General features: G+C 40.7%; 96 protein-coding genes and 1 pseudogene (2 of these 97 only partly in view). 49 read left to right on the forward strand and 48 right to left on the reverse strand.

Annotation, left to right across the window (positions count from 1 at the left end):
* From H6G79_RS08415 to H6G79_RS08425, 3 genes are all read left to right on the forward strand, one after another.
* Positions 1-392, forward strand: the final stretch of a protein-coding gene (locus H6G79_RS08415; protein WP_190588484.1) for an SDR family oxidoreductase. The gene continues 460 nt to the left of window position 1, outside the view; only the last 392 of its 852 coding nucleotides appear in the window; its start codon lies beyond the left edge, outside the window; the stop codon is at positions 390-392.
* Positions 393-785: 393 nt separating this feature from the next.
* Positions 786-3,311, forward strand: a complete 2,526-nt coding sequence (locus H6G79_RS08420; protein WP_190588483.1) for a sigma 54-interacting transcriptional regulator — start codon at positions 786-788, stop codon at positions 3,309-3,311.
* Between the two features lie 170 nt (positions 3,312-3,481).
* Complete coding sequence (locus H6G79_RS08425; RefSeq protein WP_190588482.1) at positions 3,482-4,192, forward strand: sugar transferase; 711 nt, start codon at positions 3,482-3,484, stop codon at positions 4,190-4,192.
* Positions 4,193-4,197: 5 nt separating this feature from the next.
* Here H6G79_RS08425 and H6G79_RS08430 read toward each other — a convergent pair whose 3' ends face one another.
* From H6G79_RS08430 to H6G79_RS08460, 7 genes are all read right to left on the reverse strand, one after another.
* Entirely contained in the window at positions 4,198-5,037 is an 840-nt protein-coding gene (locus tag H6G79_RS08430; RefSeq protein ID WP_190588481.1) for a carbohydrate ABC transporter permease, read from the reverse strand.
* An 81-nt stretch (positions 5,038-5,118) separates the two neighbouring features.
* Positions 5,119-5,694 (reverse strand): 5-formyltetrahydrofolate cyclo-ligase, encoded by a 576-nt coding sequence (locus tag H6G79_RS08435; RefSeq protein WP_190588480.1) that lies wholly within the window; start codon positions 5,692-5,694, stop codon positions 5,119-5,121.
* 213 nt (positions 5,695-5,907) lie between these two features.
* A complete protein-coding gene (locus H6G79_RS08440; RefSeq protein WP_190588479.1) occupies positions 5,908-6,486 on the reverse strand; it encodes an ankyrin repeat domain-containing protein in 579 nt (192 codons plus the stop codon).
* Positions 6,487-6,582: 96 nt separating this feature from the next.
* Positions 6,583-7,527: a GDP-L-fucose synthase gene (locus H6G79_RS08445; RefSeq protein ID WP_190588478.1), complete on the reverse strand. Its 945-nt coding sequence runs from the start codon at positions 7,525-7,527 to the stop codon at positions 6,583-6,585.
* A 26-nt stretch (positions 7,528-7,553) separates the two neighbouring features.
* Entirely contained in the window at positions 7,554-8,633 is a 1,080-nt protein-coding gene (gene gmd / locus H6G79_RS08450; RefSeq protein WP_190588477.1) for a GDP-mannose 4,6-dehydratase, read from the reverse strand.
* 430 nt (positions 8,634-9,063) lie between these two features.
* Positions 9,064-9,822, reverse strand: a complete 759-nt coding sequence (locus tag H6G79_RS08455) for a sugar transferase (RefSeq protein WP_190588597.1) — start codon at positions 9,820-9,822, stop codon at positions 9,064-9,066.
* A gap of 113 nt (positions 9,823-9,935) precedes the next feature.
* A complete protein-coding gene (locus tag H6G79_RS08460; RefSeq protein ID WP_190588476.1) occupies positions 9,936-11,078 on the reverse strand; it encodes a glycosyltransferase in 1,143 nt (380 codons plus the stop codon).
* Between the two features lie 315 nt (positions 11,079-11,393).
* On the opposite strand from H6G79_RS08460, the gene H6G79_RS08465 reads away from it, so the two are divergent.
* Positions 11,394-12,326, forward strand: coding sequence for an NAD-dependent epimerase/dehydratase family protein (locus H6G79_RS08465; protein ID WP_190588475.1), 933 nt, complete (start codon positions 11,394-11,396; stop codon positions 12,324-12,326).
* 4 nt (positions 12,327-12,330) lie between these two features.
* Here H6G79_RS08465 and H6G79_RS08470 read toward each other — a convergent pair whose 3' ends face one another.
* Positions 12,331-13,056 (reverse strand): Uma2 family endonuclease, encoded by a 726-nt coding sequence (locus H6G79_RS08470; RefSeq protein ID WP_190588474.1) that lies wholly within the window; start codon positions 13,054-13,056, stop codon positions 12,331-12,333.
* Positions 13,057-13,151: 95 nt separating this feature from the next.
* Here H6G79_RS08470 and rfbB point away from each other — a divergent pair, with 95 nt between their 5' ends.
* Complete coding sequence (gene rfbB, locus H6G79_RS08475) at positions 13,152-14,225, forward strand: dTDP-glucose 4,6-dehydratase (RefSeq protein ID WP_190588473.1); 1,074 nt, start codon at positions 13,152-13,154, stop codon at positions 14,223-14,225.
* Between the two features lie 135 nt (positions 14,226-14,360).
* Here rfbB and pgsA read toward each other — a convergent pair whose 3' ends face one another.
* Together pgsA and H6G79_RS08485 are read right to left on the reverse strand one after the other, a co-directional pair.
* Complete coding sequence (gene pgsA / locus H6G79_RS08480; RefSeq protein ID WP_190588472.1) at positions 14,361-14,873, reverse strand: CDP-diacylglycerol--glycerol-3-phosphate 3-phosphatidyltransferase; 513 nt, start codon at positions 14,871-14,873, stop codon at positions 14,361-14,363.
* A gap of 20 nt (positions 14,874-14,893) precedes the next feature.
* Positions 14,894-15,460: a Uma2 family endonuclease gene (locus H6G79_RS08485; protein ID WP_190588471.1), complete on the reverse strand. Its 567-nt coding sequence runs from the start codon at positions 15,458-15,460 to the stop codon at positions 14,894-14,896.
* Positions 15,461-15,597: 137 nt separating this feature from the next.
* Between H6G79_RS08485 and H6G79_RS08490 the strand changes: the two genes are divergently transcribed.
* From H6G79_RS08490 to H6G79_RS08515, 6 genes are all read left to right on the forward strand, one after another.
* Positions 15,598-17,016 carry an aspartate ammonia-lyase gene (locus H6G79_RS08490; protein WP_190588470.1) on the forward strand — a complete coding sequence of 473 codons (1,419 nt, stop codon included), beginning with the start codon at positions 15,598-15,600 and terminating at the stop codon, positions 17,014-17,016.
* Positions 17,017-17,160: 144 nt separating this feature from the next.
* A complete protein-coding gene (locus tag H6G79_RS08495) occupies positions 17,161-17,442 on the forward strand; it encodes a prevent-host-death protein (protein WP_190588469.1) in 282 nt (93 codons plus the stop codon).
* Positions 17,435-17,830 (forward strand): type II toxin-antitoxin system VapC family toxin, encoded by a 396-nt coding sequence (locus H6G79_RS08500; RefSeq protein WP_190588468.1) that lies wholly within the window; start codon positions 17,435-17,437, stop codon positions 17,828-17,830. Before H6G79_RS08495 ends, H6G79_RS08500 begins: the two co-directional genes overlap by 8 nt.
* A 204-nt stretch (positions 17,831-18,034) precedes the next feature.
* Positions 18,035-19,006, forward strand: coding sequence for a DUF362 domain-containing protein (locus H6G79_RS08505; RefSeq protein ID WP_190588467.1), 972 nt, complete (start codon positions 18,035-18,037; stop codon positions 19,004-19,006).
* 847 nt (positions 19,007-19,853) lie between these two features.
* Positions 19,854-20,045, forward strand: coding sequence for a hypothetical protein (locus H6G79_RS08510; RefSeq protein WP_190588466.1), 192 nt, complete (start codon positions 19,854-19,856; stop codon positions 20,043-20,045).
* 473 nt (positions 20,046-20,518) lie between these two features.
* Complete coding sequence (locus H6G79_RS08515) at positions 20,519-20,887, forward strand: KGG domain-containing protein (protein WP_190588465.1); 369 nt, start codon at positions 20,519-20,521, stop codon at positions 20,885-20,887.
* A 302-nt stretch (positions 20,888-21,189) separates the two neighbouring features.
* On the opposite strand, the gene H6G79_RS08520 is transcribed toward H6G79_RS08515, so the two are convergent.
* From H6G79_RS08520 to H6G79_RS08535, 4 genes are all read right to left on the reverse strand, one after another.
* Positions 21,190-21,441 carry a hypothetical protein gene (locus H6G79_RS08520; RefSeq protein WP_190588602.1) on the reverse strand — a complete coding sequence of 84 codons (252 nt, stop codon included), beginning with the start codon at positions 21,439-21,441 and terminating at the stop codon, positions 21,190-21,192.
* A 392-nt stretch (positions 21,442-21,833) separates the two neighbouring features.
* Entirely contained in the window at positions 21,834-22,517 is a 684-nt protein-coding gene (locus H6G79_RS08525) for a hypothetical protein (protein WP_190588464.1), read from the reverse strand.
* 117 nt (positions 22,518-22,634) lie between these two features.
* Positions 22,635-23,390, reverse strand: a complete 756-nt coding sequence (locus tag H6G79_RS08530) for an intradiol ring-cleavage dioxygenase (protein ID WP_190588463.1) — start codon at positions 23,388-23,390, stop codon at positions 22,635-22,637.
* Between the two features lie 141 nt (positions 23,391-23,531).
* A complete protein-coding gene (locus H6G79_RS08535) occupies positions 23,532-23,807 on the reverse strand; it encodes a hypothetical protein (RefSeq protein WP_190588462.1) in 276 nt (91 codons plus the stop codon).
* Positions 23,808-24,140: 333 nt separating this feature from the next.
* Here H6G79_RS08535 and H6G79_RS08540 point away from each other — a divergent pair, with 333 nt between their 5' ends.
* Together H6G79_RS08540 and H6G79_RS08545 are read left to right on the forward strand one after the other, a co-directional pair.
* On the forward strand, positions 24,141-24,824 hold the full coding sequence (locus H6G79_RS08540; protein WP_190588461.1) for a winged helix-turn-helix domain-containing protein: 684 nt from the start codon (positions 24,141-24,143) through the stop codon (positions 24,822-24,824).
* Positions 24,821-26,275 carry an ATP-binding protein gene (locus H6G79_RS08545; RefSeq protein WP_190588460.1) on the forward strand — a complete coding sequence of 485 codons (1,455 nt, stop codon included), beginning with the start codon at positions 24,821-24,823 and terminating at the stop codon, positions 26,273-26,275. Before H6G79_RS08540 ends, H6G79_RS08545 begins: the two co-directional genes overlap by 4 nt.
* A 74-nt stretch (positions 26,276-26,349) precedes the next feature.
* On the opposite strand, the gene glcD is transcribed toward H6G79_RS08545, so the two are convergent.
* Together glcD and H6G79_RS08555 are read right to left on the reverse strand one after the other, a co-directional pair.
* Positions 26,350-27,822 carry a glycolate oxidase subunit GlcD gene (gene glcD / locus H6G79_RS08550; protein ID WP_190588596.1) on the reverse strand — a complete coding sequence of 491 codons (1,473 nt, stop codon included), beginning with the start codon at positions 27,820-27,822 and terminating at the stop codon, positions 26,350-26,352.
* A gap of 430 nt (positions 27,823-28,252) precedes the next feature.
* The gene (locus H6G79_RS08555) at positions 28,253-29,317 is read right to left on the reverse strand and encodes a TrkA family potassium uptake protein (RefSeq protein WP_277877227.1); all 1,065 of its coding nucleotides are present in this window, start codon (positions 29,315-29,317) and stop codon (positions 28,253-28,255) included.
* A 151-nt stretch (positions 29,318-29,468) separates the two neighbouring features.
* On the opposite strand from H6G79_RS08555, the gene H6G79_RS08560 reads away from it, so the two are divergent.
* Positions 29,469-30,746, forward strand: coding sequence for an aspartate aminotransferase family protein (locus H6G79_RS08560; protein ID WP_190588459.1), 1,278 nt, complete (start codon positions 29,469-29,471; stop codon positions 30,744-30,746).
* A 141-nt stretch (positions 30,747-30,887) separates the two neighbouring features.
* On the opposite strand, the gene H6G79_RS08565 is transcribed toward H6G79_RS08560, so the two are convergent.
* Both H6G79_RS08565 and H6G79_RS08570 read right to left on the reverse strand, forming a co-directional pair.
* A complete protein-coding gene (locus H6G79_RS08565) occupies positions 30,888-31,445 on the reverse strand; it encodes a glutathione S-transferase family protein (RefSeq protein WP_190588458.1) in 558 nt (185 codons plus the stop codon).
* Positions 31,446-31,458: 13 nt separating this feature from the next.
* On the reverse strand, positions 31,459-31,923 hold the full coding sequence (locus H6G79_RS08570; RefSeq protein ID WP_190588457.1) for a hypothetical protein: 465 nt from the start codon (positions 31,921-31,923) through the stop codon (positions 31,459-31,461).
* Between the two features lie 1,005 nt (positions 31,924-32,928).
* Here H6G79_RS08570 and H6G79_RS08575 point away from each other — a divergent pair.
* The 3 genes from H6G79_RS08575 (at position 32,929) to H6G79_RS08585 (ending at position 43,568) form a co-directional block, all read left to right on the forward strand.
* Positions 32,929-40,011: a phytase gene (locus H6G79_RS08575; protein ID WP_313933900.1), complete on the forward strand. Its 7,083-nt coding sequence runs from the start codon at positions 32,929-32,931 to the stop codon at positions 40,009-40,011.
* A 312-nt stretch (positions 40,012-40,323) separates the two neighbouring features.
* Positions 40,324-42,783 carry a hypothetical protein gene (locus H6G79_RS08580; RefSeq protein ID WP_199333917.1) on the forward strand — a complete coding sequence of 820 codons (2,460 nt, stop codon included), beginning with the start codon at positions 40,324-40,326 and terminating at the stop codon, positions 42,781-42,783.
* Positions 42,783-43,568 (forward strand): hypothetical protein, encoded by a 786-nt coding sequence (locus H6G79_RS08585; protein ID WP_190588456.1) that lies wholly within the window; start codon positions 42,783-42,785, stop codon positions 43,566-43,568. Before H6G79_RS08580 ends, H6G79_RS08585 begins: the two co-directional genes overlap by 1 nt.
* Positions 43,569-43,578: 10 nt before the next feature.
* Here the strand turns inward: H6G79_RS08585 and H6G79_RS08590 are convergent, their stop codons facing one another.
* The 4 genes and pseudogenes from H6G79_RS08590 to H6G79_RS08605 form a co-directional block, all read right to left on the reverse strand.
* A complete protein-coding gene (locus H6G79_RS08590; protein WP_190588455.1) occupies positions 43,579-43,929 on the reverse strand; it encodes an STAS domain-containing protein in 351 nt (116 codons plus the stop codon).
* An 846-nt stretch (positions 43,930-44,775) separates the two neighbouring features.
* Complete coding sequence (locus H6G79_RS08595; RefSeq protein ID WP_190588454.1) at positions 44,776-50,298, reverse strand: ATP-binding sensor histidine kinase; 5,523 nt, start codon at positions 50,296-50,298, stop codon at positions 44,776-44,778.
* 463 nt (positions 50,299-50,761) lie between these two features.
* Positions 50,762-52,042, reverse strand: a pseudogene (locus tag H6G79_RS37720) (MFS transporter).
* 199 nt (positions 52,043-52,241) lie between these two features.
* A complete protein-coding gene (locus H6G79_RS08605; RefSeq protein WP_190588453.1) occupies positions 52,242-53,834 on the reverse strand; it encodes an FAD-dependent oxidoreductase in 1,593 nt (530 codons plus the stop codon).
* Positions 53,835-54,524: 690 nt separating this feature from the next.
* On the opposite strand from H6G79_RS08605, the gene groES reads away from it, so the two are divergent.
* Positions 54,525-54,836, forward strand: coding sequence for a co-chaperone GroES (gene groES, locus H6G79_RS08610; RefSeq protein ID WP_190588452.1), 312 nt, complete (start codon positions 54,525-54,527; stop codon positions 54,834-54,836).
* Positions 54,837-54,913: 77 nt separating this feature from the next.
* Complete coding sequence (groL, locus tag H6G79_RS08615) at positions 54,914-56,554, forward strand: chaperonin GroEL (RefSeq protein WP_190588451.1); 1,641 nt, start codon at positions 54,914-54,916, stop codon at positions 56,552-56,554.
* A gap of 112 nt (positions 56,555-56,666) precedes the next feature.
* On the opposite strand, the gene nifE is transcribed toward groL, so the two are convergent.
* Positions 56,667-58,058, reverse strand: coding sequence for a nitrogenase iron-molybdenum cofactor biosynthesis protein NifE (gene nifE / locus H6G79_RS08620; protein WP_190588450.1), 1,392 nt, complete (start codon positions 58,056-58,058; stop codon positions 56,667-56,669).
* Between the two features lie 843 nt (positions 58,059-58,901).
* Here nifE and H6G79_RS08625 point away from each other — a divergent pair.
* From H6G79_RS08625 to H6G79_RS08635, 3 genes are all read left to right on the forward strand, one after another.
* Positions 58,902-60,098 carry an LLM class flavin-dependent oxidoreductase gene (locus H6G79_RS08625; RefSeq protein WP_190588449.1) on the forward strand — a complete coding sequence of 399 codons (1,197 nt, stop codon included), beginning with the start codon at positions 58,902-58,904 and terminating at the stop codon, positions 60,096-60,098.
* A gap of 357 nt (positions 60,099-60,455) precedes the next feature.
* Complete coding sequence (locus H6G79_RS08630; protein WP_190588448.1) at positions 60,456-61,418, forward strand: TauD/TfdA family dioxygenase; 963 nt, start codon at positions 60,456-60,458, stop codon at positions 61,416-61,418.
* A 164-nt stretch (positions 61,419-61,582) separates the two neighbouring features.
* Entirely contained in the window at positions 61,583-62,644 is a 1,062-nt protein-coding gene (locus tag H6G79_RS08635; protein ID WP_190588447.1) for an aliphatic sulfonate ABC transporter substrate-binding protein, read from the forward strand.
* Between the two features lie 178 nt (positions 62,645-62,822).
* Here the strand turns inward: H6G79_RS08635 and H6G79_RS08640 are convergent, their stop codons facing one another.
* On the reverse strand, positions 62,823-64,127 hold the full coding sequence (locus tag H6G79_RS08640; RefSeq protein ID WP_190588446.1) for an MFS transporter: 1,305 nt from the start codon (positions 64,125-64,127) through the stop codon (positions 62,823-62,825).
* A gap of 120 nt (positions 64,128-64,247) precedes the next feature.
* Entirely contained in the window at positions 64,248-64,550 is a 303-nt protein-coding gene (locus H6G79_RS08645; RefSeq protein ID WP_190588445.1) for an ATP-binding cassette domain-containing protein, read from the reverse strand.
* A gap of 423 nt (positions 64,551-64,973) precedes the next feature.
* Here H6G79_RS08645 and H6G79_RS08650 point away from each other — a divergent pair, with 423 nt between their 5' ends.
* From H6G79_RS08650 to H6G79_RS08660, 3 genes are all read left to right on the forward strand, one after another.
* Entirely contained in the window at positions 64,974-65,495 is a 522-nt protein-coding gene (locus H6G79_RS08650; protein ID WP_190588444.1) for a pentapeptide repeat-containing protein, read from the forward strand.
* 364 nt (positions 65,496-65,859) lie between these two features.
* Positions 65,860-66,876, forward strand: a complete 1,017-nt coding sequence (locus H6G79_RS08655) for a TOBE-like domain-containing protein (protein WP_190588443.1) — start codon at positions 65,860-65,862, stop codon at positions 66,874-66,876.
* A gap of 322 nt (positions 66,877-67,198) precedes the next feature.
* Positions 67,199-67,564 (forward strand): hypothetical protein, encoded by a 366-nt coding sequence (locus H6G79_RS08660; RefSeq protein WP_190588442.1) that lies wholly within the window; start codon positions 67,199-67,201, stop codon positions 67,562-67,564.
* Positions 67,565-67,672: 108 nt separating this feature from the next.
* On the opposite strand, the gene H6G79_RS08665 is transcribed toward H6G79_RS08660, so the two are convergent.
* From H6G79_RS08665 to H6G79_RS08675, 3 genes are all read right to left on the reverse strand, one after another.
* A complete protein-coding gene (locus tag H6G79_RS08665; protein WP_396019789.1) occupies positions 67,673-67,948 on the reverse strand; it encodes a hypothetical protein in 276 nt (91 codons plus the stop codon).
* Positions 67,949-68,173: 225 nt separating this feature from the next.
* Positions 68,174-69,289, reverse strand: a complete 1,116-nt coding sequence (locus H6G79_RS08670; RefSeq protein ID WP_242048250.1) for a sulfate ABC transporter substrate-binding protein — start codon at positions 69,287-69,289, stop codon at positions 68,174-68,176.
* A gap of 662 nt (positions 69,290-69,951) precedes the next feature.
* Complete coding sequence (locus H6G79_RS08675; RefSeq protein WP_190588441.1) at positions 69,952-70,767, reverse strand: class I SAM-dependent methyltransferase; 816 nt, start codon at positions 70,765-70,767, stop codon at positions 69,952-69,954.
* Positions 70,768-70,875: 108 nt separating this feature from the next.
* Here H6G79_RS08675 and H6G79_RS08680 point away from each other — a divergent pair, with 108 nt between their 5' ends.
* Entirely contained in the window at positions 70,876-71,742 is an 867-nt protein-coding gene (locus tag H6G79_RS08680) for a Cof-type HAD-IIB family hydrolase (protein ID WP_190588440.1), read from the forward strand.
* Between the two features lie 12 nt (positions 71,743-71,754).
* Here the strand turns inward: H6G79_RS08680 and pyrE are convergent, their stop codons facing one another.
* Entirely contained in the window at positions 71,755-72,276 is a 522-nt protein-coding gene (gene pyrE / locus H6G79_RS08685; RefSeq protein ID WP_190588439.1) for an orotate phosphoribosyltransferase, read from the reverse strand.
* Between the two features lie 243 nt (positions 72,277-72,519).
* Here pyrE and H6G79_RS08690 point away from each other — a divergent pair, with 243 nt between their 5' ends.
* From H6G79_RS08690 to H6G79_RS08700, 3 genes are all read left to right on the forward strand, one after another.
* Positions 72,520-73,404, forward strand: coding sequence for an NAD(P)-dependent oxidoreductase (locus H6G79_RS08690; RefSeq protein WP_190588438.1), 885 nt, complete (start codon positions 72,520-72,522; stop codon positions 73,402-73,404).
* Positions 73,405-73,748: 344 nt separating this feature from the next.
* The gene (locus tag H6G79_RS08695; protein ID WP_190588437.1) at positions 73,749-73,889 is read left to right on the forward strand and encodes a hypothetical protein; all 141 of its coding nucleotides are present in this window, start codon (positions 73,749-73,751) and stop codon (positions 73,887-73,889) included.
* A gap of 532 nt (positions 73,890-74,421) precedes the next feature.
* Positions 74,422-76,767 carry a PhoX family phosphatase gene (locus H6G79_RS08700; protein WP_190588436.1) on the forward strand — a complete coding sequence of 782 codons (2,346 nt, stop codon included), beginning with the start codon at positions 74,422-74,424 and terminating at the stop codon, positions 76,765-76,767.
* A gap of 63 nt (positions 76,768-76,830) precedes the next feature.
* On the opposite strand, the gene H6G79_RS08705 is transcribed toward H6G79_RS08700, so the two are convergent.
* Entirely contained in the window at positions 76,831-77,388 is a 558-nt protein-coding gene (locus tag H6G79_RS08705; RefSeq protein ID WP_190588435.1) for a PEP-CTERM sorting domain-containing protein, read from the reverse strand.
* A gap of 336 nt (positions 77,389-77,724) precedes the next feature.
* On the opposite strand from H6G79_RS08705, the gene H6G79_RS08710 reads away from it, so the two are divergent.
* Positions 77,725-78,018: a hypothetical protein gene (locus H6G79_RS08710; RefSeq protein ID WP_190588434.1), complete on the forward strand. Its 294-nt coding sequence runs from the start codon at positions 77,725-77,727 to the stop codon at positions 78,016-78,018.
* Positions 78,019-78,140: 122 nt separating this feature from the next.
* Here the strand turns inward: H6G79_RS08710 and H6G79_RS08715 are convergent, their stop codons facing one another.
* Positions 78,141-80,120: a hybrid sensor histidine kinase/response regulator gene (locus H6G79_RS08715; protein WP_190588433.1), complete on the reverse strand. Its 1,980-nt coding sequence runs from the start codon at positions 80,118-80,120 to the stop codon at positions 78,141-78,143.
* 301 nt (positions 80,121-80,421) lie between these two features.
* Between H6G79_RS08715 and H6G79_RS08720 the strand changes: the two genes are divergently transcribed.
* The 5 genes from H6G79_RS08720 (at position 80,422) to H6G79_RS08740 (ending at position 84,058) form a co-directional block, all read left to right on the forward strand.
* Positions 80,422-81,117 (forward strand): RibD family protein, encoded by a 696-nt coding sequence (locus tag H6G79_RS08720; protein ID WP_190588432.1) that lies wholly within the window; start codon positions 80,422-80,424, stop codon positions 81,115-81,117.
* 64 nt (positions 81,118-81,181) lie between these two features.
* Complete coding sequence (locus H6G79_RS08725; RefSeq protein ID WP_190588431.1) at positions 81,182-82,369, forward strand: GNAT family N-acetyltransferase; 1,188 nt, start codon at positions 81,182-81,184, stop codon at positions 82,367-82,369.
* 119 nt (positions 82,370-82,488) lie between these two features.
* On the forward strand, positions 82,489-83,226 hold the full coding sequence (locus H6G79_RS08730) for a TIGR04255 family protein (protein ID WP_190588430.1): 738 nt from the start codon (positions 82,489-82,491) through the stop codon (positions 83,224-83,226).
* Positions 83,226-83,519 (forward strand): hypothetical protein, encoded by a 294-nt coding sequence (locus H6G79_RS08735; RefSeq protein ID WP_190588429.1) that lies wholly within the window; start codon positions 83,226-83,228, stop codon positions 83,517-83,519. Before H6G79_RS08730 ends, H6G79_RS08735 begins: the two co-directional genes overlap by 1 nt.
* Positions 83,516-84,058 (forward strand): hypothetical protein, encoded by a 543-nt coding sequence (locus H6G79_RS08740; RefSeq protein WP_190588428.1) that lies wholly within the window; start codon positions 83,516-83,518, stop codon positions 84,056-84,058. Before H6G79_RS08735 ends, H6G79_RS08740 begins: the two co-directional genes overlap by 4 nt.
* Before the next feature lie 8 nt (positions 84,059-84,066).
* On the opposite strand, the gene H6G79_RS08745 is transcribed toward H6G79_RS08740, so the two are convergent.
* From H6G79_RS08745 to queA, 4 genes are all read right to left on the reverse strand, one after another.
* Positions 84,067-85,200, reverse strand: a complete 1,134-nt coding sequence (locus H6G79_RS08745; protein ID WP_190588427.1) for a tetratricopeptide repeat protein — start codon at positions 85,198-85,200, stop codon at positions 84,067-84,069.
* A gap of 534 nt (positions 85,201-85,734) precedes the next feature.
* Complete coding sequence (locus H6G79_RS08750) at positions 85,735-86,727, reverse strand: haloacid dehalogenase type II (protein WP_190588426.1); 993 nt, start codon at positions 86,725-86,727, stop codon at positions 85,735-85,737.
* Between the two features lie 132 nt (positions 86,728-86,859).
* On the reverse strand, positions 86,860-87,039 hold the full coding sequence (locus H6G79_RS08755) for a hypothetical protein (protein ID WP_190588425.1): 180 nt from the start codon (positions 87,037-87,039) through the stop codon (positions 86,860-86,862).
* A 173-nt stretch (positions 87,040-87,212) separates the two neighbouring features.
* Complete coding sequence (queA, locus tag H6G79_RS08760; RefSeq protein WP_190588424.1) at positions 87,213-88,367, reverse strand: tRNA preQ1(34) S-adenosylmethionine ribosyltransferase-isomerase QueA; 1,155 nt, start codon at positions 88,365-88,367, stop codon at positions 87,213-87,215.
* A gap of 220 nt (positions 88,368-88,587) precedes the next feature.
* Between queA and H6G79_RS08765 the strand changes: the two genes are divergently transcribed.
* Positions 88,588-88,977: a hypothetical protein gene (locus H6G79_RS08765; protein ID WP_190588590.1), complete on the forward strand. Its 390-nt coding sequence runs from the start codon at positions 88,588-88,590 to the stop codon at positions 88,975-88,977.
* Positions 88,978-89,077: 100 nt separating this feature from the next.
* Here the strand turns inward: H6G79_RS08765 and H6G79_RS08770 are convergent, their stop codons facing one another.
* Complete coding sequence (locus tag H6G79_RS08770; RefSeq protein WP_190588423.1) at positions 89,078-89,557, reverse strand: YraN family protein; 480 nt, start codon at positions 89,555-89,557, stop codon at positions 89,078-89,080.
* A 182-nt stretch (positions 89,558-89,739) separates the two neighbouring features.
* Between H6G79_RS08770 and H6G79_RS08775 the strand changes: the two genes are divergently transcribed.
* From H6G79_RS08775 to H6G79_RS08795, 5 genes are all read left to right on the forward strand, one after another.
* Positions 89,740-90,834, forward strand: a complete 1,095-nt coding sequence (locus H6G79_RS08775) for a DpnII family type II restriction endonuclease (protein ID WP_190588422.1) — start codon at positions 89,740-89,742, stop codon at positions 90,832-90,834.
* Between the two features lie 45 nt (positions 90,835-90,879).
* On the forward strand, positions 90,880-92,187 hold the full coding sequence (gene dcm / locus H6G79_RS08780; protein ID WP_190588421.1) for a DNA (cytosine-5-)-methyltransferase: 1,308 nt from the start codon (positions 90,880-90,882) through the stop codon (positions 92,185-92,187).
* An 84-nt stretch (positions 92,188-92,271) separates the two neighbouring features.
* Positions 92,272-92,781: a pentapeptide repeat-containing protein gene (locus H6G79_RS08785; RefSeq protein WP_190588420.1), complete on the forward strand. Its 510-nt coding sequence runs from the start codon at positions 92,272-92,274 to the stop codon at positions 92,779-92,781.
* A gap of 153 nt (positions 92,782-92,934) precedes the next feature.
* The gene (locus tag H6G79_RS08790; protein WP_190588419.1) at positions 92,935-93,801 is read left to right on the forward strand and encodes a DUF2207 domain-containing protein; all 867 of its coding nucleotides are present in this window, start codon (positions 92,935-92,937) and stop codon (positions 93,799-93,801) included.
* Between the two features lie 75 nt (positions 93,802-93,876).
* On the forward strand, positions 93,877-94,242 hold the full coding sequence (locus H6G79_RS08795) for a Lin0512 family protein (protein ID WP_062296530.1): 366 nt from the start codon (positions 93,877-93,879) through the stop codon (positions 94,240-94,242).
* Here the strand turns inward: H6G79_RS08795 and H6G79_RS08800 are convergent.
* Positions 94,239-94,517 (reverse strand): hypothetical protein, encoded by a 279-nt coding sequence (locus H6G79_RS08800; protein ID WP_190588418.1) that lies wholly within the window; start codon positions 94,515-94,517, stop codon positions 94,239-94,241. The genes H6G79_RS08795 and H6G79_RS08800 overlap by 4 nt on opposite strands.
* A 568-nt stretch (positions 94,518-95,085) precedes the next feature.
* Here H6G79_RS08800 and H6G79_RS08805 point away from each other — a divergent pair.
* Positions 95,086-95,892, forward strand: coding sequence for a prohibitin family protein (locus tag H6G79_RS08805; RefSeq protein ID WP_190588417.1), 807 nt, complete (start codon positions 95,086-95,088; stop codon positions 95,890-95,892).
* A gap of 88 nt (positions 95,893-95,980) precedes the next feature.
* On the opposite strand, the gene H6G79_RS08810 is transcribed toward H6G79_RS08805, so the two are convergent.
* The 3 genes from H6G79_RS08810 to H6G79_RS08820 all read right to left on the reverse strand — a co-directional run bounded on the left by H6G79_RS08810 (position 95,981) and on the right by H6G79_RS08820 (position 99,357).
* Positions 95,981-96,442 (reverse strand): hypothetical protein, encoded by a 462-nt coding sequence (locus tag H6G79_RS08810; RefSeq protein ID WP_190588416.1) that lies wholly within the window; start codon positions 96,440-96,442, stop codon positions 95,981-95,983.
* Between the two features lie 208 nt (positions 96,443-96,650).
* The gene (locus tag H6G79_RS08815) at positions 96,651-98,402 is read right to left on the reverse strand and encodes an ABC transporter ATP-binding protein (protein WP_190588415.1); all 1,752 of its coding nucleotides are present in this window, start codon (positions 98,400-98,402) and stop codon (positions 96,651-96,653) included.
* A gap of 277 nt (positions 98,403-98,679) precedes the next feature.
* Positions 98,680-99,357, reverse strand: coding sequence for a hypothetical protein (locus H6G79_RS08820; protein WP_190588414.1), 678 nt, complete (start codon positions 99,355-99,357; stop codon positions 98,680-98,682).
* A gap of 276 nt (positions 99,358-99,633) precedes the next feature.
* Between H6G79_RS08820 and galE the strand changes: the two genes are divergently transcribed.
* Entirely contained in the window at positions 99,634-100,632 is a 999-nt protein-coding gene (gene galE / locus H6G79_RS08825; RefSeq protein ID WP_190588413.1) for a UDP-glucose 4-epimerase GalE, read from the forward strand.
* Between the two features lie 97 nt (positions 100,633-100,729).
* On the opposite strand, the gene H6G79_RS08830 is transcribed toward galE, so the two are convergent.
* From H6G79_RS08830 to H6G79_RS08840, 4 genes are all read right to left on the reverse strand, one after another.
* Entirely contained in the window at positions 100,730-100,942 is a 213-nt protein-coding gene (locus H6G79_RS08830; protein WP_190588412.1) for a DUF6887 family protein, read from the reverse strand.
* Positions 100,939-101,112 (reverse strand): DUF6888 family protein, encoded by a 174-nt coding sequence (locus H6G79_RS37725; protein ID WP_396019790.1) that lies wholly within the window; start codon positions 101,110-101,112, stop codon positions 100,939-100,941. Before H6G79_RS37725 ends, H6G79_RS08830 begins: the two co-directional genes overlap by 4 nt.
* Positions 101,113-101,131: 19 nt before the next feature.
* Positions 101,132-101,737, reverse strand: a complete 606-nt coding sequence (locus H6G79_RS08835; protein WP_190588411.1) for a hypothetical protein — start codon at positions 101,735-101,737, stop codon at positions 101,132-101,134.
* 211 nt (positions 101,738-101,948) lie between these two features.
* Positions 101,949-103,166 carry a sulfite exporter TauE/SafE family protein gene (locus H6G79_RS08840; RefSeq protein ID WP_190588410.1) on the reverse strand — a complete coding sequence of 406 codons (1,218 nt, stop codon included), beginning with the start codon at positions 103,164-103,166 and terminating at the stop codon, positions 101,949-101,951.
* A 119-nt stretch (positions 103,167-103,285) separates the two neighbouring features.
* Here H6G79_RS08840 and H6G79_RS08845 point away from each other — a divergent pair, with 119 nt between their 5' ends.
* Complete coding sequence (locus H6G79_RS08845; protein WP_190588409.1) at positions 103,286-104,314, forward strand: M20/M25/M40 family metallo-hydrolase; 1,029 nt, start codon at positions 103,286-103,288, stop codon at positions 104,312-104,314.
* A 164-nt stretch (positions 104,315-104,478) separates the two neighbouring features.
* Here H6G79_RS08845 and H6G79_RS08850 read toward each other — a convergent pair whose 3' ends face one another.
* Positions 104,479-104,913 (reverse strand): hypothetical protein, encoded by a 435-nt coding sequence (locus H6G79_RS08850; protein WP_190588408.1) that lies wholly within the window; start codon positions 104,911-104,913, stop codon positions 104,479-104,481.
* Between the two features lie 742 nt (positions 104,914-105,655).
* Between H6G79_RS08850 and H6G79_RS08855 the strand changes: the two genes are divergently transcribed.
* Complete coding sequence (locus H6G79_RS08855; RefSeq protein ID WP_190588407.1) at positions 105,656-107,305, forward strand: alpha/beta hydrolase; 1,650 nt, start codon at positions 105,656-105,658, stop codon at positions 107,303-107,305.
* Positions 107,306-107,733: 428 nt separating this feature from the next.
* On the opposite strand, the gene H6G79_RS08860 is transcribed toward H6G79_RS08855, so the two are convergent.
* Positions 107,734-108,921 (reverse strand): AbrB family transcriptional regulator, encoded by a 1,188-nt coding sequence (locus H6G79_RS08860; RefSeq protein ID WP_190588406.1) that lies wholly within the window; start codon positions 108,919-108,921, stop codon positions 107,734-107,736.
* Between the two features lie 714 nt (positions 108,922-109,635).
* Here H6G79_RS08860 and H6G79_RS08865 point away from each other — a divergent pair.
* From H6G79_RS08865 to H6G79_RS08875, 3 genes are all read left to right on the forward strand, one after another.
* Positions 109,636-111,354 carry an ankyrin repeat domain-containing protein gene (locus H6G79_RS08865; RefSeq protein WP_190588405.1) on the forward strand — a complete coding sequence of 573 codons (1,719 nt, stop codon included), beginning with the start codon at positions 109,636-109,638 and terminating at the stop codon, positions 111,352-111,354.
* 363 nt (positions 111,355-111,717) lie between these two features.
* Complete coding sequence (gene hisD / locus H6G79_RS08870; protein ID WP_190588404.1) at positions 111,718-113,007, forward strand: histidinol dehydrogenase; 1,290 nt, start codon at positions 111,718-111,720, stop codon at positions 113,005-113,007.
* A gap of 101 nt (positions 113,008-113,108) precedes the next feature.
* On the forward strand, positions 113,109-113,861 hold the full coding sequence (locus H6G79_RS08875) for a phosphatase PAP2 family protein (RefSeq protein ID WP_190588403.1): 753 nt from the start codon (positions 113,109-113,111) through the stop codon (positions 113,859-113,861).
* A 195-nt stretch (positions 113,862-114,056) separates the two neighbouring features.
* On the opposite strand, the gene H6G79_RS08880 is transcribed toward H6G79_RS08875, so the two are convergent.
* Entirely contained in the window at positions 114,057-114,710 is a 654-nt protein-coding gene (locus tag H6G79_RS08880; protein ID WP_190588402.1) for a hypothetical protein, read from the reverse strand.
* A 252-nt stretch (positions 114,711-114,962) separates the two neighbouring features.
* Positions 114,963-115,166: a hypothetical protein gene (locus H6G79_RS08885; RefSeq protein ID WP_190588401.1), complete on the reverse strand. Its 204-nt coding sequence runs from the start codon at positions 115,164-115,166 to the stop codon at positions 114,963-114,965.
* 131 nt (positions 115,167-115,297) lie between these two features.
* On the opposite strand from H6G79_RS08885, the gene H6G79_RS08890 reads away from it, so the two are divergent.
* Positions 115,298-115,343, forward strand: the start of a protein-coding gene (locus tag H6G79_RS08890) for an APC family permease (RefSeq protein WP_190588400.1). 1,412 nt of this gene lie beyond the right edge of the window; only the first 46 of its 1,458 coding nucleotides appear in the window; it begins with the start codon at positions 115,298-115,300; the stop codon falls past the right edge of the window.

Here is a 115,343-nt window from a genome sequence, read left to right on the forward strand (position 1 = left end):
ATGGTGCAGTTATGGGCTGTGCTGGAGAAGCTAAAATAGCCTCCGCAGCCCGCGTCGATTATGCCGCAGCCGCAGCCACCGTTTTATTAGCCAATGACCAAGCAGGTAAAGTCTATGAATTGGCTGGTGATGTAGCTTATACATTGAGCGAACTTGCCACAGAAATTAGTAAGCTTTTTGGTAAGCAAGTTAGATATCAGAATTTGTCTGAAGATGAGTATATTAATGTATTAAAAAATGCTGGCTTACCTGAGCCTCTGGCTGTGATGTTAGCAGAATCTGAGACAGGAGCAGCAAAAGGAGGATTGTTTGATGCCAGCCAAACCCTAAGCCAACTGATAGGCCGCCCTACCACACCTCTGAGTGAGTCGATTAAAGCAGCCTTGGGCTAAAAACTGTCTGAACCAAGATTGGGTGTCAGGGTGTGTGGCGGAAGGATTTTAGATACATACCCCGCATTTCTCACAAGCTTCAGGCGTTTGATGGGGCAGAGGGGCAGAGGGGCAGAGGTACGGAGGGGCAGGGGAGAGAGTACCTTCATTCTCCCCTGCTCCCCTGCTCCCCTGCACAGGCTTTGAAAGGTGTGGTGAGAAATCCGGGATACACCCCTATCCTGAGTCAACCCGCACCTACCCACATCCAGCCTGCCTTTACAGATAATTTCAACAATCAAACCAGATTCCCATCAATTTCATACTTCAGACTTCAAACTTCATACCTCAATTAACCTTGCAATCAGGGATAATTCCATTTATACAGCCAGCAGCTTGCATGGAAAACCCACAATGACATTACAAGAAACAGTCATTTGGCTACAAGAACGTACAACTTTAGGAATTCTCTCATCGGCGGCGTTGAATGCGATCGCCCAAGTTTTAGAATTGCAAACGATACCTCAAGGCAGTTCCTTAGTCAACGCAGGTACTCCGCCAGCCGCACTATACATCCTCAAAGATGGGCAAATTGAAAGCGATACCAGCAATAAAAGTAACTTTGCCTTTGCTTGTGGCTTTCTACCAGGGGCAGTCATTAACCTGCGACAACTACTATTAGATGAATTAACACCATCTAAAATTATTGCCCTCACAGAATGCCATGTCTGGGTAATTCCTGCGGCTGAGTTTCGTGCTTTAGCCAGCCAATATCCCGAAATTACCCAAGCATTATCTCGCTTTTTAGCCCAAGAATTAGCCCAAGTTACATCAGCCTTAACTTACGCACAAGAACGTTCTGTGGCTTTACGTCCTTATTTGGTCACGAAAGCCCAACGGGGTATTGTGGGGACGAGTCGCTATGCAGTCCGGTTGCGGGAACAAATACGAGAAGCCGCAGCCGACCGGAAATCAACAGAAATCTTCGGCGAACCAGGGTTAGAAAAAGATAATATTGCTGCTTTGATTCACTACGGTTCACCTCAACGCCGTGAACCCATGATTAAAATTAATTGTGGTATTCTCCAAACAAGCGGTGTCGATTTATTTGGTCGGGCTGGCGGTAGACCAGGGCTTTTAGAATGGCTGGGGGAAGGCACTTTAGTACTGAATAATATTCAAGAACTGCCCCCAGAATTATTACCAGCAATGGTGCAGTTCATCAAAACAGGTACTTACACCCCAGTCAGTCGTGATGGGGAATTATTAGCTGAACCACGCACTAGTCAAGCGCGAATTTTGATTGTTTCGGAAAAAACGGAATCTAAAATTGAACGTTGTGTAGGTCGTGTCATTAAAGTCCCGCCAGTACGGGTGCGAAAAGCTGATATTAAAGCCCAGGTAGAATACTACACTAGTTTATATGTGCGATCGCGCGGACTGGCGAAACCTCGCATTACCCCAGAAGCTTTACGCCGCTTGCAGTCTTATGATTTTCCTGGCAACCTGAAAGAGTTAAAAAATTTAGTCGAACGGGCAATTGTTCAAGCCGGAGAAAGACAGGAATTAACCGAAGAAATCTTTTGGTCAGCCCAAACCAAGAAAAAAGAATTTCGCGTCAACTTATTAAATACTTATTCTGGGTTGCGAAGATTTCTCCGCAGTGACTGGTGGCCTGACAAAATCAACTATGGCTTTACGGTGATTGCGTTTCCGATCATTATTATGATCTTATTTTTGGGGCCGCAAACCCGCGATCGCAATTTTGCTTTAAATTTATTTTGGGCTTGGTGGTGGCCTTTCTTTTTACTAATTTTTCCCTTTCTCGGTCGCGTCTGGTGCGCTGTTTGCCCCTTCATGATTTACGGTGAAATTACCCAAAAATTATCTCTGTGGTTATTTCCCCGCCAACTTAAACGCTGGCCGCGAGAAACAGCCGAAAAATGGGGCGGATGGTTTTTATTTGGCTTATTTACCTTAATTTTCCTGTGGGAAGAACTCTGGCATTTAGAAAATACAGCTTACCTATCTGCCTGTTTACTGTTATTAATTACAGCCGGGGCAATGATTTTCTCTGCCATATTTGAACGACGGTTTTGGTGTCGTTATCTTTGTCCTATTGGCGGAATGAATGGTTTATTCGCCAAACTTTCCATGACAGAACTACGCGCACAACAAGGCATTTGTTCAGCAACCTGTACTACTTATCAATGTTACAAAGGCGGGCCGCAAAAAGGCGAAGGTATGGAAACTAATGGCTGTCCTTTATATTCCCATCCCGCCCAGCTAGAAGATAACCGAGATTGTGTCTTGTGCATGACTTGTTTAAAAGCCTGTCCCCATCGTTCCGTTGAGTTTAACTTGCGTCCCCCTGGAATTGAATTGTGGACGACTCATACACCACGCAAGTATGAAGTGGCATTATTGTTTTTACTTTTGGGTGGTGTATATCTGCATCATTTACCCGAATTGCAATCATGGTTAGGACTGCATCTAGATTTAACGCAATTTTGGCAGCATTTAGGTTTATCGTTATTTGCCTTAATTTTCCCTGTGGCTGTGGCTGGGGCTGCTTATTTTTTCATACAACTATTCAATTTTCAACGCAAGCCGAAATCATTCAAGGAACTTGCATACAGCTACTTACCTTTGGTGTTGGGAGGCAACTTAGCCCACTACCTGCACTTAGGCTTGGCAGAAGGTGGGAAAATTTTACCTGTAACTTTAGCCACTTTTGGGTTAAATAGCGGAAATTTGCCTGTACTGATAGCACATCCAGCAGTTATCAGCTTTTTGCAAGGTTTTACTTTAATTATTTCTGCCTTGTTAACCATAGTCCTCACCCAAAAAATAGCACGACAATCACTGCGATCGCTCTTATGGCAACATCTCGCAACTATTGGATTTGCAGCTAGTATGTGGGTGTTAATTGTCTTGTAGCTAGATTTACTTTATACATTCAACACGTAAATTTTACAATCCTCTGGTGAATTCAAAGATTGGGTAAATTTTGTAAGGGAAGTTCATTACTAGTGCAATTTTTGTTTATATTATCACTCAGTATGAATGTAGCCAAATTTTTCAGATACCCTGATTAACTTCAACTTTTTATGGTGTCACTACCAACTTTTCCTTCTCACACAGGCGGTTACACTGTGGACGCTTTAGCATTTGCTGATGAATATTCAGCAACTAATGTTGTCTCACAACCTTTACACAGATCAACCTCTAGCATCACAAAAAGATTAATTGACATCTTAGGGGCTATTGTGGGACTCATCATTACAGTGATGTTGGCAATTCCCATAGCGATTATTACTAAAATTACTAATCCCGGCCCCATATTTTATTCGCAAATTCGCTGTGGAATTAACGGTAAACCCTTCCGTATCTGGAAGTTCCGGTCGATGGTAGTCAATGCTGACCAAATCAAGCATCTGGTCAAAAATCAAGCCCAAGGCCATATTTTTAAATCAGTTGACGACCCTCGTATTACTCCCGTTGGTAAATTCCTGCGTCGCACCAGCTTAGATGAATTTCCCCAGTTTTGGAATGTGCTGAAGGGCGAAATGAGTTTAGTTGGCACACGTCCCCCTACACCCGATGAAGTCATCCACTATGCACCCCACCACTGGGAAAGGTTACGAGTCAAGCCAGGAATGACAGGAGAATGGCAAGTTAATGGTCGTTCTACTATTAAAGATTTTGAAACTATCGTCAAAATGGATGTTGATTATCAACGCAAGTGGTCGATAGTTTATGACATGATGCTAATATTTAAAACCATCTGGGTGGTATTGAGTAAAAGTGGTGCTTGTTAGGCAAATTAACCTTTCACACCACTACCAGTTTCAGTTGGGACAATGTAGCGTTGTAAAAATATAAATAATATTAGTACTGGGGCGATGGAAATGATCGAACCAGCAGCGACTAAGCGCCAGTCTAAAGAAAAAGTACCGGCTAATTTTGCTACGCCCAAAGGTAGGGTGTAGAGTTTTTCGTCTTGAATGACAATTAACGGCCAAAGAAAATCACTCCAAGACCCAATAAAGACGAAAATTGCCAGTGTAACTAACGCTGGACTAACTGCTGGCAACATAATATGCCACCACAAACCTAACTCAGAACTACCATCCATCCGCGCCGCTTCTTCAATTTCTTTCGGCACACCCATAAAAGCTTGTCGCAGTAAAAAAATGCCAAAAGCCGAAGCCAAACTCGGAAAAATCATCCCCCAATAAGTATTTACTAAGCCTAATTGGACTGTCAAAATATACAGGGGAATCATCACAATCTGAAAGGGAATCATGATTGTCGAGACGATCGCAATAAATATCCAGTCTCGCCCCGGAAATGATAATCTGGCTAAAGGGTAAGCCGCTAAAGAACAAAATAGTAAATTCAACCCAACAGTCAGTAGAGAAACCAAAGTACTATTATATAAATATTGGGCAAATGGTAAAGATTGCCACACCTTAGCAAAGTTACCCAATGTCGGTTGGCTAGGAAGTAACTGTGGTGGAGACTGTAAAATATTTTCCGTTGGTGATTTTAAAGCAGTACTGATTAACCACAGTAAGGGAAATAGAGTAATAAGTGCGATCGCTCCTAATAAACTATAGGTAATCAACATTTGCCAGCGTGAGTTTTTTAGTTGTAGCTTCATAAAATTTTCCTTACCTCTTGATAATTTAGGCTATTTAAGCCCCTTTCTGCGTCGGAGAGGGGTTGGGGAGAGAAGTGTATTTTAAGGATAAATAAGGAATTTAGTTTCTGTTGCAATCGCTTGTAACGGTTTATCCCAAGTTTCTACAGGTAGTTGCGGCAAGTAAGCAAAATCAAATACTATACCTACAGTTGGTTTATTTGACCATTCAGGAGAACTAAGTAAGCGGTCATAATATCCGCCGCCATAGCCCAAGCGATATCCGCGAGAATCGCAAGCTACACTAGGCACAAGAATTAAATCGACTTCACCAGGGTTTATAGTTGGTGCATCGGGATGAGGTTCACTGATACCATAGTTGTTTATGTGCAGCGAGTCTCCAGGTTGCCAAATATGCCAAGATAGGGAATTACCAACGCAGCGCGGAAATCCCCATTGATATTGAGTATTTGCAAATAAGGGACTTAAATCAGGTTCTTGACGAAAGTTAAAATAAGCTAGTATGGTTTTTGCTTCATCATAGTGAATCAAGGTTTGTAGTGTTGTACAAATGCGATCGCTTTTTTCTCTCCATTCTGCAACAGACATCAATTGCCGTTTTTTCAACAGTGTACGACGTAACTTAACTTTATCTAATTGAATATCAACTTCATACATATAGCAATCCTATCTGAGTGGTGAAAAAGTATTCTTTTTAACGAACCGCAAAGGACGCAAAGGACACAAAGAAGGAGAGGAAGGGAAAGAAAGAGAATTTCACAAATGGTTTAGGACTGCTATAGAAAGTTATTTTAATAAATCAACATTGTTGCCAAATTGCGAAATTTAAATACCTCTAGGAACAGGATGAAACGTTATAAAACAAATTTATCAATGTGCTTGTTGGCGTTCACGCTTTTTCCTAGCTTTAGCCCCTGCGCCCTCAATAGCTTCTTTAAGAGCAGCTTCTTTTTCATTAACTGAGGTATATGTAGCAAGGTATTCAACAACTTCTATGTAACCATTTCGTGCAGCATAGGAAATGGGTTTATTTTCATAGGAATCGATAACATTTGGGTTAGCTCCAGCTTTGATTAGTAACTCTACCGCTTTCAAATGACCACGACTTGCAGCTTCAAATAAAGGAGTCCAACCATCTTCATGAACGAAATTAACATTAGCTCCTGCATTAATCAAAATAGATATGATCTCAGGATTTCCATTAGCGGCTGCTAAATGTAAAGGGGAAGAGACACTAATAGAGTTAGCACTTACTCCACTACTCACTAGAAGAGAAACAACAGTTATCTTATTCAGGTGAGCCGCTAATTCTAATGGAGTCATACCCCACTTGTCATCAGTCGATTCGAGATCCATACCTGATTTTACGATTAGTTCAATCTGTTGAGTATCATCGGACTCTATCAATTGATGCAGCGTAAGATACTTTCGTTCTGAAAATTTGGACAACTGGGATTTCCTCTCACATAAATTATGAAATAAAATACCCGACTTTTCAAAAAAGCCGGGTATATGAACTTCTGCATTACAACGTCTATAAATATCCTATGCAGCGTTTTGACGATACCAATCAATGGTATTTTTCAGCCCTTCCCTAAAGCCTACTTGTGCAGTAAAGCCAAAGGCTTGCTTGGCGCGTTCTGTATCTAAACATCTGCGGGGTTGACCATTGGGTTTGTCGGTTTCCCAAACAATTTCGCCGTCAAACTCCATCAATTCGCAAATCAGGGTAATCAAATCACGAATGGAAATCTCATAACCAGTACCTAAGTTAACTGGTTCCGATTCATGGTAGTGCTGAGTTCCCATAACAATTCCCCGTGCTGCATCTTCAGAATACAGAAACTCGCGGGTAGGACTACCATCACCCCAAACAGGGAGTTGTTTGTCTCCGTTAACTTGGGCTTCGTGGACTTTGCGAATTAAAGCGGGAATTACGTGAGAACTTCTGGGGTCAAAGTTATCTTCTGGCCCGTATAAGTTTACAGGTAAAAGATAAATCCCATTGAAACCGTATTGTTGGCGGTAAGATTGCAACTGAACCAATAACGCCTTCTTCGCCACACCGTAGGGTGCGTTAGTTTCTTCGGGGTAGCCATTCCAAATGTCATCTTCTTTAAATGGCACTGGTGTAAATTTAGGGTAGGCACAAATTGTACCTACACAAACGAATTTTTCTACGCCAGCTTGGTAGGCAGCATGAATTAGCTGGGTTCCCATAATTAAGTTGTCGTAGAATAATTCTGCGGGCTTTTCGCGGTTGAGACCAATCCCACCAACGTGAGCCGCTAGGTGGATAATGATATCTTGTTGGTCAACTGCACGTTGACAGTTTTCCCAAACACGGATGTCACATTCACGCGATCGCGGTATTGTTATTTTTGCCTCATCAGCCCCAGCCTTACACAGCTGATCTATTACCTGACGACCGAGGAATCCCGCCCCACCTGTGACGAGAATCCTTTTGTTTTTCAGTTCTAAGGCGGTCATATTTTTCTTATCCTCTGCGGTGTAAATCAGAAGTGGAGAGCGCCCAATTCTTGCCGAATAGTAGCAATATCTACAGGTACTTTTGAACCATTACCATTAGGTGAAGTCTGACCCAAGGCTTGTAAATCTGCTTCCACCATAAGAGCGACTAATCCTTCAAAGGTAACAGAAGGTTCCCAACCTAACTTTTGTTTTGCCTTTGTAGGATCACCAATTAATAAGTCTACTTCTGCGGGGCGTAGGTAGCGATCGTCAAACTCTACGTAATCTTGCCAATTCAAATTGACATAACCAAAAGCTAACTCTAAAAATTCTCGGACTGAGTGGGTTTCCCCAGTCGCAATTACATAATCATCTGGTTGGTCTTTCTGTAACATCAACCACATAGCGCGTACATAATCTTTCGCGTAACCCCAATCTCGTTTCGCATCAAGATTACCCATATAAAGATTTTTCTGCTTACCAGCTACAATTCTCGCTACTGCTCTGGTAATTTTCCGGGTAACAAATGTTTCACCACGTCGGGGTGATTCATGGTTAAACAAAATCCCGTTACAAGCAAACAAATTGTAAGATTCGCGGTAGTTTACTGTTTGCCAGTGTGCGTAAACCTTTGCACAAGCATAAGGACTCCGGGGATAAAATGGTGTGGTTTCGCTTTGTGGTACTGCTTGGACTAAACCATACATTTCCGAAGAACCAGCTTGATAGAAACGGACTTCTGTACCAGTGCGTCGTTGATAATCTCGAATTGCTTCCAATAGACGCAGAGTACCCATACCCACGGCATCAACGGTATACTCTGGTGAATCAAAGCTCACCCGAACATGAGATTGTGCGCCTAGATTATATATTTCGGTTGGCTGAACTTCTTCTAAAATTCGCCGCAGCGTTGTACCATCTGTCAAGTCACCGTAGTGAAGAAACAACCGCACACCCTCTTTGTGGGGATCTTCGTAAATATGATCAATGCGGTCTGTGTTGAAGGTAGAAGTCCGACGAATAATTCCATGAACTTCATAACCTTGCTCTAACAAAAATTCACTCAGATATGAACCATCTTGACCGGTAATACCAGTAATCAACGCTCGCTTAGTTTGCACCATGCTCAATTATCCCTTGTTATTTTTGATCTGTAGAGTTTCAGTCCAACTGATACAACCTAGCAGCAAATGGCTAAATTGCCTAATGGGAAACTTACGGGTCTTAATTGATAGCAGAATTTTGCCGTAAACAAATATACTTAATTAAGAATTACTTAACAAGCTGAACTTGAGTAGGTTAACTCAATGAATAGATAGAATTTCGGTGATGTTGCGGAATTTTTACAAAAACTTTATATAATCTTGGCTTTTGTTAAGTGGAAATTAATTAAAAATTTAGAGAGATTGATCAAACAGAATTCCATATTCAGGATTCAGAAGTCAGAATTTTAAAGCAATTTATAATGCTTGATGGCGAATAATTTGGATGAATTTTGCCATATTCTGACCCCTGAACTCTGATAATGTCGCTACGAGCAATGTTGATTTTGACTTAATAAGCGCCGTTATTTTTAGGCATAATCACCACATTAATCGTTTTCAGAATTATCCACAAGTCAAGCCAGAAATTTCTAAATTTGACATAGTGTAGGTCTATTTGCACTCGTCTGGGGTAAGGAATATCATTACGCCCAGAAACTTGCCATAATCCAGTAATTCCTGGTCGGATTGTTAATACTTGCCCTATGTGATGACCATATTTTGGTAATTCTTCGGCTACCAGGGGGCGCGGCCCGACGACGCTCATATCTCCTTTTAAAACATTCCAAAACTGAGGAAATTCGTCCAAGCTGGTAATGCGAAGAAATTTACCGATTGTGGTAATTCTTGGGTCATGTTTCAGCTTAAAACTACTTTCAAATTCCTGTCGCAATTGGGGCGATGTTTCCATCATCTGCACAAGCATTTCGTCGGCATTGCTCACCATTGTGCGGAATTTAATACAATTGAAGCGCCTATAGTTTTTACCTACCCGTTCTTGGACGTAAAAAATGGGGCCTTCTGAGCTGAAAGCAATCAGCAAGGCCAAAATCAAGTAAAGGGGAAAAAACAAAATCAGTACTGACAGCGAAAACCCGATGTCGAATAGTCGCTTAACGAACTCTCCGTTTAAAGCCTGAGCAGACGACACTTTGGGTTTTACCCTGGGTGTCTTGGTTTTTTTGCTACGTTTTAAGAAAGTACGCCTAGACGAGCTAGCGTCTTGCCGTAGGCTTCGCTTGCCGGAGAGGAGTGAGCTCTGGGCAGTCATCATACTCCTTAATAATCCACACCACACATAGTCCCAATCTTAAAGCCAAAATGAGGTGCTTCTGGAGGGAAGTTCCAAAAGCATACACAATTTCCGTACACAAATTTCAACCATTACGCTAAGTATGGTCTGGTTTTGTGGCACTGGTTGATGAAATCTAGATAACGCTGTGCAAAAATTTGCGGTGAAAACTGATCAGCGTGCGATCGCAAATACTCAGGATTGATGACATTGCGATACACTTCAAATTGTTCTACTGCTGCTGTTAATGCCGCTACTGTTTGCTCTGGAAAAAAGATCCCAGTTCCTTGCTCCTTGTGCGATCGCACATCCCGGACTGTTTCTAATGCACCCCCAGCCCCATAAGCAATTACTGGTGTACCGCAAGCTTGTGCTTCTACTAAGGCAATGCCAAAATCTTCACAAGCAGCATAGACAAATGCCCTGGCTTGAGCCATATATTTTTTGACTACATCATCAGGCTGCCACCCCAGTATTTTGATGTTAGGTTTGGCTATTTGGCGAATTTTTTCCATTTCTGAACCTGTACCAATTATGACCAATGGTAACTGCAATTTATTGAAAGCTTGGACAATTAAAGATACTTGCTTATAGCTAACTAAACGGGAAACAGTCAAGTAAAAATTTTCTTTCTGGAGAAAAAGCGGAAATGCTTCCACATTTACAGGTGGATAAATCACTGCGGCTTCTCGTCGATAACAACGCCAAATTCGTCTAGCTGTATGCTGGGAATTGGCAATAAAGTAATCAACACGATTGGCACTTAAGACATCCCAATGGCGTAGCTGATGCAGTAGATACTTGGTTAGCCACCCTGGTAAACCACTGCCAAGCTTACTTTGACGCAGATAGTCAAAAGTCAAATCCCAGGCATAACGCATAGGGCTGTGACAGTAGCAGATATGCAACTGATCAGGTGTAGTTAAAACTCCTTTTGCTACAGCATGAGAAGAAGACAAAATCACGTCATATTGCCGCAAATCCAGTTGTTCAATTGCTAAGGGTAACAAAGGCAAATATTTCTGCACTCCGTTACGCGCTAAGGGAAAATGCTGAAGAAACGTTGTACCAATTTGGCGTTTGTACAAGTAACTTTCAGGATTGCTGGATTCAAAGTCAATCAACGCATATAAATCGGCATTAACATGGTTCAGAATTTCTTGTACGACTAATTCTGAACCACCGGTGGCTTTGGGTGTTAACCACTCATGAACCAGAGCATATTTCAAGGGCACAGTAACTTGAGTAGATGGAAAATACAGTCAGACAAATTGTGAGGAAGCGCCCCAGATTTAACCCCAGACGGAATTCTGCCGCAAGTGGTTCCAGAGGGATACAGCAACCTGATAACCTCTAAGGGGGAGTAGGGAGTAGGGAGTGGGGAGTAGGGGCTAGGGACTAGGGGCTAGGGACTAGGGGCTAGGGATTTGTATCAAAGATATTTAAGTAATCTTATGTATCTAACCCTCTAGCCTCTAGCCCCTAACCTCTAGCCTCTCACCTCTAACCCCTAGCCCCTAGCCCCTCCATTAGACATAAAAGGGGAATTTATGCGAATTTTAATTATGGGTGGCACTAGGTTCATTGGTGTTTACCTAACTGAAATACTTTTAAAGCAAGGGCATGAGGTGGTACTGTTCAATCGTGGCAATCGTCCGGTACCATCCAAGGTAGGACAGATTATAGGCGATCGCACGGATGCAGCCCAACTGAAAGAAAAGCTGTCACAAGAGAATTTTGACATCATTTTCGACAATAATGGTCGAGAATTAAGTGATACTCAGCCATTGGCAGAAATTTTCCAAGGTAGAGTGCAGCAGTTTGTTTATATGAGTTCGGCAGGGGTTTATCTTAAATCTGACCAATTACCCCATGTTGAAGGCGATGCTATTGACCCCAAGAGTCGCCATAAGGGTAAACACGAAACGGAAGCTTACTTGGCTCAAAAAGGCTTACCGTTTACTTCGATTCGCCCAACGTATATTTACGGGCCGAGTAATTACAACGATTTAGAAAGCTGGTTTTTTGATAGAATTGTGCGCGATCGCCCAATACCAATTCCGGGTAATGGTCTACATATTACCCAGTTTGGTCACGTAAAAGATTTGGCAACGGCAATGTCTTTGGTGATTGGCAATCAAAAAGCGATTGGGCAGATTTATAATATTTCAGGCGATCGCTTTGTGACTTTTAATGGTTTAGCCCGTGCTTGTGCTGTAGCTGCTGGTAAATCACCTGATGAAGTCAAAATAGTTCACTACGACCCGAAAAAGTTTGATTTTGGCAAGCGTAAAGCTTTCCCGATGCGCCTTCAACATTTCTTCGCATCAGTACAAAAAGCCCAAACAGAATTAAATTGGCAGCCCGAATATGATTTAATTTCTGGGTTAACAGATTCTTTAAAAAATGATTATCTAGCCAATGGACGGGATCAGAAGGAAGTAGATTTCTCTGTAGACGAAGAAATTTTACAAGCCGTGTAGCGATTTATATTTGGTTGGGGTCAATTCCCAACTCTCGTAACTTTGCGGCTAATCGTTCAGCCCTCTGGCTTTCCTGCTCCACGGGAGTAGGAATCCAATTTCCATCTGCATCATACCAACGTAACCATAATCGCTCAATTCCTTGATAAGAGCCTTGCCAAAGTCCTAAACCCAACTGTAAACTCGGCATCCAAATTCTTGGCGTAGTTAAATTCATTTCGCTGTAGCGCCCTGCAATTATTTGGAAAGCTTGTAATTTATCAGTGTAGCGGTCAAAGACAATGTAATAAGGAACTCGCAAAATTCGTTCGTAAACTTCCCATTTTGTTGGCGGTTGGTTTACTTCTCGCAGAGTTTGTCCCAAATCTTCTTTTTCTGTTCCTGGAGATAGTAATTCAACTACTACAAAAGGTGCAATACCTTCTTGCCAAATCACATAACTTAAACGTAAATCTTTTTGTTCGTAGAGACGAGAACCACCTACAACCGCAAACCAATCTGGGAGCTTGTACCATAGTGGATGCTGAGTATCATAGTAGAGGTTTAAGTCACTAGCAGTAAATATTTCGTCTGTTCGATAGTTTGGTGGAGAAAATGTCTCGCGTAGCAGTTGGGGTTGGAAAATATGAAATTCTTCAGGCAAGCCAGGTTCCTTGGGATCTTCACTCTTGAGATCATACATCGTAGGTAGAGATTCTTTCGCAGGTCGAGGCGGGTCTGTTTGATACATAAGGAACATCCAGATGATAAGCTAATTATTGGTTTTTGCTCGTGTTAGCTTAAATTATTCGATTATTTTTTGAATTTTATTATAGATTAAATTGTATGCAGACAGTATTAGTAACAGGTGGAGCCGGATTTATTGGGGCTAACTTTATTCTTTTAGCTCGGCAGAATCATTGGTTTAATATAATTAATTTAGATAAATTAACTTACGCTAGTAATTTAGAAAATTTAGCCCTACTCCAAGATGACCCAAATTACCATTTTGTACAAGGAGATATTGCTAACGTTGAATTAGTGAGTTATTTACTAGATAAATATCAACCAAATGCAATTATTAACTTTGCTGCCGAAACTCATGTTGACCGTTCTATATTCAGCCCCCAAACTTTTATTCAAACAAATGTAGTCGGTACATTTAATTTATTGGAAACAACTCGGTTTTATTGGCAGAAACTATCACCGCAAAATCAGCAGCAATTTCGTTTCTTACACGTATCTACAGATGAAGTATACGGCTCATTAAGCACACAAGAACCAGCCTTTAGAGAAGATACACCTTATGCGCCAAATAGTCCTTATGCAGCATCTAAAGCTGCATCTGATCATTTTGTCCGAGCTTACTATCATACCTACGGTTTGCCTAATTTAACTACAAATTGTTCTAATAACTATGGGCCAAGCCAATTTCCCGAAAAGTTAATTCCTTTGACTATTCTAAATGCTTTAGATGGTAAGCCTTTACCTATATATGGTGATGGACAGAACATTCGAGATTGGCTTTATGTCATCGACCATTGTGAAGCTATCTATCTGGTTTTGCAAAAGGGGACAATTGGTGAAACTTATAATATTGGAGGACTAAATGAACAAACAAATTTAACAGTAGTAGAAAAAATTTGTACCATTCTTGATGAATTAGCACCAAAATCTGGTTTGAGACATTCATCTTTGATGACTTTTGTTCCAGACCGACCTGGACATGATAGAAGATATGCAATTGATTGCAATAAAATCATTAGTGAATTAGGTTGGAAACCAAAAGAAAACTTTGATAGTGGATTACTAAAAACAGTGCAATGGTATTTAGATAATTCCAATTGGGTCAATCAAGTACGTTCAGGTGCTTACCAAAACTGGTTAAAACAAAACTACGAAAATCGCCAAGCCAAATGAAAGGTTTAATTGTAGCTGGTGGCTAAGGAAATAAATGGCAAAGTAAGTAAATTTGCTAAAAGATTTACGGGGTTAAGTTATCTGAATATGAATTGAGATTGAAAGATACTTCACCTCTCCTTGCGTTAACTTTGCTTATGCCTCAGCTTTTGTTGGTAAAAGATAAATTAACCCTGATATTAAAGTTAAAGTCACAGAAATCCAAAAGGCGATTAATGCAGGAGTTTGCCATGCTGATGGTAACGGTGCAATCAAAAATGCGATCGCTACTATTTGACTCACAGTCTTCAGCTTACCCCAAATATTTGCCCCCGAAATTTTTGTTTGGTTAACTCGCCAACCTGCGATCGCTAATTCTCGCGCTAAAATCAAAAACACTCCCCACGCTGGAACTTTCCCCAACTCAATTAACACCATCAACGGCGCAAGTACCAAAAATTTATCTACCAAAGGATCTAAAAACTTACCCAAATCACTAATTTGGTTGAGTTTCCGCGCTAAATAGCCATCTAACCAGTCTGTTAGCGCCGCCACAAGAAAAATCGCCAAACATATCCATCTAGCTTGTGCTGTCTGGTTGTACAAACCGTAAAGTAAAAATGGAACACCGAGAAGGCGAGAAAAAGTAATCCAATTAGGTAAAGTCATGATTTAGGTTGAGAAATTATTTATAATTTTAACCAACCAAATAATTGCCCCAATGTCAAATTTAAATCACTGACTAAATCAGGAACTGGCAATATATCTTCTTCATTATCTAAATATATGATTTGCTGGTGAGGCGGATAAACTAAAACACAATATTCCTCTGGGTCAATTAACCAACCTAAGCTCGTACCATGCTTTAAACAATGTAAAATGTTTTTGGTAACTTTGGTGCTACTTTTTTGTTCAGGAGAGAGAATTTCAATTGTCCAATCTGGGTATGTATTAAAAACATTGGCGATATTGCCTTTTTCATCTACAGGAATCCGATTCCAAGCAAATACCGCGACATCTGGAACTGTGGAACGTCCACCAAAAGTACAGCGTAATTCTGGAAAAGCTAGGGCAGTTTTTTTGGGTTCTGTTACATGATTAATCGCATTAGGTAATTGCAACTGAAGTCTACTATGTTTACCTTGAGGCATAGGTTTTTGAATTATTTCACCATCGATATATTCACTTGCTGGTTTAGTTTCTGGTAATTGTAAAAATTCCTCTAAAGATATCCGGCGAGTTGGTGTTTTAATCATAATATTTACCTGCGCGTGTTTAAACTTAGGTTAACTTAAATAAATTGATTTGAGTTTGGAAGATTGTACATAGTAAAAAGGGCGTGAGTGCCATTTACGTGGCATGATCTGTATTTCGAGATCATCCAGACAATACTATGACTGACAATATAAATTTTCGCATTGAGCGCGACTCAATGGGCGCTCGCCAAATTCCTAGTAATGTTTATTACGGCATTCAAACTCTACGGGCTACAGAAAATTTCCCAATCAGTGGTTTAAAGCCTTTACATACTTACGTAGATGCTTGCTTACTCATTAAAAAAGCTACTGCAATTGTTAACGGTGAATTAGACTGCATTTCCCCAGAGATTAGTCAAGCCATTGTTAAAGCCACCGATGAAATCTTGGCGGGACAGTTACGCGACCAATTTGTGGTAGATGTTTATCAAGCTGGTGCGGGAACTTCCCACCACATGAATGTTAACGAAGTCTTAGCAAATCGGGCGTTAGAAATTCTCGGTGACGAAAAAGGTAATTACAAAAAAGTTAATCCTAACGACCATGTGAACTACGGACAGTCTACCAATGATGTCATCCCAACAGCGATTCGCATTGGTGGTTTATTAGCACTGACTCATACATTACACCCAGCCTTAGAAAAAGCGATCGCCGCCTTAGAAAGCAAAGCGGTAGAATTTCAAGATATCGTCAAATCTGGCAGAACCCACATGCAAGACGCTGTACCTGTGCGTTTGGGTGATACTTTTGCAGCTTGGGCGCAAATCCTCACAGACCATCAAAACCGCATCTATACTGCATCTGGAGATTTGATGGTGCTGGGTTTGGGTGGTAGTGCGTCGGGTACGGGGATGAATACCCATCCTTTGTATCGCGCCCGTGTGGTGGAAATTCTCTCAGAATTGCTGAATATGCCTTTAGAACCTGCGCCGCAGTTAATGGCAGCTATGCAGAGTATGGCACCATTTGTCAATGTTTCTGGGGCTTTACGCAACTTAGCCCAGGATTTAGTTAAAATATCCCACGATTTGCGGTTGATGGACTCCGGGCCGAAAACTGGCTTGAAGGAAATTCAACTTCCTCCAGTCCAACCAGGTTCCTCAATTATGCCAGGGAAATACAACCCAGTCATGGCAGAGATGACATCAATGGTGTGTTTCCAGGTGATGGGATACGATAGTGCGATCGCTCTTGCCGCCCAAGCCGGACAATTAGAATTGAATGTGATGATGCCGTTAATTGCCTATAACCTGATTCACAGTATCGAAATTCTCGGTAATACCATCGCGGTGCTGACAGAACGCTGCATTCAAAATATTACCGCTAACAGGGAACGCTGTTTAGCCTACGCCGAAGGTAGTTTAGCTTTAGTCACCGCACTCAACACTCACATTGGCTATCTCAATGCTGCGGAAGTCGCCAAAGAATCATTAGCAACTGGGAAATCCTTGCGACAGATTGTTTTAGAAAAAGGACTAATGACAGAAGCGGAATTAGCTGAAGTGTTAAATCTAGAACAGATGAGTAGCATTGTACCCTTGAGGAAAGAATCTTAAAGTCATAAGAAGCGATCGCTTTTGCGTTTTTCACTATTAAAGCGATCGCCTTGATGAGAGCATAGTTATTTGGAAAGTGTAGATGCTTCTTCAGCTTGTCGCTAAACATCGTGTATCGTTACAGTATCAACGGAGATTTTTAGAATGAAATGGACACTTGAAGAAGCCCAAACACAGCTATCTTTAGTAATTAATGCCACTACTCAAGAACCTCAGTTAATCTATACTCAAGAAGAATTAGTGGCTGCTGTTGTAGACCCTGAACTTTTTCAAGAATTTTTAAACTGGCGACGACAAACGGCTAAAAAGTCTCTATCTCAAGTCTTTCAAGAACTTCAACAGTTATGTGTCGAAGAAAATTATAGCCTAGAGATTCCAGCACGAAGCGATCGCTACAATCCTTTTATTGGCGATGAAAATGAGTAGTCTTTGCGACACTAATATCATTAGTGAATTAACTCGCCCAAAGCCAAACCCAGGTGTAATATCATGGATAGGTACAGTAACATCAATTAACTTAAGCGTTATTACAGTTGAGGAAATTTATTATGGTTTAACAGCCAAGCCTAATGTTAGAATCCAAGCTTGGTTTGAAAATTTTCTGACAACTCACTGTGAAATTTTACCTATTACCTCGGAAATTGCCCAGTGTTCAGGCGAATTGAGAGGCTTTTTGAGAACTCAAGGTCAGCCGCGAGCGCAAGCTGATATGCTTATTGCTGCAACAGCTAAGATACATTCCATAACCCTTGTTACTAGAAATATTAAGGATTTTGAGGGTTGTGGTATATCTACATTGAATCCATTTATTTAAAGATTACTTCTCACTTAAGAGTGCGATCTCTTGATCTAAATTTAGGTTTATCAGTGGTGAATTATTTATAAACCTCATTTCCTCATTGTCAGGTGATAGGAGTGATAAATGCTGATTTTAAGCTCCCTGTGGAGAAAATTTAATATCATGTAATGTGTTATTCAATATTCATAGCTATTCCATCCTTCACGCAATTATTTACCTATGCAGACATACAAATCATCAGTTGGCTTAATCAGGGCTACATCTTACGAAAGCGACGCTTTACGGGAATCCTTAACCACTGTGCTAGAACCCCTGGGAGGAATCGCAGCTTTTGTCAAACCAGGACAAAAAGTATTACTCAAGCCAAATCTCCTCACAGGCGCACGTCCGACGAAAGAATGTACTACTCGCCCGGAACTGGTTTATGAAGTTGCCAAAATGGTTATCGAAGCTGGTGGTAAACCATTTTTAGGCGACAGTCCGGCTTTTGGGAGTGCGAAGGGAGTCGCCATTGCTAATGGTTATCAATCTTTTATCCAAGAACTCAATCTTCCCATCGTCGAATTTCATGGACAGCGTTACCACACAGTCAGCGAGAATTTCAACCACTTGCTACTGTGTAAAGAGGCGATGGAAGCGGATGTAGTTATTAATTTGCCCAAAGTTAAATCACACATGCAATTAACTGTAACCTTGGGTGTGAAAAATTTATTTGGTTGCGTTCCCGGTAAAATGAAAGCTTGGTGGCACATGGAAGCCGGGAAAGATGCTAACCGATTTGGGGAAATGTTAGTAGAAACAGCGAAAGCAATCAACCCAGATTTAACTATTTTAGATGGCATTATTGGTCATGAAGGTAATGGCCCTAGTGGTGGAGAACCTCGGAATTTAGGAATTTTAGCCGCCGCATCAGATGTATTTGCTTTAGATAGGGCGATGTTAGAAATTCTCAATGTTTCACCCCAGCAAGTTCCGACTGTTGCTGCTTCCCAAAGGTTGGGGGTTTGTCCCGAACTAGATGAAATTGAATTTCCTCTGTTACATCCTGATTTATTACAAATCTCAGATTGGCGCTTACCTGATAAGTTAATGCCAATAGATTTTGCTATGCCCCGTGTGATCAAATCTACGTTTAAACATCTTTACATTCGATTTATCAAAGAACCGATGAATACATATAGCAGAGGATAGTTTAAATGGGCAATTTTAGAAAATAAGTAACTGCAAAGTCAGCTACAGCAACCACTAACTTCAGAGATTAAGCTTTAATTACCCTCCGATTGCTTAACCAGACAACCGCCACTATCATTTATTGGCGGTTTTTTATTTGTCATCAAAATTTAATTATTTGTTAACAAAGATATATCCAACTTCTTGAAGAAGTCGGGTATCTGAAAACTTTATTCTCAAAGTATTTGTACTCTACCTATGTATAGATTGACAAACCAAAATTAATGTTACATAACACTAATATAGTTAATTAACAAGTTATTTTTTCATGCGATCGCTGAATTTACTCTTGCTCACTATGCTGATTTAGAGCGTATTTTTATCCAATCATTTACTAATGATAGGGTTGCGTGTGAGGCTGAGTTTGATAATCAAAAGTATCAAAGTCTTCAGTAAGATTTCGGTAGACATTGCTTATGAGTAAAATCATCTAAATCTGTGAAACCAACCTATCTAGAGTATTTTCAGATGTTATAATTCCAACAATTGCTTTAAGATAAGTTATCAATTTATATCAACACAACAGAAAAAATGTAGTCTTTGATGCAATTTATTAACCTATGCTTAACCAAAAGTTGGCAAATCTTTGCAAGGAATCGTAACATATTATTCACTTAGATAATTCCGAAATGTTTTTCTGTAACTTTGTATCAATCTTGTCGGAGATAAAATTATTGTTATGACACCTGCCAAACTGGTTCAATTTTGTGACTGCTACACAGTAGTCAGTAAAAAATCGTTAAAATGGCATCAAGACTCTCTCCGAGAGATAAAACTTATCAAGTGAGTTGAAAAATTTCAAATTTGTATGAATTCAAATAGTCAGTCTGCAAACACTACCGATACATATTCCCATCGTTTGGCAGACTTTGTGGGAACTGCGATCGCACTGTTAACCTTAACCCTACCTTTATTTGTCATCGCCCATTATTCCTCTAATGATGTAGCCCCAAATAATCAACAATCCCTGACATATCAACTGCAAAAACACTCAGAATAATTCCCAGCCCACATTAGTTAATTACATTTATGGCATTCAGAAAAAGCGTCACTAATTTTTCTAGTGGCGCTTTTTCTACTCGAAACTGACGATAAACACACAAAATCAAGAGTTTGGGAAAATGTTCAATATCATATCCCGCAAATCAGTTATGATTCAATACATCTGTGTAGAAAGACAAAACTCTTTCTCCCCCTGCTCCCTGCGGTTTTTCTGATAAGTCTTTTACCGGACATGAACTGTTCACAACCTCTACCCCAGTCTTAATACTGTGTATGAATCCTGAGTTACACAAAAAGATATAAAGCCGCGTTGAGGTTATATATCTGAAGTTGGGGTTTAGTCTGGCATGATTCTCTCCTACGGCCAATGAAAGCTGCTTTTTATATAGCTAAATTGAGAACGTGAATCAGCTAAAAGTTTTTACTGACTATAAAAGTCAAAAACTATAGTTCATGACCAGGAGCAATATTATGTCAGATACAAGTAAACGTGGCTTTGCTTCGATGGATGAAGATAAGCAACGAGAAATCGCCAGCAAGGGTGGACACGCTGCTCATGAAAAAGGTACAGCTCACGAATTTACCCCTGAAGAAGCGCGTGAAGCTGGACGTAAAGGAGGCGAAACCGTCAGTAAAGATAGAGAACACATGGCTGAAATTGGTCGTGAAGGTGGAAAACAATCTCACGGTGGCGGTCGCAAAAAACAAAAAGAGGACGCTGACGATATTGAAGATTCCGACGATACGGAATCAAAAGGTACTCCAGGCGGGAGTAAAGAGCAACACGCTGAAGCTGGCCGCCAAAGTCACAAGAACACCAATCAGGAGAAGGATAAATAGTCGGAATTTACGTCTGTTGACACGGGTGTAGGGGCTTCGCCGTGAGCCTCAGCCGAACGGTGTAAAGGTTTTTAGGACTTACGCATAAAAACGAAAAATTAAGGGTTTTGGCGAGGGTGTACTTATTCAAAATCCTTACACCCCAAACCCTTTCACCCTTACACCCAATCTCCACAGATAATCTTTGTGCGTAAGTCCTGATTTGGCTAAAAGCCTAGCTATATAAGCAGCATCAGATGTGTTAGTGAGCAGATAAAAGATGTAGCTGAATTATAGGGTGTAGTAAAAAGCCAAATATTGCGTTAACTGAGTGCATCTTTAACGCCTATCCAACCAGTAATTTTTTTGTATGTGCTGACATAACTTGTAACAGGAAGATTTTCTCGCAATTCAGGTTTAGTAAGTATTTTTTCTCTGATAACTTCTGCTAATAAACTAGGACGCTGACAACTTAAGACAGGCATATCTTGCCAACAGTGGCGGCAAAACCAATTGATTTCCGAACCACGTACATGTTGTAAAAGTACTTCCGAACAGCAAGGACAGTAATTCATATTTTTCTACAAGTAATTGATATAAAGGGGTTTTAAAATGAAGGCAGTCACTTGCTTGAAATTTTGTCATTCAAATAACTGTCTATATCTACGAGGATAGTTATGAAATATAAGAAAGTTGTGGAGAAAATAATATTAATCAATTATTCGTAATATTTATACAATCTAGCTTAAGTAATAACCTCAGATTTTTATGAATAAAGATTACAATTCTCAGATATAGTGATCTGCTTTGATTGTTGAAATTATCTGTAAAGGTTGGGAATAGGGAGTAAGGAGTAGGAAAGAGTTTTTTAACTACGTCCTATTTTTCTGAAAAAACGGCGATAGAGTCTGTTCTATTTTTGAAGAACAAACTCTATCGCCGTATGGTGGCAATTAATTTTCTTGCCCTATCTTCTTGTCTCAGAACGATTTTCTTCAGGAGGATTAGCAGGAACGCCCAAAGCCTCTTTTAACTTTTGTTCACTGACACCTAATTTCTGGGCGGCGGCGGCAAAGTCGGGGCGGGGTGGGCGTTGTCCTTGACCTTGACCTTCGCTGGGAGGATTAGCAGGAACACCCAAAGCTTCCTTTAATTTTTGTTCACTGACACCTAACTTCTGGGCGGCGGCGGCAAAGTCGGGGCGGGGTGGGCGCTGATTGAAATCACCTTGACCTTGACCTTGCCCTTGTCCTTTACCTTGACGTTGGCCTTGACCTTGACCGGGAGGATTAGCAGGAACGCCCAAAGCCTCTTTTAATTTTTGTTCGCTAACACCTAACTTCTGGGCGGCGGCGGCAAAATCGGGACGGGGTGGGCGTTGCCCTTGCCCTTGACCTTGACTAGGAGGATTAGCAGGAACACCCAAAGCTTCTTTTAATTTTTGTTCACTGACACCTAACTTCTGGGCGGCGGCGGCAAAGTCGGGGCGGGGTGGGCGTTGTCCTTCTGGTGGTTGGTCGGAAGGTTGTGAGGAAGCTTGAGCAATTTTAGACGCTGGATTAGCGGCATTGACTTGATTTAAGGAAATGACACCGAATGTACTAGCGAGAATGGAAATTGTAGCTACGACTGCGGCTGTGTTGAGTTTCATAATTATCCTCTAGAAAGTTCAGTTGTTGATGTTTTTTATTTAACAGAGTAAAAATTACAGTTCGCTCTGGTTGTGGATTACATTTTTGTAATTTTTGTGCATAGTATTTTGCAGAAATTACGTCATTTGCAGTCCAACATCAAAGGAGGCAGTGTAACCTTTTCCATTGGTGTTCAGCTTGAGTAACATTTGTTCGCCACCATATTGGAAAATTCCGTCATCAGCGTTCTTGATGATGCGCTGTCCTTTGCTGGCGTATGGTGCTTGGGTGTAAATGCGATCGCTCATCACATCGTCAAAATATAATTGCGATGTAAACTCATATTTCTCTTGTGTACGCACCTTCAAGTGGATATGTACAGTTCTGCCTTCGTACCAACCAGGGTAAATGGTTGTGAACTGGACATTTCCCTGCGCGTCGGTGACTTGATAACCACGCAAGAACTTTTTACCCACAGTATTAAAACTTTGGTCTGCCACGTCAGAATAAACACCCAACGCATCACAGTGCCAAATATCGACAATGGCACCTGCAACGGGTGTACAGCCAGTACTGCCAACCTGAGAAATGTGCAGTGTTAATTGCAGAGGTACACCTGCTTTGATTGCACCATCAGCAGGATCAATGCGAATATCAGAACGATTGAGTTTCTCATCCACAAAATACGGCCCTTCGGTTTGCTGTGGACTAAGAACACAACCCGGTGATGTTGCAGTCTTGACTGTAGATGATACTGGAACAACAGCACTGATTTGTTCTTGTGTAGAAGCAGATTTTCTTGGTAGACAACCGACGACAAATATTGCAGTTCCGGCTGCTCTAAATAAACCCAGTGCCTCTCTGCGATTTAATAGACGATTTTTGGTATTCATAAACTTTAATAGGACTTACACACAAAGATTGTCTGTGGAAACTGGGTGAAGGGGTGTAAGGGTTTGAGATACATACACCCCTACAGGAAAGTCAAAAGTTATCTTTCTTTTGACTTTTGACTTTTAACTTTTGACTTGATTCTACCCCCGTAATCTCACTCTTTGGTTATTCTTTTCACTATTTAATTCTTGCTGAGAATTTGTGTTTTGACGATTACTTTGAGGGAGATTCTTTTTTGCTTGTGGACGGACTTGGCGACGTTTAACTTGTGGTTTTTTATTTGTTCTTGGCTGTTCTTTAATATCTTGATTACGCAGAGAAGGAGCATCAGCATTTGCTTGATTAGTTCCTACAAAGCCAAATGTTCCAATCATCAAAGGAATTACTGCTATAACTAATACTCTACGAATATTCATTAAAATTAACCTCAAAACTTGCTGTAGCTGATATTTATGATTAAGCCACCCCAAAATGACAGATAGCTTATTTTCTTGATTACATTTTTGTAATTTGCTAAATTCTGAAGATTTGAGATAATATATGAATCAATATTTGATTTCTGAAAAAAAATCAGTACACCGAGAGCAGGCTTCTTTCCTACTCCCTACTCCCCATTCCCTACTCCCTACCTACACAACTAGATTCAGGAATCAAACCTTATTCCTATAGTGATATAAATTACAGATTTGTAATTTTAGTCACAAGAGGACAAATCTATAATGAAATCATCATTGAATTAGAGAAGACTTGTGAACGTTCTGTTTGTCGAAGATGAAGCAAAAATTGCGAACTTCGTCCGGGCTGGACTGAAGGAGCAAGGATTTGTCGTAGATTATTGCGACAACGGTGATGAAGGATATCTGCGAGCAATGGATAATGAATACGATGCCATTATTCTGGACATTATGGTGCCAGGAAAAGATGGACTGTCGATTCTCAAACAACTGCGGCGAGAAGGGCGGAATGCGCCGGTAATTTTGTTAACAGCACGTAATGAATTAGACGATCGCCTGGCAGGGTTAAACTTGGGAGCCGATGATTACATTGCTAAACCTTTTTTTGTGGAAGAATTAGCGGCGCGGATTCATGCGGTGGTGCGTCGGAGTGTGGGCGATCGCCAAAATTTACTGACGGTTGGCTCAATCAAACTCGATCGCATCACGCGGGAAGTCACTTGCAATCAACGCGCCATCGAACTTACTAGCCGCGAATTTAATCTACTGGAATATCTGATGCGCTCTCCCGGACGAGTTTTTACCCGTACCCAAATCTTAGAACATATTTGGGGTTATGATTTTAACCCTAATACCAATGTTGTGGATGTGTGTATTCAGCGCATTCGCAAAAAAATTGAACCGATTGATGAAACAAATTGGATTGAAAGTATTCGCGGCGTTGGCTATCGGTTTCGCAAACCAGAGAATCAATCGTGAAACATCTGCGATCGTTTCGACTCCGAATTGCGTTGTTATCTGCGGCTTTAGCCGGCACTACCTTAGTCGGTTTTGGTGCAATATCCTGGTTTCAGATTTACAATGCCAAAATTAGCCGCTTAGATGCCGAACTATTAAATCAGTTAATCCGCGCCAATCGTCCCCCAGAACCAGGAAAAGCACCTCTGCGCCCAGAATTTTTACCTGCTGGCTTGGGTACAAATACCAAGATTCCCGTCGCTTTACTGGTGCTGGATGCTGAGGGTAAAACAGTCTACGAATTTAACTCTTTATCGGCGGATACTGGGGTGAAAAATCTTTTGGTGAAGCGTTTAGAGTTAGCACCTGCGCCGCCAGATGTTCCCCGACAAAGAAGACCTGTAATTTTCGGTGCAAATCAGCCAGGACAACCACCACCGCGCCCAACTCCCCCACAATTTGTTACAGAAAAAACCGCGAAAGAAACTTGGCGAATTGGTGCGTTGAAATTTCCTAATTCTCAGGTGGCGGTTGCTGTTAGCTTACAACCCGTGAACCAAGAAATGGCAAGTATCCGCTATATTTTCTTGGTGTTAATTCCAGGGGCTTTACTGCTAGTTGCGGCTGGGGCTTGGTTTGTTTCTGGTGGGGCGTTACGTCCGATTCACGAGTTAACGGGCGTAATTCAACAGGTAACAGTGCAAGGGTTAGATCAGCGTATTCCCAGTGAGACAACAGATTTAGAATTTGTGGAACTGATTCAGGTGTTTAACCAAATGTTAGAACGTCTAGAACGCAGTTTTACTCAAGCTTCCCGCTTTAGTGCTGATGCAGCCCATGAACTGAAAACCCCATTAACTATTTTGCAAGGTGAATTAGAGCGATCGCTCCAACAAGTTGAACCAGGAAGTGATGTACAGCAGCGTTTAACCAATTTGTTAGATGAAGTGCATCGTTTAAGTACAATTATGCGAAAACTCTTACTGTTGTCTTTGGCAGATGCAGGCAAAATGGGCTTGTATTTGGTGGATGTCAATATGTCTGAGTTGTTACAGGAGATGATTGAAGATGTGGAATTGCTGGCTCCTCAGTTGAATGTGCAAACTGATATTCCTGATCATTTGCAGGTAAAAGGCGATCGCGATTTACTTATGCAAGTCATACAAAATCTGCTCAGTAACGCAATTAAATATAATTTTGCTGATGGCTGGATTAACATTCAGGCACGTCAAACCCAAAAAACTCTCACAATCACCGTCACTAATTCATCAAAAGATATTTTACCCAGCGATCGCGATCGGCTGTTTGAACGCTTTTATCGTGGTGATCCAGCCCGTACCCGAAAAGTAGAGGGTATTGGATTGGGACTCAGCCTCGCCCGTGAAATTGTCCGGGCGCACCGTGGCGAACTAGCCCTCAATTCTTCAACTTCTGGTCAAACAGGGTTTATTATCACTTTACCAATTGCATAATCTTGAATAGGAATTTTCCTTGAAATCATCTGAATTATGAGTCATTTTGCCATTTTTGCCCAAATTTTTGTATCCTAATATCTGTCCACGCCTTCAAGCTGCTTGTGATTCATCGCCTGTGCAGCTTCGCCACAGGTGCGGGGTGTGGGGAAAATTTTGTCGGGGTTGGCTAAACCTTGGGGATTAAATACTTGTCTTACCCATTGCATTGTTTCTAAATCGATGCTGCTAAACATTTCTGGCATATAACATTTTTTATCGGAACCAATGCCATGTTCACCAGAGAGACTACCACCAACTTTTACACAAAGCTTGAGAATTTCCCCGCCTAATTCTTCAACTTTTTCTAATGCACCAGGGACAGAATTATCATAAAGCACTAAGGGGTGGAGATTGCCATCACCAGCATGAAAGACGTTAGCAATTTTATATCCAAATTTTTGACTTAAATTTTCAATTTCTTGCAAAACATAAGGCAATTGTGTACGGGGAATCACACCATCTTGTACATAATAATCGGGGCTTAAATGTCCAGCCGCAGCAAAGGCAGCTTTTCTGCCTTTCCACAATTTTAAGCGGGTTTCTGGATCAGTAGCGGCAGTGACATTCCGCGCCCCATTTTGTTGACAAATTTCAGTAATTCTTTGTTTTAAAACTGCGACTTCGACTTCTAAACCATCAATTTCCACTAGCAAAATAGCCGTCGCATCTCGCGGATAACAATTAGTTGCTACAACATCTTCAACAGCATTGATGCTGAGGTTATCCATCATTTCCATCCCACCAGGAATTATCCCGGCGCTGATGATATCAGAAACACTAGCCCCCGCAGCTTCTACACTTGTAAAGTCTGCTAATAATACACAAATTGATTCGGCAGTTTTGAGAATTCTGAGAGTAATTTCTGTGGCGATTCCTAACGTTCCTTCAGAACCAACAAATATACCTGTTAAATCATATCCAGGTGTTTCTGGGATTTGTCCACCTAAATCAACAATTTCTCCTTCTGGGGTGACAATTTTTAAACCTAAAACGTGATTAGTGGTGACACCATATTTTAAACAATGCACTCCACCGGAGTTTTCAGCGACATTCCCGCCAATTGAACAGATAATTTGGCTAGAAGGATCTGGCGCATAATAAAATCCCGCACCGCTAACTGTTTGCGTTACCCAACTATTAATGACTCCTGGCTGTACAACAATGCGTTGGTTGTCTAAATCAACATTGAGGATTTGCCGCATCAAGGAGGTGACAATCAATACAGAATCTTCTAGTGGTAAAGCACCACCAGATAAACCAGTACCGGAACCCCGCGCGATAAAAGGTACAGAATACTGGTTACAGATTTTCACCACCGCCGCGACTTGTTCTGTGGTTCTGGGTAATACAGCCAAAGCCGGACGTTGACGATAGCTAGTCAACCCATCACACTCATACGTAATCAATTCTTCGCGGCGTTGAACTACACCATTTTTACCAAGGACAGCCTCAAATGCTTTGATAATAGGTTGCCAGTTACGTTGTTGTTTATCTTGGGTAAGCATAGGGTTTTCGGTAGATGACTCTGTAGGAGGCAGTGGTTCGACTTCGCTCACCAACCATGATTCGGCTTCGCTCACCAACCATGATTCGACTTCGCTCACCAACCATGATTCGGCTTCGCTCACCAACCATGATTCGGCTTCGCTCACCAACCATGATTCGGCTTCGCTCACCAACCATGATTCGGCTTCGCTCACCAACCATGATTCGGCTTCGCTCACCAACCATGATTCGGCTTCGCTCACCAACCATGATTCGGCTTCGCTCACCAACCATGATTCGGCTTCGCTCACCAACCATGATTCGGCTTCGCTCACCAATCAAGTAGGAGTAGGGTTGGGTGAATATTTACTATTGTTGCAAAGATAGCAGTTTATGGGGAAGGAAATAGCGATCGCTCTCCCAAATTGCACCTCTGTCATTTGTCACCAATCACTGATTTTTCGGCTTGCGTAATATGTGCGAACCAATGGGAACCAAAACTTGGTTGAGACTGCGTAACTGTTCGGCTGTCCCCATACAAATTAGGGTATCTCCTGGCATTAAGACAGTATCACCAGTGGGGCCGCCAATCAGATTACCATCAACGCGGCGAATGGCTAAGACTAATGCACCAGTTTGCGATCGCAGTTTGGCTTTTTGCAAGGTTTGTCCGACAAAGGGAGACAAACTCGAATCGAGTAAAAATTCTTCCATATACAACTGCCTGTCTGCACCCGAAAGAATGCCATCTACAAAGTCTAATACTTGTGGTCTCAAGGCTGCTGCGGCCATCCGTTTCCCTCCGGTAATGTATGGTGAAATTACGGCATCTGCCCCACCACGCTGTAATTTTTGTAATGCTTCTTCTGTACTAGCGCGAGCGATCGCCCGAATATCTGGATTTAATGTTTTTGCTGATAATACTGTATATAAATTTTCCGCATCCGAAGGTAGGGCGGCAACTATACAAATCGCTCTGTCAATCCCCACATGGAACAGCGTATCATCTAAAGTCGCGTCGCCCTGGTATACGACATAACCTTCCGTCTGCGCTCTCTGCACCGATTCAATCTCGGAATCTATGACTACAAAAGGTACACCTTCTGCCCGAAATTCTCTAGCAATTTGCCGACCAGTGCGACTAAATCCACAAATAATATAATGTTCTGTCAAGGATTCCATTACGCGCCTCTGTTGTCGTAGCCGAATTCCTTCTTGAAAGTAGCCTTCGATGATGGCTTCTGTAAATCGATTGACAATGTAACCAATATTAATTACACCCAATAAAATCAAGGCAATGGTAAACAAGCGTCCACGGCTACCGAGTGGGTGTGTTTCTCCATATCCCACAGTGGCTAGGGTAATCACGGTCATGTAGGCTGAATCTTCCCATGACCAGCCTTCAACTAATTTGTACCACAAAGTGCCAATCAGGAACACGCCGCCAAGAGCGATCGCCCCTGCCATTAGTTCTTTTTGGATACGTTGATATTTTCTCTCAAGAGTGGAATACAAAGTTATCTCTCACCAGTGTTCTTCGTTTAAGGATATTTAAGCGTTAGCCTAAAAGAAATCATGATTTGCGATCAATCACAAGAAATTTTTAACAATTTCGAGGAAACTAGTAAGTGAGTGTAGAATTAAAAATTTTCAGGAGGAGCGGTTAGTGAGCTTACAAACTCTAGTTGAAGAAGCCAGCATCCCCCCAGCATCAGGTTCAGTGTCATCTATTCCTTTTGATTCGGATAGTTTTAACGAAGCCGTGATGTCAACTTATGGTCGGTTTCCTTTAGCCTTAGAAAAAGGTGCAGGATGCCGCGTTTGGGATACACAGGGGCGGGAATACCTAGATTTCGTGGCGGGGATTGCCACTTGTACCCTAGGACATGCTCACCCAGCAATGGTTGAAGCTGTGACACGCCAAATTCAAAAGCTGCATCACGTTTCTAATTTGTACTACATTCCCGAACAAGGGGAATTAGCCAAATGGATTATCCAACATTCCTGTGCCGATCGCGTATTTTTCTGTAACTCTGGAGCCGAGGCGAATGAAGCGGCGATTAAATTAGCGCGTAAATATGCCCATACAGTTCTAGAAATAGAAAAGCCTATTATTTTAACGGCGAATGCGAGTTTTCATGGGCGGACTTTAGCAACGATTACCGCCACCGGACAACCCAAGTATCAAAAATACTTTGATCCCTTGGTTCCTGGTTTCCATTACGTACCTTATAACGATATTACTGCTGTCGAAACAGCCATTAGTGAGTTAGATGAAGGTGATTATCGCGTTGCGGCGATTTTATTAGAACCATTGCAAGGTGAAGGCGGCGTACGTCCTGGTGATGTGGCTTACTTCCAAAAACTGCGGCGGATTTGTGATGAAACCGGCATTTTGTTGATTTTTGATGAAGTGCAAGTCGGAATGGGACGCAGTGGTAATTTATGGGGTTATGAACATCTCGGTGTCGAACCCGATATTTTCACCAGCGCCAAAGGTTTGGGCGGCGGAATCCCCATTGGCGCGATGATGAGTAAAAAATTCTGTGATGTTTTTCAGCCAGGAGAACACGCCAGTACCTTTGGTGGGAATCCTTTTGTTTGCGGTGTGGCGCTGAGTGTTTGCCAAACCTTGGAAAAAGAAAATATTTTGCAGAACGTCCGTGAGAGGGGAGAACAGTTACGTACTGGATTAAAAGCGATCGCAGCTAAATATCCCCAGTATATTTCTGATGTGCGGGGTTGGGGCTTAATCAATGGAATGGAGTTAGTTGCTGACATTCCCCTAACTGCTGGTGAAGTTGTCAACGCCGCCATTGCTGAAGGTTTACTACTTGTCCCCGCCGGGCCAAAAGTGGTGCGCTTTGTCCCACCGCTAATTGTCAGCGAGGCAGAAATTGACCAAGCCTTAAAAGTGGTAGATAAAGTGCTGAGTAATGAGTAATGAGTGCTGAGTGCTGAGTGCTGAGTAATGAGTGCTGAGTAATAACTCTTAACTCTGAACAAATTGTATTTGATGTTTTAGCTATGAGTGGGTTGTCTTTTAACTCAGCACTCAGCACTTTCAACTCAGCACTCTTAATTTTTAACTCCTTCCACCAATGCTTTTTTTAAATGCTGGACGTTCAGATATTCGCTTTAGATATGCCAAAATTTCTGGGTAAGCACTGAGGTCGAGTTTCAGCATCATTGGGATGTAAGAGAGAACTGAACCCACCGCTACGTCTGCAACGGTAAATTCATCACCTAGAATGAAGGGTTGTTGTTGAAAAATCTCATTTAGTGGAGTTAACAAGCGGGGTACTTCCCGTTCTCTGGTTGATTCTGTGAAAATTCCTGCCGATAAGGTAGAGTTAGCAAATAACACCCATTGATAAATTTTCGCCCGTTCTTCTGGCGAACCTGGGAACTTACCATACTTTTCATTCAAATACAGCAAAATTGCCCCAGATTCCCAAAGCTGAAAATCACCATCGACTATTGCCGGGACTTTCCCCATCGGGTTAATTTGCAAGTATTCGGGCTGTAAGTGTGCGCCTGCTTGCATATCTAGCTGAACAAACTCATAGGGAAGTTCTAGTTCTTCGAGATACCATTTGGCGATCGCCGCCCGACTAAAGGCACTACCGTAAAGTTTTAGCATAACCACTTGCTATTTAAAGAACCTTATGTGTATGTGAATGCTGTTTCACATTGTCTTCTTTAGTGACAACTCTGGCAGCATTTAACACTCGTTTACGTTCAGTAGAATACTTGAAATCCGTGTAAGTCGCACCCAAAGGAATTAAATTTTTGCTGCTTTCGCTGCGTTTATAAGTCCGCGCTGCTGCAAACACTCTTTGGGCAAATTCTTCACCAAACTGCGCCGAAGCAGGAAAGCCTGGGGGTAATAACGGCGTTTCACCTTCCAAAACTGCGCCTATAGTTGTGGCGTAAGCCAGTTTATAGGAAGTTGGAATATCGTTTATTAAGGTTTCTAAAGATGCAGAGGGAATTGGTTCTATAACTTCAACTTGATGAACTTCCCCATCTTCTTTAATAAAGCAGGTTGCCAAGCCAATAACAACATAATCATCGGCAGCTAAATCGGCAGTATTTTGATCAGACATTGCGGTTGTCATAAGAAAATTGTCGCAAAACTTTAAAATTGGAAAATGTATAACCAGAGATTAGCAAATGTATAGCAATCCTAAATGATTTATAAACATCTCTCCCTTGTCTATCCTGTCTTCCTTGTCTCCTTGTCTTTGTTGTTCACATATCAACTAGGACTGCTATAGACGCTAGTGAAGGGAGAAACATCGCAACAAAAAAACACTAAAAGCGCCTGAAAGTTGCAATGTTTCTTAACCCTTTTCTCCATCTCTCTTGAACGGCTAGTAGGATTCTACCAAGTTGTTGCTCATTTGCCATTTTCTCCTGATTGTCTACATTAGACATCTTGCAAAAGTCATCAGGAAAAAAAGCAGGGCTATACCACAAGCCTTTAGCAATATTGATACTTGAATATAATTTTATACCTTATGTCTAGATTATGGAAAAAGCGATCGCCCTCGGCCAAGAGTCTGCGATCACCTTCATGTAATCCCCATATCGGAGTAAAACTATTATAATGCCACAAAATAAAATTTCAGCCCAGTCAAATTTACACCATATTCCCTGGTGCAGAATCTAATTTTGTTATTTCCTCCTCTTGTCCGCCTCGCCTCCCCAAACAGGCGCTACACTAACAAACTGACTTTTCTAAAATCCTCTGGAAAAAAGCTGCAATATTCTCGATGAATCTTGGTTCAGGGAAGGAAGTTTAATTAACCTTTTGCTAGGCATTTCTTAACCTAGCTGGGATAGCGTGAAGCACTGAATATCACAGTTATCTCATGGTGCGATCGCCCAAGCTGTAAAGTGCATCTTTGCAGTTTATATTGTCTTGCCAAATTTGCAATCGCCTGTTCACAAACTCACGCCGTGTGCAACTTTATCTCAAACCAACCTAACCCCCAATCCCTTCCCTCGTAGGGAAGGGGAGCAATATTCAAAGCCTCTCCCCGAAGCGGAGAGAGGTTGGGAGAGGGGTTAAACAAATAAGTTGCACATCATATCAACTCACGAATTTTTAGTGAGTACAAGTGGAAATCGCTTCTCTGAATCCTGATTTATCGATACCCAAAAATATGCAAGCTGGTAAAACTATCACCAACATAGAATTTTTAGGACAACAGATTTTTGCTACAGGTTTTATTCCTACTGGTGTAGCAGGAATTGTTAATGGTACGCCAACTCAAGTAGGTGGTTTATCTGGTCTTGCTTACGATGCTGCTAATAATCGTTACTATGCCATTTCGGACGATCGCTCCCAAATTGGCCCTGCCCGCTTTTATACTTTCACTGGTGATCCTGCTACTAATAATGTGACTTTTACTAACGTCACTCCCCTGAGAGATACCAATGGTAATTTATTTCCAGCCTTGAGTTTAGACCCAGAAGACATTGTATTAACTAACAACAATACAGTTTTCATTTCTTCGGAAGGGGAAGTTAATATTAATGCGGGTCGGGTAACAAATCCGTTTGTCAGGGAATTTTCTCTGACTACAGGTCAGGAATTGCGATCGCTAACTATCCCGACTAAATTCTTACCAGTAGTTCAAGATACTAACAGCGATGGTTTGATTAATACTGGTGATACCCAAACCTCTGGTGTCAGAAATAACTTGGCTTTGGAAAGTCTCACCATTACCCCAGACCAAACAACTTTATTCACCGCTACCGAAAATGCTTTATTCCAAGATGGGGCTGTGGCTTCTTTGGCTGCGGGTACACCTTCGCGCATCTTGCAATATGATTTGACTACAGGACAGCCAACAAAAGAATATTTGTATGTCACTGACCCAGTAGCAGAAACACCAGTACCAAATACTGCATTTAGCACCAACGGCTTAGTAGATTTACTAGCTATTGATAATCGCGGGACAATACTCGCTGTAGAACGTTCTTTTTCTACAGGCGTTCCTGGTACAGGCAATACAATCAAAATCTACGAAATCTCTCTCCAAGGTGCAACTGATATCAGCAGCATCAACTCACTTAGTAGTTTGACTGCGGCAGAATTAGCTGCAATTCAACCAGCCCAAAAACGCTTGCTGTTGAATTTGAATGATTTGGATTTGCCCACTGGCTTGGATAACATCGAAGGGATAGAATTTGGCCCCACCTTACCAGATGGTCGTCAATCAATTGTTCTGGTGAGTGACAACAACTTCAGCGCCACTCAGTTTACCCAAATTCTAACTTTGGGTGCAGATTTAATTCCCACCGTTGCGCCGACGGTCGAAACCAGCCCCGCTTTGTTGGATGATGATATCCAAAATGCCGATGCGGATGATCCAGCGATTTATGTCAACGCCACCAATTCTGCCGACAGCTTGGTATTAACTTCGGTGAAAAATGGCGGTTTGCGGGTTTACAACTTGTCTGGGGAATTGTTGCAAACCTTCAATCCTGGTGATATTCGCTACAACAATATTGATTTGCAATATGGCTTTAAGTTGGGTAATAGCACAATTGATATTGCCGTAGCCAGCGATCGCGAAAATGATAAACTAGCAATCTTCAAAATTAATCCCAACCCCACAACCCCCGGTGCATATTTAGAAGACATCACCGATAGCAGTCTTGGTACTATTTTCCAAGCAGCACCTTTTGAACCGCCTTATTCATCCGACGAACGCAGTGCTTACGGTTTGGCGCTATACCGCAGTCCCCAAAGCAATGATTACTATGCCTTTGTTAGCCGTCGGGAAACTGGAGACGTAGCCCAATTAAGATTAATAGACAAAGGTAATGGTCAAATTGGTGCAGAACTAGTTAGACAGTTTACCATTCCGACCACAGCAGGGCGATCGCCGCAAACCGAAGGAATGGTAGTTGACCAAGAAACAGGTTATCTCTACATTGGTCAAGAAGATGTCGGTATCTGGAAATTTGACGCAGAACCTTTTGGAAACAATACAGGTACACTGATTGATCGCGTCCGAGATTTGGGTGGTAGTAATCTTACCAACGATGTGGAAGGATTAACAATTTACTATGGCAGTGATGGTCAAGGCTATTTGTTAGCTTCTAGCCAAGGCGATAACACCTTTGTGGCTTACAACCGTGCTGGTAATAACGAGTATATAGGTAGTTTTGCGATCGGGAATAGCGGCTCAATTGATAGCGTACAAGAATCTGATGGCGCAGATGTGATCAATGTGCCTTTAGGCCCCAACTTCCCCTCTGGTGTGTTTATCACCCAAGACGGTTCTAATGATCCCGCCGTACTTGTAGAAGATGACGGGGAAATTGAAAACATCAGCAGTAACTTTAAATTTGTTCCTTGGCAAAACATCGCCAACGCTTTCCCAGAGGCCTTAACCATCGATACCACAGGTTACGATCCCCGCAATCCTGATACTTCCCAGTTTGTTCCCAGAGTCACTCTCAAAGGCTTTGCTTCACTTCCTGCTGATACCTTTGCTGAGGGGCCAAGGTCTGGTAGTGCAATCACAGGAAATACCAACGGCCGGAATGTCCCCTTCGCCGCCCAACCGATACAAGGGTTTAGTGGTGTGCAGAGGGCTGATGATAACTCCTTCTATTTCCTCTCTGACAACGGTTTTGGCAGTCAAAGTAACAGTGCTGACTATCTGTTGCGGATTTATCGTGCTGATCCCAGTTTCCGGGGTGCAGAACCAGGGGGTAACGGAAGCGTCAATATTTTGAACTTTATTCAGCTATCTGACCCAGATAATAAAGTTCCTTTCCAAATTGTGAATGAAAACACCAGCGATCGCCTATTAACTGGTGCAGATTTTGATATTGAATCTTTCGTAATTGCGGAAGATGGTACTTTCTGGATTGGTGATGAGTTTGGCCCTTACTTACTGCACTTTGATGCAACCGGCAAACTGTTAGATGCACCGATTCCCACACCCAACATTACCAATCTCAATACTTTAGATGGTCAAGCACCAATTGTGATTGGACACCGAGGCGCAAGCGGTGAACTACCAGAACACACCCTTGGTTCTTATATGTTGGCGATTCAAAGAGGTGCAGACTTCATTGAACCGGACTTAGTGGTGACAAAAGATGGTGTGTTGATTGCCCGTCACGAACCGAATATTATTAACACTACCAACGTTTTAGATCATCCTGAATTTGCCGATCGCCTTAGAACTAAAATTGTAGATGGTATCGCTGAGGAAGGTTTCTTTGTTGAAGACTTCACCCTAGCAGAAATTAAAACCCTCCGCGCCAGAATCCAGCCAAGTTTCCGTACTCAAGCCTTTAACGACTTATACGAAATTCCTACCCTGCAAGAAATCATTGATTTAGTGAAGCAGGTAGAAGCAGATACAGGTAAGAAAATCGGCATTTATCCCGAAACTAAGCACCCCACCTACTTTGCATCAGTTGGTACTCGTTTAGATGGCACACCAATCAATCAAGATATCAGTCAAAAGTTAGTAGACCTCTTAGTTGAGAATGAATTTACTGACCCCACTCGCGTATTTATTCAATCTTTCGAGGTCGGTAATCTCAAGCAACTCAATGATGTGATTTTACCTGCGGCTGGTATTGACTTACCGCTAATTCAGTTATTGGATGCCCGTGATGTCAATCTGGATGGTTCGCTGATTGACTATCAACCTTTTGACTTTGAAGTAAGTGGCGATACTCGCACCTACGGCGATTTGAGAACACCGGAAGGTTTGCGAGAAATTGCCACCTACGCTGAAGGAATCGGCCCTTGGAAGCGGATGATTGTTTCGGTTCGCGGTGTGGATGCTAACGGCGATGGTCAAGCTGATGATGTCAATGGTGATGGATTAGTTAACGACGCAGATAAAACCTTAACTACACCAACTTCTTTGGTGAATGATGCCCATACTGCTGGCTTGTTAGTCCATCCTTATACATTCCGCAACGAAGGGCGTTATCTCGCATCAGACTACAACGGTGATCCTCAAGCGGAGTTTCGCCAGTTTATTCAGTTGGGCGTAGATGGGTACTTTACAGACTTCCCCGGTACTGGTGATTTTGTGCGTGACCAATTAACTGGACAGTTTGTCAGGTCGCCGCAAAACCCCGATGTCCGCAACCTGCAAGATTTTAATACTTTAAGTGGTGATGCACCATTAGTTATTGGACATCGTGGCGCGAGTGGTGAAAGACCAGAACATACTTTAGAAGCATACAGACTAGCGATCGCTCAAGGTGCAGATTTCATCGAACCTGACTTAGTAGCTACCAAAGATGGACGTTTAATCGCCCGTCACGAAAATGCTTTGGCAATTCTCAACAATGATGGTTCAGTTAATCTGACTGACACCAGCACCGATATTTACCTGCGTCCTGAGTTTGCTAATCGACTGACGACCAAAGTTATCGATGGTAGAACTATCAGAGGTTGGTTTACCGAAGACCTCACCTTAGCAGAAATCAAAACTCTGAATGCAATTGAACGCTTACCGGGCTTGCGCGGAACCAGATTTAACAATGATGGGTTGAAAGTTCCTACCCTAGAAGAAATCATTGATTTGGTACAGCAAGTAGAAGCCGAAACTGGGCGAAAAATCGGCATTTATCCCGAAACCAAACACCCGACTTACTTTGCTGTTGAAGGTAGACGCATCGACGGTACACCCATCAATACCAGTCTGGGACAATTGCTGGTAAATGTTTTAGTTGCGGAAAACTTTACTGATCCCGACAGAGTATTTATTCAATCCTTTGAGGTGGGTAATCTGCGGGAATTGAAACAAAATATCTTACCCGCCGCCAGAATTAATATCCCCTTGATTCAGTTAATTGGGGGCGCGACAAGTCAACCTTACGACTTCCAATTTAATGGTGATACTCGCACCTACGGCGACTTAATTAGACCAACAGGACTAGCCGCGATCGCCACTTACGCAGTCGGGATTGGGCCTAACAAACGCTTGATCATTCCCGCTACAACAGTAGACCGTAACGGTGATGGTAGACCAGATGACCTCGATGGTGATGGTTCAATTACCGATGCAGATAGAGTCTTGGGTACGCCCACAACTTTAGTACAAGATGCCCACGCCGCAGGTTTGCAGGTACATCCTTATACCTTCCGCAGTGAAAGCGTGTTCTTAGCATCCGATTACAACGGCGACCCACTGGCAGAATACAGACAGTTCATCGAGTTGGGTGTAGATGCTTACTTTACCGATTTTCCAGGTGTCGGTGATTTAGTCCGCGACCAATTTGTTGGACAGCCAGCCGTTGCTAACCTTGGTGGTTCTAGAGGTTTTGAAGGTTTAGCCATCAGTCCCGACAGACAAACTTTGTACCCATTATTAGAAGGTACTGTGGCTGGCGACCCTGCTGGTTCACTGCGGATTTATAAATTTGATGTCGCATCAGAACAATATCAAGGTTTGGTTGGTTATTACCGTTTGGATAACCCCAGTTATGCCATTGGTGATTTCACCGTCATCAACGAAAATGAATATCTGGTAATTGAACGGGATGGTCTGCAAGGTAGCGCCGCCCAATTCAAGAAAATCTTCAAAGTTGACTTCTCAAAACGCGATGCTAATGGCTTTGTGGAAAAACAAGAAGTTGCTGATTTGCTGAATATTCAAGACCCCAATGACTTGAATCGAGACGGTAGTACAAGATTTACCTTCCCCTTCGTCACCATTGAAGATGTGTTGGTACTGGATGCGAACACTATCTTGGTCGCCAACGATAATAATTATCCCTTCTCCCAAGGCAGACCAGGAGACATCGACAACAACGAAATTATTCTCCTGCATCTAGACAAGCCCCTGAATTTAACTACTGGTGTGATTAGTGTTACTAGCACCACACCCAATGCTACAGAAGGAAATTCCACCCCTGCAACTTTCCGCATTTCTCGCGCTGGTAATACCAATACGGCTTTAACCTTCAACTATACTGTTGGTGGAACTGCCACTAACGGTAGTGATTACGACAGCCTCACAGGTACAGCCACCATCGCGGCTGGTAGTTCCTACGTGGATATAGCCGTTAAACCAATTGATGACAACTTGGTAGAAAGCAATGAAACAGTAACTTTAACGTTAGTTGATGGTAACAACTACGACCTTGCCAGAACTAACACCACCGCAACTGTTACTATTGCCGATAGCGATCGCTCTCTCGCCCAAACTCCCAATACTGATATATTCACAATCAAGGGTAGTGGTGCCAAAACCCGACTCCAAGTAGACCTCACCAGACGCGGTTCCAACCGTACCAATGAACTTGGTGTGTTTACCGTAGATGATGCCGCAGGTAGAATCAACGGTATCGCCCCAGGCGAAGCAGGTTACACCGCAGCCGCTTTAGAAAGGGCTAGAACCATCTTCTCGGCGGTGAATCGCGGCTTAAACACTGCCGATGTTTCCAGATTACTGGAATTTGACTCAGGCGATCGCCTCAGATTTTATGTAGTGAACAATGGTACAAGTGATGCTGTCAGGGCGGGAAATATCCCCAGCAACAGTGTCATCTTTGCTAATCCCAACACCCAAAGAATCACCGATTTAGGTAACGATAAATTCTCCCTCGCTTGGGAATTTCAACCAGGAAATGGTCAGCCTTTCCAAGATTTAGTGGTAAACATCCAATCGACCGATACAGTTTTACCAATTGGTACAGCTTTGCAAGGTCAATCGCAAGCCGAACTCATTGACTTGCGTAACGTCACAGAATTAGTTACTGCTGATTTTATCGTTAGCAAAGATGCAAGTTTTAGAAACTACGCCAGTTTCTACCGAGTCAGCGATGTAAACGGCGGTATTGACCTCAACGGTGATGGCCAAGCAGATATCTTACCCGGACAAGCTGGTTATACTGAAGCGGCTGTCCGCAACCGTGTTTCAGGTATTGACTTAACAGCCAACCGTGGGATAACAACCTACTCTGCAACCTTGCAAGGAGGTTATATCTATGCACCATTTATTATTGTCAATGACACACCAGAATCAGTGTTAGATAGCAACCCCAGAAATCCGGCGGTTTACTTCCCCTTCTTAGGTGCTAACACCAGACAAACAGACCAAATTACTTTATTAGGTAATAATATCTTTGGCTTTGAAGATTTGCCAAGAGGTGGCGATCGCGATTTCAACGATTTAATTGTCCGCGTTGAATTAAACATCGCCTAACAATCAATTTCACCAGAGATAAATCATAGCGATTAGCCCTACTTAAAAAGGTAGGGCTAATTTATTTTGATAAAATTTTCTGCGCGTATATACGGGTTTTTATAGCATTCCTAAATCATTTGTAAAATTTCTATATCTTTTTCTTCTTTCTTACCTTTGCGTCCTACCCTTCGGGAAGCCACTTCGTGTCTAGGCGTTCTTTGCGGTTCGTTTCCATATCTATGTTTTTCACGACTAATTTAGGATTGCTATAGTAAGCTTTTGTATATTTAATTAATAAATGCTATAAAATACTTTTACGATAATGTACTTATGCCGAATATTCTTAAATCGTCAGCAATTATTCTACCCGATCATCTCAAACTCAAACTAGACTCTTTAGATTTTGCCAATCTAGCTAAATCAAACTCAGAAATTCAGTTAGATAATAATCATGATTTAGATTTAGATTTAAATAAAACTTTTAACCTTCATAGTACACTGCCGTACATGAATGTGGCACTCGATAGCATAATAAATGCCATATTCGGCAGCCATAAAATTAGTATATCTAATCCCAAATATACAGTCTCTCAAAACGGGCAGAAAACCGAACTCACGGCTAGAGGCTTACTAAATAAACAAAAAATAGAAGTAACCTTTGGCAATATAACTACATTAAAATATAAACTCCCAAAAAATTTCAGCTTTAAGTCTTTAACAAATACAATACCCATCATCAACGATTTAAAACTGGGAAGTACAGAACTCATTCTAACTGACACCAGCTATTGTTTGACTCATCCAAAGTTAGGCAGCATCAACTTAAGCCAAGGAATGAACTTTATAGGAGATATTGACTTAAATAGCTTACCTCCAAATTTGCGTGGCTTTATTTGTAACAACTTAGGTATGGCTAAATTCGCAGCCATGATTAGCTTTCAGCCGATAGGAGAAGTTAAATTAATAGGTAATGTCGCCGGTAATATTCAGCTATTTTGCCAAGAACCATTTAAGGCTACTTTCAATAACTTACTGATCAATTTAAATATTGGAACTGATTTAGAACCAAACTTTGGAATTACAGGAAACTTAATTCTTGAAGGCTACGATACTACCCAAGAACAAGAACCCAAACTATCGCTATCTGGTAATCTCTCTCTCGAACCAGAATCTTTAACAGCATTCTTCAGTCAGCAAAGCGAAAAACCTTGGTGTAATCCTTACGGTTTAGTTGGAACTGAACTTCGCAATGTCAGGTTTCAAGGAGGTGGGACATATTTACCTCCTTATTTTGATAATTTTGGCTTCATTGGTGATTTGAAATGGGAAAAGACTGATTTGGAAGTTGCATTTCTCATGGATACTAATGATCCTGAAAGATTAGCGTTAATTTTAAACCCTAAGCAACAGGTTAGCTTAATAGAATTATGGCGGGGGCCAGTCACATCTTTTATTACCAAGCAAGTAGGCTATTCTATTGAGTTAGTTAATCAAGCTTTAGGGTTTTTAGAAAACTTACTCAACTTAAGCATTGAACCCCTTGATAGAGATGGAGACGGTATACTTAACCCCTTAATTAAGTATGTACCATTCCCAACAACAATTGCCGGACAGTCTATATTAGAAGGTTTAGAAATTAATGGTAAAGTTAATGCTTGGAGTCATACAGCAATTTTAAGTTTGCAAGGTGATAAAGCTTTTCAGCATATTGATGGTTCATTAAAAGTTCCAGAAATCGATTTAGAGTTTCTGAAAATTAAAGGTACAGATGATGATAGTTTAGATTTATCTATCAAGGTAACTCCTGATGAACAGTATCTTCAAGGAGATGGTTATATAGAAATATTTGGTCAAGAAATTGCCAATGTAGAATTTAAAATTACGCCGGAACAAGCAATATTTAAAAACTTTGATATCAGTTTAGCTAATCTAGTGAGTATTGATGTTGATGCCTTAAGTATTGATAAAAAATCTGGTAAAGGCAGTGGCTTCGGCACAGTTTCTATTTTGGGCAATACTTTAGCAAGTATTACCTTTGATGTTAGCAAAGATAAGATTAATTTAAATAATGTCCAGCTAGGTTTAGCAGGTTTCTTAAGTTTAGTTATTCCAAACCTGACAGTTGACTTGAACAACCAAAGTGCCACAGGTACAGCAAATATTTTTGCTTTTAACCAGTCTTTGGGGAACGGCACATTATCATTAAATCGGCAAAATATCGAAATTAATAATACAGCAATTAATTTCGGTAATATCTTAAATATCAGTGTGCCGAATTTACAGCTTGATTTAATTAATAAAAAGTTGCTGGGTGCAGGTGATATAACTATTTTGGGTAAAAAATTTACTGCATCAGGTATCAGCCTCAGTGAACGAGGTTTACAAGCTAGGAGTAATTTGAATTTTAGGATATTAGCTTTTGATGGTGCTACAGTTACACTGTTCAAAGGCATGAATAATTCTCTGAATAATTCTGCCAGTATTGCTGGTAATCTGAAGTTTTTAGGTTACACCTTTGCAGATATCAATGCCAGCGTTAATCATGATCAATTAGTTACATCTGGTAGCTTCAATTTTGCTGGGATTTTTCTCCTCAAGGGTGTAAACAATCAAAAACATGCCACAATCACACTTCACAAAGCGACAAATGGAAGGTCTAATTCTGTTAAAGTTATGGGTAGCTTTTATTTGTTGGGTCAAGAGTTGACTTCTCTGACGATTAGTGATTATCACGAAACTCTGAAAATTTTAGGGATAAAAGTTATTAGTAACAATAGCCGTAAAAAGTAATGTTCAGCGAAGTAAAACAATTTATTGCCAATTCTACCCATGATTTATCGGTAAATTTGTCCAGAATATTCATCTGGACTGTGTGGTTAATTTATGTTGGTTATTTATTATTAAGCGATATTCCACCAGGAGAATCACTGCTGCATGTCACACCCAAAACATTAGCAGAAATATTCAATTTGAGTATGAATTTTTGGTTAGTATTACCAATCATTTTCCCCAGTGAAGCGCCAATTAATAATCCCGTACTAGAGGGATTATTTAACATTGTGGTGACTTGGGGATTATTATTTTGGGGTTTTATAATTGATGGGCGCAACCAGCGATTTTCGATGATGACATTCTTAATTGGTACCGCATTACTCACCAATGTCTTTTTTCTTCCTTGGTTGGGGTTGCGTCAAGTAAATCCGCAAGTAGCAACAAATTCGTTGACATTTGTGGAAAAAGTAGGCGAAAGCCGAGTTTTACCTTCAATTTTGGCTGGGTTTTTTGTGGTTTCGTTGAGTTGGGCTGTATTAGCCCGTCCTGAGTACGGTGATATTACAACCCGTTGGCAAGATTTATTAGAATTATTATTTAGCGATCGCCTCGCATATTCTTTTGTGGTAGATATGCTGGTATTCTGGTTATTTCAGTCATGGCTAGTGAAAGATGATATGGCACGTCGTCAATGGAATAACGGCAAAATACTCTGGCTAGTCCGCTTGATACCATTTTGGGGACTGATTATATATTTGTGGCTACGTCCGTCACTAAAACTCGAAGCACAGAATAATAGTTAGCCTCAATTTTTCACCTGTAAGACATCCGAGATAAAGTGTTTAAAACATAGCGTTTACAGTCATCTTTGTCAGCAAATATTTGTAATGATTTGTTCACTTTAGTGATTTCAAATAACATTTTAACCTGATCACTAACAGAGCAGACAAAAAATTTAGCGTTAGCATTACTGACAATTTTCATTGCTGACACTAAATAACCCAAGCCAGAACTATCGATAAATTTAATTCCTTGCATATCAATCAATATAACGTTAGTACCGTGGTTGATCAGGTTGCTAATTTCATTTTGCAATTGATTGCCAGTAATTTTGTCTAAAATTCCTGCTGGTTCAAGTATTGTTAGCCGAAGTTTGTCGTTCATAACTTAGTTACCTTTTTTATCAATTCAAGTTAGTTAGAAGCAGTTATAGTTGGATAAACTACAAGTTATACAATGTATATTCTCTATGAATAAGATAGAAATATACTATAGATACCTATTAGGTAGTTAACCAAAATTGAGCTAATTAAACTGGAGTTATTTTTGTACTAGCTAAAGCTACAGCGAGTATTTGACAGGAAACGGATTCCTCTATAAATGTCAGTAATAAGTCTTGCTCTAATAGCAACGATATTGATATCGCGCTTATTAATGGCAATTCTATAAATATTGGATACAAGTCATACAGTCAAGGCAATTAACTTTATCAGTCCTAAAAAATTAACTGCATTGGAGTTACTTTTTTCTGGGTAAATACTTTATATCGCAATTAGCTGTTTAACGTCGATGCTAGGGAATTGTTTTTGCTAACTCTTTATCAACGAAGTAGCAAACAACACAGATTCACACTAAACAAGAAGATTTATACTATTTTAGTATAAAAATTTACAGAAATTAACGTGAAATTACTCAAGGAATATCTATGATTTTTCAGAAAATTATATGCAATCCCGTATTGATGCAATGAGATTATTTTTACAGACTACAATTATAAATAAAAATCTATAGATTTGATTAACAAACTATTTCATTAGTTAATTAAAAAATCATATTTAAATCTAAAATGCTTGAGAAATCAATGTTTTGCTATAGGACTCATATTTGATTTATGAAAAAAATCAGTACACCCAGGTCAGGCTTTTTTCCTACTCCCTACTCCCCATTCCCTACTCCCTGCCTATATAACTAGATTCAGAAATCAAATCGGATTCCTATAAACAGAGATGATCATGAAAGTTCAACCATTACGTTAGTAAGAGGATGTTTATCTGACTTAATAGGTAAAGTAATGATAAATTCTGTTCCTTTACCTAATACAGAGTTGAGATGAATGGAACCGCTATGTTTTTCTGTAATCACTTGATGGCTAATGGACAATCCTAAACCTGTGCCTTTACCTACAGGTTTAGTTGTGAAAAATGGGTCAAATAAGCGGGATTGGATATTGTCTGGAATACCAACGCCATTATCGGCGATGATAATTTGGACTTGGTTTAGTTCGGTTGTGAGAGTCCGAATCTGAATTTGATTGGGGTTGGCTGTAATTTCTTGTAAGCTGTGGTGACGACTTTTTTCTTCTAGGGCATCGATCGCGTTAACAATTACACTAATAAATACTTGGTTAATTTCCCTAGCGCAGCATTCTACTAACGGTAGTTCGCCATATTCTTTGATAATTTCAATTGCTGGACGATTAGTCTGGGCTTGCAGACGATATTGCAACATGACTAATGTATTATCAAGGCCTTCATGCAGATCCACCGCTTTATATTCTGATTCATCCAAACGAGAGAAGTTGCGTAAAGATAACACCATTTGTCGAATGCGTTCAGAACCCATGTGCATAGATTTGAGAATATTCGGTAAATCTTCTTTCACAAAGTTAAAATCTAGATTTTCGATTTCTGCATTTAGGGATTCTGGGGGATGGGGGTAGTGGTCTTGATAGGTATCTACTATATGTAATAAATCATTGGTATATTGCTGAATGTAATTTAAGTTGCCATGTATAAAGGTAATGGGGTTATTAATTTCGTGGGCAATACCGGCGACTAATTGGCCTAAAGCTGACATTTTTTCACTTTGTACCATTTGTGTTTGGGTACGATGCAATTCTTTTAAAGTTGTTTGCAGTTCCTCGTTTTTGTGGTTGAGTTCTTGAGTGCGTTCTTTGACTCTATCTTCTAGTTGTGCGTACAATCGAGCATTTTCTAAAGAGATGGCGGCTTGAGAAATTAATAACTGTAAAATTTCTAGGCGATCGCGGGTAAATGCTCCCCCTGTCAGGTTATTTTCTAAATATAAAATGCCAATCAATTTGCCTTGGTTCAAAATTGGCGCACAAAGCACGCTTTTGGGGGAATATTCTAATATATAAGGATCAGCCGCTAGGGTTTGTTCTGTGGCTGCATTCTCAATCACTGCTAAGGTGAGAGAATTTTTCACCTGATTAATCAGACTCAGGGGTAATGTTTGATGATCATCAAAGGGGAGAGAACGCAAAATACAACTGGGTTGTTCGAGTTGATAAAGTGCTTCAATGAACCAGGAATTACCTTTTGGCATGAGTAATGCACATTTATCAGCACCAGCGTTTTGGAGTATGACTTCTAATAAAGTCGAGAGTAATTTTTCTAACTCAATTTCACTAGATAGCGATTGCGAAACTTTGACAATGCTGGCTAAATCTAGATTGGTTGAAAGACTACTTTTACTGAAACTAGAACTATCAACTTTCTCTGAAGAGGAAGAAATAATGGTTTCTGTGGCTTTGAAAGATGCTTGCTGTTTGTGCAGAATTGTCACGAGTAGTAGGGGATAGCGTGTTTCTAAATCGATGACTTTAGCTTCTGCACCCCAACGTGTATAACAATAATAAGCTTCCAGCATATAGGTTTGCGCGATTTTTGTTCTACCCAAACCAAGATAAAATTTGGCAGCTAGTTCATTTGCCAAAGCTTCTTCGTTGAGAAATTTGTGATCTTTGGCAAGAGTAATGGCGCGATCGTAATGTTCCATTGCTGCTAATTTTTGACCACGAACTCGACATTTTTCTGCTTCTACTAAATGCCACTTATGTAAATGGTTCATTGGGGCAAATTGCGCCCATTGATACAAATTTGCTTGATGATTTTCTACCTCATTCAGAATTTCTTCTGCTTCTGGTTGTGTGGAAATAATTGCTAGGTGGGTGAGGGCTGCATAAAAATGGAAAATAGGAATATGAATCAGTCCTGATAATGCCATTAAATAGGGTTTGACTTGGGTAATGTAGTCGAGGGCATTAGCATAATTACCATAAGAGTATGCCAGCAAAAGTTTGTAAATATAAGCAAAGGCGATTCCTGTGAGATCATTATCTTGTTTGTGCTTTGGCAACATGACTGTTTCATCATATATCTTGCCAATTAAGCAATCTGGCTGACTGACTGGTTCTTTCAATTGCTCGACTGCTTGCTGCATCATGTCTAAATAAACACGCGCAGAATCTTGCTTCACCTGAGTCAGAACAGCATTAGAAGTAGGAAATTCCAACGTTAATGTATTCAGGTCTACGCCAATAAACAGTGCGGTAAAAGCATAGATGGCTATGCTATAGCCAACATAGAGAAAATCACCGGTTTCCATACCAGTTCTGTGGGCTTCTTTTAATATGGAAAAGGTTGCTAAAAATGGTTGTTGACGATGTTGAATGAAACAAGCAAACAGTGTGAAAGTGCAGGATTGCCAGCTTTGAGCATTTAATTTATCTAGTAGGGAGAGTGCTAATTTCCCGAACTTATAGCCGGTTGCAACTTCGCCAAAAAAGGCGCACAGTACCAAACCCTGGGTTACATATCCTACCGTTGAGGCGGGCGCATTGCCAAATTCCAGCGATAACCGCACCATCGTTGTACCCAATAAAGGCAGTAAACTGGGGTTTCCCAGAAACACTGGTGCAAACAACATACCTAAAAGTTGCATTGCAGCTTGGGCTGTGGGTTCACTCATCAGGGGTAGGTTAATCAGTTCGGCAATTTCTCTGTTGTTGAGTTGCTGGTTTACCTCTGCTAAAGCTTTGCCAAGATGAACTTCGTCTAATTCGCTGGGGAATTCAATTCCTAGTTGTCTTAAAGCTTCTCTACCAACTGCGATCGCTGCTAACATTTGACTTTGAGAAGTTTGGGCAGCAATTTGAATTTCATAGATTTTTACTTTGTCAAGGATGGTTTTAGCTTGTTGCAACACCAATGCAGCAAACTTTTCCATCCCAGCAAAATCACCATTTAAATAACTGGCTTCGGCTGCTGCTGTATATATTTCTAAGGCTAATTCATACTGGGTTTGCCAACAGTCAGATTCCAAAAGTGCGATCGCAGTTTGTAAATAGGCGACAGCAGCAGCATAAGCTGTGGCTGTTTTTGCTTTAGCACCAGCTTTTAAGTTCAGTTGGGCGAGGATTTGGCGATCGCTATTTTGGCTAATTAATGCCTGACCTTGATTTAAATGCCCAACAATATCAAACAGCTTTTCTTCTTGTTCACTTTCTGATAACTTTTGCTGGAGTAATTGACCAATTTGCCAGTGAGTTGCTTGTTTTTGATTGTCAGGAATCAGAGAATAAGCTGCTTGTTGTACACGGTCATGTAAAAATTTATAAGCAACTGTTATTTGTCTTGATTCATTTGTCTGTTCTTCACTATTCTCCAACGAAAGATTAACATTGATTTCTCTATTAACTAATGACTCTTGTTGATAAAATTTATAAACATCGTTAATTGGTAAAATCAATCCTTCTTTTAAAACTTTCCACAAAGCAGTAGCTGTCTCAACTTCTGATTGTTGTGAAACAATTGCCAAAGTCTCTAAATCAAATTGATTTCCAATACAAGCAGCTAACTTTAATACTTGTTGAGTCGAGATTGGGAGTTTTCGCAGTTGCGAACTCATGAAATTAACAACATCTTCTGTAACTGCTTGAGTTGTAATTTGAGCAATATCACATTGCCAACAACCTAAGTTTGCATCAAATTTAATCAGATTATCTTGATATAATGCCTTGAGAAATTGTGTTGTAAAAAAAGGATTGCCTTGAGTTTTATGATATATTTTATAAGAAATATTTATGACCAAATTTACAGAACATTTGAAAGTATCAGCAACTAATTGATTAATATTTTCCTGATCTAGTGCTGCCAAAGTAATTGTATTGATTACTACTTTGGTTTTGCGGATTTCATTTAACGTCAAAATTAATGGATGTCCAGGGTTAACTTCGTTATCTCGATACGCACCAATTAATAAAAGATGATTTGTATCAGCCATTAATATTCGCATTAACTTTAATGATGCTGAATCTGCCCATTGCAAATCATCTAAAAATATAACTAAGGGATGTTCCGCACTGGTAAAGACTTTGGTAAATTTTTGAAATAACAAATTAAAGCGATTTTGGGCGGCTTTACCAAATAATTCTACGGCTGGTGGTTGTTCACCAATAATACTCGCTAATTCGGGAATAACTTCAATAATTACTTGTCCATTTTCGCCAACGGCTGTTAATATTTGGTTTTTCCATGCTTGTATTTGGGCATCACTTTCAGTTAACAACTGTCCCATTAAATCTCGGAAGGCTTGCACAAAGGCACTAAAAGGAATATCCCGTTGAAATTGGTCGTATTTACCTTTAATAAAATAACCATGTTGGCGGACAATTGGTTTATGAACTTCGTTGACAACGGCGGTTTTGCCAATACCAGAAAAACCAGCAACTAATACCATTTCGGTTGCGCCATGACTAACTCTGTCAAAGGCTTGCAACAAAGTTTCTACTTCTGCTTGTCTACCGTAGAGTTTATCAGGAATAATAAAGCGATCGCACACATCTTGTTGAGCGATTTCAAATCTTTGAATTTCCCCAGTAGAATTTAGCTGCTGTAAACAATTTTCTAAATCAAATTTTATGCCTAATGCACTTTGATATCTATCTTCTGCATTTTTCGCCATCAATTTGTTGATGATTTCTGCCAGTACATTGGGGATTTGGGGATTAATTTGGTTGACTAAAGGTGCTTTTTTGGCAATGTGACAATGCACCAACTCTATGGGATCATTTGATTGAAAGGGTAACTCACCTGTGAGTAATTCGTAAAAAGTAATCCCTAAAGAATAAAAATCAGTCCGGTAATCAATTCCCCGGTTCATTCTCCCTGTTTGTTCTGGTGAGATATAAGCTAGTGTACCTTCTAAAACGCTGGGATTCAGGATAGTATGAGTTTCTCTTGGTAATAAAGATGCAATACTAAAATCGATTAATTTAACTTGTTGAGTTTCAGGATTAATTAATATATTGCTGGGTTTAATATCTTTATGAATAATTGATTCTCGATAAAGTATTTCTAAACAATTGCAAAGGGCGATCGCTATCTGTAAAAATTCCTTCAGAAACTCTAAACTTACCCTCCCTCCCAACTCCCGATTCCTAATTCCCCATTCCCGCAGCGAAATTCCACCAAAATCTTCCATGACTAACGCATAGCCATTCTCATAATTTTCTAGACTGTAAGTCTGAATAATTCCGGGAGAGTTGAGATTTTTAGCAATGGTATACTGATTGCGAAACTGTACAAGTTCATTAAAACTCGGATAAGGATTCTTCAGCACTTTAAGTACTACTGATAATGAATCAATCTCTCGAATAGCCCGATAAACCAAAGTTTTAGAGCCGTTGTAAATTTCTTTACCCAATTTATAACCGGGAATTCTCAGCATAGTATCAAATTGATGTAAATACTAAGCTTAGTATTCCCATCTGCACAAAAAACTTTATCATTTCAGCAAAAATTGCTACTGTGTATCTACAGAGATTGGTGAGCATTAAAAACTTTAACCATCCAACTGTATTAGTAAACACAATTTATTCTCTAATGCAGATATCCTTGTCATACCAATTCTATGTGAGTCTGCATTTAATCTTCATATCTCTTCTTTCTTTGTGTTCTACCCTTCTCCCAAAGGGAGACGCTACGCGAACGGGAAGCCGCTATCGCGTCTATGCGCCCTTTGTGGTTCGTTCTTTAATTCAGTGCATCTTCATGCAGAATTGGTATCAGAATACCAAATATATTTCATCTCATACAAATCTAAACAATAGTTGTAAGTAGAGCGATGTGAATATTGGAGGATGAGTATGAAGTAAAAAAACAATTTAGGAGTGCAAATTAATATCAGCAAATTAATTTGCTACTAACTTTGTCCTCAAATTGATCAATTTCACTAGTTGGGGTAATTGTTGTATGAATAATAACGAACCTAAAATGCAGATTACACCACCTAAAATCAAAGTATTGGGAGCTTTTAAATAATTGGCGAGAGTTCCAGCGAGGAGATTACCAAAAGGAGCCATACCCATAAAACACATAGCATAAAAACTCATTACCCTGCCGCGTTTGCTATCTTCCACAATAAATTGCAGCAATGTATTACTTGCAGCTACCTGGAGTGTAGAACTCCAGCCAACCATAACCAAAGCTAACTGAGAAATCCAGAAGACTTGAGAGACAGAAAAACAAATAAAGCCAACCCCCATAATCGCCGGACAAAAGGCTATTAAACGCTCTAAACCTACGATATTTTGCCGAAAACTCAGATAAACACAAGCAAACACCGAACCCATAGCAGCTGCGGCTGTGAGAAAACCCAAGGTTTCCGAACCTCCATGCAGAACTTCGACTGCAAAGATGGGTAGAAGTGTCGTATATGACATACCCACTAAACTAGCTGTTGCCAGTAATAGCAAGATAGAACGCACAGGTAAGAAATGATAAGCATATTGAAATCCTTCTTGCAACTTTCGCCAAGGATCGCTTGTCTGTATTTCCACTGTGCGCGGTGTAATTTGCATTGCTGTAATTGCCCAAATAGCCACAATATAGCTGAGACTATCGTATAAAAAGCAGTAGCCTGCGCCAAACTTAGCAATCAAAATCCCACCAAGAGCCGGGCCAATTAATCGCGCTCCATTGAGAAAGGCTGCATTAAGCGCGATGCCTTCGGCGGGCTACGCCAACGCATTTGCCATCAGTTCTCGACTCACCATATCACTAACAAATGCGTGGCGAACCGGCACATCTAAGCCTTTGAGCAAACCTAATAATGTACTCAAGGTTAGCAATGTCCAAAAATTAGCCAAACCTAAAAATGTGATGACAGTCAGAATAATTGAGATAGAAATCCCAACAAGCTGAAATAACAATAACAAACGATGGCGGTTGTAGCGATCGGCTAAAATCCCCGAAATTGGAGCTAAGGCAAATACTGGTAATTGTCCAAAAAATCCTGCTATTCCTAACATTAAAGCCGAATCGGTTAATTGATAAATTAACCAAAGCACCGCTACCTGGGTCATGAAATTGCCCGTCATCGACAAAGCTTGTCCGGCAAAATAGAGGCGATAATTGCGCGATCGCAACGCAGGCAAATCAAGATTTAATTTAAATAAAGATAATAATTTCATGTATAAGATTTCACAACTTCTAAACTCTTCAATTCTCTGCGCCCCTCTGACTTGAAAGTGCTGAGTACTGAGTTAAAAGTGCTGAGTAAGCATAGTACTCGCTCTTTCATGCTTGGCTATGAAACAAGTTTCATCGGGACTGCGTTGAAAAAAGGAAGAAATCAAGCAACAGCCTCATTCCTTCCTCAATCCCTAAAACTTACACTGTGACTAATTCCCGTTTTGCAACTATCGACTCAGGCTTGACCCAAATCTGATCTAACCCACCACTCAACAGGCGATATTGTTGGTTGGGGTCTTGTTGCGGATAATCCATCCGCTTGTGCATCCCTCTAGTTTCTTGGCGTTGCAAACCACTGTTGTACATCCAGCGTGCAGTTGCAACCATCGCTGCTGCTTCCCGCGATCGCACAATATGGCTATCATAAGGTGTGTTACTACGGCGGATTTCTTGCCATAGGTGATCTAATCTTTCTAAAGATTCACCTAATACAGATTCGCTGCGGAAGAGGTTGCGGTCATAGGGAAAAACTTCAGCTTGGGTTGCCGCGATCGCTTCTTCAGCAGAGAATTGATGATCACCGCCGCCACGTAACCCGGCTGTACCCACGCCCTGAACACTGCGCTGGCTGGCTTTTTCACCCAAACTCAGGGCATAGTTAGCCGCAGATTGTCCCGACCAATAGCCAGAAGACATTGCCCAAGCCGCATTATGGCTACCACCACCTGTAAAACCACCGCAGATTAATTCTCTAGTAGCAGCATCCCCCGCCGCATAAAGTCCATTAACTGAGGTAGCGCAGGTATGGTCAGTAATCCGAATCCCACCAGTACCGCGTACAGTTCCTTCTAAACGCAAAGTGATCGGGAATCTTTGTGTAAATGGGTCTATCCCAGCGCGATCGAATACCACAAAGAAGTTAGGCTGAGAAGCTCGCATCCATGCTTTAGTTGCTTCATCCATATTTTGGTCAAGACGTGCATACACAGGTTGAGTCAGCAATGTCTTAGCAACCACTGAACGACCACGTTTAGAACCTGCACCTTCAATTACTGTGCCATCTTCATAAGTGAAAGAAGCCCAATCATAATATCGGGTCTTAGTCACCGAAGAAAACGCCGGCGAAATCGCATAGGCATTGGAAAATTCCATCCCAGAGAAATCAGCCCCGGCTTCAGCAGCCATTAAATAACCGTCTCCTGTCAAAACATTACAACCCAGAGCCTTACTCAAAAAGGCACAGCCACCAGTTGCAATCACCACGGCTCCAGCTTTCACTGTCCAGTGTTCCCCGGTTTGTCGATTAATCCCCTGAGCACCAGCTACCGCGCCTTCTGCATCCACCAATAACTCTAAAGCGGGACTGTGGTCTAAAATTTTCACCCCTGCTTGCTTAATCTTTCTCCGCATAAACCGCATATACTCTGGGCCTTGCAAAGAGCGACGGATAACTTTTCCTTCTGCATCCACACTAAAACGGTAGCCTTCGTCAGCCAGAGAATTAATGTTGTCATAGGTACGGTCTAATACCCGCTTCATCCACTGCCGATCTGCCAGGAAACCTCCCATCGCTTCTCGGCTGGCCATTGCGGCTTCTCGTTGTTCTGGGTCTGGTGGTATATACCATACGCCATTTCCAGATGCGGCCGCTGCACCACTTGTACCGCAGTAACCTTTATCTACTAACACAACTTTTGCGCCACTGGTGGCTGCACTCCAAGCTGCCCAAGTTCCAGACGGGCCACCACCAATAATCAAAACATCAGCGTCTTGATGAGTAGAACTATTCATGAAATTTACTCCTTGAAAAGTAAGAAATGGGGAAGGGCAATCTTCCCCAGATAATGAGCGAGGCTAAGTTACATACATAACTAGCCAAGTTCATCTAGTAGTCTGCCAAGGAAACTTTGCGTTGTGGTCAGCAGAGGAGCAGAGGGGCAGAGGGGCAGGGGGGAAAGACTTACTGCAAGTTTCTCCTCTGCTCTCCTGCTCCCTTGCTCCCTTGCTTACCTCCACGTAGCAATTTTGGGTTGGTACACTACTAGGCATAATTTCTAGAAGACCTGAAAAGTTAGCTCTCCAAGTCTTACATAGGCTTCCTTAAAATACTAATTATTGACCGATTTAACGTAGTTAATTTAGCAGTATTGCATTGCCATTCAAAAAATTCAAGTACTTAGTATATGTAAAACAAATATTTAGTTATTCTAAGTAATGCTGGGAATATAGGCTTTACTGCACTACTTGATTTTTTTCAAACTATGTGACATGATACTTAACACAGTAAAGTACGGTAACTCGATAAACTTACTGTACTAACTCCTCTACCGGCAATTCTGATTTAACTCGCTATTGCTTAGTTAGTTTAATCAGAAGCCATTCCATGCCTAGGGTTTAATTTGAAAAACACAACCTATGAGGAATTTTCCTCTCAGTTGAATTGAACATTTACCTCAAAAAAGTGAGTTTGGAGAATTTTGTATGGCAGCTATAGCGTTGAGCGTATCTACCGTTAAACCTTTGGGCGATCGCGTGTTTATCAAAATTAGTGAGTCCGAAGAAAAGACTGCGGGTGGTATTCTTTTGCCTGATAGTGCTAAAGAAAAACCGCAGGTAGGTGAAATTGTCGCTGTCGGCCCTGGTAAACGCAACGATGACGGAACCTATCAAACTATTGATATTAAAATTGGCGATAAAGTGCTGTTCTCTAAGTACGCTGGCACTGATATCAAGCTAGGTATAGAAGAGTATGTCCTGTTGTCAGAAAAGGATATTTTGGCAATTGTGTCATAGGCGATCGCCATTCATTATTCATCATTCCTAAATAGCCAATCATCAACCTACACAATCTAAAGAGGACTGAAATTACTATGGCTAAACGCATCATTTACAACGAAAATGCTCGTCGTGCCTTGGAAAGAGGTATTGATATTCTGGCAGAAGCGGTAGCAGTTACCCTCGGCCCCAAAGGTCGTAACGTTGTTTTAGAAAAGAAGTTTGGCGCACCTCAAATTGTGAATGATGGAGTCACCATCGCTAAAGAAATTGAATTAGAAGATCATGTCGAAAACACAGGCGTGGCTCTAATTCGTCAAGCTGCTTCTAAAACTAACGATGCGGCGGGAGACGGCACAACCACAGCAACAGTATTAGCTCACGCCATTGTCAAAGAAGGCTTACGAAACGTTGCGGCTGGTGCAAATGCCATTCAACTCAAGCGTGGTATCGACAAAGCTACAGGTTTTCTAGTCGATAAGATTAAAGAACACGCTCGTCCTGTGGAAGACTCCAAAGCGATCGCTCAGGTTGCAGCGATCTCTGCGGGTAATGATGAAGTCGTCGGTGCTTTAATTGCCGAAGCCTTAGATAAAGTTGGTCGTGAAGGCGTAGTATCTCTAGAAGAAGGTAAATCAGTCACCACCGAACTGGAAGTGACAGAAGGCTTGAACTTCGACAAGGGTTATATTTCTCCCTATTTTGCGACTGATGCAGAACGGTTAGAAGCAGTCCTAGATGAGCCTTTCTTGCTGTTAACTGATAAGAAAATCACATTGGTACAAGACCTAGTACCGATTCTGGAACAAGTCGCACGTCAAGGCAGACCCTTAGTAATTATTGCCGAAGATATTGAAAAAGAAGCTCTGGCAACCTTAGTTGTCAACCGTTTGCGGGGTGTGTTGAATGTTGCGGCTGTCAAAGCACCTGGATTTGGCGATCGCCGTAAAGCTATCCTCGAAGATATTGCTATTCTCACAGGTGGACAGTTAATTACCGAAGATGCTGGTTTGAGACTTGATGCTACCAAGCTCGACCAACTCGGTAAAGCCCGCCGCATCACCATCACCAAAGACAGCACCACCCTCGTAGCAGAAGGTAACGAGCAAGCTGTCAAGGCAAGAGTAGAACAAATCCGCCGCCAAATCGAAGAAACTGAGTCTTCCTACGACAAAGAAAAACTCCAAGAACGTCTGGCGAAATTAGCCGGTGGGGTTGCAGTCGTGAAAGTCGGTGCAGCCACAGAAACCGAACTCAAAGACCGCAAACTACGCCTAGAAGATGCCATCAACGCTACCAGAGCAGCTGTTGAAGAAGGTATTGTTCCTGGTGGTGGTACAACCCTGGCGCATTTGGCTCCTGAGTTAGAAACCTGGGCGAAGGCTAACTTAGTAGATGAAGAATTAATCGGTGCGTTAATTGTCTCTCGCGCTTTGGCTGCACCTCTCAAACGAATTGCGGAAAATGCCGGACAAAATGGTGCGGTGATTGCAGAACGAGTCAAAGAGAAAGAATTCAATGTCGGTTACGACGCAACAACCGGCGAATTCGTTGATTTGTTTGCGGCAGGAATTGTTGACCCCGCTAAGGTGACACGTTCCGCCGTCCAAAATGCCGCGTCAATCGCAGGTATGGTATTGACTACCGAAGCCATTGTAGTTGACAAACCAGAACCAAAAGATGCCGCCCCTGCTGCTCCTGGTGGCGGCTTAGGCGGTGGCGACTTTGATTATTAATAGATCATAAGATAGGCACGAACTGTACTAGTTGATTGTATTGGTCATTTGTCTTGTGTTATGACAAATGACCATTTACATTTTTATCAACCTAAATTAGCTTACTTAGCACTCAGTATTTGGCATAGCTGAATTTTTCATCCCAAGGCGCAGCTTTACTAATCTGCTCCCATATAGGACTATACAAAGCTTCATGCAATTCCCGTGCTAGTTCCACTAAACCCGTGTAACCTGCATAAGCGTGATGACGTTCATGGTTAATATCTAAGAAAGGAATCTGTGCTTTGAGTGCTGTATATTTATTACCAGCTCCAGTAATCAAAACATCAGCCTTTGTTTGGTGTAATGCCTTTAATAATGCTTGGGGAGTTGTGTCTGACAAAACTATTCCATCTTCACCAAGATATTGTTTAATTTTTACTTTCTCCTCGTCTGTTGTTTTGCCGTCTGTAGCCGCAATAACTTCCATTCCCAAGTCTTTAGCTGCTAAAATCAACGACCAACTTTTTACGCCGCCAGTAGAAAGAATAATCCGCTTACCTTTTAAATCAGCAAGATATGGAGCTAAAGCAATATCCAAAGCAGCAGTTTCTTGAGTAATCAAATCTTCTGTTCGTTTTTGCAACTCATGAGCCACAAAACTATCTTCTAAAGATAAACTCAATTTTGCTGCAATATTCCGCAAGCAATTGTTTAAGTTGGTTACGCCATAAAAAGATTCCTCAATATATGGAATCCCATAACTTTCTTGCATCGTTTGTGCCATTTGGATAGCTACATTGGAGCAAAGCACAACATTTAATTTGGCACGATGAGCATAACAAACTTCTTGATAACGAGCATCACCTGTGATTTTGGCAAGAACGCGAATCCCTAGTTTTTGGAATAATGGTAAAATATTCCAAGTTTCGCCAGCGACATTATAATCACCAACAATATTAATATCCAATGGTGTCGTAAATTCTGGCTCTGCTGTACCGATAACATAATTCAATAAAGTTTCGTTACCGATCCGATTTCCCAAATTCTTGCTACCAAGAAATCCAGGTGCATTCACATAAATGACCGGAATATTAATTTGTTGTGTGGCCATTTTACAAACGCTATCAATATCATCCCCAATCAAAGCTGTCAGACAAGTAGCATAAACAAAAATAGCCGCAGGATGATAGTGTTGAGCAACATACAAAATAGCTTTGTACAGTTTCTTTTCTCCACCAAAAACGATATTACCCTCACTAAAATCAGTCGTAAAAGCAGTTTGGTAGAGTTGTGAGCCTGATGAAAGGCTACCATGAGTCGCCCAAGGATTATGAGTACAAGAAACAGCACCATGTACTAAATGCACAGCATCAGTAATAGCTCCGGTAGAAACCATTGCTCCATCAAAAGGGCAGTTTCCTTGAGTTGAACCTGGTTGTGGTGGTTTTGAGCAGGTGAGTTTTTTCTTACCTCTGAGTGTTTTTTGATTAGCTTTACAAGCTGTTTCTTGCGTAGTTTTCATAGTTTTCTCATTCTGACTAGGAATACAAAATAGCTAAGATTAATACCAATTCACAGAATTACTGATACAAATCACTTCCTCTGCTTCCGGTCACCGAGCGACTTGTAGCAAGTGTTCGCGCAGCATCTCCATCAGGAGAAGTCGAGGCGCTGCTTGCCGATATGTATCATTTTTAAAGTGAAATGGTATGAAAAGTTAGAATCATGGTTTTCTACTTGTCTCTTTCTCCTCGTTATTTATTAGCTACTACACATCTTTATAGATGTTATTAAGCACAGTTGAACAGAACTAATTGGTAGTAAAAAGACAACAATTTACTTACAGATAAAACAGGTAAATTTTCTGACGCATCCTGTATTCTTAGTAAGACTTTTTAGAGTATTTTCCTATTCTACAAGCCACATCTTTCCTCCTCACTTCTAACAGATGTAACTAACTCAAATAGAAAATACTACCAGGGTAGAAAATTATTAGCTTACCTAAATATTAGCATAGCTAAGAATCTTATTCTAAATTATTTTTTTGATATTTTTAAAGCAAAATTTAATTTATGAAAATCAGTATTTATGAGATATCCAACTTTTTTGATAAGCCGGAGATATTTTTATTAACTAATGGTTTAAAAGAAATATTTGATTAAGTATTTAAACTTAACTAAGCCTACATTTTGGGTAATTATTAACTTTTTAAAACAATTTATATAGGTATTTTTCCTAAACCTAATAAAAACTCACATTTTCGCTATTATCGCCTTATATATCTATATAACACTAATTCTATCGATTAACCGGATTATAATGTAGAATTTTTTTGCAATCTGAAAATATATACACAATTTCAACTATGATTCTTAGCCATCATCCTGGTTCAATTGTCGGCTGGGACAGATTTGCGGCTCCAACGGATTTTGCTCTTAGCCCTCTTTCTCAAGCATTGAAACAACCTGTATTGCTGGGTTTATTTTTACCCATTCAGGCAGGAGGTTGGAGCGCATCTAGATTACCACGCACTACTGACTGGCAGTTTGAATATAACAAAGCACTGGTACTTAAGGCTGAGACATTAGGTTTTGATTTGATATTTGCGCTGTCACAGTGGCTTCCCAAGGGTGGCTATGGAGGTGTTTTTAACGGAGAAGCCCTAGACTCGTTTATCACAACAGCTGCTCTGACAAGCATCACCCAAAAAATTATGCTCATTTCTACTATTCATGTGTTGTATGGGCCAATTCACCCGTTGCATTTAGCCAAATATGGTGCGACGTTAGACCATATATCAGGGGGTCGTTGGGGCATTAATATCGTAACCGGACATCGGGCTGTAGAACATGAGATGTTTGGTTGGAACCGCATTGAGCATGATCATCGCTATGAACTGGCGGCTGAGTTCTTAGAAGTGGTACAACGTCTGTGGAATGATGACGAGAACTTTTCTTTTGAAGGAAAGTCCACTTGGAAACTTGGTGGAGCCTTTGTCACACCCAAGCCGAAATATGGCCGCCCAGTGTTGGTGAATGCTACAGGTTCAGATGCAGGTATTTCTTTTGCGGCGCGTTACTCAGATATTGTATTTATTACTAGTCCTGGAGGGTCAGATTTTGCTAGTGCGATCGCACTCTTACCAGCCCATACCCAAAGAGTGAAGCAAGCAGCGCGGGATATTGGGCGCGAAGTCCGCACACTTCTTAACCCTATGGTGATCAGTCGGGAAACTGAGCGCGAAACTTGGGACTACCACGATGCGATCGTTGCGTATGCTGATCCTGACGCACCTTTAGGCTTTAGCAGATTTGACAGTGATGCTCACGCTTGGAAGGGTCGTGTCGGTAAAGATGCACCGACACGTCGGGCGATTGGTGGAAATATCGAAGTCATTGGTACACCTGAACAGGTAGTTGAGCAGTTTATCCAGTTGAAGCAGGCTGGTATTGATGGCTTGCAATTGAGTTTTTATGACTTTAAAGAAGACCTGGAATTTTTTGGCGATCGCATTCTCCCTCTGATGAAGCAAGCCGGACTGAGATTATCATCTGAAGTCTGAAATACAGCAATTTCCCAATCTAAAATTCAAAATCCAAACGACTTGGTGACTACTATCAAGGCAAAAACACAAAAAATTGCTAAATATCAACCACATACTACGGTAAGTTTATCGGAATAGTGTATGATATGTTTAGTTATACTCCCAATATCAAAATTTTCTGATGAGATATCAGCAAAATTCCATAGACAGCAGGGGAGTGTGAACATTACTCAACTAGGACTTACGCAGTGAGACGAAAAACCAAGGGTTTTGGGAAGGGTATAGGGGTGTATATGTCCAAAACCCTTACACCCAGTCTCCGCAGAAAATTTTTGTGCGTAAGTCCTGTCAACATTCAAACTCTGGAGAATTTTCATGGGCTACAAACATATAGAAGTCAAACAAGTAGCTGGTTTCATCGGTGCAGAAATCAACGGCGTAGACCTCAAACGTCCTTTGTCTGATGAGCAAGTTAAAGAGATTCGCAAAGCCTTATTAAAATGGAAAGTATTATTCTTTCGGGGTCAAAATATTGATCATGCGGCTCAAGTCGAGTTTACATCTCGTTTTGGCGAAGTCACCTTTGCTCATCCTTTAGGAGAAGTTGAACCAGTACCAGGATTTCCCCAACTTAAACCTGTAGACCGGAAGTTGTATGAAAGACAGTATGGTTTTCGCAGTGGAGGCCCTTGGCACACAGATGTAACAGCAGCAATTAACCCACCAGCCGCCTCTGTTTTACGTGCAGTTAATGTTCCTAGTTTTGGTGGCGATACCCAATGGAGTAATCTTGTAGCCGCCTATGAAGGACTATCAGCACCTATACGTGCTTTAGCCGATACCTTAAAAGCGGAACATCGCTTCAATGGAGGTGGCTATCAACCTGAAAATGGCAAATTTGCCGAGCGAATTGCTGTTAACCCACTGGTTTCCATTCATCCAGTCGTCAGAGTTCATCCTGAAACTGGTGAACGTGCGTTGTTTGTCAACCCTGGCTTCACTTCACATATTGTTGGTGTATCACCACAAGAAAGTAAGTTGTTGTTAGAACTATTCTTCAACCAAATCACCAAGCCAGCTTACACCACTCGCTTCCGTTGGAATAACGGTGATATCGCCTTTTGGGACAATCGCGCCACTGTGCATTTAGCTCCCCAAGATTTGGATCATTTGGATGTTGAACGTTTACTTTATCGGACAACTATTACTGGTGATGTTCCAGTAGGAGTTGATGGTTTCCGTTCAGAAGTCGTTCATGGTGAAGCCTTCAGTGCAGAAGTCCCCAACGTTCTCCAACAAAAAGCCGAGTCTAAAGAAGTAGAAGCAGTACTTTCTTAAAGGTGCTGATACTATCAGCACTCACGTACAAAGGTTGTCTATTAAGAATGGTTGTAAGGGTTTCGCTGTGAGTTTCGACAAGCTCACAGTGAAGCTCTGAAATCCCTATTATTTATAACCTTTCACCTATTACATCTATAAGACTCAAAGTTGAGTCAAAAGTTATGAAAAAAGTCCAAATTGGTAATTATGGAATATCCAGACGAGACTTACTTTATGCTGTTTATGGGTTAGTTTCGTTTACGACTTTAGTCAGTTGTGGCCAAAACAACGCTAGTACCAGTAGTAGTAATGTCAGCACAACTAATGTTAAAAGTACAAGTAATAAAGTTGTGCGGATTGGCTATCAAGTTTCAGGAGATTTGACCCATGAAAAAGGTGCGATCGAAAAACGGCTAAATCCACAAGGAATTAATGTTACTTGGTCTCAGTTTGTATCTGGGCCACCACTATTAGAAGCTTTAAATGTCGGTAGTATTGATTTGGGGGCAACAGGTGAAACACCACCAATTTTTGCTCAGGCTGCTGGCACAAATTTGATTTATTTAGTTAACACTCCACCCGGAACAGGAGAAGGTTCGGCAATTATTGTATTAAAAGATTCGCCTATTCAAACATTGGCAGATATTAAAGGTAAAAAAATTGCTTATTCCAGAGGTACGGCTCAGACCTATTTTGTGGTGAAAGCATTAGAAAAAGCCGGACTAAAACTTAGTGATGTTGAATCTGTAAACTTACCAATTGCAGATGGACGTGCAGCATTTCTAAATAAGACAGTAGATGCTTTTGTAGAAGGCGATCCGAATCTGATTAAGCTTCAAAGAGAAGGTAGCATTCGGATTTTACGAAATGCCCAAGGAATTAATACACCAGGAAGTTATTACTTAGCATCTAGAAATTTTGCCACTAATAATGCTGATTTGCTCAAAGCGATTTTAGAAGAATATTATCAAGTTGGTCAGTGGGCGAATAAAAATAGACGTGCAGCAGCCGAAATCCTGGCTCCCAAGGTCAAGACTGATGTAGATACTATGGAATTAGCACTGACCAGAAGAAAGTTTGATATGCGACCAATTACCGAAGAAGTAATCAATGCTCAACAAAAGATTGCTGACCTTTTATATCAACTAAAAGTTGTACCGAAACAAGTCAATATTAAAGAAGCCACATTAACGGCTCAAGAATATGCAGCAATTACACCTGATGCAGTGAGAAATAGAGCTTAATTTTAAATATTCTAAAATTTTGCTCTGTTTCTTGATCAAGATGTAATTTATCAGTAAAAAAAATCAAGGGATTAAGGAAGGGTGTAGGGGTTCAGGTGTTAAAAACCCTCACACCCATTCTTTACAGACAACATTTGTGCGGAAGTTTTGTCAATACATCTGTAAATAAGCTACAAAGCTAATTCAACTTTTTCCAAGACAAGCTTTTTGTTTCGCCAGCTATCCAATGTCTGACTCCTGGTAATTGTGCATAAAACCACCACGCACCCAAGACATACAAGCTACCACAAATAATCAAGGCCTCAGTCGCCCCAAAATGCTGGGCTAATGTTCCAGCTAAGAGGTTTCCAAAGGGCATTGTACCTACCATTGCTAAGGCATAAAAACTCATTACCCTTCCACGTTTATCTTCAGCGACTAGGGTTTGGATAATCATGTTACTGCTGGTAATGCTGAGAATAGAAAAACAACCAACAAACACCAGAATAATGATAGATAAACTAACGTGACGCGAGAGTGAAAAGGATATCAGACTCATCCCAATCAATACTTGAGATGTAACAATTACACGATCTAATCCGATGATGCCTCGTCTGATGCTCAAAAACAAGCAAGCAAAGAAAGAGCCAATGGGGGCTGACGTGCTGAGGTGAGCCATTGTAGTTGCATCTCCATTGAGAATCTTGACAGCAAATACAGGCATAAGTGCGACATGAGACATCCCGACTAAACCATGTAAGGCCAGCATCAATAAAATGGCTCTGATAGGATGAAACTGAGAGACATATTCAAAGCCTTCCCGTAATTTTGCAAAGGTATCGCGGAAGCTAGTAAGATTCTGCATTGGTCTGGCTTTTAATTCCATTGCTAACAGGGTAAAAATAGCAGGAATGTAGCTGAGGGTATCGTAGAGAAAACAGTATTTTACTCCGAGGGTTGCAATCAAAATCCCTCCCATTGCTGGGCCTAATACGAGGGAGGAACTTAACATGACTGAATTGAGCGCGATCGCATTACTCCAATCAGCTTTATCATCTACGGTTTCAGTAACAATGGTATGACGCACCGGCATATCTAACCCCTTGAGCAAACCGTTAAGTACACTCAAGGCCAAGAGGATGGGAAAGGTAATCAAATTCGTAAAGGTCAGAATTGTTAAGGCTAAAGAGACGCTAATTCCTGATATCTGCACTATCATTAACAAGTCACGACGACTCCAGCGATCAGATAATACTCCCGAAAAAGGAATCAATAATAGCGTCGGTAAAAATTGTACAAAACCAGCCACACCCAACAACCAAGCTGATTTAGTCAAATCATAGACGAGCCAAGGAATAGTTAACTGCTGGGTCATAAATGTCCCAGACATAGATAGTAACTGTCCCCCAAAAAACAACCGAAAATTCCGCCAACGGAAGGCAGGTAAATAATGGTAAATCGTCTGACTGATGCGATCGCCTAGTTGTCTATGCCAAACTTTCATAGGGGAAGCTTTAATATGTTTTACTAACTATTAGATTAGCTAACAGTCATTATATGATAATAGCTAATCTGCTTGAGTCAACAGGCTATCGGATGATTTAGCTTTTACTTTTTTTCACAATTAAAGTTGCGATCGCTGTCCAAACACTACCCCAGTCTGATAAGCCAATTCTCGCCGCTTTTTCCAAGGGTTTAACCCCAACAAAGTAGCTTGCCCAGATGTGGGATATAAAATACCTGTGAGCATTTTAATGGTTGTAGACTTGCCTGCACCATTTGGCCCAATAAATGCGATCGCTTGACCATCGGGAACACTCAGCGTAATATCATCCACCGCCACAATCTCAGTCTGTCTGCGGTTTCTACCCCAACCTTGCGTTAAGGTAAACGTCTTGCGTAAATTTTCCAGTTCTACGGCTGTCATTACCGATGAACTCCTCAAAAACATATTACATATATACTACAAAAGCTCTCATATTTCACTTAATCGGTCAAAATTTCTCTGATTCCCGGCAAAGGAAAAATAGATTTATTCCTGGATTTCTCTCTTGTGAGAAATCCAGGGGTGTGGGAGGTGTGGGAGGATGGTGAAGAAATCTTTCCCCCTCCTCTCCCCACACTCCCCACACTCCCCACACCCACTACCCATACGTGAGAAATTCGGGTTATTGTTCCTCCTGCCTCCTTCATGCCTCAGCATTACAGCAGCTATCACTGGAATTTATAGATTTGAACAAAAATAGTATTTGTTTTTCACAATCAACTTATCTACAGTAAATATCAACTAATGAAATCAAAATTTCTCTCAACGTAAAACCAAAATTCAGCATTTACCAAAAGAGGTAGCATGAAGAAATCAATTTTTCAAACACTAACTAACTGCTTAGTAGCTGCATTATTTGTAGTATTAGTGGCAGGATTTTCGCTATTTGATCAACCCATTGCTAAGGCTCAATCATTAACACCACCCGTAACAACAGAAGTTACAACAGAAGCTACACCTGCACCTGTAAAAACGGTGGCAGAAAATGTCAGACATTTGCTGACAACTCATGAATGTGTTGGTTGTAACCTGATAGGAGCAGCACTAAAAGATACTAATCTGCAAAATGCGAATTTAGAAAATGCAAATTTACAAGGTGTTGATTTAGAAAGAGCAAATTTACAAGGAACTAACCTCAAAGGTGCTAATCTTCAAGGCGCAGATTTAGGTAAAGCCAGCATTAGAGGCGCAAATTTAGATAATGCTAACTTATTTGATGCCGATTTGGAGAAGGCTGATTTGACAGGTACAAGTATTGTAGGTGCAAACTTTCAAGGTGCTGATTTAGAACAAGCCATTACACCACCAGGTTTAACAAACTACTAACAATACTTAGCTTGAGTATCAGGAAATATTTTCCTTTTTGAACCCTATTGTCACACTTGATAGTAGGGTTTTTGTCTTTTTTTTCTTGTTGGAAATTAGTGATATAGGACTCATATTTGATTTATGAAAAAAATCAGTACACTCAGATCAAGCTGCTTTCCTACTCCCTACTCCCCATTCCCTACTCCCTGCCCACACAAATAGATTCAGAAATCAAATCGGATTCCTATATCTATGTTTACTTCTACTTAAAGATATATTGACAAAATTTACTTGTATTTAATTTGTTACCAATGGTATATGTTAGATACAATACGGTAAACCTAGCAATAAGCCGTAGTTAATTAGTTAAGGGATAACGGCAGTGGGCATAGTAGTTGAGAATATATCCAAGCATTTCGGAAGTTTTAAAGCAGTTGATCAAGTTGATTTAACAGTTAAGAGTGGGTCTTTAGTGGCATTACTAGGGCCGTCTGGTTCTGGTAAATCTACTTTATTGAGACTAATTGCCGGGTTAGAAATGCCCGATAGCGGTAAAATCATCCTCACTGGCAAAGATGCTACATATAAAAATGTCCAAGAGCGCAATATTGGATTTGTATTTCAGCAGTATGCGTTGTTTAAGCACATGACTGTGCGGCAAAATATTGCTTTTGGTTTAGAAATTCGCAAAGTTCAAGATAAAAAAATCAAGGGAAGAGTTGAACAGTTATTAGAGTTAGTTCAATTAAAGGAATTAGGCGATCGCTATCCTTCACAGTTATCTGGTGGTCAAAGGCAACGGGTAGCATTAGCAAGAGCCTTGGCTGTAGAACCAGAAATATTATTATTGGATGAACCTTTTGGTGCGCTTGATGCGAAAGTGCGGAAAGATTTAAGAATCTGGTTACGCCATCTTCATGATGAGGTGAATGTCACTACAGTGTTTGTCACCCACGACCAAGAAGAGGCGATGGAAGTATCGGATGAAGTCGTGGTGATGAATAAAGGACGTGTAGAACAAGTAGGTTCACCCGCAGATATTTACGACAATCCCGCTTCCGCATTTGTGATGAGTTTTATCGGCCCGGTGAATGTCTTACCTAACACCGCCAGAATTTTCCAAAGCACCGGGTTTAATGCAGGACACCCAGAAGTCTTTTTGCGTCCCCAAGATGTGATTATCGAAAAGCACGCTCAAGAAGCAACAGCATCAGCTAAAGTCAGCCGTCTGATTCATCTGGGTTGGGAAATTCAGGTGGAATTAACTATAGACGATGGTCAAGTTGTGACAGCACATCTAACACGCGATCGCTTCAACGAATTGCAGTTAGAACCACAACAACAGGTTTACGTCAAACCAAAACATGCTAAATCTTTTCCCGCTTATTACTCCGTCTAATAGTGAAAATCGATATTTAAGTTGAGGGAATAGGAGTTAAAAAATTCCTAATTCCCTTTTTTATTGCTTTTACTGATTAACATTTTATTGAATTTGTCAATATTTCATTAGACATATATCTTAGAAAAAATTGTTATTGAAAACACCATAATTAATATCCTAAAGGAAGAGGTCGCTTACTAAATTTTCAAGACAAAATGATATTAAGTTTTGTAAGCAAGTAATTTATCTGTCAATAGATAAAGTTACTAAATATCTTTGTGCTTTTTAAGCATAGATAAATTTGCTTTACTTCACTTGATCACACACGCATAAACCTACAATGAAAAGTATAATTTTTAGTGGCTTAACTTTCTTATTGATATCTACTACTTTCAGTCCTGCTTATAGCAGAGAAACGGTAGTAAATAATTCCAAAGCTTTAAGTGGTATTTCAGAAGTCACTAATGCAATCAAACCTTTTGAAATTGCAGGTTTGGCTTATCAAGGGCAATTGAGAAATCAGGGAATTCCTGGTTATGCTAGTTTGCTTCAAGCTTATCAAACCAGACAAATTAGTGCTAAAGATGTTGTTCGTAGTGCAGTTTTAGCTAACAAATTACCATCACAAGTTTTAAATGACCAAGCATACATTAATGCTGTCAGAAATTCCCTAGATGGTTTTGTCAGAAATAACCTTGTTAATTAATTTGAGTTTAATTGATCAGGACTTAATTATTGACTAAATTTAAGTCCTGATATTTTTAATCGGTTTATCGTAATTATCGGCGATTTAAAAAAGTTTGAAAAAAGAATTTTATAATGATGTTGATGAATCATTATTATTGAAGAGTTGCTTTTTACTACGCTTCAATTGTTTCCAAAGAGATTTAATTTTTTTATAAGCTTCCTGTGATGTGAGCTTGCCATTTGTCTCTAAACTAGTGATAATGCCTACTTTTTGAGCAAATTCTTGGAGATTCGCATTAAAAATCAAGTTTTCTGGCTTAACCTGACCATAGTAGCGACTGCGAGGAGAAATAAATTTGTCTTTTTCTGGTTCACTCGGCTGTTGCATAGTTTCAGATTTCATTCAAAACTTTCTCCTCATCATAGCCAATCTAGTTAGATTTTGGTTTTGTAAATGCTGATTCTTGCTGTAATATTTAACTTATCGAAGAATGTAGGCTCTAGCAATTCTATGTGAGTTATTAAAGATTAGAGATTTAGAACCACGATTTATAGGATAAATCGTGGTTCTATTGTGCCTTGTTATGTAGGTTATAAAATAAATTTCTGAAAATTTTTACTCACCTGTCTATTTTGAAGACTTAACGGCTTGAATTTTGTCAAAAATAGCGCCTTCATTAAAAAACCTCTGTTGAATTTGGTTCCAACCACCTAAATCTTCAGCTTTAAACAGAGTTTTAATGTGAGGGAAAGTGCTACTTACTTCTTGCGCGATCGCAGTATTAACGGGGCGAAATCCGATTTTGGCAAACTCGCGTTGAACCTCTGGAGTGTAAAGATACTGCACAAATGCTTCTGCAACTTCTCGATTTTTGTGTTGCTCAACATTTTTATCCACAATAGCAATTGGATTTTCAATAGAGATATTGACATCAGGGACAATATATGAAAACTTTTCGCCTTTTTGTTTTGATAAAATCATTTCGTTTTCATAGTTAAGTAACGCATCTCCTTCACCTTGTTTAAAGAACAATTCCGTGGCGTTACGAGCAGTCTTGGGTAACACAGGCACATTTTGATAAACTTTGGTAGTAAAATCTAAAGCCTGATTTTCATCTTTTCCGGTTTTTGTGACATAACCCCATAAACCCAAAAAATTCCATCGCGCACCACCAGAAGTCTTGGGATTAGCTGTTAATACCTTGACTCCAGGTTTTGTCAAATCTGTCCATGTTTGAATATTTTTAGGATTACCCTCACGAGTAGCGATCGCACCTACAGATTGAGTCACAATTGCATTGTTTGGGGCTTCTTTTTCCCAACCCGGCTGAATAAAACCTGTCTGAACCAGTTTCTCTACATCCAGAGCCAATGATAGGTTTACCACATCAGCCTCTAAACCATCAATTACATTCAGAGCTTGAGAGCCAGAGCCATCATAACTTTCAGTAAATTTGAGATTTTGGTTATGTTCTTTTTTCCACTTCTCGATAAATTGCGGAATAATCTGTTCGTATGCAGCTTTGGTAACTGAGTAAGAAACAAACGTTAGATTAACATCACCCCCTGAATTAGCGACGTTACTATCCGTTTTAGCAACATTGACTGAAGTGCAAGCCGTCATCACCAGACTAAAACCGATTCCCAATAAAAATAAGAATATTAAGCCCCAATTTCTTGTAGCTTGCCAACTTTTAACAATCCGCGTGCGAACTTGTTTTGTTATGTGTTTGTTGAACTTCAAAGTTAACCTCCCCCTATTAATTCGGTAAGCCGATCAATTTACTGTAGATTAGGGGTATTATAAGGTAGTCACTGAAATTACATAACCTTCAGTTAACCTAAATTTAAACAAATTGTGGTTTGAGTTGATGTACAAGCTTCTTCCTTAAGAGAGTTAACCAATTTTGGATTTTAGATTTGCAATTTTAGATTGACCCTGATCACCAGGGTGCGGGGTTTAGGGATTTGATATTGACGTTAGTGTAGCGGACACAGCGCAGCGAGTATTTTAGATTTTTCCACCCACTAGGGGCTGCTGTGTATACAAAAATCTAGGTTGAGCGCATCTATCCCGCCTCAGAATTAATTCCGACTCTCACAGCACAAGTCCTCTGAAGAGGACTCAACTAGAAATTCATTGATTAAGAAAAACTTTTCTTTAGCGATTGAAAAACTATGCTCACCGCTAGAATAAATTTCTTGAGCATTAAAGATAAACGTGAGAAAATTTGTCATTCGTTCTAAATCTTTAACGATAAAGGTAATATGGCTAACTCCCTGAATCATCTTATTGTCTAGATTTATGTAATTAAATTAAAACTAAAAGTATGATAAGTATACAAAATAATATACCTGACTTTATCAAACAGCCAGGTATATATTTTGTGAGCGAAACTAATTTAATTAAGCCCAATTACGCACTACAACAATTTTGAAACTACGTTCCTCAGATAAATCGTAATCTAGAGAACCAAAGTGTAATAAAGCCCACTCGCGTAAATCTCGCACAGCCGGAACAAAGATATCATCAGGAATTGCCCAAGATGCACTTTGGGTTTTGTTTTCATAATTTTCTAACAACTGGCCAAGTGTTTGTTTGAATGGCCATCTAGCAGCAATTACTGTTTCTAAAGTTGCGCCTTGTGCTTCTAATTCTGCTAACACTTCTTCTTGTGTCGCACCATAACGAGGTAAAGGATGACCATAGCCATCTAAAATGGCTCGCCAACGTTGAGTAAATTCCCACCTTTGAGGATTAGTATCCTCACTAGGTTGAGTAGCGTTAGCCTGTCCATGACTGTAGAGGTAAATTCCACCTGGTTTCAAGACACGGCGGATTTCTGCTAGTGCTTGTTTCCAAGCCGAAATTAAATGAAATACATGAACCGTCAAGGCTACATCAAAAGAATTATCCTCAAACGGTAAAGCTGTAGCATCGCCTTGAACAGTTGTTAATTTGTGGGAAACACCCTCTAGTTTTTGGTGTAGTTCCGCCAACATTTTTTCTGAGACATCTATACCTGTATATGAATAACCCCGCTTCACAATTGGTACAGCAATTCTACCTGTACCAATACCAGTTTCATAAAACTTTGTTTCTGGTGTTGGTGAAACTAAGTTGAGAATAAAGTCTGTCACCTGCTCAGAAATTCCTGGTGGAAATCCTCTGGTTGCATCATAAATATCAGAAACTCGGTCAAAAGAAACAACGGTAGTCATAATCTGTATCCTTAATATTGCTTAGTTGAGAAAATAATACAATAAGTTGATAGATTTAGCGTAGATTAAGTTATAATTTTTCTTTCAATATCTGCAACCAAACAATTTATGAACACTGTCTATGTTTCTGATTTAGACGGTACTTTGCTGGGAAATGATGCGCTTCTTTCTTCATTCAGCAAACAAGTCCTGCATGAACTTTTAAGTCAAGGGCTACAATTTACCGTCGCTAGTGCGCGTAGTGTTATTTCTATACAAAGAATGCTGAAGGGTTTAAATTTGCGTCTTCCAATTATCGAATTTAATGGTGCTTTTATTTCTGATTTAAATTCTGGTAGACACGAAATTATTCATGCTATTCATCCTGATGTAGTGGAAAGTATCTATAAATTAATTATTGAGTTTGGCTACGTTCCTTTTATCTCAAGTTTTAATGGTGCGGAAGACTGTGTTTATTATAAAGATATTATCAACGATGGCATGGGTTGGTATATTAATCAATGCCTAAAAAACCAAGATAAAAGATGGCGTACTATTGAAGATTTAACTTATTCCTTTCGTGATCAAGTTGTTTGTTTGACGGTGATTGGTCATGCACAACAACTGCTAGAACTTCAAGATATAATTTCTGAAAAACATGGCAATAGTATAGAGATACACTTGTTTCCTAACCAATATTCTCCGGGGTGGTATTGGTTAACAGTTCACGACAGCAAAGCTACTAAAGACCAAGCTATTCAAACTTTGGTCGATAATTATGGCTTAGGAGAAAGTGAGATTGTGGTCTTTGGTGATCAAATTAACGATATTAAAATGTTCAAGATAGCTGATTATGCTATGGCGGTTGCGAATGCAGATGCTAAATTAAAACTTTTTGCGTCATCAGTCATTGGCTCTAATACAGAAGATAGTGTCGTGAAATATATTCATCAGGATTGGTCAAAGAAAGTTGCTCTCAATAAGATATCGAGGTAATTTAGCTCTATATTAATTAGAAAAATCATGACGCTTTAGCAGAGAAAGTAATGTGATATCTTCAGCTAGGAGTTTATCAAAAGCACCTTCTTCTCTGTCGATAACGCAAAGAGCATAATCAATTTGTGCGCCAAGTTGACGCATTTGATTGGCTGAGATGACAATTTGACCGCCAGAAGTTACCACATCTTCTACAATCAGCACTTTGCGATCGCTAATTTTAGCACCTTCAACTAAACGCGCAGTGCCATATTTTTTTGCCTCTTTACGGACGAAAGCTGTGGGTAAACCAGAGTAGTGTGATAATAGCGTCACTATCGAAATAGCTCCCAGTTCCAGACCAGCCAATACTTCAGTATCTCTGGGAATGAGGCGAACCATCTGCCTGGCGATCGCATCAATTAAAGTTGGATCTGCCGCGAATTGATATTTATCAAAATATTCGCTTGATATCTTACCAGAACGCAGTTGAAATGAGCCAGATAGATGGGAAACTGCATAAATTTGCTTTGCCAGTTCGCTTTTAACTTCCATTTATTCACCTTAGCCAAAGTACTTTGGCTGAATATTTACTGACTGAGTACTTGGCACAGCAACAGAAAATAATCTTGCTGGTTCACTCATTTAATGCTTGCTTTCTGGGAATGAATTATGATAACTTCCTAATCAAAGCTTAACTACGGCAATTCTATCAGGTTATAGTGGTTTTATCAGGACTCAGTTACAAAAGTCAGCGTAGTAGTTAAAAGCTGAATACAAAGCATTATCAAGCTTTTTATGGCAATTCAAACAGTCGGTATTTTAAGTCCGGGTGATATGGGACAGGCTATAGGATCTGTTCTCAACCAACATGGATTGAGAACTATTGCCGCCCTAGAAAATCGCAGTCCCAGAACAAAGCAATTAGCAGCCGCAGCTAATATCCAAGATGTGGGTTCTCTCACACAGTTGGTAATTGAATCGGATGTCGTGTTATCCGTTTTAGTCCCCGCAGCTGCGGCGGAAGTCGCCCAGCAAGTCGCCCAAGTAATTAGTAACGTGGGGAAACAAATTCTTTATGTTGATGCTAATGCGATCGCACCCCAAAAAGTAAAAAGTATCGCTCAAATCATTGCATCATCAGGCGCGACATTTATTGATGCTTCGATTATTGGCCCACCTCCTAGAGTTCCCGGACGCACTCGCATCTATGCTTCTGGTAAACAAGCCGCAGAATTTCAACAACTAAGTAATTATGGATTAGATATCCGAGTCATTGGCGATGAAATTGGTCAAGCTTCTGGTTTGAAAATGTCTTATGCTGCCCTCACCAAAGGATTAACCGCAATTAGTACAGAATTATTAATTGCTGCCCATCGTTTAGGGTTGGATGAGCAATTATGGAACGAAGTATCTACTAGCCAGCCAGAACTTGCTAAGATACTGGCTCGTTCCATTCCGTCTATGACACCAAAAGCACATCGTTGGGTAGGGGAAATGGAAGAGATTGCAGAAACTTTCAAAGAAGTTGGTTTGACCGATCGCATTTTTTACGGTGCGGCTGATATCTACCGTTTAGTAAAAGATACTTCTTTGGGCAAGGAAACACCAGAAGAATCTGACCGCGATCGCCAATTGAAAGAAATCATCACCACTCTGTCTGAAGAAACAGCAACAAACTAAATAGGACTTACCCACCAAGATGGTCTATAAAGATTGGGTTTGCGGTAAGTCAAAAGGTAAGAATTCAGCACTCAGGAGTCAGAATAATAAAGTCTAGTAGTGTACCAACCCAAAATTGCTACGTGGAAGTAAGCAAGGGAGCAAGGGAGCAGGGGAGAAACTTGCAGTAAGTTTTCCCCCCTGCCCCTCTGCCCCTCTGCCCCTCTGCTGACCACAACGCAAAGTTTCCTTGGCAGACTACTAGTAGTAAATCAGTAGATTGATTTATCAAATATTGTTCCTCATTCTTTAAGCGAATCAGCAATTAAACAAGCAATATCCGAGCTAAACGACTTTATCATAGTTTGCTGAAAATTATTGTTCATAAGGTTGTCCCTGACCGTCCTGCACGCAGCGAACCACGAGTCACCAAACGCCGCCCCAAAGCTTACCCCAGATTGACTAAGCCTCGGCAAGAATTACGTCAACAATTGCAAACTGCTTAATTGATAAGCATTTCCGCTTTTCTTAGTGCCATTCTGCTATAACCTCTGTTAACTCTTGTCGGAACTTACCCTCTATTTGCTATCTGTATCCTTCAAGAAGTCGGAAATATTTTTGTGAGTAACCACAGAAACTATGACTATAAACATAGTCATAATTTTTAGTTAACCATTATATAACCTACTAATAATTATTTGTAATTAGCTTAGGTGAAAGCTGGGATATATAGCAGTAGTCAGATATGTTAGGACAATTTGAAAGCTTGAATGCCAGGAATAATCAGACTTTTCCTCCTGCCTGGTTGGTGAGCGAACTTGTACTGAGCGCAGCCGAAGGAGCCGAACCACTGCCTTCTGCTTTCTGCCTTCTGCTATAGTGTGAAACTTTAACAAAAATCTCAGGCTTAACCTGTGCTTTCAAGCAGGTTTACTAAATTTTGAAACTGGAAAAACTCACATTAATTGAGTTATTTCTTCAGCTTGGAAAAGAGTTGGTTACTAGTAAATTTCTCCTGATACAACAGAGGAAAATTTGATGTCTACATTAAGTCGAAGACAACTTCTTATATTTTTTGGTGGCAGTGCGGGGGCTGCTGTATTGGGAGACAAACTTTTAACAGGTTTGTCCAGTGTCGCCGAGGCAACAACAACTCCACTAAGCTTTACACCAGTCCGATTACCCCATCCTTTACCGATTTATCAAACTCAGCCTAGTTTTTTACCAACAGGAATTGGACAAGGGCAAGTAGTTGCAGCTTCTAGCAGTCCCAATTTAACTAGCTACAATGTTGTTGATGATGTGATTGTACCGCCAGAATATGAGCGTTACATCATCGTTAGTTGGGGCGATCGCGTATTTCCCAACTCTGATGATTATGTCGGCTACAACTGCGATTACACTGGTTTCATTCCTCTAGGCAGAACCTTAGATGAAGGCTATTTATGGGTTAACCATGAGTATGTGAGTTTTCCCTTTTCTGGTTTTGCACCCGAAGCTCCGGCTGATGTCCAAGCACTCACCACAAGCTTTCCTACAGTCATCGGTCGCTCTTTACCGACAACCAGAAACATCGAAGTAGAAGGAGAATTTTTATATAACTTAGGTGGTTCAATTATTCGTGTTTCTCGCCGCAACAGTGCTAGACGTTACACCGTAGTTCGCGGAGATAGCCGAAATCGCCGGATTCATGGTTTATCGGGTTTGGGAATTAACCGCGAAAGAACTGATAGCTACAACACTGTCACAAGTTGGGGCAGTCTCAGCCACCAGCAAGGCGACCAAAATTATTTAATTGGTACTGGCCCGGCTGCAACCCAAGTTTTCCCCCTGAGTGCTGATGGCTTAGGTAACAGAATTATCGGCACTGCTTACAACTGTTCTGGTGGAACAACACCTTGGGGAACCATCTTAACAGCAGAAGAAAACTTCCAAGGTGGTTCAGCCTTTTTTGTGGGTGTCACAGAAGCAGTTCAACCTAATGGAACTCAAACAGGCTACATCAATGGGACAACTGGCCAGACCTTTGGTTTAGTTGGTGAAAAATATGGTTGGATGGTAGAAATTGACCCAGCTAATCCGAATTTCCGTCCTCGCAAACACTCATGGTTAGGTCGTTTCCGCCATGAAAATATTGCTATACGTGCGGAAGCTCGTAAGAGATTAGTCGCCTATATGGGTGATGATAGACGTGGTGGACATACATGGAAATTTGTGAGTACAAATGTTGTCACTTCGCCAACTAGTAAAGCCAATAGCGATTTGTGGGAACGAGGGACTTTATATGTAGCTCGTTACAATCCAGATGGTACTGGTGAATGGATACCTTTATTATTAGATACCCCCACCAATCCAATTTCTCCTTCAGTACTGTCTTCTGTAGAATTTGCCGCTTTGGGTACAGCACAAACCAATGGTCGTTTACCACTACCTAGACGTAATGGTGTGGCTGGACAGACTGTTGATGGTGGAGCATTTAATTGCGATCGCACTAACGAAGCCACGGCGTTACCAAATTATCAAAATAGAACACTCCGAGATTTCTACACTAGCCAAGGTGCAGTTCTCTGTGATGCTTTCCTCGCAGCTAATTTAGCTGGGGGAACTCCGACTGCTCGCCCCGAAGATTTAGAAGTGCATCCCGTTACCAGAGAAGTGTTCATTGCTTATACCGATGGTGCGCCCGGTGGCGATGGTTATCCTGATTCTCGGATTTTCCAAGTAGCCAAGTTAAGTACTGCTGTTGATGCGACTCAACAATCAGGCGGACTGTACAAAATTATTGAAGATAGTGCCGATGGCACAGGACTCACCTTTAGATGGCAAAGATTTGCTCAAGGTGGTGAAGCTGGATCAGATGATGGTGCTGGTTTTGCCAATGTCGATAACTTGGTATTTGACAATCAAGCCAATGTTTGGGGTGTAACGGATATGTCCACCAGCACTCACAATGGTTTCAATGTGGGTGCAGCTGGTAATCCAACAACTATCAATCACACAAGCACTGGTAATATCTCCAGCTTTACAGGCGTTTTTGGTAATAACTGGCTGTTCTTTATCCCTACCAGTGGCAACAATGCTGGAAAAGTTATGCCTTTTGCTTATGGGCCTGTGCGTTGTGAGATGACAGGGCCGACCTTTGTGGGCGATACACTGATTATTTCCGTCCAGCATCCTGGTGAAGATTGTCCAATTAATGATGGTACAGTTCTCAGCCGTTCAATAGAAATGTTGGCTTTGGATGGTACGCTGTTCAATCAGACTCGTACTGTTCCCCGTGGTAGCAGTTGGCCTAGCAATATTCAAGGTCAACCCCAAGGCGTTCCTCGTCCATCGGTAATTGGGATTCAACGCCGCAACCCAATTAATGGCAGATTTGTCTAGATAAGTTTCAGTAACAGGAGTGTTATTAATTAGGGTGGCTATGATTTTAGCCACCCTACTTTTTTATTGTGCTACTGATGCTTTTTTCTTACGATTTACCCATAATCCGGTAGCTGTAGCGATCGCTGTTCCCACAAGCGCCAAGGGCTCAGGAACTCTGGTGAAGGTAACTGTGCCTGTTTCTGTCGCCGATGTCAAGTCAGCACTGACAATACTATAAAAGCGATTGCCGCCAGTTGAGGGATTATTAGCATCACCAATGAAAAACTGATCTTCTACTAGGTAGCTGAGTCCGACAAAATTACCATTATTAAAGCTAACTACAGGGGCAATTCCAGCAGGAAAATCAAAATCATCAGCTGCTGTATAACGAGTACCAAGATAATCAAACACAACAGATAATAATCCATTGCTGACATCTAAATTTTCTGCACCCACACCAGTTAAGTTGGTGTCGTCATATCTCAAAGAACCAAAATATTGACCAGGGTTAGCACCAGAGGTCACATTTGTAGTGAAATTGTAATTAAATACCGCCGCCTGTGTTGGCTTAACTTCTACAGTCGCTAAAGATAAGGCGATCGCCAAACTAGCAACGCCTAAGTATTGGGTTGATTTCATCAGACTAAGCTCCAAATCTCAAAAGTAAATATTGTGGCAATATCACTTAAATAAACTTGGAAGTATTCTCTTAAGGTTAAGAAAAATAGAATAAAAGGTTAAGCAGTTCTGAGCAGGTTATTAGTTGCGTCTTGGTATCAGCTTGTGTGGTGTAATTGATATCAAAAATAAATAAATACTCTCAGTGTATAAAATGTTTAATATCCCGTGTTTTCCTCCTAGTAATATAGTCAATGTATTTGCCAAACTAAAAAAATGAGTAATTGTTTACAGCAATTTGAGGCTGTATTCTGCTCTGATCGTTCCATTTATTTGGGCAACATTTCTGGCAAAACTATGAAAAAAGCATTTTTACTAACATCCATGACTGCAATATCAACTTTTTATCTGTCAAGTCCTGTTTTTGCTTCTGTTTACATCAAATACTCAAATCAAGATTCCACCAAGCATGTCATGACAGTTAAAATGGATGGACAAACCAAAGAAGTTACATTCAATGGTAATACTACAGGGGCTGCCACGATTCAAGGTAGCGGCAAAGTTGCAGTTATTGAAACTTCATGCGGCCAAGTTGAAATCGAAGATGAATCTGAAATTAAAATTAAAGATGGCTGCATCAAAGTTTTGTAACACCAATACTCACTGCTGAAGATCATCTCAGGATTCATGATTAGCCAAGATTTTACCTATCAACACTTGTCTAATTTGATTTACTTCACTACATTTAGAGAATTTTTATCTGTTGCAAATGCTCAACTTTTGAAGAGATTTTCTACTAACGGTAGTTGATAGTTATCTAACTGAGATTGTGCGGTTTGAGTTTCTTCAAAAGAATCTACCTCTGGGATTTCCGCTTCTTCAGAGGTAGGATTAAAATTTTCCCCATTCTCACTATCTATAATTGGCAAGGTAATTTTAACCGTGGTTCCCTGATTGAGACCTGGGCTTTCTAGAGAAATGCTACCACCCATCAATTCAATTAAGTTGCGAGAAATTGCCAGTCCTAATCCGGTACCATCAAACTTACGTGTTGAGCCACCATCTATCCGTACAAAGGGACGAAATAACTTGTGTTGTTGGGATGGTTCAATTCCTAAACCTGTATCGGTAACAGAAACAACAACTTGAGAATGGCTATTACTATGTTCAATAATGGCAGCGATCGCAATACTGCCTTCATCTGTAAACTTAGTAGCATTACCAATAATATTAATTAATACTTGGCGCAGTTTGGCCGCATCTGCCTTGACTGGAATTGGCTCATCACCTAAAGTTGTTTTTAACTGTAAGCCTTTTTGCTGCACATTCACTGATTGGATATTAATCACCTCCAACAGTGTTTGTCGCAAATCCATTGGGACAGAAACCACAGAAAGTTTCCCGGCTTCAATTTTAGAAATATCGAGTAAATCGTTAATAATTCCTAGCAAGTGAATGGCGGTTTCATCAGCGCGTTTAAGAAACTCCATTTCCTCATCGCGGTTATCGCACATATCTTCTCGCACGAGGCGGACACAATTAATAATGATATTCAAGGGGTTACGCAACTCATGAGAAGTTGTCGCCAAAAACTGACTTTTAATTTGGTTGGCTGTTTTAGCTTCTTTCCAAGCACTTTCTAATTCTTCCGCCCAAGCTTTCAGCCTGTCAAACATTTGGTCAATTGCTTGTGCTAGTTGATTAAACTCCCGAATTTTAAAATTCTGTGGTACTGTTTGGGCTGCATGATGACTGTGAATGTTCAGCACATAATCCCGCAATTCTTCTACAGGCCCGGCTAAATAAGGAGCCAAGTATAAAGATGCTAACAAAGTTGCACCAATCAAACCCACTGTTAGCACTATCAAAATCAGTTTAATTTCTTCTAAACCAAACAGGGCATTATCTACACTGGTAACAGCTAAAATAATCCATTGTGGCGGCTGTTTGGCGATCGGATTACTAATTACACTATAGCCAGCAACTAATTCTTTGCCTTCTTGAAACGATAAGTTGACAGAGTTGCTCTGACCTGTTATGGCATTTTGAATAATGCTTTGCAAACTATTGGCATCAGGGTATTCTTGGATATTGCTGTTAATTCTCTCTGGTATTGGGTGTGCCAAGATTGTGCCATCGTCAGCAATTACCAATGTCGAACCTGTGAGTGAGCCTGGGAGATTTTTGGTGTGTTTGTATAGCGATGACTGGATACTCAAGACATACTTTAGCTGCTTAGTTTGATTGTAAACCGGGGCAGACAGAACCATTTGCAGCTGATTTTCTGTGTCTCTTTGACCAGTTTTACCTGCTTTGGGGGGTAGTACTGGATTGATTTCAAATCGACTGTCAGCTACAAAGGGTAGTTTCGGTTCTCTGATGGGTTTGTCACCACAACTACTAGCAATGATATTGCCGTCTTCTAAATCAGCTAATTGTAAACATTCAACGTAGGTCGGTAATTCTTGAATTATCTGACTGATGAAGTCTTGGACTTCAGCCTCTGAACCAGTTTGCAATACAGATGCTTTACTAGCTATTAATAAGCTCGTTTTGAGACTAGCAATCTCATCAGCTATTTTCTTTCCTTTGAAAACTGCGCTTTCGGTCAGATTTTGGCGTGCAGTTTTTAGCAAGCTAGAACGTGCTTTATTTAAAGCCACAAGTTCTCCCAGCAATAACACTGGGACAAACAGCAGCAAAATTCTTGTTACTAAAATACGTCTAAACGACGATTGACGGGACTTAGCCATCGGGTGTCTCACTGTCTCACTTCACATCTGCAAACCACAACAGCAAACAATATGCAATTAGATTAGCTAAATGAGACATTTTGTTACGTTGGGAGGGGTTTATTGACGATCCCTAACAGTATCAAACATTGAGTGTACAAAAAGAAATATCGTATACCAAAACTCTTATGTGCTAGATGTAATCGCGGCTTATGTTGCATAACAGTAAAGTAATGAAATTGGTAAACAGTAGCTTGCTGTGCAAAGATTCTTTACAATCGACACACTAGCAAGAAAATCCTCAGACTATCAAACCAACCCAATGACGCAACATCGTCCTCATACCGCAGTAGTTTTGGCAATGAGTGCAGATGGCAAAATAGCAGATTTTAGGCGATCGCCTGCTCGATTTGGCTCTGGGGCAGATAAAGCACACCTAGAAGCTCAAATCGCTGCCTCTGATGCCGTTCTTTTCGGTGCTGGTACGCTCCGTGCTTACGGTACGACACTAACCGTATCACATCCAACACTGCTGCAACATCGAATCAAAGCGGGGAAGACCCCCCAGCCGGTTCATATAGTGATTACACAGTCTGCGGATTTTAATCCGGAAATCAAGTTTTTTAACCAGCCTATCCCACGTTGGTTATTGACAACAAGAGTGGGAGCAACGATTTGGCAAAAACGCCCAGAATTTTTTGAACAGATTTTTGTTTTTGAAACCTCAACTGGAAAAATTGACACTGCTGGCTTTTTACAGCATTTGGCATCTATAGATATAACACGCCTAGCGGTCTTAGGTGGTGGCCAATTAGTAGCTTCTATGGTTCACTCAGATTTAATAGATGAATTTTGGCTGACTGTTTGCCCGTTGATTTTAAGTGGAACCACAGCACCCACACCAGTAGAAGGACAGGGATTTTTAGCGAATTTGGCTCCTCGGCTCAAACTTTTGGAAGTTAAACAAGTTGAGCAAGAAGTCTTTTTACACTATCAAGTGCAACGGACATTAGACTAAGAAAAGTGTGAAGTCTGACAAATCAATTTCACACTTCACACTTCATACTTCATCCTTGAAAAAGATGGTGGAACAACTTAAGCCGCGCTATTCTGTTGCCTGGATTAATAAAATTGCCGAAGTCCCGCAAAATGCCTGGGATGCTTTAGCACTGACTTTGAAAACTCCGTTTTTGGAGTGGCAATGGTTAAAAAATTTGGAAACTTCCCATAGTGCTACAGAAAAAACTGGTTGGTTGCCAAATCACTTAACTTTGTGGCGAGATAAAACCTTGATTGCAGCTGCGCCTTTATATTTAAAAGGTCATAGCTACGGTGAATTTGTTTTTGATCATCAATGGGCAGAATTAAGCGATCGCATCGGTGTGCAGTATTATCCTAAACTCTTGGGTATGGCTCCCTTTACCCCGGCTGAAGGTTATCGCTTCTTAATTACGCCAGGAGAAGATGAAGACGAAATCACTGCGATGATGGTGCATGAAATTGACAGTTTCTGCAATAAATACCGCATTTCTGGGTGTCACTTTCTTTATGTTGATCCTGAATGGCGGCCAGTTTTGGAACGCAACGGGTTTAGTTCTTGGTTGCACCACAGTTATATTTGGGAAAATACTGGATTTAATAATTTTGATGATTACTTAGGAGTTTTCAACGCCAATCAGCGCCGGAATATCAAGCGGGAACGGAAAGCCGTGGAAAAGGCGGGTTTAAGACTACAGCCAATTACTGGTGATGACATTCCGAAATCTTTGTTTCCCTTGATGTACCAGTTTTACGCCGATACTTGTGATAAGTTTGGCTGGTGGGGCAGTAAGTATTTAACAAAGCAATTTTTTGAACAGCTACACGCCGATTATCGCCATCGGGTGGTGTTTTTTGCCGCCTATAGCGAACATGACAATCGTCACCCAGTGGGAATGTCTTTTTGCCTTTATAAAGACGATAGATTGTATGGGCGTTATTGGGGGAGTTTTCAAGAAATTGATTGCCTGCATTTTGATGCTTGCTATTACACTCCAATTGAGTGGGCGATCGCTAATAATATCCAATTATTCGATCCCGGTGCAGGTGGTAGACACAAAAAACGCCGTGGATTTCCGGCTACACCCAATTACAGCCTACATCGCTTTTACAATCAGCGTCTGGCGCAAATTCTACTTCCATATATTAAAGAAGTGAATCAACTAGAACAGCAGGAAATTACCGCCATTAATGAGGAAATGCCATTTAGTCAGAAAGCCCACGATAGATAAATAAACAGGCGAAATCTGCTTTCAATCAGCTGAAGTTATTGTAAAAAAATAGCCACAACTATTGTTTGAACCAAGAATCTCCACACTTTTAGGGCGGGGATTATGTCAAGATAATTGATATGCAAGCACAAAAACATTACTCACGCGCCCCAATTACCGAAGCATTGATTGACATACAAGTTCAACTGCCACAAGAAGTTAAACTTGAGGTCTTGGCGCAGGTGTACTCAAGCATTCAATCTGAGTACCCCAATTTTGAAGAAATGCTTGTATTTCAGGGGCAAATGATTGCTGGTGCTAGTGTTGAAGCCACCGCCAGTCAATCTCAAATCGGTTATAGAGCCTTTAGCAAAGAGCAAAAGCAAATTCTTCAAGTACGTTTGGACGGCTTTACGTTCAGTCGGCTTGCTCCCTACGACTGCTGGGAAACTTTTCGAGATGAGGCAAAGAGACTATGGAGTATCTATCAGTCTTTGACAAATCCAGCAGCTATTACTCGGTTAGCGGTAAGGTACATTAACAGGCTAGATATTCCCTTACCTGTTAGTGATTTAAACAATTATTTAAGGACATTTCCTGAAGTGTCCTCTGACTTGCCACAAGGACTAAGTGGCTACTTTATGCAGCTACAAATTCCTCAAGAGAAACTAGCAACAATGCTTGTTCTCAATCAGGCATTAGTTCCGCCTCCAACACCTAATTTTATTTCTATACTCTTGGATTTAGACCTGTTTCTCGAAAGGGATATTCCTCAAAATGAAATAGAACTTTGGGAAATTGTGGAACAAATGCACGAACAAAAGAACAAAGCGTTTGAAGCTTGCATTACAGAACACACAAGGGAGTTGATTAACTAATGGCGACAATAACCCCTATACGTCCTGATGATACTTCAACCCAAACCAGATTAATTATACTTGAGCCAAGAGCTACCTTTCAGTTGTACAGTCCAGAAGGGCAAAAGATAGCTGAGGTCACAGAAAACGCCTTGCAAGTTTTGGCTCAGATTCAAGAATACCTAGAGTATATTAAAAGTGTTGGTGAAGTAGATTACAATCCAGTTCCACCAAAACGCTCAGAGCGCGTAGTTATGCGTGTCCAGTTCCAAGGGCGTAAACCACCTCAGCCTTATGTTTTAGACGAAGAATGACGATAGATCCTTTCTGGGTGCAGGTTAATGAACCGACACTCAGGCAAGGTGATTACCTGCCTGGGTGTCTCGTACCAGTACCATTATTCGATCCCACAACTTTTGGAAAAAAAGCTGATGAAACTCAAGAAGTAGAGGTAATAGTTAACGAAATAGATTTAATTGTTGTTACTCAAAGTTGTGATTTGGAAAATAAAAAGGTGAGTCAAGTTGTGGTGTGTGCCATTTATCTAATCTCAGAATTTGAAGAAGCTAACCCAGCATTTACAAAAAAGGGTAAGTGGAACGAGGTTTTAGCAGGGAGAGTTGAAGGCTTACATATACTTGCATCGCCAACTAACCCTGACAATAACAGGGAAGCCTTGGTTGTCAATTTTAGAGAGATATACAGTTTACCTTACGAATATATTTTGAAATACGCCACCAATATGGATTATCGGTGGCGATTAAAATCTCCTTATTTGGAACACTTTTCTCAAGCATTCGCCAGGTTATTCATGCGGGTTGGCTTACCATCATCAATCCCACGTTTTGGATAGGTTAACTTTTATTTACTCTCTTGTCCAAAAGAAACCGGCACATCTCCAGGTTTGGCTGGTGTTCCTTCGGGTGTTGCGGGGGTGGGTTGTTCTGGTGTCGCTACATTTTCCGTTGGTGCGGGTTTTTTACCTGCTTGACGCTGTTGTTGTTCTTGTAACTTCTGTTGGGCAATTTGCTGGGTAATTTGCTGCATTAGTTGTTCAACTTTGGCAGTTTGTTCGGTATTACCTTGTGTGCGGTAGTTATTCAGGGCATTTTTCAAGGCTGCATTTGCTTTTTTGAGTTCGCCTTGATTATATAAAGTGATGCCTAAGTTGTGGTATGCGACAGCATCTTTGGAGTTTTGGCGAATGGCTTGTTTATAAACATTAATTGCCTCAGCCGTCTGTCCTTGGACTACCAGCAACCCAGCCATATTATTATAGGCGACAGTATTTTTGGGGTTGAGTTGGATAACTTGACGGTAAGCTGCGATCGCATCTTCTAATTTTCCTTGTTCTTGCAGCGTGATCGCTAAGTTAAAAAAGGTATTCTCATTACCACTATCTAGATTAGCCGCTTGTTGATAAGCTGCGATCGCTTCTTGTGGTTGTCCTAGTTCATGTAGCAATACACCCAAGTTATACTGGGCTGTTGCCATTTTGGGATCTATCACTACGGCTTGGCGGTAAGCAGTGACGGCAGCTTCTTTCTGTCCTTGGCGTTGTAACGCTAACCCTAAGTTGTAATAAATCTCACTTTGGTTGGGGTTCATTCTAATCGCCTCGCCATATTCTTGCACGGCCGCATCCAGGCGATTTTGCCTTAACAGAATATTCCCTAAATAATTCCGCGCCATCCCAATATTTGGGTCACGTTCCAAGGCTTGACGAAAGGCAGATTCCGCACCGTCTAAATCTTTGCGGTTATATAGCGTCACTCCTTTTTGGTAAAAAATCGCTGCATCCAAATCTTGAGAGATGACATTTTCTGCGAGTAACCGACTTCCCGGTAAATTCATTACTGATGGTGCAGCCAACACCAAAAACGCCGAGGCCGCTGAGATGATGGTTAAATGCGACTTCCGCCAATTAATCACTTGGTGAAACGCCATCTGAGGAAAGCCGCAATACCACTGACGAATTTGATGGTGTTTATACATAATTAGCAGCCTGTATTGTAGTGAGTTCTATATGTCAGAGTACCCACTACAGCCGGAAAAATTAAAAGTGCCAGATGAATAAAAAAAGAGACACAAGGTTGGGTGGAGGCACACAAAAAATATGAAAAACAACACAGCAATATATATTGCGCCATAACCCAACACCAAATTAGGAAATTTTTAGGGAATATTTCAACAAGTAAAATAATTGCAGTATGAATTGTACTGTTGGAATTGAGATATTTTTGTAGTTGAAAGTTTTGCGGTTTTCTTCATGGCATTTGTTGGGTTCCACTTCGTTTCACCCAACCTACTAGCGCGTCTAGTCTAATTTGTTGGGCTGAGTAATCATGATGACGATTAAATTTTTGTTTTTAACAGTCCTTGAACTCAACATTTTAAGCTTGTTACGCTACTACGCAAAAGGCGATCGCACTGGAGGAAAAGTTTCATATAAAGCCGCAGGAGGATGTTCAAACGGGGATTCAAACCCCGCCTGAACGAGAGCCACCAAATTTCCAATTTGGTGGGGATCTAAACGAGAGGCGGAAGCGTAAGCAGCCCCCGCAGACCCTGTGTTGGTGTTGCAGAAGGAGGTAGAACAACGTAGTCGGGTAATAAGCTCGTCTCCTCTTGAAACTCCTGGCGGCCGCGCAGAATACCAAATAAGGTGCTAGGTGATACTGTACTTGGTATAGGAGTTGCTACTTGGGGAAGCGTGGTATTTCGCCGTATCCAAGCAGTTTGCAAGCCGTAACTCTTGGCACCAAATACATCGAAGCTGTTAGAGGACACAAACAATATCTGTTTGCGAGGAATACCAAGCTCACGCCCAGCCAACGAATAGACACGCGGATCAGGCTTGAATACACCAACTTCATCAACGCTAATCCACCTGTCGAGAACGTTTTGCATATTATTGGCGACGACTACTTGTTGTAGCATCTCCCTACTGCCGTTGGAAAGGATGGCTAACTGGAAGCCTCGACTCTTGAGGGTGTTCAGCACTTCTAGTGCTTCGGGATAGGCATCGAGGGTAAGGTAGCGGGATGCTAGGGCATCGCGCTTTGCTGGATCGGACTCAGGATCAATACCAACACTACGTAAAGCAAAGTCAAGCGCCGAAACGGTGCAAGAGTAAAAATCCTCATATCGGTTGATGAGAGTCCGTAGCCAAGAATATTCCAGTTGTTTGAGTCGCCAGACTTGAATGAGGGTTTCATAAAGGAGATCATTGTAGGCTGGGCCGTATATCTCCTTAGCACGGTTGAAAACAGGCAAAAAGACATCGAACAAAGTACCATAGGCATCGAAAACTAGTGTAGTAATCTGCTGCGGATTCCTACCTCTGCTTGCTTGTGCTACCCGTCCAGCCGCAACTGTACTGGCACCGGTTATCAGCGCAAGTCCGCCGCTACTCAAAAGACCGAGCGCACTGCGCCTCGTCATTCCTGACTTAAGCATACTGTTTTTCAGTTTTCTGAACTTCCCGTCATAAAGTTTTGGTTCTTCGTTATGGTCTTTCATGGTTAATCTCTTTGCACAAATATGTGCTGAAAAATACCTTCGCTAATTTACGAGGGTTATCTAAAGCGCATTAATACGGATTATTAATGAAGATACACTAAATTAGTAGTAAGCTAAAGCGAATTTGATACATTAGCTAAAATTTGCAGTCGTTGGAATTGGCGATCGCAATTTGGGAACTGGAATAACTTGGTTAAAATCGCTACTTTGTATCCAAGACTTCAAGTGTGCCAGACTTGACGCTAATTCACCCAGTTGCTGTGGCTGGGTTAGATGTAAAAAACTAGCTTTAATTGCGTTCCAGTTAGGCATCACAATCCTCCTAGTAGTTTACCAACCCAATATTGCTGTGTAGACCTAGCAAGGGAGCAGGGGGGGATGAAAGTAATCTCTCCCCTGCCCCTCTGCCCCGAAGCCCCTCTGCTGGCCACCATGCAAAGTTCTGTTGGCAGACTACTAGAGGCTAGAGATGAAAGCTTAAAATTTCATACTTCATACTTTTCTCTCGCTTCTGGCAAAATGAGCATGGCATCACCAAAGGAGTAGAAACGATATCGAGAGGCGATCGCTTCTTGGTATATTTGCAATAATCTTGGTCTGCCAATTAAAGCACTCACCAGCATCAGCAAACTCGAACGCGGTAGGTGAAAATTAGTAATTAACCCATCTACTACCCGCCATTGATAGCCAGGGTAAATAAATAAGTTGGTTTTGCCACAAAATGGTTGTAACTCGCCAGACTGCGCCGCACCTTCTAAAGAGCGTACTACTGTTGTACCAACGGCAATAATTCTGCCCCCAGCAGCTTTCGTGGCGCGAATTTGTTCGACTGTAGCCGCAGGAACTTCAATCCATTCTTCGTGCATTTCGTGGGTGGTGACATCTTCCACTTCCACAGGGCGAAATGTGCCAACACCAACATGGAGTGTGACAAATGCTTGATGGATATTGCGATCGCGCAATTTTGCTAGTAATTCTGGAGTAAAGTGTAACCCAGCCGTGGGTGCAGCGATCGCACCTGGTTGTTCGGCATAGACTGTCTGATATTGTTCATCAGCTGCGGCTGTGGTGGTGATATAAGGCGGTAAAGGAATTTCACCAAAGTTATCTAACAGTTCTACCAAAGATTTTCCTGGTGGTACATCAAATTGCAACAACCGCCCGCCAGTCGCCGCATCATTTTCTAAAACTGTAGCGGTTAGCTGGGGCGTGGCGGAATTTTTACCAGAAAAAATAATCTGTGAGCCTAATTTAAACCGCTTTCCTGGTTTGACTAAAGCTAACCAACAATTATTTTGCCTCTCTTCTAACAGCAATACTTCAATTTCTGCCCCTGTAGATTTATTCCCGTACAGTCTGGCGGGGATAACTTTTGTATTATTCATCACCAACAAATCCCCAGGGCGCAGGAGTTCTGGTAAATCGCGGAAGATGTGGTGTAGCGGGGCTAAATTGTTACCTGTGGCGGTAGAGTTGACTACTAATAAGCGAGAACTATCTCTGGGAACTACCGGATTTTGAGCAATTAGTTCTGGCGGTAGTATGTAGTCATAGCCAGTTAAGGAACAATCTAACTGTCTGTCTTCTACTCCTGTATCTGTAACTTTATTAAAATTTTCTTTTGTTATTGCTGGCTCCATTGAAGGTTATGCTAATTTTTACGGGTTTATTTGATATTTTCTAAGGAAAACACCATTTCATTCATAGAGTTTTCCAACGGACATCATTAGGTATTACCTAATGATGGGTTGTAAATTGGGTAAAACTCCCCATTCAAAGACGGGGGCTTCTACCCTACCGGGAAAGTGTTCTATTGAGGATGATAGAAGTGTAGGATTGGCTTTGATCCCAAGCACCAACATGGAATATTTGTATTATCTGGCAAATGCCAGTCTAACATTGAGGGTCGTTCAACATCTGCACGCCACGCCCCAGTTGCCTGTCTCTTTCGTTACAGTTATTCATCAAATAGATGGCTGGGTGGTTAGGATCAAACTTAAATGTCAAATCTCCGCGCAACAGGATGGAGACTTTCGAGCTTTTCTAAATGAATTAGGAATTTGCTACGAGCCACCTATGCGTGTACAAATGGCACTTTGGAGTTTGGAAGCTGGTCAGTCTCCAGTAGACGTAATGCGCCGCTATCAAGTAGCGATCGTCTCTCATGGTAGCCCAGAGAGAGAAGAAATTGAAGCATTCCGCCAACAGTTTGTTCGTGGATTAGGTTACTGTCCAGAAACCTTAGCGTGAAACTGCTGATAGTGAGGGCGGCTAGAAAGAATCTGTAATTGGTAACAAACATATTTCAGTTGTGATCAATTATTATTCGCCCTCACTTTAATCAGCGAATTTATAAGTCAAAAGCTGCGGGAATATATTCTTCCAGAAAAAATTTATAATCCCCTATTGATGCACTAAATACCGCATCTTGGGCTGATGTAATGTGAGTTTTTAATTTGGATATTTGCTGATAACCCACAATAGCCACATCAAAACGACAGGGATATTCAGCGTTTTCGGGATATTGATTTAAAAACATTTCTGCGGTACGCCAGAGTTTTGCCTGTTTTTGTGGGGTGATAGCCTCTCTTCCCCCTGCATCCCAATTTCGTGAACTGCGAGTTTTCACCTCAACAAAAGCAAGTGTAGAGTTTTCTTCCTCTGCTCCCTTGCACCTCTGCTCCCCTACCTCTTTTCCTGGATACTGAGCAATAATATCAATCTCTCCCCAACGACAAGAAAAGCGGCGATGTAAAATCAACCAACCTGTAGACTGTAACCATTGTGTAACTAAGTCTTCACCTTGTTGACCAATATCTAAGAGTTTCATATAAATCAAAGTTATAAGAAATAAACTCAAAATTTGAAGTTAAAAGCATAGTAAGCGTGGTAGTAGTCGCCTCAAAATCATTCTCATAAATTCATAACAGATAATTAAGGATAAGCTGTTAAAGTTGATACTTCTAACTTAGGAGACTACAATATACCCCAGTATTGTCAGAATATACAAATATGATAAATTACCGAAGAAGCTATGAAGAACTTGAGAAAGTTGCTTCTAAGCATTGGCCGTCAGAACTGCTAGAACAGGAATCTGAGTTCAGCATTATCCCAATTCTTATTGAAACTCAAGCTCAATTCATCAGTATTTTAAGTGAAGACACTTCTAGTATTGAAAATTTATTTACAAAAATAGAATCTTCTAATTTACCAACTAATCTGTTTCTTAAACACTTAGTAATTTTGTCTGATTTTGGTGGAGAACCGTTTAAGAATGTAAATAAAGAATTTGCAACTTTGTTTCCAGATGGCATTTTGAAATATTACTGGCAAGAGCAAGAGCTTCTATATGAATTTAAAACATTTAACAAAGATAAAAAAATTCAAAAGCCCAAATTTAGTAATGGAAGTTTAAAAATTAACGATGAAAATATCTCTCTGAAAAAAGCTAAAAGCCTAGCTAGGAGAGCATCTATTAATGTTTTAACCGATATACAGAAAGATGCAATAGCCTTACTTTTATTTGGAAGTGGTTATTCCAAGGCTAGTGAAAAGACTGACGATGCTGCTTATACCTTAGCAAAATGCGAAATAGGTTCTTATTTAGGTAAGCCAGATGAACTTAAAATATTTATTAATCAACGCTACATTTATGTAAGCCCAATAACTAAAGGGGCAAAATTTAATACTCTTGGTCAAGTAGCTCAAAAATATGTGGCAGAATATATTAAAAATAATTTTCATGAAAGTAATGTAAATGTAAAGATGGGTGGCGATTTACCTAATGTGACTCATACTGATGACTCTCAAAGGGGGACTTCATTTGATATAGTTGTCAGCAAGAATAATAAATACGTGGCAATAGAAGTTAGCTTTCAAGAAACAACTAATAGTGTGGTTGAACGAAAAAGCGGTCAATTCAAGTTTAGATATGAACAGATAGAGGATGCTGGACATAAAATTGCTTATGTAATAGACGGATTAGGTAATTTCAGACGGAAAAAATTTGTAGAAAATATGTGTTCTTATAGCCACTGTACCGTAGCGTTTTCAGAAAATGAATTAAAACTTCTATGTGAATTTTTAAAAAGCTTTTTTGAAGCATAAAATTCATGTAAAATAAATCCAGGGTAAGTTATTAAAATATAAATAATGGACAAAATTCGCTTTGTAGATTTATTTGCAGGGATTGGGGGAATCCGATTAGCATTTGAACAAGCAGCCGAACTAATGCACTTGAAAACAGAGTGTGTACTGAGTAGTGAAATTGACGAAGATTCTAAATTTGTATATGGTACTAATTTCTCAGAAGTACCTTTAGGTGATATTAAAGAAATAAAAATATTACCGGAACACGATGTATTACTAGCAGGTTTTCCTTGTCAATCTTTTTCCTATGCGGGTAAAAAAGAGGGCTTTGGAGATACAAGAGGAACACTATTTTTTGAGATAGTGAGACTGATAGATACCCATAAACCAAAGGCATTTATTTTTGAAAACGTTAGAGGTTTGTATACTCACGAACAAGGAAAAACTTTAAAAACCATAAAGCATGAAATGCAGAAAAGAGGTTATAGCTTTGATACTTTATTACTTAATAGTGCTAATTTTGGACTCCCTCAAAATCGTTTAAGGCTATATCTAATAGGTTTCTTAAATAAAAGCCCTAAATTAAATTTATTTTCAGATTTAGGCCCAAAGGATTCACATTCATTTAATCATAAACAGCTTTCTCTATTTGAGTTGTCTGACCAACCTACAGCCATAACGGTTGCAGATATTTTAGAAGATGATCCTGACCCTAAGTATAATTGCTCAAAAATTTTTATTAACGCTTTGAGTAAAGTAGTTGGTAATAACTTTCAAAAGCTGCATGGTTGCAGATTAATTGATTATAGAGGAGGTAATTCTATTCATTCATGGGAATTAGGACTTAGGGGTGAATGCACTAAAGAAGAGATAAAATTAATGAATCTTTTTATTACAAAAAGAAGAAATCAAGAATTTGGAAAGCATCAAGATGGTAAGTTATTAACTCAAGAACAAATTGCTACATTTTATAAAAATCCTCAGCTTGGCAGTATACTCAATTCTTTAGTATCAAAAAAATATTTAAAAATCATAAATGGTAAATATAAACCAGTGTCTGGAAATTTTTCATTTGAAGTGTATAAATTTTTAGATCCTAATAAAATATCTGTGACTTTAGTGGCCAGCGATGCAAACAGGCTAGGAGTATATCATAATGGGCGAGTAAGAAAAATAACACCAAAAGAAGCCGCCAGACTTCAAGGTTTTCCTGATAATTTTATTCTTCATTTCAATGATGATAAAGCATATTATCAACTCGGAAACTCTGTTAGTATCAACGTAGTAAGAGCAATTTCTAAAGAAGTTTTGTATAACCTTCTTGAAAATAAAGTATTTTTATCAGACTCACCTATGCTGGTACATTATTAAACAATATAAGCTTATACAAATTGTTCATAAATTATTCTGTACACGGCTAAATAAATAGATGAAATTAAATTGGTGAAAAGTACCATGAATTTTAGGTTAAGCGATCGCATTTGGGCAGGTATACTCAGTGTATTGCTGTGGGCTGTGTTAAGCATTACAGCCACTTTTACTTATCCGCCCACAGCTTTAGCACTCGAATATAACAAAGAAATATTAGTAGAAGCTGATTTTTCTGGACGTGATTTAACAGATTCTAGCTTTACCAAAGCTAATCTCCGGCAAAGTAATTTTAGCAATAGTAACTTAACTGGTGTGAGTTTCTTTGCTGCTAATTTGGAGTCAGCAAATTTACAGGGGTCTAACCTAACAAATGCTACTTTAGACTCAGCGCGGCTCATTAAAGCAGATTTGACTAATGCAGTTTTAGAAGGTGCATTTGCGGCTAACGCCAAATTTGATGGTGCAATTATTGATGGAGCAGATTTTACTGATGTGCTGCTGCGTCCAGATGAACAAAAAAAATTATGCAAGGTAGCTAAAGGTACTAATCCCACCACGGGACGAGAAACCCGTGATACTTTGTTTTGTCCTTAGTGAAATGAACTTACTGTGAGGACTTATTGTTTTTGCCAAGAATTCGGAGAAAAGAGAGTTTAGACAGCAACTTACCCTCGTAAAATTGCGAAGGTATTTTGTAAATACTTCACGTCTCTTTTCGTTTTCCAAAAAATACCAATTTGTAAATATATGAGCAAAAAATTAGTAGCCAGGCTGCTGCTATTTTGTTTCACATTTGTTCTTGGCTTCACATTTACTATTCATAATGTCCAAGCCGAATCAGCACCTTTCTATTGGGAATTTATCAATGTCGATATTGCCGTACAGCCTAACGGTGATATGTTAGTGACTGAAACACAAAAATATAATTTTACTGGAGAGTATAACCATCTGCGCTCCCGGTACATTCCTTTAGATAAAGTAGACAGAATTACTGAAGTTTCTGTATCCGAAAATGGTCAAGTGTTACCCAGTACAACAAGTACAGTAAATAATCAATTTTGGATTCGTTGGGAACATCAATTGCAACCACCAGAAAGCCCTACTTTCGTGTTGAAATATCGTGTTATTGGAGGATTGCGCGTCAATCATAATTATGCTCAAGTAGATTGGGAAGCGATATTCTCTGACCGTAAAGTCCCTATTAAACAGGCGCAGGTTAGGGTGGAATTTCCTGAAGAACTTACTACTAAAATTAAAGCATTCCAAAGCTTTGGTGTAGTTGCAAATATTCGCCGAGTCGATACAAAAACTATTGAGGCTGTTACTAAACAATTTCTAGAGCCAGGGAAGGGGTTAGAAATTCAGGTGATATTTGATCGTGCGGGTACTAAGATTGAAACCTCTGGATGGCAAAGTTCACAATTTTTTTATGAGAGGTTATTGTGGATTTTGTCGGGATTACTAGTCGTTGGTATGCCTCTTTTCCTCATTATTGTCTCTAGGACTGGGACTAGTAGTAGCTACATTGGAGACAGTAGCAGTTATTACTATGGCGGTGGCGGTGATTATGGTGGCGGTGATTGTGGTGGCGGTGGCGGTGGCGGTGGTGATTAACTAAATAAACGCAGTACGCATCAAATCTAATTACAGTAGTGAAGTACAAATATCGAGGATATCCAGGAGGTAACTGTGGCGCGTAAACGTTTAGTAATTGAGATGGGGATGGGTGTAGATCAGCATGGACAGGAACCAACTGTAGCAGCTGCAAGAGCAGTCCGCAATGCGATCGCCCATAATGCTTTACCAGGAGTCTGGGAAGTTGCTGGTTTGAATGATCCCAATGAAATGATTGTAGAAGTACAAGTAGCAGTACCTTATCCCGAACAAGTGAGAACAGATGAGGTTCTCGCAGTACTACCTTTTGGACGCAAAACGATAAATGTCGAATCTGGGGGAATGGTGGTTCAAGGACGGGCGATTCCCTCTCTGAATGATAAAAATGATGATATGTTAATTGCGATCGCTGCGGTGACAGTCCTCATCGAAACCGACTAAGCTTGGTTCTCCGGTTTCTGCACATCCTCAACAGCATGAGAAATCGAGGCTAAGGGTGGAGTTGATACATCTAATTGTGGTTGTGGCGTTTCGAGTGATGCTGCAATTGATGTATCACGAGAGTAATAACCTATAATCTTGTCATAATTAGAAGCAACGGCTAAAAATGCCCCGCCTAAAATATAAATGGGCAATGGTAAAGAAAATTCTTGTAACCAGTCAAATAGTTCTGCTAAAGCGAACAATAGCACAAAGCAAGCAATCCAAACTCTCATCGTTCCATCCCTGTCACCAAACAACTCTACTAGTTTACTAATAGCCTAGACAGATTGCATGATACCTGATGTGGAATGAAATACATATCCCAAAATTCAGCAGGGTTACAAGATGTTGTATTTATTTGGGATGACTGTAGGCGATCGCAGATATCCTCTAAGCCAAGACGGTTCAGTTAAGAGAATAGTAGGTTGGATGTAGCGATCGCGTAACCCAACAAAGTCTTGAGATTGTTGGGTTCCGTTCCTCCACCCAACCTACACAAATCTAAGTTGTTGCCTTAACTGAACTGTATTATCCTCTAAGCTTGTTTAGCAGACAAGGCTATGTCATACTTTTTTTCAGTCATAAAAAACTATTTTCCCATCAATTTAGTGTATTTAGTTATTAGCCACTAGTTGGCAGCTTAAAAAAGAGCCTTTTAACTCTACTCCAAACTAGTACAGGTCGGCGTAAATAAATAGACCATAAGAAATTCCGAAAAGGCTTGTGGTATCACTATTCTTTACTTTTTCCTTTTGACTTTTTACTTTTGCCTTGTTGTACTAGTGGGTTTTATAGACAAAGATGAAAAACAATAAAGCTTTTAATAGTGCTGGTAAATTGACGGCGCTTTTAGTTTTAATCACTATTTTTCTCACGCCTTGCGTGATCGTAAATGCGGGTGAACGTGGCGTATTAATGAAATTTGGCGAGGTACAAGAGCAAATATTAGGAGAAGGGCTGCATTTAATTATCCCAGTAGTGAATACAGTTGAAAAAATCAGTGTACGTGTGCAGAAACAGGAAATATCTACTGAAGCTGCTTCTAAAGATTTACAAGATGTGTTCACTGATGTGGCTTTAAACTGGCATATCATCCCAGAAGAAGTTAATACTATTTTTCAACAAATTGGCAACCGAGAAAATATCATTTCCCGGATTATCAATCCGGCAATTGAAGAAGTCCTCAAAGCGATTATTGCTCAATATACTGCGGAAGAAATTATTACTAAACGTGGAGATGTCAAGTTAGGGTTAGACTCAGCTTTAACTACTCGCCTACGTAGCTATCATCTTGCAGTTGATGATATTTCTTTAGTTCATGTTCATTTTTCGGAGCGATTTAGTGAGGCGGTAGAAGCAAAACAAATTGCTGAACAAGAAGCTAAAAAAGCAGAGTTTTTAGCATTAAAAGCTGTAAAAGAAGCAGAAGCAAAAGTTAATTTAGCCAGAGGAGAGGCGGAAACTTATAGATTGCTACGTGATGGTTTAACTCCTGAATTACTGCAAAAACAAGCAATCGAAAAATGGAATGGCAAGTTACCACTAGTTATTGGTAAAGAAAATCCGAAAGTCTGGGATTTTAGTGAATTACTTAAAGCTTATAAGTAGTAAATCAGGAATATAAAGTAGAGACGTTGTATACAACGTCTCTATGTGAAGTAGAAATACTATTTTTGCAAGCAACTTAGGATGAGTGTTAACTCTTAGCGAATAAGACAGGTGCTTCTAGTATCTTCAACTGAATCAGTAAAATAATTACAATAGTGTAAATTGTGGAAGATACTAAACCTGATAACAGTTCTTTTTTGAGGTTGCGTTCTTGTGAATCTTTTTGAAAGATATCTTTAGAACCGTATTGCATTAAGAGAATCCCTACAACATTAGACAGCCAATAACCCACGATGGCACAAGGTATGAACAATTTTGGGGAAAATAAACTACATAAGTACCCAAAAAAGTAAGCAATGGGTAGATTAAATACAATATCATTCCACCAACACAAAGGGGATAGTAAATATCCCAAAACCAGCAAGAATCCACCTCTCAGCTTTTTGAAAATATTTTTGTGGGATTCTTGAGGAACAGTCTGGGGCGATCGCTCTGGGGCGGTATTTACTGCTAAACTCAACTCTTGACTAGCTTTTTGGGCGCTTTCCATAAATACACACTATTCCTCTCGGCTTTGTGTATTTTAAACGCAAATTGGACATAAGTCTATTAATATCTTAATATTTCAAGACTTAACATCATAAACAAAGTCAGCCTAGTACTCCAAGCGCACCACGCTGACTAACAAAAAATAACTTGTTCTTAACCCGCGCAGGCGGTCACTGAACTTGTCGTTTATCTTGACCTCATTACTTGGATTAACGCAACAATTCCTCGACTTGATGTTGACTCCACAAAATTCTATACAAGCCTTCTTGCTGCACTAAGTCTACATGATTGCCGGCTTGGACAATTTTACCTTTATCCATGACTAAAATTCGGTCGGCGGCGGCGGCGGCTGATAGTTGATGGGTGATAAAAATTACTGTTTTGCGACTAGTTCCACTAGAAAGATTTTTGAGAATTTTGGTGGCTGTTTGATTATCAACGCTCGATAAAGCATCGTCCAAAATTAAAACTGGCGCATCAACTAACATAGCTCTCGCTAAAGCTGTGCGTTGTCTTTGTCCGCCAGATAAGGTAATACCGCGTTCACCAACTAGAGTTTCGTATTGTTGGGGGAAATTCAGAATTTCGGGATGAATCTGAGACATGACAGCCACAGATTCGACATCTTGTTGTTCGCGCCCTGGGTCAGCGTAGCGGATATTATTTTTGATGGTGGTGCTGAATAAAAAACTGTCTTGGGGAACATAAGCGATCGCACTCCGCAAATCAGATAAGGCAATTTTGGTAATGTCTATCCCATCTAAAAATAACTGTCCGGGAGCAATATCTAACAACCTGGGTAAAGCATTGGCTAAAGTTGATTTCCCCGAACCAATTGCGCCAACAATTGCTACTGTTTCTCCTGGTGCAATTGTAAAATTGACCTGATCTAAGGCTGGTGTTGTTGCTTCTGGATAAGTAAAGCTGAAGTTTTTGGCGCTGATTTCTCCCTTGACTTCTGCCACGGTTAAATTTACCACATCAGCCGTGTCTTGAATTTTGGGAGTAACACTGAGAATCGATTCTAAGCGATCAATACTGACTTCACCTCGTTGATAGGTGGTAATGGTAAAACCTAATAAAGCTGTGGGAAACACCAGCCGTTCTACATAAATTAGCAGTGCTAAAAAGTCCCCAACGGCTAAAGTTCCGCCAGAAATTCGGGTTGTTCCTAACCAAATAATAATTAAAGAACTGAGATTAGCTAAACCGCCAATTAAAGGAAACAACACATTACGGCTTTTGGCTAATTGTAAGTTAGCTCTTAATAGCTGTTGATTCTTTTTAGCAAAGGCTTGGCGCTCGTTTTCTTCTTGAGCGTAAATTTTAATTAAGGCAATGCCGCTAATATCTTCTTGAATTAGTTCACTAATATCAGAGAGTTTTTCTTGGACTTCGGCTTGTTGTTTGCGGAGGCGATCGCTAAACAAATGTACCAACAAAAACATCATAGGATACACTGCCAAGGAATATAGTGTCATATCGACACTAATCGTCAACATGACTGGCAGTGTTAAAGCATAAGCAAAAAAAGTATTGGCTAAACTCAGTACGGCAAAACCCAATAAACGCCGAATATTTTCCACATCGCTGGTAGCACGATTAATCAAATCTCCGGCGGTATTGGTAGCAAAATAAGCAGGTTCTAACTTGAGTAAATGTTCAAAAATCCGTTGTTTTAGGTCAAATTCTACCTGTCGTCCTACGCCAAATAGCCAGATTCGAGAAGCCATGCGGATTAACCACATTGCTGAACTCAACAAAACAATGATTACTACATAATGTATGAGTTGGTTCCAACTAAATTGGGTTGACAGTATATCAACACAACCGCGAATCAACCAAGGAATATAAACGCCCAAGCCATTGACAGACAACAAAGCAAAAATACCTAATGTTGCCTCTACCCAATGAGGACGCAGGTAAGCACCGAGTTTAGCTAGTCGTCGAGATTTTGCCATTAAAGCAACTTTGCAACTCCATCATCCTAAAACAAACGGATCGTAGGTTTATATTTTATCTACAAAGAATTCAGGAGTGTGTCATCAGAATTCAGTAGAGAAAATTATCTGCTGAATTCTCATCCTAAATTGCAGTCAAAGATAGTAGTTTGGCGTGGGAGTAGCGATAGATACTATTTCTGATTGCCACTTAGGCTCAATGCTGAATTCAGGTTTTTAAATAAGGCCAGCCACTAGGGGATAGCATTGCGGCCTTGTTAATTTTACTTTTTTAACCCTAGGACTGGCGACCACGTAAGAAAAAGTAAACTTGGTTAAGGTAACTTTCCCAAACTTGGGTAGTAAGTTGCAGTGTTTCCGCACTGGGTACAAAGTCCTCTAATCGCAAACCCCGTTCTCGAATTTGCTGGGGATTTTGTAACAAGTACGGTGGGATTTTGATATCCGCCGCGTTAAGTGCGATCGCACTTACATCACTAGTTGTCACACCAGGAGTAAATGCAACCAGTACTTCCGAACCAGTCGCCCCAGCCGGCAGATAATTTCTGACCAGTGCCTGATTTGTTAAAGTGGAATTAGTAGCTGTCGCCGCAATTGGTGATCTCACCAAAAAATAAGCGATCGCTGGTGTACTGGACAACAGCAAAATAATCAGCGATGCAGCTAGTAATGTTCCCCCCGGTTTTGCTATCCCACCATCCTTAATTTTCTGGGCGGCGAAAATCATCATTAACACTGATGCACCCAAGGGTTTGAGTGGAAAGGAGATCACCCTCCACAAAGAAGCCACAGCTGGTTCATTGGGATTAATGAACGACAACGCTATGACAACCAAAATAATCACCAAGACCACCCTTCCGGCGAAAGTTCCTTGAGGATAGAACCTCTGGAACAAAGAGTATACGATAGTGCCTACAAGCAGCCACAGTAGTACGCGGCTCAACAATATGAACATAGATTAACTCTCAAATTTTCTAGTGCGATCAGCCTAGGTTTGGAGCAAGATTGTGTATTTGACCGTCAAATTGTAATCGCACTTTTACTTGACTGCAAATATTACCAGCCTCACACCTAAAGACTACCGTCGTAGTGATTTTAGAGCAATTTTTTGACACTGCGTCTATTATTTATAATTTTCCAGGTGAGAAAAAATTTTTTCTGTCACCCTTACACCCTTACATCCCTACACCCATAATTAATTGAGGAATTTTTAACTCAGAGGGGAAAAACTATGTCGCCACAAAAACCCAGCATTTTAGTCACCGGGGGCGCAGGATACATCGGTTCTCATACTGTACTGGCTCTCAAGCAAGCAGGTTATGACGTGGTAATACTTGATAACCTGGTCTACGGTCATCGAGAGTTGGTAGAGCAAGTTTTACAGGTAGAACTGGTAGTGGGTGATACAAACGATCGCCCTTTATTAGATGAATTATTTAAAACCCGTAATTTTGCGGCTGTGATGCACTTTTCTGCTTATGCTTACGTAGGCGAGTCCGTGACTGACCCCGCAAAATATTACCGTAACAATGTGGTCGGTACGCTGACTTTATTAGAAGCAATGCTGGCTGCATCCATTCACAAGTTCGTATTTTCTTCTACCTGCGCTACCTACGGAGTCCCAGAAGTCGTCCCAATTCCTGAAGACCATCCCCAAGACCCCATCAATCCTTATGGGGCTACTAAGCTGATGGTAGAGCGGATTCTTGCTGATTTTGATGTTGCTTATAATTTAAAATCAGTCCGGTTCCGCTACTTTAATGCGGCTGGTGCGAATCCTGATGGTTTACTAGGTGAAGACCACAACCCAGAAACTCATTTAATTCCTTTGATATTATTAACAGCTTTGGGTAAGCGGGAATCTATCTCAATTTTCGGCACAGATTACCCCACACCTGATGGTACTTGTATTCGTGATTATATTCATGTGAACGATTTAGCCGATGCCCATGTTTTAGGGCTGGAATATTTATTACAGGGTGGCGATAGCGAAGTATTTAACTTGGGTAACGGTAATGGTTTTTCAGTGCGTGAAGTGATTGCGGCGACTGAGTCGGTGACTGGCTTATCAATTCCCGTCCAAGAATGCGATCGCCGTCCTGGTGATCCACCTGTTTTAATTGGTAGTAGTGAAAAAGCGAGAAAAATCCTCGGCTGGCGATCGCAATATCCAGATATCCAAGATATTGTGAGTCATGCTTGGCAATGGCATCAAAAGCGACACAAATAGAAGTGTGAAGTATGAAGTGTGAAGTATGAAATTTTTCTGTTCACTCTTCATACTTTCTCTTTTATTTCTGAGAAAAATAAAATTTCAGTCAAAAGATTTAGGCTTGATTCTGTCGTTTTTCTAATTGCTGTTGGTGTAATTGGGGAAAGTTGTCTAAATCTTCTATTGTTTGCGGAGCGGGAAAAATTTCACTGCTATTAGAGTTAAACCTATCTAAATAAATCTGAAAGGCTGCTTCATCTTCTCTATGTTCAAGGATATATCGACGGAGTTCACTACGAGTCATTGACATAAAATCGTATTTACTCATAAATATCTCCATTTTCCATTGGGATAAATGATGATTTCTGTTTCTTCACCAGCTAGAAAGACAACATTTTGTGTTCGTTCATCTATACGTATCATGTGTATCGATAAATACATTTTAGTTATCCAAAAGCTCAGAATGAAGCAAGTTTTTAACTGCTCAGAGGAAGGCATACTTAAACTATTTTACTAATTAACTTCTTCTTGTCTGTTGCCAGAAAACTACGAAAATCCCGACTAGTACAAAACCGGGAATTGCGATCGCCCAGGGTGGTAAAGTTTTTGTAGTTTCCTGAGCTACAGCATCACTGTTGGCATTATTAATATTGACTTTTTGAGAATCTTGTGTATTACTTTGAGTACCAGCAGCGACGGTGACTTCAAACTTGAGGGTAAAGGGTTTGAAATTAGCGCCTTTTGCGGGTTTACCACTGAGTTGTAATTGATAAAGTCCGGGTTTGGGGAAGGTGATTTCGGTTCCGGGAATACCTTGGAAGCGTTCGGCGGATACAGGTTTGAGGGATGGTTCCAGTAGTGCTGGTTCGCTGGGGGTGTGGGGTTCGGCGTAAACTGCCAACTGACAATTACACTGAGCGAGGGGAATGGTTTGTCCACCTTTCCGTGCCAGAGCAAACCAAGCTTGGGTAGGTTCGCCAGCACGGGGATTATCATTGGGTTCGAGATGGAGAGTCGCGCCGACATCTGCGGCTACTTGGACTTTATGGGCCAAGACTGGGTGAATATTAGTAATTGCGATCGCTACACAAAACAGCAATAATGCGGATTGTAATTTTTTCATGCTTGGAAAATAATTCATGCTCACCAAATAAGGCAAAAGTTAAAAGGCAAAATAAAGAAAAATAAAAATGCTCGTAAGCCTCTAAATTTATATATGGAACAAAATAAAAACATTTATTTCGAGGCGCACAGCAGCGAAAAATAATATGTCCTGATGAAATCCCCTAAATTTATTTATGGAGATTATCTTTTTACTTTTTACTTTTTACTTTTTACTTCTTAACCTGCTCACCTGCTTTTACCCAACGCAACAGCAATACTCCAAGGGTAGCTGTAACTAGTAGCACTGTTGCCAACTTATTACCCCAAGTTGATTTTAGAGAACCCAGGTAATGGGAACCTATCACCACTGCATGAAAGGTACTCAAGATTAAAGCCGGCACAGTTAAAAGATGAATTTGTCGCCAAAGTTTACCCCAAGATTTTTGCAACGATTCCCAACTCGTTAAAGCAGCAGGAGTCATTAAGATCAATGCTACAGCACCCGCAGCTATCCCCCAGCGAAATTCCCTGGGAAAAAACCAAAAAGCGGCAAAATTCCATTGCAGAGAATGTTCAATGTTATGGGTGGTGTGGACTAAAGCCAGCACAAAAGCACCCACACCCAAAGCCCGCCGATAACGCATAGGTGCAGCCCATAAATTACTAATTGGGCGAGCAATTAAAGCCAACATCAGACAAAATAAGGCGGCGTGTCCGGTGTAGTCTACCATTGTGTCGCCAGTCCGCAATAAGGTGATTACACCAATGGACAGTGTTACCCAACCGCCTAAGCGAAATAATTGACTGCGCCTATCTTTACTAACTAACGAAGTGGAAACACCAACCCCTAACATCGTGGGTAAAGTTCCTAAACCAAAGGCTAACATTGTGGCTGCACCCATCCAGAGGTTGCTGGTTTCTGCGGCTTTGATTTGAGCCGCATATAAGAAACCACAAGGCATTAAACCCCAAGTCATTCCCAAAAATATGGGTGTCCACCATTTGGTTTGCGAGGAAAGTTTGACCATACCTGCACTCAGGCGATCGTGTAAATTACTTTTTAATAAAGGGTGTAATACCGGGATATGGGGCAACCAATTTGGTTTAATTTGCCCTAAGCCAAACCAAATCAGCATAATTCCCGTAATCATCGCCATCCAACGGCGAAATTCACTGCCAATTCCCGCTAGTTGTCCACCTTCAAACAATACCGAACCGACAGCCCCAATTCCTGCACCCACCAGGGCGTAGCTCAACATTCTGCCAAGATTCAGTAAAAAGTGAAATATTAATTGCTGTTGCCAAGTCGAGGAAAATTCTGAGGTCGATTTCTGCCCATTTTGCTTACCAGACAACGAAAAAGCCACTGTTAAAGGGCCACACATCCCGAAGCAATGCCCAAAACTGCCGAGAAATCCCAGGATGGCGATGAGCGACAAATCTAACATATCCAGCCTTCAGCACTGCCCAAACAAGGAACAATATGTCAAATTTTTGCCTCTGTCAACAGACAAGTCGTCAAACTTGTGTTTGCGCTACTCTAGGTTTGGAAAGCAGGGTTCAATGTATGCAAAAACGGATTTGGCTGATGCTGTTGGTGCTGGTGGTAGTTGTCATTGTTGGTAGTAGAAGTATTGCGTTCAATAGTTTTTTACCCCAGGCTGCTGCACCAGAAATTGTGGAGCAAGTACCAGCCAAGGAAACTCAACCCAAGCCGCCAATACAAGACAATACACCACAAGTTTCGGTTGAGAATTTGCTTGCCCACATTGAAAAGTTAAATTTTCAACGCTATACAACAGCAGAGCGATCGCGTACTCGTACATATATCACAAGTGAATTAAAAAAATCCGGCTGGAAACCACAGCTAGAGAAATTTACTGAGGGTGTGAATATCTTTGCAGAACGTTTAGGAACTGACAAAACCGCAGGTACAATTCTCGTCGGCGCACATTATGATACAGTCGCCGCTTCTCCTGGTGCTGATGATAACGGTACTGGGGTGGCGGTACTCTTAGAAATTGCCAGATTACTTGGTTCCCAACCGACTCCACGCACTTTACAGTTAATTTTTTTTGACAAAGAAGAAGCCGGACTTTTGGGTAGTAAAGCTTTTGCAGCTCAAGCCAAACGGTTAAAAAATCTCAGTGGTGTGATTGTTATGGATATGGTTGGTTATGCTTGCTACACACCTGGCTGTCAACAATATCCACCGGGTTTACCTGTAACGCCACCCAGCGATAAGGGAGACTTTTTAGCAGTGGTGGGAGATACGGAACATTTACCTTTGCTGAGTGCTTTTCAAAACCCACAACCAGCTAATTTTCCAGCTGTTCTCACAGTACCTATTCCATTGAAGGGATTACTCACACCTGATACTCTGCGGAGTGACCATGCACCGTTTTGGTATCAAGGAGTAGGGGCAGTTTTAGTGACAGATACAGCTAATCTGCGTAGTCCCTATTATCATCAACCTAGTGACCAGCCTAGTACAATAGAGCGATCGTTTTTTGCAGGTGCGGCGCAAATTGTTATAAATACTACCTCTGCTTTGTTAGCCAAACATGAAAGTTTAGCAACTCCCATTGCTCCTTAAGGCTAATAAGCTGTTACACATTTAAACTGCATAATTAGGGCGGGCAAGATGCCCACCCCACAAGAGTTATTAGCATTTCCGTTATGTAAACTAGATGTGGTTTAGCTTATCCTGCCTCCTGCTTCCGGTTGGTGAGCGCAGCCGAACCACCGCCTCCTGCCTTTCTACTTAACTTTTGGGTAGATCAACACCCAGTTTTGTTTATCATTAAGTTGCAAATATAAACCTTGAAAAATCATCCGTAACGCAATGCGCGTCCTCAGATAATACCTAATTAAATGAGTTCCTGGTTGGGCAAAGACATCATCATAGTTTTGGCTGTAACCAAATGGTTTAGAACAATAGTTACCAATACCTTGGACTGATAACACAAAAAATGGTGCTTTTTTGTATTCATCGGGAACCATGAAAATCCCATATACATGATGTTCGCCACGCCAGGGTTGCACAACAACTTGAGAGGCTGTTATCTGAAGTTTTTGTTTGTTTGATTTTAAAAAAGCTTCTGAGTTACATTGCGAGTTATGTACAGGCCAAAACAAAGTCACAAACAAGATTGAAACTAGCAAAATTAATATATAAATAATTGGGCGACGCATACAAGATGAAATCTAAAGTTTTTAGCTGTCATTCGGGCTGCTGACTCAAGGCTCAAGTAAAGTATGTTTGCGGGATAAATTCTGCTCTCTATTAACATCCGCAACAAAAAAAATAGAGATGAGCATTTTCCGTAGATACTTTGCATATTCGTGGAGTATATGTAGTGGCGTGGCAAGGCTAAAGTAGTGCCATAACCGAAATTACATCCGCGTCCATCTGTCTTGAAAAGTTTTGCGCCGGGAAACCCGGACGCGCAACGCCAGTTGCTTCAAGTCGGGGAACCCGCCCAACGCACTGGCTCAACTTTTCGCTGCGTTTATCTGCGGTTAATTTTATCCAAAATCTCAGGCAACATTTTAGTCGTGTCAGTCCACTACTTGTATTTCAGCAGGACTTACGCAAAATTATGAAAAAACGTAGACGCGCAAGCGGCTTCCCGCAGGGTAGGACACGAAGTTATAAGCGTCTGAGAGAGTTCTTACGTAAGTCCTATTCATTAAATAATTAGAATTTACGCAGTGATACGAAAAACTAAAGGTTGTGGGAAGTAGAGGTATAGGGTGTACTTATTCAAAACCCTTAAGCCCTATACCCTTACACCCCCACACCCAATCTCAACAGACAATCTTTGTGCATAAGTCCTATCTATATGTCTCCGTATTTTCTTGCCTTAATCTTAAGAGTCGTCAAATGTCAAAATATCCGTTATATTCCCGTCAGGATTCATTGACGAATATTTTTATGAGAATTAGTAGGAAAGCTTTAAATTTATTGGTGGGTTGCTTTTGTACTTTTACTTACACAAGTTTGCTAAGTATAACTAATGCGGCAAAAGCAGCTGATAAAGTTGTGTTGCGTTATGGCTTGTTGGCGGAGTCTGTTTCTTTGGCTGAGTTACAAAAAGCAGCAGAAGTGGGAGATTTCCCAAATGGTTTTGAATTGTATGGTCGTAAATTATCTTCCCAAGAACGGCGCTTTTTGTTAGAGACGCTGAAAATGCCGCTACCGTTGAATGTTGTGACTGTGAATCGATTACTCAATACTCAGATTGGGACAACAATTCTTAATGATTTCTCGACTGCGCTTGTACGTAAGGATAAAGCCGGTGTGCAAGCTCTGAGAGCGGGAGCGGTTATCGGTGCAACTGCGCCTCAAGGGTTGTCGTTACTGAGTTTTATTGCGGCTTATCCGAGTCAAAGTCTGGAAATTAATTTACCTGCAATTTTCAAGTTGTCTGGTAATTTTAATACGGCGTTTTGGCGGACTCAACAATTTATGTTAGCGATCGCACCCCAACTTAATCAAAAATCGCTACAAGTTTCTTTACCATTTGACCCCAGTCAACCTGGAACGGCGGAAGTCCAAGTATTGAAAGTCAATTGGCTTGACAAACAACGTCAGCGTAATATTCCTGTAGATATTTATTGGTCAAATGCTGCAACTGCAAATAAACCAGTCATAGTTTATTCTCACGGTTTGGGTTCTGTGCGGACTGATTTACGTTATCTTGCAGAACATTTAGCATCCCACGGTTATGTATTTGTGGCTGTCGAACATCCTGGTAGTAATCAAACAAATGTTGATGCTGGTTTACAAGGTAAAGGTAAACTCATCAAACCGCAAGAATTTTTAGAACGTCCCAAAGATATTAGTTTTGTTTTGGATGAACTCGCCAAAGTTAACCAAACTCCTAACGACCCGTTAGCAGGTAAACTCGCAACTAACAATGCGATGGTTATTGGTTATTCTTTTGGTGGCGGTACAGCTTTGGCCTTGGCTGGTGGTGAATTACAACTAGATAAGCTCAAACAACGCTGCAAACAAAATTTGGCTGTATTTAGTTTGGGTGAAACTGCACAGTGCGTTGCTCAAGAACTACCAAACAACAGCTATCAACTGCGGGATACTCGAATTAAGCAAGCGATCGCTCTTAATCCTACCAGTTCTTTGATGTTTGGCGACTCTGGTTTAACTAAGGTACAAGTCCCGACTCTCATCTTGGCAAGTTCCGCCGATAAAAGTACTCCGGCGTTGACTGAACAAGTTGTTGGGTTTCACAAAATTCCTGCACCTAAATGGCTGGTTGGTATACTTGGTGGTACTCATCTCAGCGTTAAAGACCCCAGCACTACTTTAGACCAAGCCGGTCAACCCAACACACCTTTTACTGGCGGCGAAGTTGTCGGAGAACAAGCCGCCGATGTTCGTAAATTTGTGAAGGTGATAGTCCTGGCTATGGCTGCACAACTCACCCCAGAGGCTCAACAATATAGTGTGTTTTTGACACCGAATTATGCGATTTCCGCTTCTACGCCAGCATTTCCCTTTCTCTTGGTAACAGAAATTCCTCCTGATGCGCTCAAAGTAGTAGAGGAATATATAGATCAATAACTTCCCATTCTCTCACTAGTACACTGCGGCGTAAATCAGCAAACCATTAAAAATAGGTAAAAAGCTGACTTGATAAGTATTATTTCTTTTTACTTTTGCCTTGTTGTACTAGCGATCGCTTCTGTTTATTGACTACATAACTTTTTCTTATTACTAATATTAGCTGTTCTTTGTCAATTTATGTTGACTTATCGTAACAATTTAGTTACACTTATTAACATAAGTTTAGAAATCGGTAATTAAATACAATCAAATCCCCTAACACATAAAGATATTGTCAGAATTTGATGTCTTTTGCTGTTAGCGATGAACAACGGACTTCGGTATCGGTATCTCCCATCGACATTTGGACTTCTCCTAATCACCTCGGTTTGAACAACACCGAGGTTTTTTCTTTCCATTAACTTTCAGACTTCAGACTTCAGACTTCATACTTCAGACTTCAACTGACTTTCAAGACGGCGAAATAAAAATAACCAAAGAGGCAAGGAACTATTAATAGCAATCAGTCTGACTAAATGACCTGTGGTGACAATTTCCACATTATGATCTAAGGCTAGGGAAACTAAGATCATTTCGGCAGCACCGCCGGGGGCTGTTACCAAAAGACAAGTTAACCAATCCCAAGAAGTGAAGTGCATAGCCAGCATAGCAGCGATCGCACCTGCAATCAGCGTCAACGCTACAGAAATCAACGCACAACCTACAGTTCGTTTACCAAAAGTGGGTTTTTCTCCCCAATATTCTCCGATGGTAATTCCCAACAGCATTTGACCAACTATATTCACCAATGGTTGTGGACTCAAGTTAGCTCCACTCACAAAAGGTAAGAAATTCAAAAAATAATTAAAAAATATACCCAGTAGTAACGCCCCAAAAAAATCTCCAGCCGGAATTTTCCAAACAATAGCGCAATAAACTATCACTCCAGTAATTAGCAACGCTACCACCAACAGTCCGATTTGTGAAGGTTCCAGATTGAGTAAAGCTTGTTTGACAGGAAGTGTTGCAGAATTCCAGTCATTACCAACTGTGGTTCTCGCAATAAAAGGAATTACCAATACTACACAAGTCACCCGAATTGCTTGCACTAAAGCAACCAAAGTCACGTTTTTATTGTAATCAGCCGCAATTGATGACATCACACCCACGCCACCGGGAACTGTCGCCAACATTGCTGTTAATAAATTAGTTTTGCTGAGTCGGGAATAAATATAGCCAATACAGCTACCACATACCAATAAAAAAAATGTCAGAGCCACAAATATCGGAATCCCAGCAGCTAAATTGATCAGGTCACTATTACCATTAGATAAACCCACAGTCAGTCCTACAAGTCCCATCCCGACTTTTCTCGCAGTTCTGTTAGGTTTGGGTGTGTATTGATAGAAAATTCGACATCCTTGGAGGACGATTGTACCAGCAGCGATACCGCCAAATATCCAAGCAATACCGCCAACATGCAACTTTACCAAGCCGATACTCAGTGGTAATGCTAGTAGTATTTCTAAAGCCAGAACCATGATTTGAGGAACAATTAGCTGTGGTTGAGTACCAGAGAGATTTTGATGAAAAATTTCCTCCTGAGTGGGAGTAACACTGAGGCTTTGATTCATTGATACAAGTTTTTTAAAATTAAATTTGACTAGGTTCTGGAATTAATGCGATCGCCAATGACTTACTGTTTTTAAGTTCTATGTACAAAGGCAACAGTATCACAACAATCTTAATAAAATTTAAACATAGCTTTCAGCCTCATCACCACAGCAATATTTGGTATTTATACCAATTCTGCATGAAGATGCACTGAATTAAAGAACGAACCACAAAGGGCGCATAGACGCGATAGCGGCTTCCCGAAGGGTAGAACACAAAGAAAGAAGAGATATGAAGATTAAATGCAGACTCACATAGAATTGGTATTAGGACAATAAATGGTAGAAAACAGATGTTCCCTACCATGTTTTGCCGTTTTGAGTAATTGCCTTTCTGTACTAGTACAACAAGGCAAAAGTAAAAAGGCAAAAGTAAAAAGAAAGAATAACGATACTACAAGCTTTTTAGCAATTTCTTATGGTCTGTTTATTTACGCCAACCTGTACTAGGACTAATATTTGATTTCTGAAAAAAATCAGTACACCCAGAGCAGACTTCTTTCCTACTCCCTACTCCCCATTCCCTACTCCCTGCCTATCGCGCTTGCGCTGCGCTTCGCGCACCACACAATTAGATTCAGGAATCAAACCGTATTCCTATCTATGGGGATAAGATGAAAAGCGCGATCGCTTCTGGTTGTAGTAATTTATATCAGAAGTTAACTCAGAAAATGTATGGAAAAAATTCATATTGATGTCCAGCAGGGCAATATTGCAGGAGTCGCAGATAAAATAGCCAATGGTGTTGATATTGAATGCCTAGACGAGTATTCCCAGCAAACACCATTAATGTGTGCAGTTAGTAGTTCCAATGCAGGGGTTGATATGATTCGCTTTCTCTTAGAAAATGGCGCGAATGTCAATGCTGTTGAACCAGAATCTCAAAATACCGTACTTGGGTTAGCTGTGCAGTCAGGAAATCTCGATAAAATCCAATTGATTCTCGATGCTGGAGCCGATATTAACTATCAAACTTCAGATGGATATGATGTCTTAATTCATGCTATGTATGGTCGAGATATTGTCCAAGATGAAAACTTAATATCAACTTTGAATTTACTCATCTCTAGAGGTGCTGCTGTCAATGGGATGAGTAGCTATGGTGAATCTGCAATTAAAGTAGCTGCTCATGTTGGGAGATTTGATGCTGTCAAATTATTATTGAACGCAGGTGCTAACCCAGAGCAACTGGAATGGACAGAATTAATGCACGCTATAGTTTTTGGCAGCCTAGAGCAAGTAAAGTTCTTGCTAGAACAAGGCGCAGATCAAAATGTGCGTGATTGTTGGGATAGAACTCCTTGGTTATTAAGTATTCAAGTGGGTGAATTACCTAAAGCTAAATTACTCCTAGCGACGGGAGCAAATCACAACGATGTGGGAAACTGCGGAAAAACGCCGTTAATGTATGCAATAGAAAACAATAGACTGGAAGTATTAAAGTGGCTAATTGCAGAGGGATTTGATATTGAAGCTACTGATGAATTTAGTAACACTGCGTTAATCATGGCAGCAGAGTATGGTGCTACTGATTGCGTCAAAATTTTACTAGAAGCTGGCGCAAACCCCAGCAGCATAAATCATTGCGATGACAAAGCCATTAAGGTAGCGAAAAATAAAGAAATTGTCAGAATGTTAATTGCATCTGGTGAAGATATCAGCAATATTAACGATGATATGCGGCGATCGCTCACCGGAATTGACAACAACAAATTTTCATTATCACAAGTAACTCCAGAGCAATATTTTGCTGGCAAACAGCCGCGCTTTGGCAAAAGCAATCCAGAGTTGATGGAAATACCATTTTGGCAGGCAATGATTTGTCATGGTTGTTCTGCTTATGCAGCTAAAAATTTTTTTGATGATACAGAAAATTGGCAAGATAAAGTATGGAGCTACGACCGCTTTGGCAGAAGCATTACACAATTAGCAGATGGCAGAATTATCGAAATTGCTGGTGAACATGAAGACTCCTATGACCCTGATTTTTGTATATATAACGATGTGGTAGTTTATCAAGGTGATGGTAGTTTTCAGATTTTTGGCTATCCCCAAGATGTGTTTCCGCCAACTGATTTTCATTCAGCCACATTAGTTGGAGAATACATATATATCATTGGCAACTTAGGATATTTCGGTACAAGAATTTATCATGAAACTCCAGTTTATAGATTACATATCCACACATTTGTCATAGAACAAGTAGCAACAGATGGAGAAAAACCAGGATGGATCAGTAAACACAAAGCTATCTACCAAGAAACAGATAAAATACACATTACTGGTGGTAACTTGTGGGTGATTAATAATGAGAAAATAGAAGATTATATAGATAATTCAGTTGATTACGTTTTAGATTTAAGTGACTTGACTTGGAGCCGCGCGACCGTTTAAGGGTAAATCTTAGGTTCTTCTAATTTCTTGTGTCAAGCCTAATTGAGATACTCTTATACCAATTCTATGTGAGGCTGCACTTAATCTTTTATCTCTTCTTTCTTTGCGTTCTACCCTTCGGGAAGCCGCTATCGCGTCTATGCGCCCTTTGCGGTTCGTTCTTTAATTCAGTGCATCTTCATACAGAATTGGTATTACCTTGATTCATCAGCTATGTTTATTTCCGTAGAGTTCCACTGATGTTTCATAACTTTTGCGTAAGTCCTGCAAGATTTACCAGCAACCCCACCAGGCGATCGCCTCATACTCTACACTAATTAATATCCTGACTGCTAACCTGCACTGATTTCAAAGATATTGTCCATGCAGCTACTTAAAACAACTGACACAGATTTTTCCACCGCGTTCCAAGCACTCGTCAATAATCGCCGGGAAGCCACGGTTGATGTTAGTGGTACAGTACGCGGCATTCTGGCTGATGTAAAAGTGCGGGGTGATGCCGCAGTTAAGGAATATACTACTCGTTTCGACCATTTCAGCCCAGAATCTTTACATCTGAGTGCGGATTTTATCGCCACCCAAGCCGCCAAATGTCCGGCTGATGTGAGAGTCGCCCTGGAATTAGCCGCCGAACGCATTAGCAGCTTTCACCAAAAACAACTGCCCCAAGATATTGGTTACACCGACGTAACAGGGGTAAAACTCGGTTTAAATTGGGTTTCTCTCTCGCAAGTGGGTATTTACGTCCCTGGTGGACGCGCCAGCTATCCTAGTTCGGTGTTGATGAATGCTTTACCTGCCAAAATTGCCGGGGTGGAACGCATTGTGATGACCGTACCTATGCCACGGGGTGAAATTAACCCGGCTGTGTTAGCGGCGGCGCAGGTGGCTGGCGTAACAGAAATATATAGTATTGGTGGGGCGCAAGCAGTAGCCGCCCTCGCCTACGGGACAGAAACGATTAAACCTGTAGATAAAGTGGTTGGCCCTGGTAATGCTTATGTAGCGGAAGCCAAACGGCAGGTATTCGGGACTGTGGGTATCGATAGCATAGCTGGCCCTTCGGAAATTTTGGTGGTAGCCGATGATCAAAATAACTCAGAGTGGATAGCTTGGGATTTGTTATCGCAAGCAGAACACGACCCCAGCGCCCAATCTATTTTAATTACTGATTCGGCAGTTTTCGCCCAGCAAGTGATCACCGCCGTTGAATTAGTTCTTACCAAACTATCTACTCAAGCAGTGGCGAGTGATAGTTGGCTAAATCATGGTGCAGTTATTGTAGTGGGTGATTTGGCTGAAAGTATACCATTGCTGAATCAATTGGCTCCTGAACACGTTGAGTTATGCGTAGATAACCCGCAGTTACTCGCCAGTCAAATTAAATGCGCCGGTAGTTTGTTTTTAGGACGCTACACCCCAGAGGCGATAGGTGATTATTTGGGCGGCCCTAACCATGTCTTACCAACTTCTCGTTCGGCGCGGTTTGCTTCTGGCTTGAGTGTGTATGATTTTCTCAAACGCATTACTTATTTAGAATGCAATCAAGCCGCGTTGCAAGAAATTGGTAAAGCTGCGGTGACTTTAGCTGAGGCGGAAGGTTTACCAGCCCATGCTGGTAGTGTGGCTGTACGTTTGCAATCACTTGAATAGTGCTGAGTGCTGAGTGCTGAGTGCTGAGTGTAATTATTTTGTTTTTTACTCAGCACTCTTGAAAAGGTTGGTCATCCCTTGTATACAAAACAAAAGTTGATATGGATGCAGAGAAAAGGACACCTGTTTCTTTTATCAGAAATCTGCTGGTTGCCCGTTGGCGATCGCTTTTACTTCTATTTGTAGGAGTATATTTACCATTGCAGATATTTCAAGTTTTGGCTGTGCAAGTTTGGCAATATCAAGCTGGCTTCCCTTGGGATGTGCCGATTTTATTGGCAATTCACTCTACAGCCAACCCCCAGTTAGATACTTTGGCGGTGGCGCTGACTAAGTTGGGGTCATTTTGGACTGTGCTGCCAATTTTAATCACAATTGCCCTGATATTACTCTGGCAAAAACGCTGGCGATCGCTAGTTTACTTGTTAATCACTGCCTTGGGAAGCGCCTTCATCAACCGCACTGCTAAGGAATTATGGCATCGTCTCCGCCCAGATTTTTGGACATCCCTCGCCCCAGAGTTAGATTTTTCGTTTCCTAGCGGCCATGCTATGACGAGTACTACCTTGGCTATTATCTTGTTGATTTTAGCTTGGCAAAGTTCTTGGCGCTGGGTGGTATGGATTTTTGGTAGCTTGTATATATTAACTATTGCCTGGACACGCCTGTATTTGGGAGTTCACTTTCCCAGTGATATTCTCGCAGGTTGGATGGTGGCGATCGCTTGGGGAACTGGCGTGAGTATGATTATTAAACCCCATCTGGTGAAAACTTTACCTGTCCCTGGTGTACAACCTGCGGCGGAAACTACTTTACTCCCAGAAGAACAGGAAAAATTAGCCACTCACGAGTAAATCTTTTTGGTGAGCGGCTCTGACTCAAAACTTTGTACATAATTACAGTAATAAGCTAATCAGCATTTAAGCTGCACTATTGAAATTGTACATAAATGACTTAAACTCTCTCCTCTGCCCCTCTGCCCCTCTGCTCCCCTGCGGTCTAAACTGCAAACTAAGTGCTTAATAGCTTACTATTCCCGACTTTCCTACTCACCCCTTCTTAGTAGGTGCAGTTGCAACATGAGCCTCAACAATTGTTTGCGACACTTTGGGAATATACCAGTTCACATCACTGGCTGGAAGAATTTTAGCGCCAACTTGATTAAATTCAATTACGCCAGTATCAGGATTAGTTTTGAAAACTAAGTTTGTCCCATTGGGAACTTTCACCACCACATCACCCACAAATTCTTGTCCAGATCGGTCTGGATTTAACGCTACAGCATTTACATCTGCGGGTAAATAGATACCTTTACAATTCCATCTATCTTGTGTTGTTGCGCCATCAGGTAAGAAATAAAGCGCGGCTGTTTCTGAGTATTCATCATCATCTAAATTTGGTTCTGGCCCGTAAATAGCTATTGTCTGTCCTGTTTGATTGGTGCATTGTCCCCAGTCAATTCCTGACTCAAAAGCATATTTTTGGAGTTCTAATTCGTTGATTTTTTGGTCAATTTGTTCAGGGGTGTAATCTTCTAATTGCTGTTGTGATGTTTTGGCAGAGAGAAATTGTTCTAACTCTTTGGTGAGAGTTATATAATCTGGATTTTTGCTAACTTTTGGGCGATCGGCTAAGGCTGGTTGAGCAAATACTAAACTTGCAAATAATATAACTGTCAGCAACAAGCATTTAATTTTTTTCATCTTTATGTACCTATTTTTTCAAAATTGCAGAGTATACCCAATCATCAAAAAATCATCAGCTTTATGTGGTAAATCTCATATCATATTTTTGTCTTGTTGACTAATTTTATAGCTATCCTAAACGATTTATCCCTGTCTCTCTTGTCCTCATTGTTTCCCTTGTCTCTTGTATTCACATATCAAATAAGGGCGCGATATCTATGTTATCACCTCATAACTTTAGGGTTTAAATGGCACTTATCCCGATGATATTTACGGATATTCTTCTCCACAGTCAGCAAGCGGAATTAATGAGAGAGTTGCCATATTTAAACACCCATAACTCCTGTTAGATTTGGGATTTGCATTGCTTAAAAAATCATAAAAATTAGATTTTTTGTCTACTTGATTGTAGAAAATACATGGGGTAGTATTAAATCTATCTTGAGAAATAAAACTAACGATAGGCGCTGCCATTTGATAGATATACCAATATCTATCATTCAAAATCAGGAATTGTTTTTAGTAGTGTATAACTAAAAGCTCTCCCCTAATTTGTTGTGACAACCATCATTCTATGCGCCATTTGCCAAACTAAAACTTGCAAGATGAAAAAGGAAATTTCTGCTCATCAAAGTCTGCATGGCTTAAAGC

It is taken from the genome of Anabaena sp. FACHB-83 (assembly GCF_014697485.1).
Lineage (GTDB): Bacteria > Cyanobacteriota > Cyanobacteriia > Cyanobacteriales > Nostocaceae > Nostoc_B.

Bases quoted from the DNA above. Each gene is read 5' to 3' on its own strand.
- H6G79_RS08745 (WP_190588427.1), bottom strand. From the start codon at position 85,200: ATGTATAAACACCATCAAATTCGTCAGTGGTATTGCGGCTTTCCTCAG.
- H6G79_RS08485 (WP_190588471.1), bottom strand. From the start codon at position 15,460: ATGATTAAAACACCAACTCGCCGGATATCTTTAGAGGAATTTTTACAA.
- H6G79_RS08520 (WP_190588602.1), bottom strand. From the start codon at position 21,441: ATGAATTACTGTCCTTGCTGTTCGGAAGTACTTTTACAACATGTACGT.
- H6G79_RS08535 (WP_190588462.1), bottom strand. From the start codon at position 23,807: ATGAATATTCGTAGAGTATTAGTTATAGCAGTAATTCCTTTGATGATT.
- H6G79_RS08595 (WP_190588454.1), bottom strand. From the start codon at position 50,298: ATGCTGAGAATTCCCGGTTATAAATTGGGTAAAGAAATTTACAACGGC.
- H6G79_RS08725 (WP_190588431.1), top strand. From the start codon at position 81,182: ATGGTGGAACAACTTAAGCCGCGCTATTCTGTTGCCTGGATTAATAAA.
- H6G79_RS08885 (WP_190588401.1), bottom strand. From the start codon at position 115,166: ATGGCAGCGCCTATCGTTAGTTTTATTTCTCAAGATAGATTTAATACT.
- H6G79_RS08840 (WP_190588410.1), bottom strand. From the start codon at position 103,166: ATGTTAGATTTGTCGCTCATCGCCATCCTGGGATTTCTCGGCAGTTTT.
- galE (WP_190588413.1), top strand. From the start codon at position 99,634: ATGTCGCCACAAAAACCCAGCATTTTAGTCACCGGGGGCGCAGGATAC.
- H6G79_RS08740 (WP_190588428.1), top strand. From the start codon at position 83,516: ATGACGATAGATCCTTTCTGGGTGCAGGTTAATGAACCGACACTCAGG.
- H6G79_RS08720 (WP_190588432.1), top strand. From the start codon at position 80,422: ATGACGCAACATCGTCCTCATACCGCAGTAGTTTTGGCAATGAGTGCA.
- queA (WP_190588424.1), bottom strand. From the start codon at position 88,367: ATGGAGCCAGCAATAACAAAAGAAAATTTTAATAAAGTTACAGATACA.
- H6G79_RS08805 (WP_190588417.1), top strand. From the start codon at position 95,086: ATGAAAAACAATAAAGCTTTTAATAGTGCTGGTAAATTGACGGCGCTT.
- H6G79_RS08790 (WP_190588419.1), top strand. From the start codon at position 92,935: ATGAGCAAAAAATTAGTAGCCAGGCTGCTGCTATTTTGTTTCACATTT.
- H6G79_RS08665 (WP_396019789.1), bottom strand. From the start codon at position 67,948: ATGAAATCTGAAACTATGCAACAGCCGAGTGAACCAGAAAAAGACAAA.
- H6G79_RS08810 (WP_190588416.1), bottom strand. From the start codon at position 96,442: ATGGAAAGCGCCCAAAAAGCTAGTCAAGAGTTGAGTTTAGCAGTAAAT.
- H6G79_RS08625 (WP_190588449.1), top strand. From the start codon at position 58,902: ATGATTCTTAGCCATCATCCTGGTTCAATTGTCGGCTGGGACAGATTT.
- H6G79_RS08835 (WP_190588411.1), bottom strand. From the start codon at position 101,737: ATGAAAAAATTACAATCCGCATTATTGCTGTTTTGTGTAGCGATCGCA.
- H6G79_RS08645 (WP_190588445.1), bottom strand. From the start codon at position 64,550: ATGACAGCCGTAGAACTGGAAAATTTACGCAAGACGTTTACCTTAACG.
- H6G79_RS08765 (WP_190588590.1), top strand. From the start codon at position 88,588: ATGGAATATTTGTATTATCTGGCAAATGCCAGTCTAACATTGAGGGTC.
- H6G79_RS08650 (WP_190588444.1), top strand. From the start codon at position 64,974: ATGAAGAAATCAATTTTTCAAACACTAACTAACTGCTTAGTAGCTGCA.
- H6G79_RS08530 (WP_190588463.1), bottom strand. From the start codon at position 23,390: ATGAATACCAAAAATCGTCTATTAAATCGCAGAGAGGCACTGGGTTTA.
- H6G79_RS08525 (WP_190588464.1), bottom strand. From the start codon at position 22,517: ATGAAACTCAACACAGCCGCAGTCGTAGCTACAATTTCCATTCTCGCT.
- H6G79_RS08455 (WP_190588597.1), bottom strand. From the start codon at position 9,822: ATGACTGCCCAGAGCTCACTCCTCTCCGGCAAGCGAAGCCTACGGCAA.
- H6G79_RS08865 (WP_190588405.1), top strand. From the start codon at position 109,636: ATGGAAAAAATTCATATTGATGTCCAGCAGGGCAATATTGCAGGAGTC.
- H6G79_RS08435 (WP_190588480.1), bottom strand. From the start codon at position 5,694: ATGTATGAAGTTGATATTCAATTAGATAAAGTTAAGTTACGTCGTACA.
- H6G79_RS08515 (WP_190588465.1), top strand. From the start codon at position 20,519: ATGTCAGATACAAGTAAACGTGGCTTTGCTTCGATGGATGAAGATAAG.
- H6G79_RS08880 (WP_190588402.1), bottom strand. From the start codon at position 114,710: ATGAAAAAAATTAAATGCTTGTTGCTGACAGTTATATTATTTGCAAGT.
- H6G79_RS08660 (WP_190588442.1), top strand. From the start codon at position 67,199: ATGAAAAGTATAATTTTTAGTGGCTTAACTTTCTTATTGATATCTACT.
- H6G79_RS08495 (WP_190588469.1), top strand. From the start codon at position 17,161: ATGAAATGGACACTTGAAGAAGCCCAAACACAGCTATCTTTAGTAATT.
- H6G79_RS08800 (WP_190588418.1), bottom strand. From the start codon at position 94,517: ATGAGAGTTTGGATTGCTTGCTTTGTGCTATTGTTCGCTTTAGCAGAA.
- H6G79_RS08510 (WP_190588466.1), top strand. From the start codon at position 19,854: ATGAATTCAAATAGTCAGTCTGCAAACACTACCGATACATATTCCCAT.
- H6G79_RS08605 (WP_190588453.1), bottom strand. From the start codon at position 53,834: ATGAATAGTTCTACTCATCAAGACGCTGATGTTTTGATTATTGGTGGT.
- H6G79_RS08705 (WP_190588435.1), bottom strand. From the start codon at position 77,388: ATGAAATCAACCCAATACTTAGGCGTTGCTAGTTTGGCGATCGCCTTA.
- pgsA (WP_190588472.1), bottom strand. From the start codon at position 14,873: ATGACTTTACCTAATTGGATTACTTTTTCTCGCCTTCTCGGTGTTCCA.
- H6G79_RS08750 (WP_190588426.1), bottom strand. From the start codon at position 86,727: ATGAAAGACCATAACGAAGAACCAAAACTTTATGACGGGAAGTTCAGA.
- H6G79_RS08830 (WP_190588412.1), bottom strand. From the start codon at position 100,942: ATGAGTAAATACGATTTTATGTCAATGACTCGTAGTGAACTCCGTCGA.
- H6G79_RS37725 (WP_396019790.1), bottom strand. From the start codon at position 101,112: ATGCCTTCCTCTGAGCAGTTAAAAACTTGCTTCATTCTGAGCTTTTGG.
- groES (WP_190588452.1), top strand. From the start codon at position 54,525: ATGGCAGCTATAGCGTTGAGCGTATCTACCGTTAAACCTTTGGGCGAT.
- H6G79_RS08585 (WP_190588456.1), top strand. From the start codon at position 42,783: ATGTTCAGCGAAGTAAAACAATTTATTGCCAATTCTACCCATGATTTA.
- H6G79_RS08580 (WP_199333917.1), top strand. From the start codon at position 40,324: ATGCCGAATATTCTTAAATCGTCAGCAATTATTCTACCCGATCATCTC.
- H6G79_RS08635 (WP_190588447.1), top strand. From the start codon at position 61,583: ATGAAAAAAGTCCAAATTGGTAATTATGGAATATCCAGACGAGACTTA.
- H6G79_RS08690 (WP_190588438.1), top strand. From the start codon at position 72,520: ATGGCAATTCAAACAGTCGGTATTTTAAGTCCGGGTGATATGGGACAG.
- groL (WP_190588451.1), top strand. From the start codon at position 54,914: ATGGCTAAACGCATCATTTACAACGAAAATGCTCGTCGTGCCTTGGAA.
- H6G79_RS08640 (WP_190588446.1), bottom strand. From the start codon at position 64,127: ATGAAAGTTTGGCATAGACAACTAGGCGATCGCATCAGTCAGACGATT.
- H6G79_RS08430 (WP_190588481.1), bottom strand. From the start codon at position 5,037: ATGAAGCTACAACTAAAAAACTCACGCTGGCAAATGTTGATTACCTAT.
- H6G79_RS08570 (WP_190588457.1), bottom strand. From the start codon at position 31,923: ATGACAACCGCAATGTCTGATCAAAATACTGCCGATTTAGCTGCCGAT.
- H6G79_RS08465 (WP_190588475.1), top strand. From the start codon at position 11,394: ATGCGAATTTTAATTATGGGTGGCACTAGGTTCATTGGTGTTTACCTA.
- H6G79_RS08820 (WP_190588414.1), bottom strand. From the start codon at position 99,357: ATGTTCATATTGTTGAGCCGCGTACTACTGTGGCTGCTTGTAGGCACT.
- H6G79_RS08875 (WP_190588403.1), top strand. From the start codon at position 113,109: ATGGATGCAGAGAAAAGGACACCTGTTTCTTTTATCAGAAATCTGCTG.
- H6G79_RS08445 (WP_190588478.1), bottom strand. From the start codon at position 7,527: ATGACCGCCTTAGAACTGAAAAACAAAAGGATTCTCGTCACAGGTGGG.
- H6G79_RS08755 (WP_190588425.1), bottom strand. From the start codon at position 87,039: ATGCCTAACTGGAACGCAATTAAAGCTAGTTTTTTACATCTAACCCAG.
- H6G79_RS08815 (WP_190588415.1), bottom strand. From the start codon at position 98,402: ATGGCAAAATCTCGACGACTAGCTAAACTCGGTGCTTACCTGCGTCCT.
- H6G79_RS08500 (WP_190588468.1), top strand. From the start codon at position 17,435: ATGAGTAGTCTTTGCGACACTAATATCATTAGTGAATTAACTCGCCCA.
- H6G79_RS08675 (WP_190588441.1), bottom strand. From the start codon at position 70,767: ATGACTACCGTTGTTTCTTTTGACCGAGTTTCTGATATTTATGATGCA.
- H6G79_RS08855 (WP_190588407.1), top strand. From the start codon at position 105,656: ATGAGAATTAGTAGGAAAGCTTTAAATTTATTGGTGGGTTGCTTTTGT.
- H6G79_RS08770 (WP_190588423.1), bottom strand. From the start codon at position 89,557: ATGAAACTCTTAGATATTGGTCAACAAGGTGAAGACTTAGTTACACAA.
- H6G79_RS08425 (WP_190588482.1), top strand. From the start codon at position 3,482: ATGGTGTCACTACCAACTTTTCCTTCTCACACAGGCGGTTACACTGTG.
- H6G79_RS08785 (WP_190588420.1), top strand. From the start codon at position 92,272: ATGAATTTTAGGTTAAGCGATCGCATTTGGGCAGGTATACTCAGTGTA.
- H6G79_RS08590 (WP_190588455.1), bottom strand. From the start codon at position 43,929: ATGAACGACAAACTTCGGCTAACAATACTTGAACCAGCAGGAATTTTA.
- H6G79_RS08490 (WP_190588470.1), top strand. From the start codon at position 15,598: ATGACTGACAATATAAATTTTCGCATTGAGCGCGACTCAATGGGCGCT.
- H6G79_RS08850 (WP_190588408.1), bottom strand. From the start codon at position 104,913: ATGCGTCGCCCAATTATTTATATATTAATTTTGCTAGTTTCAATCTTG.
- H6G79_RS08730 (WP_190588430.1), top strand. From the start codon at position 82,489: ATGCAAGCACAAAAACATTACTCACGCGCCCCAATTACCGAAGCATTG.
- H6G79_RS08715 (WP_190588433.1), bottom strand. From the start codon at position 80,120: ATGGCTAAGTCCCGTCAATCGTCGTTTAGACGTATTTTAGTAACAAGA.
- hisD (WP_190588404.1), top strand. From the start codon at position 111,718: ATGCAGCTACTTAAAACAACTGACACAGATTTTTCCACCGCGTTCCAA.
- H6G79_RS08505 (WP_190588467.1), top strand. From the start codon at position 18,035: ATGCAGACATACAAATCATCAGTTGGCTTAATCAGGGCTACATCTTAC.
- dcm (WP_190588421.1), top strand. From the start codon at position 90,880: ATGGACAAAATTCGCTTTGTAGATTTATTTGCAGGGATTGGGGGAATC.
- glcD (WP_190588596.1), bottom strand. From the start codon at position 27,822: ATGCTTACCCAAGATAAACAACAACGTAACTGGCAACCTATTATCAAA.
- H6G79_RS08775 (WP_190588422.1), top strand. From the start codon at position 89,740: ATGATAAATTACCGAAGAAGCTATGAAGAACTTGAGAAAGTTGCTTCT.
- H6G79_RS08845 (WP_190588409.1), top strand. From the start codon at position 103,286: ATGCAAAAACGGATTTGGCTGATGCTGTTGGTGCTGGTGGTAGTTGTC.
- pyrE (WP_190588439.1), bottom strand. From the start codon at position 72,276: ATGGAAGTTAAAAGCGAACTGGCAAAGCAAATTTATGCAGTTTCCCAT.
- rfbB (WP_190588473.1), top strand. From the start codon at position 13,152: ATGCAGACAGTATTAGTAACAGGTGGAGCCGGATTTATTGGGGCTAAC.
- H6G79_RS08700 (WP_190588436.1), top strand. From the start codon at position 74,422: ATGTCTACATTAAGTCGAAGACAACTTCTTATATTTTTTGGTGGCAGT.
- H6G79_RS08735 (WP_190588429.1), top strand. From the start codon at position 83,226: ATGGCGACAATAACCCCTATACGTCCTGATGATACTTCAACCCAAACC.
- H6G79_RS08860 (WP_190588406.1), bottom strand. From the start codon at position 108,921: ATGAATCAAAGCCTCAGTGTTACTCCCACTCAGGAGGAAATTTTTCAT.
- nifE (WP_190588450.1), bottom strand. From the start codon at position 58,058: ATGAAAACTACGCAAGAAACAGCTTGTAAAGCTAATCAAAAAACACTC.
- H6G79_RS08710 (WP_190588434.1), top strand. From the start codon at position 77,725: ATGAAAAAAGCATTTTTACTAACATCCATGACTGCAATATCAACTTTT.
- H6G79_RS08470 (WP_190588474.1), bottom strand. From the start codon at position 13,056: ATGTATCAAACAGACCCGCCTCGACCTGCGAAAGAATCTCTACCTACG.
- H6G79_RS08565 (WP_190588458.1), bottom strand. From the start codon at position 31,445: ATGCTAAAACTTTACGGTAGTGCCTTTAGTCGGGCGGCGATCGCCAAA.
- H6G79_RS08680 (WP_190588440.1), top strand. From the start codon at position 70,876: ATGAACACTGTCTATGTTTCTGATTTAGACGGTACTTTGCTGGGAAAT.
- gmd (WP_190588477.1), bottom strand. From the start codon at position 8,633: ATGGTGCAAACTAAGCGAGCGTTGATTACTGGTATTACCGGTCAAGAT.
- H6G79_RS08630 (WP_190588448.1), top strand. From the start codon at position 60,456: ATGGGCTACAAACATATAGAAGTCAAACAAGTAGCTGGTTTCATCGGT.
- H6G79_RS08420 (WP_190588483.1), top strand. From the start codon at position 786: ATGACATTACAAGAAACAGTCATTTGGCTACAAGAACGTACAACTTTA.